Below are 97,467 nucleotides of genomic sequence, written 5' to 3'. Positions count from 1 at the left end.
AGCTCCCACTGCTTGTCCGTCAGCACCTGGTACCGATCACCGGTCAGTGTCGCCACGGCGACCATAATGCATGACCGGCCCGCTGTTCGGGCTGGTCATGCAAAATCTATTGGGAGACAGGCCCTAGTCAGCCTGGCAGCTTCCCGCAGCGCGTGTTCCGATCAGACTCGATACAACCCGCCTTACAACAGCTAGACTTCGGAGACTTCGTCGGGTGCGTTTCAGTTGAAGTCTGTTGTGTCGGAATAGGTCTCAACTATCTATCAACATTCAACTCCTGGGGGTCTCGTGATTGACGATCTAAGTGATGAAGGTTTGCTCTACTTGCTGGCGTCGGGTGTTACTGCTGCACACAAGCAGATCTCGGCCGGCGCGACGCTCAAGGTGCCGTATCCCTTTGCACTGCAACGCGCTCTCGATCAATTGACTCTGCGGTGCATGATGGCTGAAGCGGAATCGCGCTCCGAAGGTAAATCCTCATGGGCTCCTGCCGGAGTACCCGAACTCCTGCGTTGGTGCGAACACCCGTTGGGTCAGTGGCCGGTGACGATCGGCGGTAAGGATGTCGCTGGCGATGTGCTGCTGGATCTGGGTGTCCCTACACGGATGTGCCATGAGTGGGCATTGTCGACGAGCGACGTCGAGGGCGAGGTGTTCGAGAACAGCATCGTCGCCGATGTGCGGCGCAAGTGCCGGGCCGCGGGACGGCAAGACTCGTATGTCGCTTTCCGGCGGCTGGTGATCAGCACCCCGGTCCTCACTGAACTCAAGTTGCAGGAACTGCTCATGTCGTCGGAGTTACGGATTCTCGCTGAAGCGGTAAAGGAGTGCTACCCAACCGCCCCCGCCGAGTGCCGGTTCGGCGACCGGGTCGTTCCATGCGCGGACTGCGGCAACCTGCTCGTGCGATTCCGTGATGATGTGTGGTGCGTCAACGACCGGTGCACAAGACGACACGCTCCTCGCGAAGGAGAGGCTCTGCCGCTCGCTCAGGGAGTGCGCTGGCTCGCGGCGCCCATCCGTACCTTCATCGCCGCGCCCGGTCGCGCCGAGTTGAGACTCGAACAAGACTTGACCGCACTGGGTGTCAAGGTCGAGCTATGGCCGCGCTTCGACACCTACGACCTGATGATCGAATTCCCTGACGAGCATGTCTGGGCGGTCGACGTGAAGGACTGGTCTAACCCAGTCCAACTGGCGAAACGGTTGGGCCCCATACCTTCTGATCCGACCTGGAATCGAGCGTTCTACGTTCCGTCCCGCGAAGCTGTCGCGGCAACACCTGGCTACCTGAAGACGCTTCGCGAACGTTCACGGACGGGTTTGCGGCGTACGGGCGTGACGATCGTGTCCGAACGCGGATTGGTGCACATGGCGAAGGAGAGGCTGGCGACCGATGCGTGACCGGACTGCATGGCGAGCGACCCTGATGCGGCAATTCCAGGGGCTTTGGGACAAAGACGAGCAGGGGATGGAACTCGGGGCCTTTCTCGATGTGGAATTGGGCATCACCCTGGTTCAGCGGGTGTGCCCGAACGAGCCGGTTACTGCCGCGCATGAACTCCTAACCGGTTATCCTTTGCTCGAAGCGCTCGGGACACGGACCGATGAGGTGACGGCGAGCCGTATCGCGGTGGCCCGGCACCTGTTGGGGCCGCTGCGCACTCGCCGGGATTGGGAAACCGGAATCCGGTCGTACCGGTCGGTTGCGGAAGATCTCCGTGGCTATCGGATCGACAGCGACGGCCATGCGAGCGTGCGGTCGGTTAGCATCGCCGACCGCCGCTTCTCCGACTACGACAAAGCCCTGGATTCTCCGCCGGGACTGAGTCGGCAAACGATGCGGACCGCACCCGCCGGCCAGTACGTGACATTCTCGCGAGCACGCCCTGTCTCGGTGGAGATTCCCGAGTCGCTCGCGTTGCTGCCGAAGCCTTCCGGCCATCAACTGGCCGCGCGAACAGATCGGAAGCCCCTGACCTTCACGTGGGAGGAACTCGCCGCAACTGCCGCGATGCTCGACCGACGGGAAGAGGACGCCAAGCTCGCTGATCGAGGGAACTGGGCTCGACTGTTCGCTCGTCTTCGGCTGCGAGTGCGTGAGCACGACGAATTCGCTGACTCCCAGCATCTGACTATCGGAGGGATCCTGCATCTGATCGGCATGGTCGGTGCGGGCAAGAGCACACTGATGAAGCTTCTGGCCGTGTGCGCTGCCGAACGCAAGCTGCGTGTGACACTGGTCGAAGGTGACGTGTTGTCCTGTCTGCGGACATCGGCCTGGCTTGACTCGGTGCGGGTATCGGCGGCACCGATTGTCGGCGCTTCGGCACAACATCGACACATCAACAGGATGCACCAGGTACATGCCGCCACCGCTGCGGACGGGATGGCGCTGACCGGGTTCCCGCACGCTGCGGATCTGCTGTCCACCGCCTGCGGCCTTGACGCGCTGCGTCCGACTACCACGCCGTGGGAATTTCAGGACGCGCCATGCCGCGACAAACTCACCGAGCCCGGCGAAGGCGATGCCGCCAAACGTTTCGGCTGCCCGATCTGGGGAAAGTGTCAACGGCACAGCACCAGCCGCGCAGCCGTCGACGCCTTGGTATGGGTCGCCACTCCCGCGAGTCTGGTATTCAGCCGAGTTCCGCAGGAACTCAACCGTGAACAGCTGCGATACCTCGAATTGGTTTGGCGGCGTAGCGATCTCGTGATCATCGACGAAGCCGACCGGGTGCAGGCACACCTCGACGAGATGTTCAGTCCGGACCAAACCCTGATCGGGCACGACGACGCGTGGCTCGAAAGGGTGATGGACCACACTGAACGCGAGCTTCGTGTCCACGGTCGGGCGCAGTTCGGGGACCGAAAGGTACGGGAGTGGGTGACGACGGTCAACACTGCTCGCACAATTGCGAACCGGCTCTACGCGTTGCTCCGCCGCGACCCGCTACCCCGCGGCTCCAGCACGATGTTGAAATGGATCGGCAGAGACTGCTTCACCGAATGGACGCTGGCGGACAAACTGGTTCGCACATGGACAGGCGCCGACGACGTCCCGGACGCGAACAACGAGGCGTATACGACGGTGCGCACCGCCCTTGACCAATTCCTCCCGGACCCGTTGGGGCAGCGTGGGCGTGCGCAATCCACACTGTCGGTCGAGCTCGTCGAACTCGCCAGAGCCCTCGTGAATCTCGCCGACGAGGAGGAATGCACTCGCCTCGCTACTCAATGGTTGCGCAATGCGACACTCCCCCGGCCGGTAGCGGAGGCGGAGGTTAGCGAAATGGCTTTGCGGCTCGAGTTCACCATGCTGTTGGCGGTGCTGTCCAACACGCTGAATTCCCTCTTGCGCGGTTGGCGAGCGGTCGACACGTCACTGAACTTCGATGCTGTCGGAGGTCTGACATTCCAACGGCCGCCCGAGGACTACACGCCGGTCGTGCCTGCGCCGCCCATGGGCGCAATTCTGGGCTACCAGTACCAGCGCGATTCCGAACATCAGGATCGTATGGGCACATTGCGCTTCTTCCGATGCGCTGGCGTGGGCCGATGGATCCTGCTCAACCTGCACCGACTATTCTCCGCTGACAGTTCCACCGGCCCAGCGGTGTTGCTGATGTCGGGAACGAGCTGGGCCGGTACGTCGCCGCGATACGACATCCAGCACCCGGTTGGCGCCATACTGCAAGCCCCACCGGAGGAACTCTGCGCGGTGGACGAGAGCAAATTTTTCCTCGACTTCGTCAGAGACGAACATGGCAATGCGATCTCGGTATCGGGCCTGCGCGGACTGCAACGACGTCTTGCCTTGCAGCGCATCCTTCGCGAGTTGGCCAGCCAGCAACGGCCGGGCGATCCGAGCCGGCTCGAGAAGGAGCTCGCCACGTTGCCACCGGAACGTCGACGTATCCTGCTTCTCGTCGGAAGCTACCGGGAGGCCGAACAAGTCGCCCAGGACCTGACCGACATCCGCAGCGATTGGCGTGGGCGAGTGCTTCACCTGGTGGCAGACCAGACCGAGTTCACGGGCTACTGGACACCTACCCTGCGGCGTGGAGACGTCTCGCGCCTCGCCGACACCGAGGCTACTTTTCTCGTCGCCCCGCTGCTGGCCATCGAACGTGGTCACAACATCTTGAACCCGGCCGGGAAGGCTGCAATCGGCTCCGCCTACTTCCTTGTCCGGCCGCATCCGCGACCCGACGACATCACATACCCCGTGCAGTCGATGAATCGCTGGGCAATCGAACAAATTGCAGAGCTGAAATCCGCCCGCCACCCCTACAGCACGTCCGACCTGCACGGGCTGGCACGAGAACTGCGCGCCGTCGGATACCGGCTCTGGCAAAGCAAATTGACGATGCCACTCGTCTACGGCTCACTCGATCTCGCGACCGACCGGCCAGCGTTGGCGTGGACCCAGCTCGTTACGATCTGGCAGGTAATCGGACGACTCGTCCGCGGCGGTTGCGCAGCCCGGGTCCACTTCTGCGACGCCAAATTCGCCCCCGATCCACAAGACCCGCGCGCCAGCCTGCTTGTGGGCATGCACCGTGCACTCGACCAGTACCTCGGCACCGATGCCGCATGCACTCCGGCCGACCGCGAACTCGCCGAGTCCTTGTACGGACCATTCCATCGTGCTCTCGCACGCATACCAGGAGTCACCAATGCCGAAATACACTGAGCTGCAACACACCGCGTTCGTGATCCGTCCGCGGTCATTCCGCGAGCTGACTAGCAACTTCCATTCGATTCGCTTCCCACGCAGCTGGATCGAACCCATCACTGATCTCATGCAGTCCAGCGACTCGCGCCGGAAATCAGTTCCCATCGCTTCGCTCAACCGCGCCATGCTCGCTCTCGTACCCGACATCGCCGCGATCGGGCGGGGTGTCGGGCGCCTCGACTATGCCGGGGACTGGATATACAGCACCGCACCCACCTGCGAGCGAAGCCTCGAACTGATCATGCGCGCCTGGATGCAGACCGTCGTCTCGCCGAAACATGCCGACGAGGCGAGTCAACTATGGGAAAGCCTGCCGAAACACGACATCAAATGGCAAACGGCGCACCTTGGTGTGATCGATCACCTCGAACACCACCAGATCGCGGCGGACACACCTGCTGCGACCGAACATATCGCCGCAACACCAAAAGTGCTTCGCCACCTCATTCCGGAATCCCTCGCCGCACAACTGCTCCTGCGCAGCGACCGGCCAGACGGGTTTCCGGTGGGCTTCCGCCGCTGTCCCACCAGCGATGCGGGAAGCGTCGAGTTGATCAGCTGGCCCCCACAAGAAGACGTCGACAGGCGCAACCAACGGTGGCCGTACTCCCACCGGATCCGGCTTAGCCTGCAGTACGTCCCTTTTCAACCCGATCCGAGAGTGCACATCAGCGTCGGCATCCGCCGATGGTGCCCCCGCACCCCGAAGACCAACGGCGACAGCGTGAATGCCTACATCCTGTCGAAAGTTCCCTGGATAGAGGGGCTTCCGCAATCACGCAGTTTCCGCATCGCCCCGACACGTTGGCGGAAGAGTCCCGGTGGTGACGGCTTCGGATGGCATCGAGAACTTCACCACCTCTTCGACAACATCACCTTCGACAACATCCCGATCGACCCATACAAGCTCGGCGCCGATCCATTGACCTACCTCAATGCTAACGATGACGACCTGGCCGCAGCCCTCGTCTACAGCACACGCGCCGGCTACGACCACCACATCGGACCGGGCGCTACCGCACGAGACCGCGACCGGATCCGAGACTGGATTGCCGACGTGCTAGGCGACATCATCACACCGGTCCCCGCGCTCCAGCCCGTGCCGATCACGCTGCCCGCCATCTCCGATCCCGACCCAGCGGAAGTACGCCAACGGATCGCGAAAGCAACGAACGGACAGCCACTGACAGTCGAGATCCACTGGGATACTGCATCCATACGAGAGGCTGCACTAAAAGCTATAGCCGACGACCTCGGACTGGAATCAATATCGGACCACGAAACGCCGCAAATGAACTGGGCCACCGAGGAACTCACCGTCGAGATTCGTACCCGGGAAATCGGCTCCCTAGCTGCACCTTTGGAGGTCGACACATCGATTCGTGACACCGCAACTCGCAATCGAAGAGCCGCGCAACCGCGAGAACAAGCAGTGTCTGACCAGCTCGGCAGCACTCCCAGCGCGCTGGCCTTCATCGAGCTCCGGAACCGCGACGGCTTCAAGCAGCCAGGCAGTGATCCCAAAGCCGCCCTACGGGTCGGATTCGCACGCTCAGGTCGGCTGACCCAGTTCATGACCCCAGAGAAAGTCCCGCCGAACGACGAAAAAGCGTTGGAGAAATACCACAAAGCTCTCGACGCGAAGGCCAAGCTCTCATGGCGAGATCTTCGCCGGCAACTCGTAGGAAGCCTCCGCCCCGTCCGCTCCGCGGTAAACAAGATGGCCTTGCCGCACCCCATGGACACCGTTGCGATCTACATGCTCCGCCGCAACGCCACCGATCACACCTGGGGACGACGCCAGCAACTCCCGGTCGCGATCTGGACCAGCTCGGACAACCCTGCTGTATGGGGCCGCACCCTCGGCGGCCCATGGGAACTCTACCCGGACCTGCTCCGCAGACTCGCAACAGGCAGCGCCTTCCGCATACCCGAAGTCGACGAGAAACAGGTGCAACGATTCGTCCTCGACGAAGTCATCGCTACCCTGAACACCGACCGACCGACATTGCTGCTGACCTGGTCCCAGAACCTTCGCCTGGACTGGCAGAACCTACAGATCAGCAAGACACTGATCGACCACCTCGTAGTCGGCGATACCGCCGCCGAGCACCTGGCGCCCCAGCTGCGCCACGTCATGCTCCGGACCAGCCATGGTGACGAAACCCCAGAAGTGTATGGAGAGATAGGCGACGTTGTCGGCCTGCCGTCGGGCCTCTTTCGCTACCCAGGCTCGAGCCGCGTCTTCGCCAGCATCGCGCCGAAACCTGGCACGGCTAAGACTCTCGCCCGCCCTATGGGGACAAGAGCCGACGACATCCTCGACCCAGAAGGGCGATCGCTGCTCGACACTAGACGTTCTGCATTCAACCCTCAATGTGTCGAGTTGACAGTTCTGCGCCAACACCCTGACGACGACCCGACCGTATGGGCCGCCGCCGCGCATGCACAGCGACGACTCGCGGACACCTACGGCGACACTCTGCTACTTCCGTGGCCACTTCACTTGGCGAAGAAGGCGACAGAGTATGCCATTCCAGACCTCGCAGAAGAGACCTCCACTGACGAGATCGACACCTCGGAAACCACGGAATAAGATCAAGCCGCCGAGCCCGCCGTCCCCGCTCAGCCGAGGAGGCGGGCACCGGCCGCCCTACCCGATAGGAACCAACGACAACCACGCGTCACAGCTTCATGCCCGATTCGATCACGGCACTCCGAACAGGTAGGCAGGAGCCATTCCGGCGCGGCGCATCCGCAACGATTCATTCAATTCAGAGCTCGTAATCGGCTTCAGTCACCGGTTGCCCCACGGGAAACCGCAGGTCATCCCCGTTCCCATGTTCACAGTGCCCCGCCGGGGAGCCCATAAAGATGGGACCAGACGCACAACGGCGCACGAGCGGCCCGACGACTAAACCTGGTAGGAACCCGCGATGACCAGGTGTTTTACGGTTGCCCATGTTTTGTGTGCCCTGCCGGGGGCACCAACCTGCGACATTATTTCCGCAGGTCACAGCATTTGACATGTCAATAATGGAAATGTCTTCAGAGCATTACCCCAGGTCGCATGTCGCAGGTTCGAGCCCTCCCCCTGCAAGGAGGCACGAACCTGCGACACAAATCCGCAGCTCAGCCCTCATTCCCACAGGAGAGGCAGAGACGACCTTCTCACCTTCACTACACCTCGTTTCGCACCATGCCGACGCGCACCCTGTAGCCGTAGCAGCCGCGTCGTCGGCGTAGCCGGACCCGCAGCTTCCTCATCCACGCCCACAGCACTCGGTCGTCCACGGCAATAATGCCCCGGGTACTCGTGTTCCTCCAGCGTGGTGACGGCCGTCCATTCGCCGGCCAGCGGCTGGTAGCGAAATTCACCGTGGTCATGGTGCCGTCGATACGCAGGATCTGGTCTGACACGCTTACGCCCCTCGATCGCGAAGCGCAGGATCTCCTCACTCTCCTCAGTCGTGGCTTTCTCGTGCGGGTAGAGCAGCTTCATGAAGCCGCAGCAGTCCCGTGGTGGGAGATGGTCGGCTGGGTGACATCGATGTCCTCGGACACATCGCACACGCACGCCTCCCCGCCCGCGCGGGTAGCGATCGCGGAGAGCACCCGCAGCCGGATCGGGCCCGACGGCGCCTTGAACATGCCGGCCAGGTCGGTGGCCTCGTCGGGGCCCAAGGACTGGCGGGCCAGGGGTTGTTTTCGGTGGTGGTCATAGTGCTGGCCGGGGTAGCGGTAGATGTCGGCGAGGGTCATGCAGTCGCGGAAGTAGGGATCCCAGCGGGCCGGGTAGTGCATGCCCCGCGCGAAGTCCCGGTCGGTTTCGCGGCGCAGCGATCGTTGCGGGGACGCGGCCATTCCCCGGCACGAGTGCCGGCCGGGTGCCCTGCTGTCGCGGTGAGTACTGCGGGTTCTCGTGCTGTCAACGTATTTTCTCGGGGATCGAATCGAGTGCGCGCAGTACCTGCACCGCGAGTGCGGCCGCGGCGCTGTCGTCGAGTTCCGAATACTCCCGCACGACATCGCGGACACGCGTCACTCGACGCTCGTAGGGCGTTTTCGTTGTCATTGTTCTGCTTTCCTTGCGGTGGGGTCGGACCATCGGAGAAGTGCTGCGAGTCGTGTCCTCGTCGCGGTCTGTCGCTGGGATCGCCGCGCTTGGATTGCTCGGCGAGCCGGGCCGCGTGGGCTCAGTAGGTGATACCGACGCCGCCTTCGTATTCCCATTGTTATTCTGCGCCAATGGTTTCCGTGCTGTCACCGATGCCCTCGAGCACGGTGACGGCCAGATGTAGAGCACCATGGCCTAGTTGTCTCCGGAGACTGCGCGCGGTCGTGCCGCGACGATCTGTGTGGAGAAGTATTCGGTGGGGTCCTGGTGGCCGATGCCGGCCGTGATCAGTATCGTGCCCCTGGACGCGGCGTCCGTCCGTAGCCGGTGCTGCGCGGGTTGGGCGAGAAAGCCACCGGCAACGCCGGCGAAGAGTTCGCCGGTCTGCGAGATCGCTTGGTGGGCTTCGCTTTCAGAGAAGACTCCCGTGGTTTCGAACCCAGCCGAGATGAGCACGTCGAGCGCGAGTTGCATCTTTGCCGGTGACCCGCCGGCCACGACGACTCGTCGGGTTCTGGGCTGCTTCATCAGTCGATTCCTAGCTGCGGTTTCCCGCGTCGATTGTGTCGGCATCGGCTACTCGAGCTTGTCTCGCCAGCTCCGGATTTGCCGTGGAGGTCGCGGGCGGGCGCGGGCGACCACCTGCGGCGATCTAACGGGCGCCGGTTGTGGTGCGAGCGAACATCTGCCCCAGACCGCGCAGACGGAGTGGGCGCGAACTACCGGGTTCGGCGCCGGGCGTCTCGACCGCGGCGTCGACGGCACCGGTGCCGGTGTGGATCGCGGTGTCCGGCCGCGCGCCCGGGGGCTGTGACGGGTGAGCGCGGCGGGTGTGACGTGAGGCCTTCAGTTCACGGCGGGCGCTGCGTCCGCGGCGGGCCGTGCGCCGGGCGCCGGCGAGCAGCAGGCCCAGCCCGGCGAGACCGAGGCCGCCGACGACGATGCCGTAGAGGAACAGCACGCCGGTGGATCCGGTGACGTGGTAGCCGAGCACCCCGAAATGGTCGGTGAGGGTGTGGTTATTGCCCGAGTTGGCGAACACACCGATGACGCCGACAAGTACGGCGGCGATGAGGATGACGAGTCCGATGATGACGATCATGGCGATCCCTCGGATCTGTTGGTTACCTCCAGTAAACGCCCCCTCCACGGTTATGTCAACACTGTAGGACTACAAGATAGAGCCCCTGAGGGGTGGCGGACTGTGACGGCCGCCAGGAAATTCGGAGGTAACGCCGGCATCGGCGGTGAATACCGGCCGTTGCGCTGGTCCCGATCGGATTCGCTGCCGGATGTGCCTGGCCGCGTTCATGATTGAGGCATGGAAGACTCCCGCGGGCCGCAGGGTTCAGCGGCGGTGCCGGAGTCGCTAGGACACCGGCTCAAACGGCGGTTGCTGGGGCCGCCGTTGGTGACCGATGCGCTGGGTGAGCAGCGGTGACCACAGACCTGGCCGCCGACACCGGCACTGAGGTCACGCTCGTGCTGCCGCGACACACCTACAGTCCGATCATCGGGCGACTGCTGCACGACCACACCGCCGACGGCATCGCCGCGGCCATCAGCCGTATCCCCAACGCCGCGGCCACGATCGTCCCCTTCGACGTCGACCGGCCCGTCGAACAACTCGCCCATGCACACCGCGGCGGTGAAAGCTACCTCGACACCCGCCGCCGCACCAAACAACAACCAGCACAATAATATTCGAATATTCTCGGCACCGTCAGCCCCGGTGTCGAGGTAGCGCACGCCGGTGTCGATGTCGGGTTCGATGCGGACCACACGGTCTGCGAGTCACCGCACTCGAGCCAGGTGCGCCCTGATCGCGTGCAAACAATCGTGAAGCTGTTGTTTGACAACGGATTCGGGAACTCGAGTAGTCACGGCTGCCTGGGAGCACGAGAAATGCCGGTCGTGGACCAGCACGAGGAGGCGGCGTTGCGGATCCGGCAGTGCGGCAAGCGCATTCGCTACTGCCGGATCCGGCTCACCGGCCGCCGGTGGCGCAACCGCCGCCGATTCCGTGATCACTGACTGGGTTGGGGCACATCGACGTGGCAGTTGCCGACTTTCGGGTTCATGCCCAGGTAGTTGAGCGGCCCGGCGACAACGGTGACCGCGATGGTTCCGGTGCCCGCGCAGTTGGTCGGTGCGCTGGTGTAGTAGTGCCGCTGCCCGCCGGCGATAGCGCCGATGATCAGCCACACGAACACCAGCACCGTGACGACACTGGTCAGTCGCGAACGGCTACCTCCGCGTATCCTCCTGCGGTTGTTTGCGTATGTACTCATGCGGTCTCCGTGTCGTCGGATGCCGGACGGCTTGGTCGGAATGGATTGCCGCGCAGTCGATGTCGACCGGCGGCGCCGGAGTCGATCAGTAGTAGTGGCGGCGGCCGCCGACGGCGTGCCCGGTTCGCCCGGCCACCATCAGCGCCAATCCGACGATCAGGACGATGATTCCGGCGGTGATGAGGAGCGGGATGCCGAACAGGAATCCGGCGATGAGGAGGATGACTCCGAGAATGATCATGGGCGATACCTGATTTCGGTGGTGCGTGAGATGTCACGCGGCAAGATGCGGGGTTGCCGATAAGGACGCGGCCACGAGTCCGATGACGACGATCATGGCGATCCTCCAAGCCTTCGCCCGGATCGGTTACAGCTTTAAGTACACGCCCATCACCCACTCGATGTCAACACCGTAGGTCTACAATCGAAGGTGGGTTGTTCTCCAAAGGTAAGAGGGCACCCGATCAACGACTTACCGCGCGGACAGGCGCCACCGCCGACACACCCGCGTCTGCGCACCTCGACAACCGAACACACCCACCCGATCGGACGTGAATCCGCCATGACCACCTACCTGGACTCTCCCGCCCTGCCCTTCCGCCTGCAGTTCCCCACGACCGAACCGTCGGAGGTGGCCACCGCCGCCCGCGACTGGGTCTCGCGCGGGCAAATCTTCACCGTCGCCCTCACCAACGAGTCCGGCGCGGTCGAAAACCGGTATCTGCTGGTGAATTTCGGCGCCATGACCTGCCTGACAGTGCACGACCAAGACACCCTCGACGACCCCAGCCAACAGCCCGTCACCTACACCGCGTTCCTCACCCAGGGCGGTGACCTCGATATCGAAACCCATTCGCTATCCGCCCACACCGGCTGACCCGGTTCCCGAAACCTCAACTCCGCCAACGCCGGCACACACTGAGCATCCCCTCAGCTGTTGCCGACTCGCCGCACCGACGCCCGGCCCGCCTGCTCGCGGACCTGTCGGCAGACACCCACGAAAACGGCACCCTTGTGAGAATTGTCGAGCACACCATCGGCCAAGCCGCGCAGGAATCAACAGCTTCGGATCCGCCGTTCCCGGATATTCGACGGCTCCGCCACACCGTCGCCGGAATCGCGTGGACACTGGCGCTGGGGTATCTGGTCGTCGAATTCGTGACCGCGATCGCGTGGAAGCGCGACTACAGCTTCCGCCACGACACCATCAGCGACCTCGGCATCACCGCCTGCACCCCGAACCTGTGCTCACCGCTGCACCTGCTCATGAACGCGGCATTCGTCGCACTCGGCCTGCTGACGATCATCGGGGCCATCGGATTCCGCCACTACATCCCGCACGGGCGCCGGCAATGGTCGATCGTCGCACTCGCGGTGATCATCGGCGCGAGTACCGCCGCCACCGGGGTCTTCCCCTCCAACGACGGCATCATCATCCACGGCCTGGCCGTCCTGCCCGCCCTGATATCCCGGCACGTCGTGCTGATCCTGCTGGCGATCTGGCTGTGGAAACATCGCCGCCTCGCCGCACTCTGGTCGGCGGTGTGCGCGTCGACCGGGCTCACCGGCACAGTCCTGTTCACGATCGGCCTGCAGGTCGGAATCACCGAGCGACTCCTGTTCTACCCATTACCGGTCTGGATGGCCGTCACCGGCGCCGCCATCGTGCTCACCCCCCTTCGCAGCGCGATATCAGGACGGATCCGAATCCCCTTGGGAAGCCCGGCAGCCCGGATCAGCGGCTGGCACCGGCATGACGGGGGCCGGCCGATGCACCGGCCCGTTCTGGGGCGGGAGCCGATCACGGCCGGCCAAGCGGGTGCAGTCGAGGTGTTGTCGAGTCATGGCCGTCCTGTTCGTGTTGATGCCCCGGCCGGGGTGTGCGGGGCTCGGATACCCCGGAATGGGGGGCTCACTCACCCGCGACCGTCGAACACCGAACCACTGCTGCGGCTCAACGTCGAAGCCCCGACACCGACACCAGGACCAAAATCAAAAACGACGTGCTCACCCTCCTGCGCAGCTGAGCGGGAGACAGGCAAGCGGTGGGAACAGGGCGTGCACGTCGGTCACCGTGCGCCAGTGATACCCATGAACTCGCGCGGACTCGGCGCCACGATCCGGGCACCAAGCCGGATCATCTTCTCACCGGCAAATGCGGCGAAGGATTTCTTCGATCAGGTCTCGAGCCGTCGTTGGCGGTTAAGTTGTGCGTCGACGACGGCTCCGAGCAGGATCGCGAAGTTGGTGAGCCACAACCACACCAGAACGATCACCGCGGCGGCCAGCGAACCGTAGATTCGGTTAAATGAGTTGAAATGCGCGGCGTATACCGACAGTCCCGCCGAGGCGGCGATCCAGATCAGGACTGCGATCAGGCTGCCCGAGGTCGGCCAGCGTAGCCGCTGACCCGCCGTGTTCGGCGCCGCCCAATACAATAGGGCCAGCGTGAGGCTCACCAGAAACGCGAGCAGTGGCCATTTCACGATCGACCACACCAGCAACCCGGCCGATCCGACGCCGAGTAAACGCCCGGCGCCCGCGGCCACCTCCGGGGTCACCGCGAAGCCGAATGCGGTGACCACAACCGCGGTCACCAGCACCAGCCCCAGGACGAACCGCAATGGCACGACCGTCCATTTCGACCGATTCTCCTGCACCCCGTACAGCGTGTTGGCGGCCCGGATGAAGGCCCCCAGGTAGGTGGACACCGTCCAGATCGCCGACAGCAACCCCGCAGCAGCCATCGGCCCCGACAGTGACCTGACCGCCTGCAGATGCCGAATGGCGTCCGCCAGTTGGGATTTACCGCCGTCGGGCCCGAGCCGCCCGGCCGCACCCGCCAGTGAATCGGCTGGTGCCGGGCCCGCCACGCTGAGTATCACGAGAGCGATCAGTAGGGCCGGGAACAGCGACAACATGCTGTAGTAGGTCAGCGCCGCCGCCCAATCGGATAGTTCGTCCGACCACGCCGCTCGCACGGTGCGCAGGAGCAGCCGCACCTCGGCACGCCGCAGCACCCGATAGCGCGCTCCGTTTTCCGACCCGATCGACATTCCAAACCTCCGGACTCGACCGATACCCGTAGTCAATGCGGTCGAAACGGGGAACACAGTGATTCGCCCGCGCGCGGGCAGTGTGTCGTGGGTCGCATCGGTGGCTGGTGGGGTTCGGCGCCGAGATTGCGGGTACCGCCGGGCTGCGAGTCGAGCGGAGACGCCGCCGAGGCCGGCACGCACACTGCCGCCACCACCTCTACCGGCTGCGGCATTGCGACGCCGATCGCGACCCCACCGGCGGCCAGCCCCAGTAGCGCGAGTAGCGGCAACAGGATTGATCTGGCCGAGGCCCTACGCGGCGCCCCGAGTAGCCCGAGACGGCCGACGGTCGCCGAGCGCGTACCCACCGACCGCAGCACGGGAGTAGCCAAAATTCCTCTTGTAGCGAATTCCACCTCTGCCACCGTGGATTTCACGATGGCAGTCGACCAATGGAGAAACGATGCCCGCTATCAAGGCTCCAGCACTCGTTCGACCTGAAGACCACAGAACCGCTGCAAGATGAGTCGACCAGGGGGATCAGTTCCATGCCCGGTGTGTCGCCCGCCGGGCCGCCGGGCGGATACTGAGGCGGTGTTGGACGATAGAAAGCTCGATCCGCAGTTGGCCACGGTGCTCGGCAGCATTGTCGGTGATGAGGAGTGCTCCAACGCGGGCGAGTTCCGGTTCTCCCTTGCCGATCGGCAATGGGAATGGTCCGACGAGCTGGCACGCACGTTCGGTTACGAACCTGGCACCCCTTTTGCGTCGTGTTGCGGCGAGCGGTCGTGCAGCGACGGGAGAAGCGAGGCCGGACCCACAGGACCACACGTTGGCCGGTGGCCCAGACTGGTTGCCTGGCACCGCTTTCCAACACAGACAACAGCATCCCGCTATTGACCAGTACGCTGGTCGTTGGGTCCCGGTGATTGCCGAGCCGCTCGAGGCCTCTCTGCGGTCCTGTTTTTCGAATCGCGATGCCGCCCGGATCTCTCGGAGAGGCGAATGTGGCAACGACCGCAAGCGAAGCAAATGACCAGGATTCCACCGGCGTCTTGGCGGGGCGAGATGACGCCGTGGACGACATCTGGGATGAGGACGAGTCTGCGGCGCTGCGTGGGGCGCGTAAGGAGGCCGAGCTCACCTCCGGTGGGGACTCGACGCGGGCGTATCTGAAGCAGATCGGGCGAGTTCCCCTGCTCTCCGCGGCCGAGGAGGTCGATCTCGCGGTCCGGATCGAAGTCGGCCTGTATGCGGTGCAGAAACTACGGACCGAAGGCGAGGAGCCCGCGGGTCTCACGGTCGCGCGCCGCCGGGACCTGACCTGGATCGCGCGGGACGGCATCGCGGCCAAAGATCATCTGCTGGAGGCGAATCTGCGGCTGGTGGTGTCGATCGCCAAACGGTACAGCGGGCGCGGCATGGCCTTCCTCGACCTGGTCCAGGAGGGCAATCTGGGCCTGGTGCGGGCGGTCGAAAAGTTCGACTACGCCAGAGGATTCAAGTTCTCGACCTATGCCACCTGGTGGATTCGCCAGGCGATTTCGCGCGCCATGGCCGACCAGGCCCGCACCATACGAATCCCCGTGCACATGGTGGAGATCATCAACAAGCTCGGGCGGGTGGAGCGCGAACTGCTTCAGAAGCTGGGGCGCGAGGCAACAGCCCAGGAGCTTGCCGCAGAAATAGGTATTACACCCGCGAGGGTTCTCGAGGTCCGGCGAATCGCACGGGAACCGATCTCGCTGGACCAGACGCTCGGTGACGAGGGCACGAGCCAGTTCGGCGATTTCATCGAAGACTCCGAGGCTGTCGTCGCCGTCGAGCAGGTAGCGTTCACCCTGCTGCAAGAGCAGTTGGGGTCGATACTCGACACGCTCAGCGAGCGCGAAGCCGGTGTCGTGCGCCTGCGCTACGGCCTGGGTGATGGGCAGCCTCGAACGCTCGACGACATCGGGAAGGTCTACGGCGTCACCCGCGAGCGAATCCGGCAGATCGAGTCGAAGACGATGTCGAAGCTACGTCACCCATCACGCTCACAGTTGCTTCGGGACTACCTCGAATAGGAGGCACTGGTCCTGCGGATGCCGGGATCGCGAACCTGTCGCCCTCGCCCCGATCGCCGCACCGGTGATGAAGCGATAGCGAAGGGCTTCGCACGCCGGCTGTTTCGCGGCCCGCCCACGCTCGAGGGCCGGAAACACCTGGCACGGACGGATCCAGGCAGCGACGCACCGCCTGCACAGACCCTCCGCGACGCCGGCCACCAGGGCCGGGTCGAAGGCCGCGACGACCACCGTGCCCGTGGTGTTCCTCACGCACGCGCCGTCCCCACCGCGCGCAGCGACGAGCGCAGGCCCCACCGGCCGGTCGAGTTCTCGTCGGCGTGGAAGGCGTTGTAGTCGTGGAATTTTCGTTCCGAGGCCGTCTCGGGTGCGTCGTCGGGGGTGGCGGTCAGGAAGCGGTCCGGCAGCGCCAGTTTGTGAATGGTCCGCAGGGTCAGCAGGTATTGGCGCAGCAGTGGGCCGGTCGTATAGGGGAGGTCGTATTTGTCGCACAGCGCCCGGACCCGTCGGGCGATCTCGGCGTATCGGTTGCTGGGCAGATCGGGGAAGAGGTGGTGCTCGATCTGATGGGACAGGTGCCCGCTCAGGAAGGCCAGCGCCGGCCCGGCGTCGAAGTTGGCGGTGCCCAGCATCTGCCGCAGATACCATTCGGCCTTCGACTCCTCCTCGACCACTGTGGGCGCGAATTTCTCCGCGCCGTCGGGAAAGTGGCCGCAGAAGATCACCACATACGCCCAGAGATTGCGCACCAGGTTGGCCACCACGTTCGCGCCGAGCGTGCGGCGCCATCGCCGCCGGTTCAGCGCCGGGAACAGCACGTAATCCTTACCGGCCTGCCTGACGATCTTCCGGGCGAGCGCCGCGGTCTGCGCGTGTTTCCCCTCGGTCGTGGCCGCGCGGTCACGTTCGGAGTACAGGTCGTGCAGGGCGATGCCCCACTCGAACGTGATCGCCAGGAACAGATTCTGCAGCGGTTGCAGTAGCAGCCGCGGTCGCCATTGCTGGTCGCGGGTCACGCGCATCACGCCGAAGCCGATGTCGTCGTCCATGCCGAGCACGTTCGTGTACACGTGGTGGCGGAAGTTGTGGGCGTAGCGCCACTGTGCCGACAGCCCGGCCATATCCCACTCCCAGTTGCCGGAATGGATTTCGGGATCGTTCATCCAATCCCATTGGCCGTGGCCGACATTGTGGCCGAGCTCCATGTTCTCGATGCTCTTGGCCGTTGCCAGCGCGGCGGTGCCCAGTATCCAGCCCAGCCTTCCCCTGCTCACGCCGATGGTCAGCCGCGCGGCTACCTCGAGGGTCCGCTGGAAGGCGATCGTGCGCCGGATGTAGGCCGCGTCGCGCGAGCCGCGCTGATCCTCGATATCGCGCCGGATCGTGTCGAGTTCCCGCCCGAGTGCCTCGACATCGGCGGGGCTCAGGTGTGCGTAGACACCGACTTCGGTGATTGCCATAGTTCATACCCTCGAATTCGGTTGCCAACTACAGCCTAGGTCTTCCTACAGTGTCTGTCTACAATGTAGTATGACATCGTAGCGAACGGCAGCCGAACGGACGGAGCCAGCGATGAACGACACCAGAGCGGGCCCCTTCGCCCTCCCGGACCGACCGGACGACCCCATCGTCAAACCCCGCGCGCACCAGCTGACCCGCGCGGCCATCCTGGCCGCCGCGCTCGAGATCATCGACCGCGGCAGTATCGATCGGTTATCGATGCGGTATCTCGGCAAGATGCTCGGCCGCGACCCGATGGCGCTGTACCGGCATGCCACCAGCAAGGCGGCGGTGCTGGACGGCGTCACCGAGCTGGTGCTCGAGCAATTGACCGTCGACCCCACCGACCCCGACTGGCGCCACCAGGTACGCGTCGTCGCCCGGGACTTCCGGCGGCTGGCCGTGGCGCACCCGCATGTGGTGCCGCTGTTGGTGACCAGGCCGCTGGCCACCCCGCTCGGCCTACGGCCGCTCGGCACGCTGCGCCCGCTGGAACACATGCTGGAACTACTCACCCGCGCCGACTTCAGCGGAGGCGACGCCCTGCGCATCTACCGCGCGTTGTTCGTGTTCCTCTACGGGCACGTACTCAACGAGCTACAGGAAATCGTGGAACGCCCGAAAGAAGCCACCGATCTGTTGCGGCTCGGACTACACCATCTGCCGATCGGCGACTTCCCGCTGGTGCGCGGACTCGCCACACAGCTGTCCGCCTACGACGGCGCCACCGAACTCGAACGCGGCATGGATATCCTGCTCGCCGGCCTCAACACCACGCTGACCCCGGGTGCGCGACGGCCGAAGCAGCCGTGATGACGCCGTGTGCACCCGGTCACCGCGCGGCGGGGGCATCCTCCGGCCCGGGCAATGTGGCATCACCGGGTCCGGGCAGTGTCGCAGCGAGACCGGCCAGCAGGATGTCGAGACCGCGCTCCAGCTCCGCCGCACCGTCATAGGTCGCCAGCACCGGCGCCAGGTTCCGCACCAGCGGGAATTCACCGATCGGCAACCGATGTAACCCGAGCCGCAGCACATCGTCGGTTTCCTCCGGGCGCTCGACGATCTCCTGCAGCTCGTTGAGCACGTGCCCGTAGAGGAACCCGAACAACGCCCGGTAGATGTGCAACGCGTCGACCTCGGTGTACCCGGCGCATTTGAGCAGCGCGAGCATATCCTCGAGCGGGCGCACCACCGCCAGTGGCCGCTGCCCCAGCGGGGTGGCCAGCGGCCTGGTCACCAGCAGCGGCACCGCCCGCGGATGTGCCAGCGCCAACCCCCGGAAATCGCGAGCGATACGGCGCACCTCGGCGACCCAGTCGGACGCCGCGGCGTCGACCGAGAGCTGCCCGAATACGATCTCTGCGACCCCGTCGAGCACCGCCGCCTTATTCGGCACATGCCGATAGATCACCATCGGATCGCGGCCCACCGCCTCGGCCAGACGCCGCATCGACAACCCCTCAACCCCGTCGCGGTCGACGATCTCGAGCGCTGCACTCAGCACCGCCGCGCGCGTCACCGGACTGTCGTGCCGACCGCCCCTGGGCTTCCTGGAATTGTTCGATGATTCATCCACCACGGAGGGGCTCCAATTCATTCGGCCGGGCAAGCGTAGGTCAACAATGTTGATACACAAGCACCTGCGGCGTCCACAAGAGCTGACCGACACACGGATCGATCACCACGGCGTGGAGGTTATGACTGCCCGGGACACCCGGCCGGCCAGTGGCACGCCTGGCTCGTTTCGCCCTGGCCGGCCGGCGCTATCGCAGGGTGACCCGCTGAGGCGAGGTGGTGACCGGTTCGTCACGAGTCGGCGCCGTTGGGTGTCGGCGCGACGGCCGCGTGCAGGGTTGCGGAAGCGGCCTTCTCGCGGGCCAGGAAGGTGCCGACCTCGCTGATCGCGCTCATCAGCGGCGCGGGGAACACCACGGTGGTGTTCTTGTCGACGCCGAGTTCGATCAGGGTTTGCAGATTGCGCAGCTGCAGGGCGAGAGGGTGGGCCATCATCGTGTCCGAGGCATCGCCCAGCGCAGCGGCTGCCAGCGATTCACCCTCGGCGGCAATGATTTTGGCGCGCTTCTCGCGCTCGGCCTCGGCCTGGCGAGCCATCGCCCGCTGCATGCTGCCCGGCAGCTGGATGTCCTTCAGTTCCACCAGGGTGACCTCCACGCCCCACTCCAGGGTGGTGGTGTCGAGGATCTGCGCGATGTCGGCATTGATCGTGTCGGTCTCGGAGAGCGCCTGGTCGAGAGTGTGCTGACCGACCACTTTACGTAGCGTGGTCTGGGCGATCTGATCGATCGCGGAGTACACGTTCTCGATCGCCACCACCGACTTCTCGGCGTCGATAACCCGGAAGTAGGCGACGGCCGAGATATCGACACTGACGTTGTCACGGGTGATGATGCCCTGCGACTGGATCGGCATGGTGACGATCCGCATCGACACTCTGTGGAGCCGATCGATCACCGGGACGATGAGGTTCAAGCCCGGGTCCCGTACCGCCACCACACGCCCGAGCCGGAACAACACGCCCTTCTCGTACTGGGTCACGACCCGAATGGAGAGCGCCACCGCGATCAGCAGCACCACGACCACGACGATGATCGCAACGATGACATTCACGACCGTTCCTTCCCGGCGCCGCCGGTCCATCCGATGCGGCGAGCCTCGAGTTCGCGTCGCCACCGTCGCAACGCGGCGGCCCGGCCGGTACGGACGGCACGTGCTCGCCGGCCGATCATCAGCAATTCCTCGACAGTCGATTCGTTGTTCTTGCCGGATGCGGAGGTCAGCACCGAGAACGCACGATGCGCCGGCGTTCCCGGCGCAACCACCAGCAAGACCAACCGGCGGTCGCGCGGGCCGGACACCTCGACCGTGTGCACGGTGCCGTGACTGAATCCATCGAGTCGCACGACCTGCCCGGCGAAGACGAGTTCCGCAGGCGCACTTGGCCATTCATGAAGGCGGTAGGTCACACGATGAACAGTGCCGAGCCGTGCGGCCAACGGGGTGAGCACCGTCGGAAGCTCGGCCGCGAGGTCGCCACTGTAAGGCCACCACGCTCCGTCGACATATCCGGTCTTCGCGGAATCGGCCTTCAGCAGCATGCGCGGTACACGTTCGGCGGGCGGGCCGTGCGACCCGCCGGCGGTTCGGTTGATTGATCGCGTCATGGTCGACGCTCCTGTCTCGGCCGGGAATCGACCGGATCTACTTCGCATCGGACGACGATGCGGCCTCCGAACAGCCACATTCGGGGTATCGCCGATAGGTGGGTGGGGTCAGCGTTTGAATACGCCCCGCAGCGTCTGCTCGACCCGATTCAAGGGACCACGCCCCCGGTGACCATGTCCTCCGAGGAGGCCGCCGACGTCGCGGAGATATTTCCCAACGCTGCCCGTCGCTGCCCGAACGCGCTCTGCGATCTTGTTTTCGGTCATCGGATTGATCCCATCTCCGGTTGCGCGATTCGACCGGAGACCCAATCCGCCGACCGCTCGATACCCGCACCGACTGTCTCCCCAGACTATGTCCTTCTACGACGTACGTCTACAGTGTAGTATAACAGCGTTGGACGCTCTCGGCGACCAGCACTATGAAGCTCGCGAGCAGTCCGCGCAAACACACCCCACCGGCACCTGCTGACGACCGTCGCCGGTATCGGAAGCCCAGGAGGAGAGCAATCATGTCCGCACTCCGGATGCACCGCAATCCCGCCCGGCATCGTGTTCCACCCGACTTCACGCCCCGGTTGAAACTGCGGCCGAAGGCCGACAGCGAGGAATACATCGATGGCGCATGGTGGCCGCGCTCGGGCACTCTCACCGCCGAACTGCCCGATCTGATGACGGTGCTGGCCGTCCGGCTCGGGCCCATCCAGCGCGTCGTCTACGACCGTGCAAGCTGGTCGCGCGTCCCTCGGCAACTGGCCGTCGCCGACCGTACGGTGCAGCTCGACGCGTATCCGTTCGAGGCGGGCAACACCATGTACGTCTACGGCAGCAACGGCCACATGATCGTCTTGCGCGTCATCGCTTCGACCACGAACCACCACACCGCGCATTCCATCCTGATGGCAACCATCACCGACCGATGAACTGCGGCGAGGTGTCACCCGCGCGTGGCGGACCGGTCGGGCGGCTGTTCATCCTGGCGGCGGGCGGTGGCCGACACCCACACCGAGGTGGTCTGCAGATGGGTGGCGGCGCTGAGAATGTCTGCCCGCAACGAGCCTGCAATTCCGGCGCGGGCCAGCTGGTCTGCCAATGCGCGGTGGCCTGCGGGCGGAGTATCACTGCCGTTCACGGCGACCCTCTCGCATTCCCGGCACAACGCCGCGACGCTGCCGTGCACTGATCCGAGTTGCGGTGCGTGCGGGTCGATTCCGCTCACGGTGAGGAGTTCGGTGATCCGCGTGACCAGATTGACCGACCGTACGACCGTATCGTGGTAGACCTGTTCGCGGTTTGCGCGATACTGCGATTCGTGGTCGGCCCACAGTGTCCGTGGTAGCGGGCTCAGTCCCGGCTCTTCGACGTCGGCGAGCGTGAGTGTCAGCTGGTCGCGTTCGATTCGGCTCAGTTCGCTGTTCCGGTCGAGGATCATGCCGCGCAGCTCGGCCGCCTGGCGGCCGTTGCCGGCCGAATGCGACCACGAGGCCCGCACGTAGTCGGTGATCTGCCGGCCCAGCAGGTCCTTTCGTACGGCGCCCGGCCACAGCCACGGGTACCAGCCGGACGGCGTCGCGATGATCCGCGCGGCCCGGGTCCCGACGAGGCGGCCCTCGGGGCCGGGTAAATTCCTGATCAGCTCTGTGATTTCCGCGGTGACCCGCGAGATGTCGGCGCCGTGCGTGAGCCGTCGCTGATATTCCCGCAGGGCGGCGTCGACCTTGGCATGGATGTCGGAGTGGGCTTCCCAATCGGCCGTGGCGAGGTCTGCGGGCGTGTCGCCGGTCAGGTAGTCGAGGGCGAACAGCACCTTGTCGCGATCGGTACTCGATGCCGAGAGCACCAGCTCGATCGCGACTCGCGCCGATTCACGGATGGCCCGATCGCCGCGTTCGACGGGAATCGCGCGGCGGCGATTCGCCAGCATCCGCGCGGCGGCCTGCCCGTACTGGGCGATCGCGGCACCGGCGTAGCGACGGTGCTCGTCGTCGAGGTGCTCCGCCGCGGCGACGGCATCGGTTGCGTAGCGTTGCGCGGTCTGTGCCCGATCCTTGGCGGCGCGTGTGCTGTAGGCGTTCTCTATCGCCTGTTCGAGTGCTGCCGGATTCGACTGCTGCTCGATCTCGGCGACATCGATACCGTGTTGTTCGAGTAGTCCGTCCGCCAGCTGCCGCCGGGCGTGGTCGGCGATCGGATCGTCGCGACACCAGGCTTGCGCATCGAACCAGGCAGCCAGCACGGTCGCGGCCGGGGCAGCCCGCCACCACGATTCGGAGCCGACTCCGTGCAGGCGAACGGACATTGCTCGACGCTCGGTCGCGGACCGGTCCGCGGCGACGTGCGCGTGCAGTTCGGACTGTCGCGCAGCATTCGCTCGGTTGCGCTGCTGCCGGATGGCCGATTGCTCGCCCCACCGGGTCGCGATCTCCCACAGTGTCTGCGTCAGCATCGGTTACTCGAGCCTGTCTCGCCAGCTCGGATAGGTGCGGATGTGCCGTGAGCCGCCGGCGTGCTCGGCGTAGTCCCGGCTTGCCGCCGTCTCCCCGGGATGCGCCCGGCGCAGCAATGCTCGTGCCGCAGCGGCAGGGCGCCCGCCGCCTGCGGATCCATGATTCAGGACGGTTACGGCGACGGCCCCGATGAGCACGCCGAGGACGAGGCCGGCGATCAGGACGATGACGAGCATGACGGCTCCCGAGTGGTGCGTTGGGTGCGACCGGCGACCATCAGCGCGAGACCGATGAGCAGGACGATGGCGATCCCTCGGATCTGTTGACCCTTCCAGTAAACGCCGCCGCCACAGGCGTGTCAACATTGTAGACCTACAATATATTCCAGTGTGCGGGCGGGATCGCACGCAGGACCGTACCAGTCATGTCCCCGCGAACGAAGTCGCGATTTCGACCGAAATCGTAGGAGTACCAACGGAATACGGCTGTAGAATGGGGATCTCCGCATCCTGTGCCCGGATCGAGCGCGCCGACCTCATCCGCACTCTGCGCGACGAAGCGCTCCAGCGTGATCCCGATCAGCCGATTCAGCTGTGCGGCAACGTCGCGGCCAGTCGTGTCGAGATCGAAATCCGACAGCCGAATGGAGAACCGCCATGCCCACACTCACCGACACCCCGAGCACCCCACTGGCGCTGAGCCCGCACGAGGTCGAGGAGATCGGCCGCCGGCTCGACGCGCTGCGCGCCCGCATCACCGCCGACCTGGGCGCCCGGGACCGCGAGTACATTCTTTCGATCATCAAGACACAGCGCGGTTGCGAAGTCGCGGGCCGCAGCCTGATGTATCTGGGTTTCCTGCCTCCGTTCTGGCTGGCGGGGGTGACCGCACTGAGCTTGTCCAAGATCCTGAACAACATGGAACTCGGCCACAACGTCTGCCACGGCCAGTGGGATTGGATGAACGACCCCGAAATCCATTCCAGCACTTGGGAATGGGATCTGGTCTGCCCGGCCGACCAATGGAAATACTCACACAACTACATCCACCACACTTACACCAACATCCGCGGCCGCGACAGGGACCTCGGCTACGGCTTCCTACGCATCGACGAGGGCCAGCGGTGGAATCCGTACTACCTGGGCAATCCGGTATACGCATTCACGCTGATGCTGCTGGTCGAGTGGGGGGTAATGCTGCACAACCTCGAGGTGGACAACATCGTGCGAGGCAGACGCCGATGGTCCGACATCAAAGCGCTGCTCACCGGCCAATGGCGCAAGGCCGGCAAACAGGTGCTCAAGGACTACATACTGTTCCCGCTACTGAGCGGTCCACTATTCCTGCCCACCCTCGCCGGTAACACCACCGCCAACCTCGTCCGCAACATCTGGGCCTATTCGATCATCTTCTGCGGGCACTTCCCCTCCGGCACCCAGGCATTCACCGAGGAGGAAACCGCGAACGAGACACGCGGTGAATGGTATATGCGGCAAATGCTCGGCTCGGCCAATATCACCGGCAGCAAACCGTTCCACATTCTGGCCGGCAACCTCTCCCACCAAATCGAACACCACCTGTTCCCCGACCTGCCATCCAACCGATACTCCGAAATCGCACCCGAGATCCGCGCCCTATGCGAAAAATACGGCCTGCCCTACAACACCGGCCCCCTCCGCGCACAAATCGGCTCGGTGTGGTGGAAAATCTTCCGGCTCGCACTGCCGCCCATCGTCACCGGAAACACCCCACAGCCCGCAGCCGTCGTAATACGCCAACCACAACAACTAGAGCGGGAACCGCTCCCCGTTCCACACTGACCATCGCTGCGGTTTGTTTGTAGGTTTCCCCAGTAGGGGTGGACAATGCTGGTATTATTTGTGCTACCGGCGATTATCTTGTTCGTCGGCCGCTGGCTCTTGCCCCGGTCCCCGGCAATCCAAACCTGACCCATGCATGAGATCCGGAGGCGAACAGTGACAACGACGGCACGATCCGGCAATCAGGAACCGACTCCCCCGAATCCTCCACCGGCCATGGACACCACCCATATCGACGGGTGGATCACCCCGGACCTCGAGCAGGTGCTGCAACGCGCGGTGGATATCGCCAACGCCGGAGGGCATCGGCAGCTGCACGTAGAGCACGTGGCGCTCGCGATACTCGACGACCCGACGTCCGCGGTCCGAACCGGCTGGATCGGCACGCTGACCGCGACACAATGGCAGCAGATCCTGGCCGACGCACTGCCCGCCCGTCACGTCGAACGAGACCAACCGCCGCAGGTTACCGATATCTTCTGCTGGCGTTCGTCTCGCTGAGGCAGATCGACACGTCCGCTTCGCCTCGTTCCGGGTTCTGCGAAGTATTCGTCCGGGCAAGCGGCCGGCGCGGGTTGTCGCGCCGGCCGGTTCGATGGGTCAGGGAGCGGATTCGCCGAGCAGGGTCCCGATCTCGGCGGTGCCCTGCACGACGGCTCGGGCGAGTTCGGTGAGGCGCAGGTTGTTGGCGCGGGCGTAGGTACGCAATCGCAGGAAGGCGTGGTCCATATCGAGCCTGCCGCGTTCGGCGAGCATGCCTTTGGCCTGTTCGATAATGATGCGGGTGTTCAACGCCGTCTGCAGTTGCTGGTTGATGGTTTCCGACCGGGTGGCCGCGCGCTGGTGCAGAATCCCGATGGTGGCGATATCGGCCAGGGCCTGTCCGACCAGGACGTCCTGCGCGGACAATGCCCCGGCCGTGGCGGAGAACAGATTCAACGCGCCGATACGTTCCTCGCGCAGCCGTAGTGGCAGCGCGCACACCGCACCGAACCCGTCCGCGATGGCACGGCGCGCGAACGCGGGCCACCGTTCGGGCTCGACCGTGAGATCTTCGACCAGAACGCCGCCGCCGCTGCGGTAGGCGAGCAGGCACGGGCCGGCCTCCGATTGCACCTGGAACAACTCCAGCAGCCGGGCCTGCTCGGTCGTGGAGGCCAGCACCTGCAGTCCACCGCCGGGGGCGGCCAGCAGGATCCCGGCGGCGTCGACAGCGAGCAGCCGCACGCAGTCATCGACGAGGCGTTGCGCCAGTTCGATCACGTCGTAGTCGGCGACGAGGGTGTCCGCCAGCTCCACGAACGCCTTCACCAGTGGGCCTTCTCGCTCGTTCATGACTGTCTCTTCCTGAATCCGGTTCGATATCCGTTGCGGGTCACGGCACCTCGGAGGCGGGGTTGAAATGCAACCGGCGCGCCACGACATCCACGGCGACCTCGGCCAAGGTGAACCCTCGGGCGAAGGCGTGGGCTTGCAGGCGGGAGTAGGCATCGCGGACCGGTATCCCGAGTTGCGCGGCGACCATTCCACTGGCCTGGTGGATGTCGCGGGTGTGCGGCGCGGAATTCCACCACTGCCCCAATACCATCTCGGCGCCATCGGCGTTCTGATCCGACAGCAGGATCATCGTCACCATCGTGGCGACCGAGGACACCGCCACCCACCGCGATCCATCCAGGCGTCCCGGCTCTGCACAGAACAAATCCAGCACTCCCAGCCGGACGGCTCCGGCCTGTAGCGGAATCGAATACACCGCCCCGGACTCACCAGGATCCATCGCCGCACCCAGCAGTGGCCATCGGTGCTGGATCAGCGCCAGGTCCTCGACCACGACCACCTCACCGCGCACGGCCGCGTCGATCCCCGGGCCCTGCCCCACGGTGGCCTGCAACGCCTCGAACCGGTCGGCGGCCGAATCGCTGGCGCACAACACCTCCCAGCCGGTCCCGGTGACCTCCACCGCGATCGCGGCGCGCTGCACCGCCAGCACCGCCACACACGCCATGACGATGCGCGGCGGCCCGACGACATCGCGCGGTACCGCGGACAGTGCGGCGAGGAATCGCTCCGAACCCACCGAATCGAAGCCACTCACGACGGCTCCCTATCCGACATCCCGTCTGCTCCGGTGGAGCCGACCCCTCGAGGAGGGGACCGCGCCTCCGCATCAACGATAGTTCGGCAGATGAGATCACACCGGCGAATCCGACGCCAATGATGTAGACCTACAATGTTGACATCATGGAGGGTGTGACGTGTACTGGAGGTAATCGACCACGGGAGTACCGCCATGGCATTACTGCACATTCACCGGCACACGGCCCGGCATCGCATCCCACCCGAGCGCCTGCCCCGGTTGCGGCTGAAGCCCGAAAGCGACGGCTACATCGACGGTCTCTGGTGGCCGCGATCCGACCGGCTCGCCACCGAACTCCCCGGTTTGCTGACCTTCCTGGCGATTCGACTGGGCCCCGTCCGCCGCGTCGTCTACGACCAGGTCAGCTGGGCCCCCGCACCCCGGCAGCTGACCGTCGGCCACGGCGAGGTCCAACTCAAGGCCCACCCGTTCTCGGCGGGTAACACGATGTATCTCTTCGGCACCGACAACACGATGCTCGTATTGCAGGTCATCGCCTCGGCCGCCGACCACGACAACACCCGCCCCACCCTGACCACGGCCAGCGAGCCGTCCCCGCTGTCCGGACCGGAGGCACGATCATGACCCACATCGAAGCGCGACGCCCGATCACCAATCACCTCGACATGGGCAGGGCCACCGGCCCGCCGAACCGGACATCCACGATGACGCCACACCCGGATCGACACAGTGCGTCCGCTGCTCAGCCACGGCTGTGCCTTGCGCCCGAAGCCCGCCACGCCGGCCCGGTCGACGGCGCCTGGTGGCCCCACAGCCACGACCTGGTCACCGAACTCCCCGACCTATTCCCGGCGCTCACTCCACGACTCGGCCCGATCCACCGCGTGATCTACCACCTCGACACATGGACGCCGGCCCCACGCAAAACCCGCATCGGCGACCAGCAGATACGCCTCGACGGATACCGGCACCGGCCCGCCGCCACCATCGACGTCCACGCACTCGACGGCACCGCCCTGACTCTGCTGATCATCCCACCGAACACCACCAGCGCCACCGCCGGCGCCGCCCTGACCGCCGCGGCCGACCCCGCCAACACCTCGACCGTGGCGTCCCTACTGGCCATCACCGTGCCCAAGGACATCGATGACAGCACGGAAACCGTTGGCGCAGAGCAGCAGTGGGAATCCGAAGGCGGCGCCGGTACGCACTGAGCCCCCTCGCCTGCCCCGCACCCGTGCGCTCGGCTACTGCCGCCGAAACCCCGCGGCGGATTACGGGCCCGGTATCTCTGTGGTGGCTATAGGTCGGTCCTCGACTGCATGCGCGATCATCAGAGTCTCCGCTGGTGACGTATACCGAGTAATCGGCTTCGGTCACCAACCGCCCAACAGAAATAAGAATTCGGACCAGTCCCTTTGTCCAGTGCTCCACTGGAGGGTTTCTGCCCACCTTGGCTGGGAACGCGACGACCACTATCGTCCGCAACGCCTGGGCGTACTCGATCATCTTCCGCGGGCACCCCCATCGATGTCCAGGCGTTCACCGAATAGGAAACCACGAATGAGACGCGCGGTGAATGGCATACCCGACAAATTCTCGTCTCACCGAACATCTCCGGCAGCAAGCTGTTCACATTCTTTCGGGCAACCTGTCCCATCGGACAGTTCTGTGACGAACCCCTCCGGGGGCACGGGACTGCGACACTATTTCCGCAGATCACAGCGGTTGAAGCGTCATGCATCAAGAACGCCTCCGACGTTTTACCAGGTCACTAGTCGCAGGTTCGAGCCCCTCCCGGGTACCAACCTGCGACAAATTTCCGCAGGTCAACCGGACAGATACGTCGAGCGTCAAACAACAACTTCGCCCGTTCCATCAATTCACACGACGCCGGTTCGCGTACTCTCCGCTCCCCAGACCGGGGCGGGAAACGCCGGAGGCCGCGGAATCGCCGCGGCGCACATCGACAACAGCCGCGCAAGTGCTGCACAGCTGTTCGACGCTGAGGCCATGGAAGCGTCTGGTGTATGCAAGGGCCCGTGGGATCGCGATTACCTTCTCGACCTGCTGACTCGGTATGCCCAGTTGTATCGACTCGCAGCCGACCTGGACGAATTCGTACTGGTAAAGCTCGACTGAAACAGGGCGAGTCAGGCACCCGGTTATGCCGCTGATCCGCTCGGTTCGGGACGCCGCAGCACCGGCCGGCGAACGCACTGACATGCCGACGAGCGTGCGTTGGGACAGGTCCTTCGATCTGCGGCACATGTCGCTGCGGGCGAGAGAAGAAGCAATTCATATACTTCGGATATGGCCGGCCATCTCCGGTCGGCACCGATTTATCAAGAAGGAACAGCAGGACATGAAACGTGCCATCGTCAGCACTGTCGCGACCGTAGCCCTCCTCGCGGGTGGGGCCGCTCTCACGGCGGGCACCGCGGCCGCGGACACCACCACACCTCCGGCAGCCGGTACCGGTTCCGCCTCCACAGTGTCCAGCCTCATCCAGACACTGCTGGCGGGGAAGGCAGGCTGCGGGCTGCTGAGCATGTCCGGCGGTAAACCGGCAGGGTGCGCGTAGTTCGGACCGCGTTCTTACACAACAGCGTTCGCGCCCATCCGGTCGAGGCCGGATGGGCGCGAGTCGTCTGGGTCACCGCATCAGATCCCGATTCAGGTGCCCCCCCGGACCAACCAGCGCGCAGAGGCTCGCCGCCCACGTAGAAACGTCCGCACATGGCTCCCCTCTCGTGTCAAGGCGCAGGTTGCAGGTCGACGTTATTCTGGTTGGTGGTGAGTCCGGGTTGTGGCTTGTCCGAAGTGCCGGTGTGCGGGGTTGAGCCGGTCGCGCTGGAGTCAGTAGCCGCCCCCGATTGCCCTCTCGGGCTTACCTTTTCCCACTTTTGCTGGTCGGCGAGCATGCGGGTGTAGACGACGTTCGACAGTCGTCGTTTCAGGGCCCGCATCGCTTCCATCGAGGTCTTGCCGTCGGCTCTGCGGCGGTCGTAGTAGGTGCGCCCGGCGCTGGGACGGCGCAGTTGAACCATGGCCATCGTGTGTAGGACGCGGTTGATCTTGCGGTTTCCGGCGCGCGAGAGCCGATGCCGTTGCTGCTGACCCGAGGACGCATCTAGCGGTGCGGTGCCGTTCCAGGACGCGAACCGATTCCGGTCCCGGAAGCGGTGGATGTCAGCGACATCCGCCAGCAGTCGAGCCGCGCCGGCCGGTCCGATGCCGCGCAGATCGGCCAGCGTGGAACCGCGGTCGGTGACGAGTTGGCGCAATTCTTTGTCCGCGGCTTTGATTTTGCGGTCGATGGTTGCCAGCTCGCCTATCAACTCCACGACCAGGCGGCGCCGGACCTTGCCGGCCGGGTCGCGCGGTTTGACGGTCGCCACCAGCTTTCGGGCTTGGGTGGCCGTCAGGAACTTCTTTGCGCCACCAGGAAAAAGTTCCAGCAGCAGTCGGTGCAGCCGGTTGACGGTGTCGGTGCGAGCCCGGCCGAGTTCGTCTCGGCGATCGGCCAGCATGCCCAACGCGATCAACTCCGAATCCGCCTGGACACGGCGCAGATCCGGTGCCCGCAACGCCGCCATCGCCACCGAATGCGCATCGACCGGATCGGTCTTGCGGCCGTTGCCGGTGGCGAACACTCGCACCTGGGCTGAGAGTTTCGCTGGCACGTCGATCACGGTTTCCCCGTCGTGGACCAGGCGGTGGGCGATGTGTCGGCCGATGCCGTTGCACCCCTCGATCGCCCAGACCCGTTCGGTGTATCGCTGTGCGGCGGTGAGCATTTCGGTGTAGCCGGTGTTGTCGGTGCCGTATCGGCCCGTGGCCAGTATCTTGCCGGTGGGGTCGATGATCTCGATCGTGGCTGAGCGTTTGTGCGGGTCCATTCCGATGATGACTGCCACCGGTGGTGTCCTTCCGGTCTCGGCGTGTGAGGTCCGTGCGGGAAGGCACCGCTACTTCGAGCTGGGCAGACCCCTCTTCAGCCATTCCCGGCACGGCACCCGGTGAGAGGCAAGCCATGTGAGAGCCACACCAATGATGCTGGTGGGCAGCCGCTTATAGAGCTTCTCGCCGGGTACCTGGACCCGATCCTGGCCGGGATCAGGTCCTGGCACCAGTGTTAAGTAGCCGCGTATCGAGCGATTTTCCGCCGATCACAGCTGGCAAGATTGAGACAACGGGGCGACGGATGCAACGGGCATCAATCCGGCTTCCGATAGTCGTATCCCGCATCCACCGTCAACGTTCCCCAGCAAAACCGCTGGCCAACGCAGGTCCCATCCTTATAGCGCCCCGCCGGGGGCACTGGGGGACGAGTATTCACGCAGGTCAAACCTGATACTTGCGCGGTAAAGTAATTTCTCGACAAGAAACCCCAGGTCACGTGTCGCAGGTTCGAATCATCCGGGGTTGCTGCCCGCTAACACCGCAGGTAGATGGGTCGAACGGATGGAAGACCCTCGTCTACGCGCCAATCGGGACTTAGCACACCCTAGACCGCCCATGGCTGCGCGGTACTTCTTTCGGCAACAGCGCGAGGTTCGGATCTTTAGGCGAGCCAGGCGTGCGAGCGCGGCCCCCGGTCACAGTCAAGGCTGCTAATTGCGGGGGCCCAGTGGCCGTGGAATTGGCGATGCGTTCGCGGACGCCGATGGTGCGGTATCCGGCTTGGTGGTGCAGAGCGATGCTGGCGCGGTTCTCGGGGGACCGTGCCGCCGAGCAAGGCCAACCCATCGTCCGGCAGGACAGCACCGCGGTGCCGGACGGACTCGGCCGTGCCCTGGCGGTCGACAACAAGGCCACGGCGGCGCAGACGTGGTCGGATCCCTTCGTGCATCGCACTGGATGTCATGGTCGGCCCTCAGGACCGAGATGAGCAGCGGTCGATGAGACCTCGCCGCCAGCCGCACAGGAAAGCCGAGTGGGCAGCGACGGCGTGCTCGGCCGGTGTCAGGTGTGGTCGGGGAGCAGGTCGGCGACCAGCTCTTCGACGAGCTTGCGGATCTGGTCGCGGATCGGCCGCACCGCCGCCACCCCGAGCCCGGCGGGGTCGTCGAGAGCCCAATCGCGGTAATCCACTCCTGGGAAGTACGGGCAGGCGTCACCACACCCCATGGTGATCACCACATCCGATGCCTGCACTGCGTCGGGAGTGCGGACTTTCGGGGCCTGGCCGGTGATGTCGATACCGACCTCGCGCATGGCCTCGACCACGGCCGGATCGATCGACTCCGCCGGCACCGACCCAGCCGAGCGCACCTCGATCCGCTCCCCGACCAGACGGGTAAGGAACCCCTGCGCCATCTGCGAGCGTCCCGCGTTGTGCACGCACACGAACAACACACTCGGCTTCCCCGACCCAACTGATCCGGAAATCATTGCGCGCCAGCTCCTTCCGGTTCGACGAGCACGGTGTCACGCACCTGATCGGCATGCGCGAGACGACTGTCGGTCATGACGAGACTCCGGACGGTTCGATCGCGGACAAGGTGCCAGAGAAGCGTTTCCGTAGCGCGAGCGAGACGTAGACGAGGCCGACCAGGACCGGAACCTCGATCAACGGACCCACCACGCCCGCGAGGGCCTGACCGGACGCGGCACCGTAGGTGGCTATCGCGACCGCGATCGCGAGCTCGAAGTTGTTGCCCGCCGCGGTGAACGCCATCGTCGTCGTCCGCGCATACCCCAGCCGCAGCACCGCGCCGAGCAGGTAGCCGCCGCCCCACATCACCGCGAAATACACCAGCAACGGGACCGCGATCCGCACCACATCGACCGGATGCGACGTGATCTGCTTACCCTGCAACGCGAACAGGATCACGATCGTGAACAGCAACCCGTACAACGCCCACGGCCCCAGCCGGGGCAGCAGCGTGGACTCGTACCAGGCGCGGCCCTTCGCGCGCTCGCCCAGGCGACGGGTGAGATACCCGGCGAGCAGTGGAATGCCGAGGAAGATCAGCACCGATTTCGCGATCTGCCACGGCGAGGTAGCGATCGTGGTCTGCTCCAACCCGAGCCGGCCCGGCAGCACCGACAGGTAGAACCAGCCCAGCACCGCGAACATCACCACCTGGAACACCGAGTTCAACGCCACCAGCACCGCCGCGGCCTCACGATCACCGCACGCCAGATCATTCCAGACGATCACCATCGCAATACATCTCGCGAGACCGACGACGATCAGACCGGTGCGGTACTCGGGCAGGTCCGGCAGCAACAACCAGGCCAAGGCGAACATCAGCGCCGGGCCGATCACCCAGTTCAAGACCAGCGACCCGAGGAGCAGGCCGCGGTCGCCGGTCACGGTGTCGAGGCGGTCGTAGCGCACCTTCGCCAGCACCGGATACATCATCACCAGCAGCCCAACCGCGATCGGCAGCGAAATCCCATCCACCTCGACCGCGCTCAACCCATCGCCGAGACCGGGAACCAGCCGCCCGAGCAGCAGCCCGGCGGCCATCGCGGCACCGATCCACACCGGCAGGAACCGGTCCAGCGTCGACAGCTTCCCCACCACCGCCGGGTGTTCAGCGGTAGCGGTCACGCGATCACCTCGAATCCGGCCTCCACCGCCAGCACCCGCGACAACCGCTGCAACGCGTCGGGCACCACCCGGTAGTACACCCACGACGCCCGCCGCTCACTGGTCAGCAAGCCCGCCTCGCGCAGCACCTTCAGATGATGAGAGATCGTCGGCTGCGACACGTCGAACCCATCGGACACATCACACACGCACGCCTCCCGACCCGACCGAGCAGCGATCGCAGACAACAACCGCAACCGGACCGGATCCGACAACGCCTTGAACACCCCCGCCAACTCCTCCGCATCCGCACCGGTCAACGGCTGACGGACCAGCGGCCCAGCCTCACACGCCCCACTCACACCGAGCGACAACTCCGACTTCGACACGCATCGATATTGACAGCAATCGATACCATTGGCCAAGCGAACACCGGATGAACTCAGCTCTCAGGCCGTCCCCTTCCCTTCGTGACGGCTGTGTCTTCGTCAGGCGGGCCGGGGGATTGCCATCTACGCTGTTCGTGCGATCGTTGCGTTGTGAGTACTCACCCTCGCGATCGTGATCTCGAGAAGGATCTGTCCGAGCAACTGCGCTTCATTGCCAGCTCGGCCACTGCTTTCGACGGGGGTGAACTACCCGAATCGAAGCGCATCGCCCTCGTCATCAGAGTATTGGTCCACGACACCAGGGCCAGTCACAGCCTGCTGGACCAACTCGGGATCAAAGACAGCCTCAGGTGGGCAGACAGCGCTCCGGTCATCGACCGCGATCCGACCATCGTCGCTCGTAGCCCCGGTCTGACGACCATGGGCATCGGTCACGATGATGGGATCACCTTCCTGGCAAGAACCGCCGATCAGATCGAACAGTCCAACTCGACTCGTTACGTAAGCTTCGACGACTGGTGGCGTCGCCCCGTTCTCCTCGACGCCAACGGTGCCGAATTCAGCCGGAAGGACCTTGTCCTGGCTCTCACGAACAAGGACGGCGGGGCCCATATCGATCGGCTGAACGAGACGACCCACGCGCTCATACGCTCAAACAGCGCAGGATTCGAACGCTTCGGCACTGGGTCCTCGGAGGCGGAACCGATCCCGACGCCAATCTACGCATCTGTGCGGACTATCGCCGAGGAACTTCTTCTAACGCTGCGTCGTAGCGGGCGAGAAGTCCCCCGGTCGACAGCGGCTCCCCTGCTGGGGACGCTCGACGGATTCCAGGCAGGCGATGTCGTCGGCCCGGCACCGGTATTCGACAAATCGCGAGCCGGCGTTGCGAACACGACCTTCAAGTTCGACACACTTCCTGACGTGACATTCACGGTGTGGCGGGCGAAAGACAACCAATCCGATATTGACGGCGGGGGCGAATTCCCAGCCGGCTATCTCGAAATCGTCGGCGTCCTCGACGCGACAGGCGACACAGTCCACGGGTCGGGATTCGCTGGACCCACCGAAGACTCCACGCCACCCGGAGTCTCCGTCCATTCGCTGCCACTGTCGTGTATCCGATTCGTCTTCGACAACTTCCCCGAAGCAATGTTCTACGCCAACCGGTCAGCCGAGCAACGGGAGACAATCGGCCCGTTCGGCCAGCAGATACAAGAAGCCGGATGGGTCGACCTCTTCGTCACACTGCGCGGCTCGACATGGCTGATCGGCGGGTTCGCCGGGCCGCCCGGGTCCTGAAGAACTTCGCCACTCGCGACACCTCACCGAACCCTTCCCACCCACAGCTCGCAAACCCTTCGCCCGCCACCCCGCAACCGCCTGCCCCTACCTCTCAACGCACAATGACGGCTATGACCGAGCAGCCCCACCCTGCACACACTCCGCCCCCTACGACGCCGCGCCCCAGACCGACCGCTACCGTCCAGATCCACGTCGTCGACAGCGAAGACGGCGAACGCCTCGCCCGCCAACAAGCCAGCGCCTTACTCGAAATCACCCAATGGCAGGCCCATCAACAAGCCTCAACCACCGACGATCCACCATCGACCGATCCATAACGATCAACCCGACCTGGAATAGCCGAAACCCGCTTCGATCGTCAACGTCCCCCACGAAAACCGCTGGTCGACACCGGTCCCATCCTTATGGAGCCCCGCCGGGGGCACCAACCTGCGACACGCCCCGGCACCGTTACGGAATTACCCGTCCGACGTACATCAACGGTGTGAACGAATTCAACCCCACCCAAGATTTCCCCAAACTTTCCGGGGCATCGTGCGTGATCTTCCGTGACCCAAGATGCATGTCATTCACACATAGCCGCAGGTAGTCGGCCGTGTAGTACCACACGTGATCAAGGATGAACACCGGAAAGTCCCGAACCCTTAACGGCAGGTTTCTGGTTCGAGTCCAGATGGGGGAGCATAAAAGACCCTCTACCAGCACAACGGGTAGAGGGTCGTTTTGCGTCTCAACTCTTCAGTAGGGCGTGGGTCAGGATCGGGAGCAGTGCCTTGGGGCTCACCATGTGGTCCTGACCGTCGAGCACTTGGTACTCCGCGCCCGGTATTGCCTCGGCTACCGCCCGGGCCACGGCGAGCAGGCTGGAGGGGCTGCGCTGGCCGACGGTGACCTGTACGGGGAGCTTGATTCCCCTGAGGCGGTCGAGTGGGGGAAGGTTCTCGGTCATGGCGATGTCGTACATGAGGGTGGGGGCGAGTGCCTTCATGGTTTTCCATCCGGGCATCAGGGGCAGTAGTTCGACGAAGGGGCGCGGCATGCCGATGCCGCGGAGGAATTGCTTTATCGCCCTGCCGTTTTCGCCTCGCTCCAGCAGGTGGCCGATCTTTCGGGACAACGCGGAGTAGGAATCTCGTTCCTGTTCGGCGTGCACGTACGAGGCGTCGTAGATGACGACTCGATCGATTTTGTCCGGTATCCGCAGGGCTGCCTCCAGTGCGAGCACCGCACCGGACGAATGGCCGTAGATATGGGCTGTGCCGCCGGCGGCGTCGATGATCGCCTCGATGTCCTCGATCTCGCGGTCGACGCTGTAGGGCAGGGTGTCTCCGCTGTCCCCGCGCCCGCGCCGATCGTAGGTGTAGACGGTGAACTCCGCGGCGAACGCCTTGACATCGGCCAGCACGGGACGAAATTGGCGGAAGCAGATCGCGCCGGTGACGTAGACGAGTACGGGCCCATCACCGCGCACGTCATAAGCCAGCCGCGTGCCGTCCGCGGACAATGTGGTCTCCAAGATGTCGCCCCTTCCGATCGACCCGACCCTGCTCGCCCGAGCCGGTCACCGTAGGGACGAGACCGGACCACCGAACTCATCGGTCCCACCGAAAGTTCGTTTCGAGGCGTGTGCCGCGGTAGCAGCACAGCGACCGTCTGAGCCGGAAAACTGGCATTTTGGGGCGGGAGGGGCTGCGGTCAGGAAGCCGGGCAGTCGGCCTGGTTGCAGACTCCACACGAGTCGACCAGTGCGGCGGGGAAGCCGTTCAGTTTCAGATGATCCGACAACGTCGGGTCGTTCGGCGGTGGCGCGAACCCGGCGGGCCACTTCGATTCGTCGTCGTACGCGATGTTTCCGAATCGGGCTCCGGCGAAATTCGCGACCGGCCACGGACTGTCCTGCGTTTCGATATGTATTCCCCGCAGGTCGACGTCCAGGATGTCGGAATTCCCCAGGTCTGCGCCGTCGAGCTGCATTCTGCACATCAAACTCAATACTATCTGCGTATTGTTCATGCGCATTCTCGGGGCAGCCGCTCCATCGAACCTCGACTGCTGCACGGTCAAGTCCTGGAATCTCGCTCCGGCCAGATTCGCGCCGCTGAAATCCACGTAGAACAGGGAGCCGGACAGGGTGGCCTCAACAATTTGCGCGCTTTCGAGACTCGACCGCGAGAAGTTCACATTCCGTAGATCCGCACGGGTCAGATCCGCTCCCCGCAGGCAGGTGCGCATGAGATTCAGCTCCTGCTCGCCGCCGGCGGCTCGGCGACCGAGAACCGTGAGGGCGGCTTGGACATCGATCGACGGCATCGTCCCGTCCGGGTCGTCGGCGAGCTCGCACGCACTCGTGTTCGGCGCCGACTTCCGGATGAACGCACTGAGCAAATCGTAGATCGTTCTTCGGTCGCTCGGCGAATCCGTGGCCAGTCGCTCCAAGAGATAGATGCCACCGAGGCGTATCTCGGTCTTGTCGCTGGCAAGCTCCTCGACAGCTTTCGCATAGCGATCGGTCACCGCGGTTTGCACCCCGACGGCATACTGTTTGCTACTCGCCTCCAAGGTTCGGGTGTTGAATTCCGACGAGCGATTATTGAAGTACAAACCGGCGAGGATGCCCACTGTCGCGGCGATCGCGGCCAACTTGGTCCAGCCGCTCCACGTCGCGACATTCCTGATTCGCCGGAAGATTTTTCGGCGACGACTTGGTTCGGGAATTTCGAGGCTGGTCACACGTGCGACCCGGCGACTCCTCGGCAGCGGCCTGCGTGGCGAAATCACGCGGCGCGGTATACGGCGCGGCGGGGACGGTGTGGGCTCGCTGCTCATCCCACCATGATCATCTCGAGCGCATTGGAGCACACTGGGTTCCGCCGACCTTTAACGGCCGGTTTCCGGTCCGAGGTGGGCGCGCCGTGTCGATTGGGCCCTCGAGTACTGCGGCTGGGAGAATGCGTCGGTGCCGAATCCTGTGCTGCCCGATCGGCTTCGGGGCGATGTCGAGGTCCTGTGGGAGTACAACCGGATGGGGCATGAGGTTCGGGCGGTGGATGTGGCGGTGGGGCTGGGGAGTCATGATCTGGGGGTGGCTACTCATGCCGCGGAGTTGTTCGGGGCGGGGTTGTTTCCGCTCATCGTGTTCAGTGGGGCCAATGCGCCGACTACTCGGGAGCGGTTTCCGCGGGGGGAAGCGGTGCACTATCGGGAGCATGCGGTTGGGCTCGGGGTGCCGGGCGCGGCGATTTTGGTGGAGCCCGAGGCGACGAATACGGGCGAGAATATCGACTTCACCCGGAGGCTGCTCGAGCGGGAAGGCAGGCTCGGGTCGATTCGTTCCGTGCTGTTGATTTCGCGGCCGTACCAGCAGCGGCGGAGTTACGCGATTGCGCGGCGGCGTTGGCCCGGTGTGGAAGTGCTGTGTTCGTCGCTGCCGATGGGGCTCGATGAGTACATCGCGAGTATCGGCGATGTCGACCGCGTCGTCACGATGCTCGTCGGTGACACGCAGCGGGTGTGGGTTTACGCCGAAAAGGGCTGGGCGATAGAGCAATACGTGCCGGGTGAGGTGCGCGCCGCGTATGCGCGGCTGGTCGACGCCGGATTCACGGGTCGTCTCCTGCCGCGATAGGCGTCGCCTCATGCCGCGACAGGCATGGGATCGCCGCAACCAGCCTGGGCTCTCGCCGTCTGACGGCACCCGGCACGATAATCCCCCGAGGAGGTGGCATGGACGAAGGTCGGCTGATCGTGGTGGACGCGGCGAATGTCGTCGGCTCCCGGCCCGACGGGTGGTGGCGCGATCGGGCCGGGGCCGCGCGGCGGTTACTGGTGCGGCTCGCCGCGGCGCAATGGGATGAGCAGGTTGTCGTCGTGCTCGAAGGTGCGGCGAAAGCGGCTGTCGCGGTGGAGGACAGCTTCGATTCCCTGCGCATCGAGCTGGCGGACGGATCGGGAGACGACGCGATCGTGGACGTGGTGGCGGCAGCGGAAGACGCGGGCCAGGTCACCGTCGTGACAGCGGATCGCGGCCTCCGCGAACGAGTTCACACGCTCGGAGCCGACACCGTGGGACCACGCTGGCTCCTGGAACGCCTAGAGCCATAGCGGAACCGGCAAGCCGATTCCACTACGACAGGTGGATCTCAAACCCCCACGTAAGCCGCCAAATGCTCACCCGTCAACGTCGACCGATCCGCCACCAGATCACTCGGCGTCCCCTCGAAGACGACCTTGCCGCCGTCGTGCCCGGCGCCCGGGCCGATGTCGATGATCCAGTCGGCGTGCGCCATCACGGCCTGGTGGTGCTCGATGACGATGACCGACTTGCCCGCTTCGACGAGGCGGTCGAGCAGGCCGAGCAGCTGTTCCACATCGGCCAAATGCAGCCCGGTGGTCGGTTCGTCGAGGACGTAGATGCCGCCCTTGTCGGCCATGTGGGTGGCGAGCTTGAGCCGCTGCCGCTCGCCGCCGGACAGCGTGGTGAGCGGCTGACCGATGGTGAGATAGCCGAGGCCGACGTCGACGAGCCGCTCGAGGATCTTGTGCGCGGCCGGGGTGCGGGCCTCACCGTCGGCGAAGAACCGCTCGGCCTCCTGCACCGACATGGCGAGCACCTCGGCGATATTGCGCCCACCCAGGTGGTAGTCCAGCACGGCCGCCTGGAACCGCTTGCCGTCGCAGACCTCGCAGGTGGTGGCGATGCCCGCCATCATGGCCAGGTCGGTGTAGACGACGCCCGCGCCGTTGCAGTTCGGGCACGCCCCTTCGGAATTGGCGCTGAACAGGGCCGGCTTCACGCCGTTGGCCTTGGCGAACGCCTTGCGGATCGGGTCGAGCAGGCCGGTGTAGGTCGCCGGGTTGCTGCGCCGCGAGCCGCGGATGGGCGTCTGGTCGACCGAGACCACCCCGGCCGACGCGGGGATCGACCCGTGGATCAGCGAGCTCTTGCCCGACCCCGCGACACCGGTGACCACGCAGAGCACACCCATCGGAATGTCGACGTCGACGTTCTGGAGGTTGTTGGTCGTCGCGCCGCGAATCTCCAGCTTGCCGTTCGGCTCGCGCACCGACTCCTTGAGCGCCGCCCGGTCGTCGAAGTGGCTGCCGGTGATGGTGCCGCTGGTGCGCAGCTTGTCCACGGTGCCCTCGAAGCAGACGGTGCCGCCGCCGGACCCCGCGCCGGGACCCAGGTCCACGACGTGGTCGGCGATCGCGATCGTCTCCGGCTTGTGCTCCACGACCAGCACCGTGTTGCCCTTGTCCCGCAGGCGCAGCAGCAGATCGTTCATCCGCTGGATGTCGTGCGGGTGCAGGCCCGCGGTGGGCTCGTCGAACACGTAGGTGACGTCGGTGAGTGAGGAGCCGAGATGGCGAATCATCTTGACCCGCTGCGCCTCACCGCCGGACAGGGTGCCCGCCGGACGGTCGAGCGAGAGGTAGCCCAGCCCGATCTCCACGAACGAGTCCAGGGTGTGCCGCAGCGAGTCGAGCAGCGGCGCCACCGACGGCTCGGACAGGCCGCCGACCCACGCCGCGAGGTCGCTGATCTGCATCGCGCACGCGTCGGCGATGCTGACGCCCGCGATCTTCGACGACCGCGCGGCCTCGTTGAGCCGGGTGCCCGCGCAGTCGGGGCAGACCTGGAAGGTGACCGCGCGCTCCACGAAGGCGCGGATGTGCGGCTGCAGCGCGTCGACGTCCTTGGACAGCATCGACTTCCGGATCCGCGGGATCAGCCCCTCGTAGGTGAGGTTGATGCCGTCGACCTTGATCTTGGTCGGCTCCTTGTAGAGCAGGTCGTTGAGCTGCTTCTTGGTGTACTTCTTGATCGGCTTGTCCGGATCGAAGAACCCGCAGCCGGAGAAGATGCGGCCGTACCAGCCGTCCATGCTGTAGCCGGGAATGGTGAGCGCGCCCTCGTTGAGCGACTTGGTCTCGTCGTACAGCTGGGTCAGGTCGATGTCGTTGACCGAGCCGCGGCCCTCGCAGCGCGGGCACATGCCGCCCGTGATGCTGAACTCGCGGCGCTCCTTGACCTGGGCGCCGTTGCGCTCCACCGTGACCGCGCCGGCGCCGCTGATCGAGGCGACGTTGAACGAGAAGGCCTGCGGCGACCCGATGTGCGGCTGCCCGAGCCGGCTGTAGAGGATGCGCAGCATCGCGTTGGCGTCGGTGGCGGTGCCGACGGTCGAGCGCGGGTCGGCGCCCATCCGCTCCTGGTCGACGATGATCGCCGTCGTCAGCCCCTCCAGCACGTCGACGTCGGGCCGCGCCAGCGTCGGCATGAAGCCCTGCACGAACGCGCTGTAGGTCTCGTTGATCAGCCGCTGCGACTCCGCGGCGATCGTGCTGAACACCAGCGAGCTCTTGCCCGAACCGGAGACGCCGGTGAACACCGTCAGCCGGCGTTTCGGAATCTCTACGCTGATGTCCTTCAAGTTGTTCACGCGCGCGCCGTGCACGCGGATCAACTCGTGGCTGTCGGCGGCCGGCGCGGACGGTCTGCGGACCGTCCCGGTGCCCTTGGTCATCGTCTCTCCCTCTTCGCGCTCAGCGCAGTTCCTGCACGCGAACCATATTTCCCGCGGGGTCGCGGACCGCGAAGTCGCGGACTCCGTACGGCTGATCGGTCGGCTCCTGGATGACCTCGGCGTCGCCGGCCTGCAGGCGCTCGAAGGTGCCGTCGAGATCCTTGGTGCCGAGGTTGATGCTGGCGTAGGTGCCCTTGGCCATCATCTCGGTGATGGTGCGGCGCTCGTCGTCGGTGATGCCCGGGGTGGCGCCCGGCGGGTACAGGACGATCGAGACGTCGGGCTGGCCCGCGGGTCCGACGGTGAGCCAGCGCAGTCCGTTGTAGCCGACGTCCTTGCGGAGTTCGAAACCGAGCACGTCGCGGTAGAAGGCGAGCGCGGCCTCCGGGTCGTCCTGGGGGAGGTAGGTCTGGTTGATGGTGATGTCCATGGCGATCACGCTAATCGCGACGCGGTGACCGGCGCTTCTCGATTCCTGATCGGTCTGGTGACCTGTTTGGCCACGCACGGCGGCATGCCCTCCGTCGCCTGCGCCGCCTCGCGCCGGTACGCGCTGGGCGGCATGCCCACCAGTTCGGTGAAGCGGGTGCTGAAGGTGCCCAGCGACGAGCAGCCGACCTCGAAACACACCTCGGTGACGCTGAGATCGCCCCGGCGCAGCAGCGCCATCGCCCGCTCGATGCGCCGGGTCATCAGGTAGGAGTACGGCGACTCGCCGTAGGCGAGACGGAACTGGCGGCTGAGATGGCCGGCCGACATGTTCACGCCGCGCGCCAGCGCCTCGACGTCCAGCGGCTGCGCGTACTCGCGGTCGATCCGGTCGCGAACACGGCGCAGCAGCGCGAGATCGCGCAGATGTTGCTGGGTGGCGGGTTTGCTGGTCACGGTGAAATCGTGCCACACGACTCCGACATGTCGGGCGCTACGGAGCGAATTGCGGCCACTCACCCCGCCGCGGGAAGCGGCGTCTTACGGGCCGACCCGGAGGCCTTGCTCGCGGCCCGGCCGGACCGGCCGCGGCCGACGCCGGGTGGAGGCGCCGCGCATCGGCGGCAGGGTGGTGCTGGGCCGGCCGAGGACCCAGCGCGCGGTGGCGTGCGCCTCGGAACAGCAGGCGATGAGCCGCAGACGGTCGGCGGGGTCGTAGTCGGCGGCATCGATCTCGGCACGCAGGTCCACGACGCGGCGTTCCAGCAGCCGCGCGTCGGCTTCGTCCAGTCCGCGCCGCGCGTGCTCGACGGTGGTCAGAATCCTACGTTGCAGATCGTCCATCCGAACTTCTCTCCCCGCACCTCGAAGCCGATGACGATGCCGGATATCGCTGCGGTCCGGCCCGACATCGCCGCCTAGGTCGGTGTGTACCCGTGTGTGCGGCCAACAAACAACGGGTGCGCGGGCGGCGCTGCCGCGTGGCCTTAACACCTACCGCCGCAACCCATTCGGTGCCGGATCGTCGGCGACGTACCCGAAAGCCATTGCCGCGCAGAATGTTTCGATGCGATCGCCGGAAATCATCCGATTCCGACTCCGCGCGCCAGCCAATATAACGTTTCGATAACCACGATTGAGGGTACCCACCCGCTATGACAGCCACGAAGCACTCACTCTCGCGCATTGCGGGGGTGAACAGCGGAACAGCGATTCTGGCTGCGACGATCTGCGTGATTGCCCTGCTCGGCATCGGTGTGATGACCCGCTCCGCCGCGACCACCGCGATAGCCACCGCCGCGATCACCGCCGGAGTTGTTGCCGCACTGCGCATTCTGCCGCAGGACCATTGACAACCGGTATCGCACTCGCGTCCCGGCAGCTCCCGGACGCGCTCGGACGGCCCTCGAACGCCCGTCGGCGGCGATAGCTCCTGCTCGCGGGCGAGCCCCGCTCACACAGGAAACACTCGCGCTAGACGTACCTCGCAGGTGGCACACCCGACCCCGGCCACCACATCGACGCTGAACCAGGTACGGTTTCGCGGCAACGTGCCACCATCCAGCGGCACAACATCTGACGCAGTTCGACGGACCGCGCCGCGACATAGCTGCTGATCCGGCCCTCTTCCCGACGTCTTCATCCCAGCACAGGGAATAACACTGGCGCTTTCGCCCGCATTCTATGTACCATCGTTTAGCGGCACGTTAGTCAGGTGCAACACGGCGCCCGGCCGGAGCCCCGCCGCACATGTGAAGGACATACAGCGATGAGCACTGCACATCGAGTAATCGCCACCTCCCTGATCGTCGGCGCTCTGGCGGTCGTCCCGGCCACCGTCGCGCCGCAGGCCTTCGCCGCGCCCGGCGGCTCGACCTCGGGTCACAGCGAGAACCACTCGGGCACCCGCACCGGCGGCACCCGCGACAGCTACGGCAGCGACGCCAACGGCACCGGCTTCGGCGACGCCGGCGGCACCAACTCCCAGACCCGCCGGCGCACGCCCTACCTGCAGGACCGCTACGGGTACCCCGGCGGCGTGTACCGACCGCACAGCCCGTACGGCAGCCGGTAGAGATTCGCCGAACCCGGTCAGGCGGAATGAATTCCGATGACCGGCCGCCGCGACGGCCGCAAGGTGTCGAGCAGGGTGCGCATCGCCTCGGCGGCGATCGCGACGCAGCCCGCGGTCGCCCGCCCCGCCTCGACGTGGACGAAGAACGCCGACCCTGCCCCCGCCACCACGGGGGCCCGGTTGTAGTCGATGACCAGCGCGTAATCGTATTGCGGCACGGTCCGTCCCAGGTTCTCGGCCGCCGCGGTGTCGAACGGGCAGTCGGCCTCGGCGCATCGGAAACTCCGGTTGTACAGCGGACTGGCCGTGTCCGACACCCACCACCAGGTATTCGACGAATCCACCTGTAGGTAGGGCAGTTTCGCCGTCGCGGGCTGCCGACCGAAGGCCTCGGTGAGCGTGAAAGTCCCCTCCGGGGTATACGCGGCCCCTTCCCTGGCCTGTACCGAAATCCCCTGCGCCCCAACCCAGGCCGGGACCGACAGCGTGCGCTCCCAGCGACTCGAATCGCCGCGCTGCCACAGTTCCAGCGTCCCGCGATCGGCGCCCGGAGCCGCGGTCACCCAGACCACCTGACTCCCCGGAACGGACGCGGGCTCGAACGGCGGCCGGTCCCCGCCGATCCGGGGCAGCACGACGACGAGCACCGCCGCCGCGAGCGCCGTCGCGAAACCCGCTGCCCACACCGTCCGGTGGCGAAAGGCTCTGTGCCTCGGCATCGTTCACTCCGATCGAGTTCGGGACCGAGCCGTCGGGTGCACACCGTCAGCGCCGGTACGGGACACATTCCAGGAGCAGGAACAGCGGCCGCGCGAAGTTCTCGTCCCACCACGCGTCGCGGCGGCGCTGCTCGTCGGTCGGGTGCGGTTCCAGCAGGCGCGTGATCGCGAAGCCCGCCGCCGTGATCATGCCGGTGTACGCCTCGAGGGAGTAGAGGCGCTGCACCGACGCGGCGGGCGACTGCTTCCCCGCGACGTCGAACCGCTGTTCCACCGTGCGCCCGCCGAAATAGTCGGCGGCGGCGAGTCCGCTTCCGCCGGAACGTCGTTCGGCGCGGGCGACATAGAAGCACGGGTGCATCCCGAGCAGCAGGAGCCGACCCGACGGCCGCAGCACCCGCGCGAACTCCTCGAATCGCCGCTGCGGTTCGGCGATGCCGTTCGGCAGGCGGTTCGCGACGACCACGTCGATGCTGTTGTCCGGCAGCGGAAGTGCCGCGACATCGGCCTCCCGGAAGGTCGCGCGCTCGGGCCGGTGCTCGGGATGTGCCCGCGCGGCGGCGATGAATTCCGCACCGGTGTCGACGCCGTGCACGTGTGCCGCGCCGCGGCGGACCAGTTCGCGCGTCAGGTAGCCTTCGCCGCAACCGGCGTCGAGAATCGTCAGATCGCGGCAGTCGCCGAGCGATTCGAGCAGCGCCGGGTCGGTGAGCCGGGTCTGAAAAGGGTCGAGCCGATTGCGGACGATGTCGATCCAGTAGTCGGCATTGCGCGCGTAGGCGCTGGTCACCGGCTCGTCACCCAGCACCCGCTCCTCGCTTCCGCCGTCGGACACCCGCCGTCATCGTAACGGGCCGCGTCACTCCCGCACGGCCCGCAACCCGTCGAGCACGAAGGGCAGCGACTCCCGCCAGGCCGCCGCGCCGGCGTTCTCGCCGAGCAGCGACAGCGCCCAGACCAGATGCACCACAGCCTGATCGGTGGCATCGGCGCGGATCACCCCCGCCCGGCGGGCACGCTCGAGCACCGCCGAGAAATGCGCCATGCCGCGCGAGCAGGCCTGCGCCAGTTCCGCCGCGGCGGGGTGGTCGCCGGTGAACGCCTCGAGCAGGCCGCGGTCGGCGGTCAGCTGCGTGAGCATGTTCTCCACGAATCCGGTGAACGCCAGCCACGGATCCGGTTCGGCCGCAGCCTGTTCGGCGAAGCCGTCGAGTGCGGTCAGGCGCGGCGGCAGCAGCGCGTCGATGAGGGCGTCGCGGCTGGGGAAATGGTTGTACAGGGTGCCGATGCTGACCCCGGCCCGCCGCGCGATCTCCTCGAGCGAGCCCGCGAGCCCCTGTTCGGTGAACACACCGGCCGCCTCCCGCAGCAGGCGGTCGCGGTTGCGGGCCGCGTCGCGGCGCAGCGGTTTGGTCACGCGGACCATTCTACAAACTTGAGGCTGCCCTCAATCTAGTGCTAGCCTGCAAAAAACTGAGGCCCCCCTCAATATCTTGGAGGACAGCAATGAGCACACCGATCGCCGCGATCATCGGAGTCGGCCCCGGCCTGGGCATGTCGCTCGCCCGCCGCGCCGGGCGGGCCGGCTACCGGGTGGCCGTCGTCTCGCGCAACGCGGCACGGCACGAGGGATATCTGGCCGATCTCGCGTCGCACGGCATCGACGCGACCGCGCACGCCGCCGACGTGACCGACACCGATCGCCTCGCCGCCGTCCTCGACGAGATCGGCGAGATCGACTTCGCCTACTACGGTCCCGGCCCCACCACCCAGTCGATCGTGCCGATCACCGACATCGACATCCCGACGGCGCGGTCGGCGTTCGAGTGGGTGTGGCCGGCCGTGCAGGTCGCGGGCGCCGTGCTGCCGGGCATGCTGGCGCGCGGCAGCGGCGGGCTGCTGTTCGCCGGCGGACTGTCGGGTGTCCGGCCGATGCCGATGCTGGGCCAGCTCGCCCTGGCTACCGCGGCCCTGCGCAACTACGCCCTCACCCTGCACGCCGCCACCGCCGAGCGCGGCGTCTACGCCGGCACGCTCACCATCGGCGGCCTGGTCGAACGCGGCGACATCCACGCCATGGTCACCGCCGATCCCGCCACTTACGGTGCGGCGGAAGGACATACGCTCGACCCGGACGTGATCGCGGACGCGGCGTGGGAGATGTTCCGCACCCGGGAACACGCCGAGCGAGTGTTCGACGCGCTCGGCTGATCGCGCCACCTGTCGGACCCTTCTGGCAAGGTGGTACCGGCGTCGACGCCCGGAACCGGCAGCCGGATCGACAGCGCGACCGGGCGTCGGGCAGGATGTACGGCGCGGACAGTGACTGGGAGGAGCTCTAGGAATGCTGCGGTTGATCATCGGCCTCGCAGCCGGTTACGTGCTCGGCACCAAGGCCGGGCGAGCCCGCTACGAGCAGATCAGCAAGACCACCCGCGCCATCACCGCCAGTCCGGTCACCCGCAAGCTCGTACAGGTCAGCCGCCAGAAGCTGTCCGACAAGCTCAGCACCCAGCCCAAGCTGGAACCCATGCAGCCGATCGACGAGCGCACCACCGTCCTGGTCCCCCACGACCAACTCCGCCGCTGAGGGCCGCCCCCTACACCCCGGCGAAGTCGCCGCCGCTGCCCATGGCTTGGGCCAGCAGGCTCTTGCGATATTGCTCCAGCGCCACCAGATCTCCGAACAGCGCCATGTACGCGTCCGGCTGCTCGGTCGAGGACACCCGCTGCAACTTCGACTTCAACTCCGCGATCTGGCGGCCGACCCACGACTCCTGGGTGCGGGCCAGCACGCCGGAGACGAAGCGCTGGATGTCGTCGACCGACTTCACCGGCAGCGGCTCGGCGGCCAGCTCCGAGACCAGCGCGCGCAGCGTGAGGTCCGCGGTGTGGTCGGCGACCCGGGCCACCCATTCCGCCCCGCCGAGACCGGCCGCCGTACCCCCGGCCTCCGCGATCGCGGCCCGCACCGCGACGTAGGCGGGATGGGTGAACGCCTCCGGTTCGAGCGAGTCGAACACCGGCCCGGCCAGCGCCGGATACTGCAGCGCCGCGGCCAGCACCTGCCGCTGCGGCACGAGCACCGGATCGTTCGGGCTGGGCCGGGCGGCGGCGTGCTCGGAAACCGTTGCGGCGGGCTTGGTCTCGCGGGCGGGCACGCCGTTCTGCCGCGGCCCGCGGCGGGCGGCGTCGCCGACCCGGCGCACCACCAGCTGGATGTCGTCCCAGCCGACCCAGCCGGCCAGCTTGGTCGCGTACGCCTTGCGCAGCGCGTTGTCCTTGATCTGCGCCACCACCGGCACCGCGCGGCGCAGCGCCTCCACCTGCCCCTCCGGAGCGTCCAGGTTGTGGTCGGCGAGCAGACCGCGAATCACGAACTCGTACAACGGCACCCGGCGCGCCACCAGGTCGCGCACGGCGCCGTCGCCGGAGCGCTGACGTAGCTCGCAGGGGTCCTGACCGTCGGGCGCGACCGCGATGTAGGTCTGGCCGGCCAGCTTCTGGTCGCCGGAGAACGCTTTGAGCGCCGCCGCCTGCCCGGCCTCGTCGCCGTCGAAGGTGTAGATGATCTCGCCGCGCCAGAAGTTGTCGTCCATGAGCAGGCGGCGCAGCACCGAGAGGTGCTCGTCACCGAACGCGGTGCCACACGAGGCGACCGCCGTCTTCACGCCCGCCAGGTGCATGGCCATCACGTCGGTGTAGCCCTCGACCACGACGGCCTGATGGCTCTTGGCGATCTCGCGCTTGGCCAGGTCCAGGCCGAACAGCACCTGAGACTTCTTGTACAGCACCGTTTCCGGTGTGTTGATGTACTTGGCGGTCATCTGGTCGTCGTCGTACAGACGCCGCGCGCCGAACCCGATGATGTCGCCGCCGAGGTTGCGGATCGGCCACAGCAGCCGGCGGTGGAAGCGGTCGATCGGACCGCGGCGACCCTGCTTGGACAGTCCCGCCGCCTCCAGCTCCTTGATCTCGAAACCCTTGCGCAGCAGGTGTTTCGTGAGACTGTCCCAGCCGCCGGGGGCGTAGCCGCAGCCGAACTGGCGCGCCGCGTTGCCGTCGAAGTTGCGGTCGGTGAGGTACTTGCGGGCGGTCTCGGCCTCGTGCTCGTTCAGCTGCGCGGCGTAGAACTCCTGCGCGGCGGCATTGGCGGCGACCAGGCGCGAGCGGGTGCCGCGATCGCGCTGCACCGAGGTGCCGCCGCCCTCGTAATTGATCTTGTAGTTGAGCCGGTCGGCCATCTGCTCGACGGCCTCGACGAAACCGATGTGCTCGATCTTCTGCAGGAACGCGAAGACATCGCCGCTCTCCCCGCACCCGAAGCAGTGGAAGTGACTGTGGTTCGGCCGCACGTGGAACGACGGGGTGCGCTCGTCGTGGAACGGGCAGAGCCCCTTGAGCGAATCGGCACCGGCCCGCTTGAGCGACACGTACTCGCCGACGACGTCCTCGATGCGTACCCGCTCACGGATTGCCGCGATGTCACGATCAGGGAGTCTTCCGGCCACGATGACCGAGTCTAGCCCCGTCGTCGGCGTGTCTTCGATCCGGTCAGCGCAGGCTCGCGGCGACTCGCTCCAGCCTGCTCTCGGTGTAGGAGGCGATCTGGTCGACGATCACGCGGATGCGGGCGGTGTCGTCGGCGGCCTCCTCCCACCAGGGCAGCAGCACCGCGTCGAGGCTGTGCGGGGCGGACGCCAGCAGGTGGTCGGCGACCAGCAGCAGGCGTTCGCGCTGGGCGGCCTGCCGCTTGTTGTGTTCCGGATCCGACATCACATATCGCAGCGCCACCGTCTTGAGCATGGCGACCTCGGCGGCCACGATGCGCGGCACCTCCAGGTCGGCGCCGTAGCGGCACAGCCGCCGCCCGCCCCACACCTCCCGGGTGGCCTCCACGGCCGCGGTCGCGAACCGGCCGACCAGGTCACTGGTCAGCCGCTTCAACGCGACCGACGCGCGCAGCGTGCCGTCGTAGTCGGCCGCGTCCGCGATCACCGGCAGCTCCGAGAGGCGTTCGGCCGCGGCGATCAATTCGTCGAGAGTCAGGGTGCGGTGCTGGTTCTGCCCGAGCTCGGCCAGGGCGGCCTGCTCGGCGGGATCGGCCAGGGCGCGCAGATCGATGCGGCCGGCGATCACCCCGTCCTCGACGTCGTGCACCGAGTACGCGACGTCGTCGGACCAGTCCATGACCTGCGACTCCAGGCACTGCCGACGCTCGGGCGCACCCTTGCGCACCCAGTTCAGGCGCGCCGTATCCGCCTCGTACGCACCGAATTTGCCGCCCGAACCCGTTCTGCCCCAGGGATATTTGACCGTGGCGTCCAACGCGGCGCGGGTGAGGTTGAGCCCGAAGCTCTCGCCCGCCTCGTCGAACACCTTGGGCTCGAGCCGGGTGAGGATGCGCAGGTTCTGCGCGTTGCCCTCGAAACCGCCGTGCGCGTCGGCGAACTGGTCCAGCGCGCGTTCCCCGTTGTGGCCGTAGGGCGGGTGGCCGATGTCGTGAGCCAGCCCGGCCAGATCCACCAGGTCCGGATCGCAGCCCAGGCCCTCGGCGATGCTGCGGCCGATCTGGGCGACCTCCAGCGAATGGGTGAGCCGCGTGCGCGGGGTGTCGCCGTCGCGCGGACCCATCACCTGCGTCTTGTCGGCCAGCCGGCGCAGCGCCGCGGAATGCAGCACACGCGCGCGGTCGCGGGCGTAGTCGCTGCGCCGGGCCGGGGCCGGCGACCAGCGCAGTCCCGCGGTGTCGGTGTTCTCGGCGACCATGCGCTCGTGATCGGGATCGCCGTAGGCATCCGCCCCGCCGCTCATTGTTGCTCCTGCGAAATTCACTGCTCCGCGGTGTATTTGAAGTCCGCGGAGAAATGGGTGAGGTGGTACCACAGCAGCGCGATCGTCTCGCGGGCGATGCCGTGCAGCTGCGATTCCCGGGTGTAGACGGCCGGGCCGGTGCGGGTCGGCGCGGTCCAGGCCCGCAGATCCTCGTCGCGGGTCATGGTGCGGGTGCGCAGCGAATGCCACGGGTCGCTGACCAGTACGGCCGAGGACAGTTCCCGCTCGTGCATGGCGGCCGCGACGGCCTCGATGCTCTGCAGCGTGTCCGAGCCGGTCTCCACGGCGAGGATCCGCTCCCCCGGCACGCCCTGGTTCTCCAGGTAGTTCTTGCCGGAGGCGGCCTCGGTGTAGTTGTCGCCGACGCGTTTTCCGCCGACGGTGATCACCAGCGGCGCGACGCCGCGGGCGAACAGCCGCTGCGCCTGCTGCAGCCGCGCCTCGAACACCGAGGACGGGGTGCCGTCGTACTGCGCGGCGCCCAGCACCACGATGGCGTCGGCGCGCGAGTAGTCGTCGATGCGCGCCACCTGCCACACCCGCACGGCCGTCCCGCCGACGACCACCACGGCCATCAGCACCGTGCCCGCGATCAGCCGCCGCGCCCAGCGGCCTATCGCCGACCCGCTGGTACGGGCGGCGGACGCGGTCGGGCGGGCGGGGGCGGGACGGGTCGGGGCCGAGGGCATGCCCCGAGTCTGCCAGTGCTCGATCACGCCGAGGTTGCGGCGTGCGGCGGGCCGCACCCAGCGAATTTCACCAACCGCGCTCGCGCCACTCGGCGAGCTGCGGACGCTCGGCGCCGAGGGTGGTGTCGTCGCCGTGGCCCGGGTAGACCGCCGTGTCGTCGCCGTAGCGATCGAAGAGTTTGGCGGTGACATCGCCGTAGAGGGAATCGAAGTCGGCCGGCGAGGTGGTGCGGCCCACTCCGCCCGGGAACAGCGAGTCGCCGGTGAACAGGTGGGTGCGGCCCGCGCCGTCGGTCAGCGCCAGCGCCACCGAGCCCGGGGTGTGCCCGCGCAGATGGATTACCTCCAGCGCCAGCTCGCCGAGGCGCACGGTCTCGCCGTCGGCGAGCAGGCGCTGCGGCGCGACCGGCAGCGGCGCGGCGTCGAGTTCGTGGGCGGCCGTGGGCGCGCCGGTCTCGGTGACCACCTTCTCCAGGCCCTGCCAGTGGTCGAAATGCTGGTGGGTGGTGACGATCTGCCGCAGCCGGCCCGGCACCTCCTGACCGAGCAGCTCGAGGATGCGGTCCGGTTCGTTGGCCGCATCGATCAGTAGCGCCGCGCCGGTGGCGGTGTCCTGCACCAGATAACAGTTGTTGTCCATCGGGCCGACCGACATCTTCACGATGCGTGCGCCCGGCACGTCGCGTTGCTGCGGATTCGAACCCGGCGAGACATGACCCGTGTACGGGGTATCGATCGCGATCACCTGCCCGATCGTAGCCGCAGGCACCGACACCGGGCGGCGGGCGGAGCACGGCGGGACCGCCGCGACCGGTCAGCTCGCGGGCGGCACCGGCTCGCCGGACCGGGTGGCCAGCCACTGCTGGATCTCGATCAAATTCCCTTCCGGGTCACGCAGGTACGCGCAGCGGATCCGGCCGCCGAATTCGACCGGCCCGCAGGCGATCTCGGCCCCGCGCGCCGCGAGGTCGGTGAGGTAGTCGTCGAGATCGTCGACGCGCAGCGACACCAGTGCGGTGTCGGCGTCGGACGAGCCGTCGCGCAGCACGCCGCCGAGCACCTCCGCGAGGTCCTTGCGGTCGTGCAGCGACAGGCTGCTGCCGAGTTCGGGTTTGAACGCCGCGTAGGGCGGCTCGGGCCGGTCGAGCTGGGGCTTCAGGCCGATCACGTCGCGATAGAACGCGAGGCAGCGGTCGAAATCGGACACGAGCAGGCGAATCTGGGTCAGATGCACGGTGCCGAACCTACGCCCTGTTCACCGGTGGTGCGGCGCGGCCCGCGACGGCGGCGTGGGCGACGGGCCGAAGCCGTGGCGGCGCAACCAGATCCGGCTCAGCCACCGCCGCACCTCCGGGATCGGCAGCAGCGGGAGCAGCACCACGGCGACGGCCACGATCAGCCACGTGAGGGCGTAACCCACCGTCTCCAGCACGATATTGAGCACCACGATCAACGCGCACGGCGTCGCCAGCACCGCGAACAGCACGGCCGCCACCCACGCTCGCGAGTGCAGCGCGGTGATCGCGGCGGCGCCGAACACCAGCGCCCCGCCCAGGGCCGCCATCGCCACCCGGAATTCGAACAGCCACTCGATCCGTCGCAGTGCAGATTCCCCCGGAACCACCACTACTCCCTCGACGTACGCACGCCGCCTCGCGCGGACCCCCCGCACGGCCTCAACTTTCCGCGCACACCCTACTGCGGCCATCGGCGATCGGCACCTCGTAGCGGCGATCCGCGCGGGCGGTGCGCCGCCGTGCCGCGGCCGTCCGGGCGCAGCGCGAAAGCCGCTGCCGCGCAGCGCCTCCGCGCCTGGTAGCGCGCGCGTGCGCGGATTGCGATCACGCTGGTCGCATTCATGTTCAGGGGACTTCCGGCCGCATAGCTTGGATCGCCGAACCCGACGCGCCCGGCGCCGCCTTCACGAACCGGACCAGGAACCGATGACCCTCTCGCTGAGACCGCCCGTCCCCCTGCGAACTACCGAGCGCGCCGCGCGTTCGTCGGCCGGCGGGACCTCCGCGTGGTCGGACCGCGAGATGGCGTTCTGGGATCCACGAAAGTGGTTGCCGCGGACACTGATCCGGCGTTGCCGGGACTGGATCGGTGCTTCCGCGTTGCGGCGCAGGGTGTTCTGGTGCGCGGTGCTGGCGGGCGCGTTCGTGGTCTTCCCGGGTGCGATGGGCGCGGTGGCGTGGGCGCAGTCGGGAGCGGCGGCGTCTGGAGGGGGCGCGGGGATCGACGCGTTGAGCTGGATGGACATTCGGGATTCCTCGGGCACGCGGCTCACCGATTACGTGTTCGCGACCGATCACGGGGGCTTGTTCAGTCCGTTGACCACGGTCGTGGCGACGGTGCTGGGCCTGGAATTCGTCGGCTACATGGTGATCGTGACCACGGCTGTGTGGTTGATCGGATTCGCGCTCAGCTTCCAGTGGTTGACGCCGTTCGAGCGGGCGTTGACCGGCGTCGCGAAGGCGATGACCGGCACGATCGCGACACCGCTGCTGTTGGTGACCGCGGCGGGGATCGGCGCGTTCTTCGTGGCCTGGTTCGTCTTACGCGGCTTCTATTCCAAGGCGACGATCCAAGTGGTGACCATGCTGGCCGTCGCGGTGATCGGCCCGTTGTTCCTGGCGCATCCACTGGCGGAAGTGCTGTCCTCGGACGGATTGCTCGCACAGGGCCGGAATGTGGGCGTGGCCGTCGCGGCGGGGCTCGGGGGTGATTCCAATCCCGACCCGGACCGCTTGATGGCGGGGATGCAGGGGAATCTCGCGGACAATTTCGCGCGGCGTCCGGTGCAGGTGTGGAACTTCGGGCACGTGATCGATCAGTCGCCGCGGTGTGCGGCCGTGTGGTCGGGATCGATGACGGCCGGAGACGAGGGCCGGGTGATCGACGGCCTCCGCTCGTGCGGCGACATGGGCGCGTACAGCAAGGCGTCGAATCCGAGTATGGGGCAGATCGGTTCGGGGTTGGTGTTGCTGGTGTGCGCGGCGATCATGTTGTGCTTCGGGGCGTATCTGGCGGTGAAGATCGTGTGGGCGGCGTTGGATGCGGTCTATCACGGGTTCATGGCGGTGTTCGGTTTCGCCGCGGGTGGTTTCGTGTACGGGCCGACGCAGACGTTTCTGGCGCGGAATCTGGTGGACGGGTTGGTGTCGGGGGCGCGGATGACGGCGTACACGATTTTCCTGGCGGTGTACGCGTTGTTTCTGGGGAAGTTGTTCGAGCAGGCCGGTGGCCAGGTGACGGTGGTGCTGGTGCTGGGGGCGATCGTGGAGGTGGTGGCGATCCTGCAGTTGAAGCGCCTGGCGGCGGGGTTGGACAAGGGCAACGAGTGGATCGCCAACCGGTTCGCGCTGGCCATGCAGGGACCCAACGGCAAAGGCGGCGGAGGAGGCGGTGGCGCCACCGCGCTCGGAATGGGAATGGGAACGGGCGGCGCCACGCATTCGATGTCGGCGAGCATGATCACCGGACTCACCGCCGTGAATACCGTCAACAACAATCCGATCGCCGGCGCGCTGCTCGGCTTCCGCAGAAACCCGCTCGACCCCAACGCCCGCATCCGCAACCGCGCCGAAGTCGGCACCTGGCGCACCAACGCGCTGGTGCACGAACAGGGCTGGATGCTCAATTACTACCGCACCCGGGAGCAAACCATCGAGGCCGCCCGGTCGGCCGTGCGCGAACACGGCAATCAGCACACGCCGCGCAGCGCGGCCGCCGCCGTGGACCGGATTCTCAATCGCGGCGGCTCCCTCAGCGATGTCGCCAGCGCCATGATCGATGCGGGGTTCACCGACCACGCGATGATTACCGACGCCATTCGTGCCTACAACTACCGGGAGAACTTCGCGCCCAGCGTGTGGGACGGCGACAAATACATCGGCGAGGCGGCCGCGTCGCTGGCCGTGCTCAAACTCGGTACGTCTCCGGCCAATATGGCCCTGTTCCAGCAGACCGCGCACCGCCTGGCCAACCGCCGCTACATCGACCACGTCCACGAGAACGAACTCACCCGCGAAGAATTGAATTACCTGCACGACTACTTCGCCGCCCCCACCCGCGACAAGATCCGCGGCATCCAAGCCCTCGCCGGTGGCAGCCGCATCACCCGCGACGCGAGCGGCAATGTCGTGCAATCCAACCCCGACTATCCGCTGCCGGTCGAATTCGAAGGCTGGAGCCAGGAACGGGGCCAGCTGATGAACCGGTTCATCATGCCCCACCTCGCCCAGCAATACCTCACCGCCGCACACGCCGGAAACCTGCCCCGCGCGTCGCAGGTCCTGCAGGTCATGGCCAATTCCGAGTACTGGACCGGAAACGTCAAACTCACACCCTCCAAAGCGATTCCGCGCTTCTGACGCCGCCGCACGTCCCTGCCCGAAACCACCACGAAACGAGAATGATGGTGCAGCCAACGCCTTGGCAGGCCAACCGAACCGCGCCCGCTCCGGCACCGGAGCCCGAGCCCGACATCGCCCGGAATTATTTCGCCACAATAGATTTCGACGCCTTGCGCGCCCGGATGCGCGGACTCTGGGGCTACACGGCCGCCCTGGTGGGCAGCCTGATCATGCTCGTGCTGCTGTTCGAACCCTGGCTGTTCGCCTCCGGCATGGACGGCACCGTCGGCATCAATGCGTTCGGCCGCATGGAGATCACGACCAGCGCGCTCAACGTCTGGTCCCAGTCGCCGCCGGCCGCCGTGCGCGTCACCGGCGCGTGGGGCATCCTCACCGCGGCGGCCGCGGGCCTGACGGTCTGCTTCGTCGTGATCAACTTCCGCGCCCGCAGCCACACGCTGTCGCGGCTGGCCACGATCTCCACGCTGGTATCGGCGGGAACCGTGCTGATCGCCCTGATCTACTTCAACACCAAGGGCCCCGACGCCAAGGCGATGGTCGGCGTCGGCCGCGACCTCGGCGGGCAGGTCGGCTTGCTGATGCGCTCGTACTTCGGCAACGGCTCCTACGTGCTGCCGGGCAGCCGCGTCATCGCGTACTCCTCGGCCGGGCTCACCGCCACCGCGTGGACGGCCGGGGCGGTAGCCCTGCTCTCCGCTGCGGCCGTTGTCGCGCAATGGATTCGCGACCGCCCGGCCGAACCCGACGCGACCGCCGACCGGTCACCCGAATCCGCCGCGTCCGTCAGCACCGTCGGCGCGGGCGAATCCGGCGCGTAGCCGTCACCGGATCCGCTGCGCCGCAACAGGTTCAGGGATGCAGGACGATCTTGCCGCGGGTGTGACCGCGTTCCAGCTCGCGGAAGGCGTGGCGCACCTCGGCCAGCGGGTAGGTGGCGGCGATGGGGACGGTCAGCGTCCCCGCCGCGGCCAGGTCCGCCAGCTCCGCGAGCACGTCGATGGTGTCGGCGGCGGCATTGCCCTCCGCCTTCACCCCGTACTTCTCCACGGCGGCGAAGTCGATGATGGTGTCGATGCGCTCGGGCGGCACCTCCAGTTCCAGCGCGAGTTCCACGTATCCGGAACCGTGCAGGTCCAGGAACGCGTCCACGCCGTCGGGCGCGGCCCGGCGGATGCGCTCGGCGAGCCCGTCGCCGTACTCGACCGCGATCACGCCCAGCGACTCCAGCCAGTCGGCGTTGTCCGGACCGGCGATCCCGATCACGGTGGCGCCGCGGGCCCGAAGCAATTGCACCGCAATCGAACCCACGCCCCCGGCGGCGGCCGACACCGCGACGGTGTCGCCCTCCTTGGCCTCCACGGCGCGCACCGCCGCGAACGCCGTCGTGCCCGCGACGAACAGTGACCCCGCCACATCCCACGACAGCCCGGACGGTTTCGGCGCCACCTGATCGACCGGCACCACGACGCGCTCGGCATGGGCGGCCCGGCTGTGGGTGAAGCCGATCACCTCGTCGCCGACGGCGAGACCGCTCACCCCCGACCCGAGCGCCGCGATCCGGCCCGCGAAATCGCTGCCCTGGCCGGACGGGAAGGTCGCGGGCCAGCGCTCGTGCAGCAGGCCGGCGCGGATCTTGGACTCCCCGGGATTGATCCCGGTCGCGACTACGGCGACCGCCACCTCCCCCGCCCCGGGCGCCGGATCGGGCACCTCGACCACGTTCAACACGTCGACATCGCCGTACCGATCGAACCGCACCGCTTGCGCCATGGAGTGCCCCTTTCCGAGGGAGATCGTCTCGTACGGGCCGAACAGCACGGTCGCCGCGGATATTTCCGGCCCCTACCCTGTGCAATTTCCGATCCGGCACCGATTCACACGTCCCGGTTCCAGCACCGACGATAGGCCACCTCCCGGTCCGCACGCGGTCACGGCGTGAAGGACTCCAGGTGCGCCAGCACGACGAACCGGCTGTCCGGACTCGCCGCCGCCACGGCGCCGCGCAGCGGTTCCAGACCGCCGGCGTCGCGGGCCGGCTCGCCGAGCGGGTGGTCGAAGTCGTCCCAGTGGGTCGGCAGTACGAAGCGCGGATTGCCGACCGCGCGCAGCAGCCGCGCGGCGTAGTCGCGGACCTTGGCCCCGCCGGTGGGCAGCATCAGGACGTCCGGCCGCAGCCCGGCGATCTCGGATTCGATGTAGTTGGACCCGCCGAAGTTCAGCATGCTCACCCCGCCGCCGGTGACCTGATAGGCCAGCGTGCCGCCCTCCACCAGGTCGGCGATCACCTGCGGCCGTGGCAGTTTCGCCGCACCGAGCCCGGGACGTGTTCCGGGATAGGGGATCTGGGCGCGCGCGCCGAGCGCCGAGTGCAGCGACCGCAGCACCCGGATCGAGTAGCCGTCGAAAACCAGGTCCTCCCCGCCGGTGACGAGGGACAGCTGATGCTCCGGTGCGCCGAGGGCGGCCAGCAGGTTCAGGTGGGTCTCGGTGCCCAGCACGGTCGCGCCGGTGCGCTGCGCGAGATACGGCACGTCGGTCAGATGGTCGTAGTGGCCGTGGGTGACCAGGATGTGGTCGGCGCGCAGCCCGGCGTCGAGGTGGGCGTCGATCAGCGCGGTGTCCACCGACAGGGGCGTCTGCGGGTCCGCGCCCTCCTTGCTGTAGGTGCCGGTCCGGAAGCGGGTCAGCCACGGATCGATGAGCACCGACCTGTCGCCGACGCGGATCTGCCAGCCGTTGTTGCCCCACCAGGTGAGCGTGGCCCCGCCGCGCGCACCGGCCGGGCCGCCGCCCTCGCTCGCGCAGGCCGCCGTCAGCGCCGCCGCCGCGCCGACCCCGAACAACCGTCTCCTGTTCAGCTCTCTCATGCGGGGTACCGAACCACGGCGCTGGGACATCCGTCCAAGACCGATCGCGGCGGCGACCGATACCGGATTCGATATCGTCGCAGGGTGGACCCGCTGCGCAAGCTTCGCTACTTCGTCGTCGTCGCCGAGGAACTGCATTTCGGCCGGGCCGCCGAGCGCCTCGGCATCGCGCAGCCACCGCTGAGCCAGCGCATCCGGGAACTGGAGCGGGAGCTGGGCGCGCGGCTGTTCGAGCGCACCAGCCGCAGTGTCGAGCTGACCGCGGCGGGGCGGGTGCTGCTGACCGAGTCGCGCGCCCTGCTGGCCCGCTGGGACCGCGCGAAAACCCTTGTCGGCAAGGCACATCGAGGCGAGCTGGCGGCATTGCGGGTGGGCGTGCCGCCGGACCTGGCGGGGCGGGTGCTGGCCGCGATCCTCACCGCGTTCGAGCGCGAGTGCCCCGAGTTGCGGCTGGACCTGCAGGAGCTGACCACCGCCGAGCAACTGCGCCTGCTCGCGGATCGGCAGCTCGACGCCGGGCTGCTCCAGCATCCCGCCGACGTCACCGGCCTCGAGCTGGGCCCCGCGGTCGACACCCCGCTCGGCGTGGTGCTGCCGCGGGATTCGCCGCTGGCGGCGCGCGCGGAGGTCGCGCCGGCCGACCTCGCGGGTCACGGCCTGGTGCTGTTCCCGCGCGCGGCCGCGCCCGGCGTCTACGACGCGACGCTGCACACCTGCGCCGAACACGGCTTCCGCCCGACCGCGGTGGTGCACGCGCACAACCCGGAATTCGTGCTGGGACTGGTGCTTTCGGGGCACGGTGTGGCCTTCGACCAGGGCATGGTGGCGCAGAAGGAGCCGCGCGTGGTGTGGCGGCCGATCACCGGGGGCGTGCTGCGGCGGCGGATGTCACTGGCCTGGCCGTCGGACGCGCCGCATCCGACCGTCCGGCGGCTGGCCGAGCTGATCGTCGGAGTGCTTCGCACGGACGGTGTTTCGACCCTCGCACCCGGTCAGGACGAGGCACGGCCCTGGCACGTGCTGATCGGCCGGAGATGATCGATGGCCTCGATCGCCGCCCGCGCCGCCTCCCCGATCGCCCTGTCCACCTGCGGCATTCGCGGATCCAGCACCTCGGCGCGAGTGAAAACTCCCACGGCGCACCGTAACCCGTCGGGATACTCGACCACGCCGATCTCGTTGCGCACGCTCGGCAGCGTTCCCGTCTTGCTCCACACCTGCACCTGCGACGGGAACGCGGCAGCGAGCCGATGCTGACCCAGTTGCAGGCCCATCAGTTCTCGCACCCAGGCACAGACCTGCTGCGATCCGGCGCGATCGTGCGCGATCAATTCCAGCAGCCGGGTCATCTCGCGCGGCGTGCTCGCCGAGGTGCGGGCGGGATCGAGGATGCGCAAAGCGAACACCTCGGCGTCGGGCAGCGCGGGATAGCGGCGCGCGAACTCCGCGGCGTCGGCGACACCCAGGTCCTCGGCCATCGAGGCCAGCAGATCCCGCAGCGACCCGACGATCCGGGTCCGCTCGAGCCCCAGCTCCCGCACCAGCGACCGCACATTGACCAGCCCGACGCGATCGAACAGCAGGTCCGCGGCGGAGTTGTCGCTGACCGAGAGCGCCAGGTACGCGGCATCGCGCAGACTGAACTCGACATCGTCACGGCAGCCCGAGGTGCCCGGCCCGCCCAGCCGATAAGCCGCCGTCGACCGCACCCGATCCGCCGGATCGAGCTGCCCCGCCTCGAACTGCCGCGCCAGCTCCAGCACCAGCGGCACCTTCACCACCGACGACAACACCACGAGTTCGTCCGCGCCCCAACCGATCTCGCCACCACACGCGAGACACCGGGCATGCAGCCAACCCCGCACACCCACGGCGTCGAAGATCGACTCCACGACGACGCGGGCTCCTACGCCCCGATCAAGCGCTGTGCCAGGTAGCCCTCGACTTGGTCCAGAGCGATGCGCTCCTGCGCCATCGAGTCCCGCTCGCGCACGGTCACCGCGTGGTCCTCGAGGGTGTCGAAGTCGACGGTGATGCAGAAGGGGGTGCCGATCTCGTCCTGGCGGCGGTAGCGCTTGCCGATCGCCTGCGCGTCGTCGAACTGCACGTTCCAGTTCTTGCGCAGCTGCGCGGCGAGGTCGCGGGCCTTCGGGGACAGATCGGCGTTGCGCGACAACGGAAGTACGGCCGCCTTCACCGGCGCGAGGCGGCGGTCCAGGCGCAGCACGGTGCGCTTCTCCGGGACGCCCTTGGCGTTCGGCGCCTCGTCCTCGGTGTAGGCGTCGATCAGGAAGGCCATCAGCGAGCGGGTCAGACCGGCCGCCGGCTCGATCACGTACGGGATGTAGCGCTCGTTGGTGGCCTGGTCGAAGAAGCTCAGCTCCTGGCCCGAGTGCTCCGAGTGCGTCTTCAGATCGAAGTCGGTGCGGTTGGCCAGGCCCTCCAGCTCGCCCCACTCACTGCCCTGGAAGTGGAAGCGGTACTCGATGTCGACCGTGCGGGTCGAGTAGTGCGACAGCTTCTCCTTCGGGTGCTCGTAGAGCCGCAGGTTCTCCGGGTCGATGCCGAGGTCGGTGTACCAGGCCAGGCGGGTGTCGATCCAGTACTGGTGCCACTGCTCGTCTTCACCCGGCTTGACGAAGAACTCCATCTCCATCTGCTCGAACTCGCGGGTGCGGAAGATGAAGTTGCCGGGCGTGATCTCGTTGCGGAAGCTCTTGCCGATCTGGGCGATGCCGAACGGCGGCTTCTTGCGCGCGGTGGTCATCACGTTTGCGAAGTTGACGAAGATGCCCTGCGCGGTCTCCGGGCGCAGATAGTGCAGGCCCTCCTCGGACTCGATCGGGCCGAGGTAGGTCTTGAGCATCATGTTGAAATCGCGCGGCTCGGTCCACTGGCCGACGGTGCCGCAGTCCGGGCAGGCGATGCCGCTCATCGGCACGCTGTCCGGGTCGGCGATCTTGTTCTTCTCCGCGAACGCCTCCTGCAGGTGGTCCTGCCGGTGACGGCGGTGGCAGTTGAGGCATTCGACCAGCGGGTCGTTGAACACGTTGACGTGGCCCGAGGCCACCCACACCTGACGCGGCAGGATGATCGCGGAGTCCAGGCCGACCACGTCGTCGCGGCTGGTCACCATGGACCGCCACCACTGCCGCTTGATGTTCTCCTTCAGCTCCACACCCAGCGGGCCGTAGTCCCACGCCGACCTGGTGCCTCCGTAGATCTCGCCGCTGGGGAAGACGAGACCCCGGCGCTTGGCGAGGTTGGCGACGGTGTCGACCTTCGACTTGGGTGCCACGACTGGAGCTCTCCCTCTGGATGATGGGTGGACCGTGATTCGGTCCAGCGTATCGGGGTCGTCCGCGCGCGGTCGAAGCAGTATCCGCACATTCCACGGGGTGCCGGATTGACATGCGCACCTGTGCATACCAATAATGGCATCGGTTTCCAATAAGGAGTTGGTTCGATGACCGCCGACAGTGGTGCACCCGCACGGCGTAGCCGCGTCGCCGTCGAGGCACCCACGCCCATCCCCCACGACCCGTACCCGTACCGGGCTCCCTCCGCCCCGGCGGTGCCGCCGCGCGGCATCCTGGACAACGCGGGCGAGCTGCTGCGCGCCCTGGCGGCGCCGGTGCGCATCGCGATCGTGCTGCAGCTTCGCGAGTCGCCGCGCTGCGTGCACGAACTGGTCGATACCCTGGGCGTGACGCAGCCGCTGGTGAGCCAGCATCTGCGCATCTTGAAGTCGGCGGGCGTGGTGCGCGGGGAGCGCACCGGGCGCGAGGTGATCTACGAACTCGTCGATGATCACCTGGCTCGCATCGTCGTCGACGCCGTCGCACACGCCGAGGAAGGGTGATTCGTGCCGGAGAACACGGGCACAACCGAGAAGACCGTAGGGGTTCGCAGCACTCGCCAGCGCAGCGCCATCGCCGCGCTGCTGGGTGACATCGAGGAGTTCCGTTCCGCCCAGGAGCTACACGACGAACTGCGCCGCCGCGGTGAGGGCATCGGTCTGACCACCGTCTACCGGACACTGCAGTCCCTGGCCGAGGCCGGCAAGGTGGACGTGCTGCGCACCGACACCGGAGAGTCGGTCTACCGCCAATGCTCCAAGGGCCACCACCACCATCTGGTGTGCCGCCACTGCGGCCGCACCGTGGAGGTAGAGGGCCCCACCGTGGAGGCCTGGGCCGAGTCCATCGCCGGCCAGCACGGCTTCACCGAAATCAGCCACACCATGGAAGTTTTCGGCACCTGCAGCCAATGCGCCCTGGTCCGCGAGGGCCGCCCGGCCCACGTCTGACCCACCACCTCAAGGGCATGCCGCCTCCCCGGGGGCACGCCCGAACGGTCCTACAGCGGGCACGCCCACGACATTGCTCCGCAGCGGGTCAGGCCCACAACATTGCCCTGCAGCCGGTCATGCCCACCACGTTGCCCTGCAGCCGGTCAGGCCCACAACATTGCCTTGCAGCCAGGCATGCCCCGACGCTCCCGCCGGGGCATGCCTTACACCACTTTTGCCATCCAACGAGCCCACAAGTCTTTTCGACCGCGAGCCCGCCCCCTTTCCTGTCGTCCCGGCACGCTTTTCGCCGGGACGACAGGAGCCCTCACGCCGGAACCGGCTCCGGAGCCGGGGACCGCCGGGGCAGGTTCGCCCCCACCGCCAGCATGAGCAATCCCGCACCGGCCCAGCACAGCAGCACGATCAGGGGCGTCGCGGCACCGTGCCCGTCGAAGAAGGCGACCGAGCGGATCAGCGTGGCCGCGGCACCGGGCGGCAGCAGCTGCCCGATCGCACCCCACGGCTGCGGCAGGAGCTCGGGCGCGGAGGTGGCGCCCGAGAACGGGTTGCCGATCAGCAGCATCAGCAGCGCGCCCACGCCGATACCGGCCCGCCCCACCAGCGTCGCCAGACCCGCGACGGTCCCCGCGACCGCGACGCACACCAGCCCGGCGATCGAGGCCAGGGTGAGATAGGACCCCGGCACGAGCTGCATCCACCCCTGCACGATCCCCATGCTCAGCAGCCCGCCCGCGACGCCGAAGGTGACCAGGCCGACCAGTCCCGCCCCGGCCGCCGGGATCAGCAGACTCAGCAGCACCCCGCCCGCGATGCCCGCCATCACCAGCGGCAGCACCATCGCGCCGAATCCGGTGCCGCGCGGATCGTCGGGATCGCCGCGCACCACGTCCTGCACGGCGGCGGCCGGAGCGCCGGACAACTGCTGTGCGATCGCCGTGAGCTGTTGTGCCACAGCGGGACTCGCGGCCGAGGCGATCAGCACCCGGGGCGCCCCGCCGTCGGTCACCACGGCCCCGTAGGCGTCGCGATGCTCGATGGCCGTGCGGGCGGCCGCCTCGTCGCTGACGGTGGTGATGTCGAAGGCCTCGCGATCATGCTCGGACAGCTTGCCGGCGACCATGCTCGCGGCGGGACCGGAGACGGCGATCGGCAGACCGCGCGGCGCGATATTCGCGGCCGGCCAGGCGAAGGCGATGAGCATGACGGCCTGCACCAGCGCGGCGGCGAGACCCACCGCGACGGCGCGCGACGTGGCATTCATGACGGCTCCCAAAGAAATCGGAGGATCGTTCTTTTATGGCACCCACCGTCGCATCGCTCGCCCCGCCTTGTCAAGAACGGATATTCGTTTTATTTTTGACGTATGCCCAGAGTCAGCGAGGAACACCTCGAACGCCGCCGCCAGCAGATCCTCGACGCGGCGCAGACGTGTTTCGCCAACAAGGGCTTCCACGCCACCTCGATGCAGGACGTATTCGCCGAGTCCGGCCTGTCCGCGGGCGCGGTGTACCGCTACTTCAAGAGCAAGGACGACCTGATCGCCGCCCTCGCCGCCGATGCCACCCAACTGCTGCGCGGCATCCTCGACGAGATCATCCAGCGCGATCCGCTGCCCACGCCCGGCACGCTGGTCGGCGCGCTGACCACCGAGATCATCCGCCTCGGCGAGACCACCGGCCGCGTCCGCCTGGCCCCGCAGGCCTGGGCGCTCGCGCTCACCGACGAGACGGCGGCGCAGTACGTGCGCTCGGCGATGGGCGCCTTACGCGAGCGCTGGCGCGACTATGCCGAGCGGATGCGCGCGATCGGCTGGCTGCCGCCCGAGGCCGACACCGAGGCCGTGGCCAAGGTGCTGCTGGGGCTCATGCCCGGCTTCATCCTCCAGCACCTGATGCTCGGCGATGTCACACCGGCGGACATGAGCCGCGGCCTGGACTTCCTGCTGCCCGGCTACCGGCACGCCGAGACCTCCGGGTAGCGGGCCGAAGCCTCAGGGCACCAACCCTTTTCGCGCCTCTCCCGCCCCGGCGAGCACGAGCAGCAGCATGGTGGCGAGGGCGGCGTCGTCCAGTCCGGCGGCCGGGAAGGTGTAGCGCAGCATCACGTCGGCGAGCTTGTCGCGGACCTTGACGGTGAGCGAGCCGAACTGCAGCTCACCGTTGCGGTCGGCGACCCGCTTGTGCAGCTGGCTCTTGAGCGGCCGGTCCCAGACCAGCAGGCAGGTGAGGGTCAGCACGTCCAGGCCGGGCGCCAGGTTCACGGCGCGCAGCGAGCACAGCGCGCCGTCGTACTCGAAGCCGAGCCCGCCGTCCTCGACCCGGACGTCGATGTCGAAACCGGCCAGGCAGGCGCCGGCGCGGGCCTGCAGATCAACTGCGGCCTCGCTCACTTGACGCCACCGAAGCGCCGGTCCCGCTTCGCGTACTCCACGCACGCCTCCCACAGATTGCGCCGGTCGAAATCCGGGAAAAGCGTGTGCTGGTAGACGAATTCGGCGTAGGCCGACTGCCAGATCAGGAAGTTCGAACTGCGCAGCTCGCCCGAGGGCCGCAGGAACAGGTCGACGTCGGGCATGTCGGGCTCGTCGAGGTACTGCGCGAAGGTCGACTCGGTGATCTTCTCCGGGTCGAGCTCCCCGGCGGCCACCCGGCGGCCGATTTCCCTTGCGGCGTCGGCGATTTCGGCGCGGCCGCCGTAGTTGACGCACATGGTGAGGGTCATCACCGTGTTGTCCTTGGTGAGTTCCTCGGCGACTTCCAGTTCCTTGATCACGCTGCGCCACAGGCGCGGTCGCCGCCCGGCCCAGCGCACCCGGACGCCCATCTCGTGCATCTCGTCGCGGCGGCGGCGGATCACGTCGCGGTTGAAGCCCATCAGGAAGCGGACCTCGTCGGGGCTGCGCCGCCAGTTCTCGGTCGAGAAGGCGTAGGCGGACAACCACTTCACGCCGATCTCGATGCACCCCTCGACGGTGTCCATCAACACCGCCTCACCGCGCTCGTGCCCGGCGGTGCGCGGCAGGCCCTGCTCCTGCGCCCAGCGCCCGTTGCCGTCCATCACCAGCGCCACGTGCCGGGGCACGAATTCCAGCGGCAGGTTCGGCGGCGTGGCGCCCGACGGGTGCGGCGACGGCGGGCGGATCGTGCGGGTCGGCGCGGCGGTGGTGGGGGTGCGGTTACCGATCACGGCTTCCATCCTGCATCACGCCGTCACGTCCGGTCACCGCGTATCCCGCCGGCGCCCGCTCACGCGCGCAACAGCAGCACGCTGTAGACGACGATCCACCCGATCCATCCGAGCCAGCCCACCAGCCCGGCGAGCGCGATCCGATGGGTGCCCTCGACGTTGTACGGACCGGCCGACGCGGCGACGAACAGCAGTGCGGCGCTGGCATAGCCGAGCCAGGCGTGCCAGTCCGGGACGAACCCCGCGCTCGTCCCGGCGGCCGAGAAGCCCAGCAGCGCGATCGCGAGGAACATCTGGTTGTAGCCGAACAGCACATTGCTGAACCCCCACAGCGCGACGGTGACGCCGCGCTCGTGCTGTGCCGCCGCGGCCATCCCGAACCGCAACGCCTCGACACACGCGAACGCGACGTTCTGCATGAGCACGCCGGCGAATCCGACCAGCGCCCACACCGCGGCCGCCGTCCCCGCACCCCACAGCCGGCCCACCAGCCCGGCCGCGAAGACCGTGGTGCACAACCACAGCGACGGCGCGATCAGCGACGGACGCCGCAGCGCGCTCCCGACCGTGGCGAAACGCTCGACGACAACGTCGAGACGCTGCCCCGCCATCGGCATCGGCAGCCGCCCGCGGACATAGAGCACGTTCACGACCACCGCCGCCAGCACGAAGCCGAGACCGCCCAGCCCGGCCCACTCGGTGTAACTCATGCGGACACCCTTCCCGGAACCATCGCGCAAATTGGTTTACGCGAGTTATATTGAATATAAGCACCGGAAAACAGGAGGGCAATGACGGAACCGGAACGGCGGCGCTACGACTCGCTGCGCCGCCAGGAGCAGGCCCACCGCACGCGAGCCGGCATCGCCGAGGCCGCGCGGCGGCTGTTCGTGACTCGAGGCTGGGCGGCGACCAGCGTGCGCGACGTCGCGCGCGAGGCCGGGGTGTCGGTGCCGACCGTCTACGCCGCGTACACCAACAAGCCGGGGCTGGTCTGGGCGCTGGTGGAGGCGGCGGACCTGTCCGCCGACCTGTCCCGGATGCTCGACGGTCTGGAGGAATCGGCCGATCCCCGGGCGCAGCTGGGCGCCATGGCGGGCTACGACCGGCGGCTGTTCGAGCGGTCCGGCGATCTCATCGCGCTGATCCGCGAGGCGGGGCGCACGGAACCCGAACTGGCCGAGGTCTATCGGCAGGCGCGGCGGCTGGCCGACGAGACGCGCGTCGCGGTGTTCTCCTCGTGGCCCGCGCACACCCTGCGGGCCGGCCTCGACCTACCGGAGGCGGTCGACGTCTTCGCCGCGCTCTGCAACATCGACGTCTACACCACGCTCACCGTCGAGCGCGGGTGGTCGCCGGAGCGGGTGGAGCGCTGGTGGACCGAGACCCTGGCCCGCGAACTCCTCCGCTGACCCACCCGGATCCGCCGGGCGGTGGCGGCGGCGCGCTACGGTGGTGTCGATTGCCGCCGACCGACGAAGGGTAGCGCCGTGACCAGCGAGAATTCGATCAGGCTAGCGGTATTGATCGATGCGGACAACGCGCAGCCGGCCATTGCGGACGGGCTGCTCGCGGAGGTCGCCAAGTACGGCACCGCGCACGTGAAGCGGGCCTACGGCGACTGGACGAGCACGAATCTGAAGGGCTGGAAGGACCGCCTGCTGGAACAGTCGATTCAGCCGATCCAGCAGTTCGGGTACACGACGGGCAAGAACGCCACCGACTCGGCGATGATCATCGACGCGATGGATCTGCTCTACACCGGCAAGCTGGACGGGTTCGTGATCGTCTCCAGCGACAGCGATTTCACGCGGCTGGCCAGTCGCATCCGCGAATCCGGGCTCACCGTCTACGGTTTCGGCCAGCGCAAGACGCCGCAGCCGTTCGTCGCCGCCTGCGACAAGTTCATCTACACCGAAAACCTCACCGACACAGCCGAAGAGGCGCCCGCCAAGCCGCATCGCACGGCCGCCAACCAGCTCAAGGGCGACTCGAAACTGATGAATCTGCTGCGCAATGCCGTGGACGCGGCCTCCGACGACTCGGGGTGGGCGATGCTGTCGGGCGTGGGGTCGATCATCAACAAGCAGCGGCCCGATTTCGACCCGCGCACCTACGGCTACCGCAAGCTCGGCGACTTGTTCACGGCGACAACGCTGTTCGACCTGGAGGGCCGCAGCCCCGGCGAGGGCAAGCCGGAGATCACCTACGTGCGCGACGTCCGCTACCGGCCCGCGCAGTGATGGATCAAGCCGGTCGAGCCTCGGGCGGCGGATCGAGGGGCCGGGTGGGGGTGACGGTGCGGACGCGGAGCAGCAGATCGAACCAGTCGGCGAGCGCACCGCCCGTGATGTGGTGGTCGGCATCGCGCTCGGGGCGGTAGGTGCCGACGATCAGGCGCAATCGGGCGGGGTTGTGCAGCCACCGGTGGACCGAAGCCGTTGTGGGCGAACGCAAATCGAGCAGGTATCCGTCGTAGTCGGGAATGTCGAGCACCGCGTCGGCGAAGTCGCGTGCCGGGGCGGGCACGGCGAGATGGGTACGCAGACGGCCCTCGTGGAAGGTGAGCGCCACCGAGAGGTACCCGCGGCCGAAGCGTTCGCGCAGCAGGTACCCGGTGGTCGGGAACTCCTGCGCCAGTGCCGCCACGGTGAGCCGTTCGGCGACAACGGTATTCGACAACCCCTCCCAGTACACGATCCGCTGCCCCGTCGCGTCGTGCCGGGCGGCGATGCGTTCCGCCGCGGCCACGGCCTCCGCCGCGAAGTCCCGGCCACCGGCCGCGGTGCTCGACTCGTGGTATTGCACGATCAGCCGGGCCGCGTCCAGCACGGCGGCCGGGGCACGCAGTGAGTCGACCAGCGCCAGCGCGTCCCGGGCATGCTCGGCGAAGGGGCGGCCGGGATGCGTGCCGTCGGCCCGCTGAATGTGCTCGCCGCGCCGGTGCGCGGTGATGATCGGGTCGTAGTGGGCGTGCAGTTCGGCGAGGCGTCCGGGTGCGGTGCGCGCGACGAAGTCCGACACCTGCGCATAGTGCGCCGGGCGGGCGGCCTCGGGCGTCAAGCCGAACAGCCGCAGCGGATCATCGGGGTGCGCGCGGTTGAACTCACGCGCCCAGTCCAGGACGGCGCGGGTCTCGGCGGTGCGCCACGGCACCCAGGCGTCGGCCAGCAGCGCCGCCGGGTCCCCGTCCCCGCCCTGCACGTATTCGTCGAGAGCGGCGACGACCGTCGCGTCGTCCAAGAGCGCCAGCGCTCGGAAACCTTTGCGCTCCACCAATACTCGAAGTACCTCGTGCGCGAGGACGGAGATCTCGTGCGCGGCCCGGGTGGCCGTCCCGAGCCCCACCACGACCGCGTCATCGACCGCGGCGGCCAGCAGGTCCGGCGGCGGTCCGGCCGGTGCGTCGAACGGCTGAGCGGCGGCGCGCAGCCGGTCCGCGATCTCGGCAGTGTCGGATTCCGGGTGGGCCATGACACCCTCCTACAGTTGAGCGGACGACCGTGCCGCGGGCACGAGGGACGATCAGGTACCTTTGGAGTCAAAGGCATTTACCTTTGATGACAAAGGTAAATGGAGGTGGTGCGGATGTCAACGGCGAAATCGGCGCGCGACGACGCGGGCCCGGACACCGACGACGCCGTGCGCGCGCTGCTGCTGCTCATGCCTCGGCTGGTCGGCCGGGCCAAGCGCACCCAGCCGCCCGCGGAACTGCGTTCCCTGGCGCCGCGCCACCTCTCGCTGCTGTCGTATCTGCTGTTCGACGGGCCGATGACGGTGAACGAACTCGCCGACCGCCTCGAGGTCGCCCCGACCACCGTCAGCCTGATGGTCAGCGACCTCGCCCGTGCGGACGTGCTGGAGCGCACCGAGGACGAGGCGGACCGCCGTCGCAAGATCATCAGCATTACCGAGGCCAAGCTCCCGGCGATCAGAGGGTGGCTGGCTCGCGGCGCGGAAGCCTGGCGCACCGCCCTGGACCCCCTCACTCCCGCCCAGCGCCGCACGGTCATCGAGACCCTGCTCGCCTACGAGCAAGCGGTCACCGAGCCGACCGGTCCCGGGCAGACGGCGAAATAGACTGCCCCGCACGATCGGTCGTGCCGAGTGGGTTTTCGGGACCACCGCGACACCGGTAATGTCGCCCGCCGGAAGGCGATCGGGTGGGAGCGGCAATGACAAGATTCGTACTGTGGCGGCCCTCGGCCATGTTCTGGCGGGTGTGCACCCTCGTCCTGGCCGTACTCCCCCAGGGGCTCGATACCAGCGTGCCGGACCTGGTCGCCGACGACGTCGAGCCCTTCGAGGGCGATGTGATGATCGCCCAGACGGTCCTCCTGTCGTCGCCGCCGTGGCCCGAGCAATGGCTGGAATATCTCACCGAGTCCGGCCTCGCGGTGCTGGTGCCCGCGGTCGCCCTGGTGCTGCCGGTCAAGTACGCGCGCATCGGAACCCGGTGGGCCGCACTGCTTCTGGCCGCGCTCGGCGTGGCAGACGGATACCTCGGCCTGTCGGCGCTACAAAGCAGTACCGGCGGGGGCGAGTCGAGCGTCCTGCTGTTCATGTCGCCGTTCTATGTACTGGCCGCGGTCACGCTCGTCGTGAGCGAACGAGTGAACAGGCCCGCACCGAGCCAACCCGAGCCGAGCTAGGCGGCAACCGACCGCAGTGGCGGAGGCAGGGTAGGGGCTGTGGGTGTCGGCGTGGTCGCGCAGGCTGTGGTCGAGGGAGTTCGGCGCGGGCTGCTCAGCCGACGCGGCTCTCCTCCGCGATCCCGTGCGGGCGGGTGCGTTCGATGAGCGGCAGGGTGCGGAGCTGGCGTTCCAGATGCCATTGCAGGTGGGCGGCGGTGAGCCCGCTCGCCTGGCGGCGCACCTGTTCGGGAATGGCGTCCACGCCCGACCATTCGCCGCGGTAGAGGGCGTTCATCAGATCCAGCACGCCCACCGCCGGAGTGGCCGAACCCGGCGGACGGCAGTGCACGCACACCGCTCCCCCGGCCGCCACGTGGAAGGCCCGGTGCGGGCCCGGGGTGGCACAGCGCGCGCATTCGTCCAGCGCCGGCGCCCAGCCCGCGAAACCCATGGCGCGCAACAGGAACGCGTCGAGAATCAACTCGTGCGGCCGCTGGTGCGCGGCGATCGCGCGCAGCGCGCCCGCGGTCAGCGTGTGCAGCCGGGGCGCGGGAGCGCGCTCCTCACCGGCCAGCCGCTCGGCGGTCTCCAGCACCGCGCAGGCAGTGGTGTACCGGCCGTAGTCGGCGACGATATCGGCCGCGAACGCCTCCACCGTATGCACCTGGGTGACGGTGTCGAGATTCCGCCCCGGATACAACTGAATGTCCACATAAGCGAACGGCTCCAACCGCGCCCCGAACTTCGACCGCGTCCGCCGCACCCCCTTGGCCACCGCCCGCACCAGCCCATGCTGCCGCGTCAGCAACGTGACAATACGATCGGCCTCCCCCAGCTTGTGCTGGCGCACCACAATCGCATGGTCCCGATACAGCCTCACCCGCCCATCCTCCCACGCCCCACCACCCCCACGGCACACCACACACGAAAGCCCACCGTTGTTGCGCCGAACACGTCTCGCCCACCCGATCAGTCGGTCCGATAGCGCAACAGCACCACGCCGGATTCGAACGGCTTGGACTCGACCAGCCGCAGCTTCGGCACTCCGGTGGTGAACAGCCGCGTGCCCTTGCCGAGGACCACGGGATATACGAAGAGCCGATATTCGTCGACCAGTCCCGCGGCGATCAGGAAATGCACCAGCGTGATACTGCCGGTAGTGACGATGTCCCGCCCGGGCACAGCCTTGAGCGCCGCCACCTCCTCGGCCGGCCGCCCCCGCAGTACGACGCGGCTACCGCGGTGCCAATCCCATGCGATGAGCGAGCCCACGCAATTCGCGTCCCGTGTGATCACGCGGCGCGGTAGGCAGCAGCGCGGTGACGGTCTCGCAAATCAGCACATTATTGTGGACATACTGCGGCGCCAACTGTTCGGCGGTTACGAGGGGTTGAACACTCCGAACGCGGGTCGCGCGGTCGGTGGCCAGCGCTCGACCTAGATCGCCGTGAAAGCCGGCCTGCCAGCTGCGCAGTGGGATTGCGGCGGGGTGCGCACCTTGCGCGATTTCGGCAATCGCCCGGTTACGGGAAGCGAACACCCGAAACCGACTACTCCTCTGACCGAAGGCAACTTTCACCCCACCCGGGGCGCGTACATGATGACCGCGACGCCGAGTAGGCAGAGGGCGGCACCGGTGATGTCCCAGCGGTCCGGCCGGAAGCCGTCCGCGACGACGCCCCACAGTAGGGAGCCGGCCACGAACACTCCGCCGTAGGCGGCGAGGATGCGCCCGAAGTTCGCGTCCGGTTGCAGTGTGGCTACGAAGCCGTACACGCCCAGGGCGATGATTCCGGCACCGATCCATGTCCACCCGCGGTGTTCCCGCACGCCTTGCCACACCAGCCAGGCGCCACCGATCTCGGCCATCGCGGCCAGGACGAACAGCAGGATCGAACGCGCGACAGTCATGACCGCAGCCTATGTCCAGCGGACCTACTCGACTTCGGTCCGATCCATGGCGTCGAAAGGCACGGGGCAATCCGGCACGGTGCTGCATGTCAGCAGATCGTCACATCCGGCTGCCAGCGCGGCGCGCAGGGTGTCGCGCACCGCGGTCAGCTCGGCCAGTTTCGCGTCGATCTCGGTCAGCTTCGCCGCCGCGTGAGTCCGCAATCCGCCCTCGCGACGGCGACGACCGCGATGGGTCGTGCCGAGCAGTTCGGCGACCTCGTCGAGAGTGAACCCGAACCGCTGCGCGGCCTTGATCACTCGGAGTACCGTCACCGCCTGCGCCGGATACAGCCGGTGCCCGCCAAGTGTGCGGTCCGGCGCGGCCAGTAGTCCGCGGCGTTCGTAGTAGCGCAGCGTCTGCGTGTTCACGCCCGCCGCGGCCGCCAACTCGCCGGTGCGCAGCCCCGTGGTCACTGCGGCTCACCCCTTGCGGCGGTGGCTTGCGCGGCGAACGCGTCCAGCACCTCGGCGTAGGAGTCGGGCACTTCGACCCGCATCACCGAATCCGCATCGGTCGAGATGAATTCGAAGCGGAAGAACGAGCAGCAGCTCGACTCCCGGGCCGCGAGGTCGCGGGCGACCGGTTCGGCCTCGGCCGCCAGCGTCAGCTCTAGCGATGTCGGTGTGACTCGGTGTACCCGCCGTACCGATTCGGCGAAGAAGCGGCCGAACTCGGCGACTCGGGTCGGCTGCTCGGCTGTCGGCAGCGTGCAGGCGTCGGGGGCCCAGTCGGCTGCGTCAGGCGAATTCGTCATGACGCCACGGTAAGCCTGTACTCGGGTACAGGATGCAAACTCAGTAGACCAGGCCTACGGCTGCACCCACACTCCCTCCGCGTACACCTGCATGATGCGTGGGGCGTGAATCGTGCGGAGTAGCAAGGTGGTCCAGCCGGTGCGGGAGCGGTCAATGGCGAAATCGTCGGCCTCGAGGAGCATGCGTTCGGGGCCTTGGGGTTCCATCGTGACCGCGGGGTGGCCGAGCGGGACGTCGACCAGCGGCGTCCGATTGCCCCACACGATCAGGCGGCGGCGACTCATCGCGATGGTGCCGCCGGCGATGTTCTCCCAGTTCGAGGAGGCGTAATGCAGCGAGGTCCGATAACTGCGGTGCGCCACGGACCCTCCGACCGGGCCGAAGACCACGATCCCTTCCGACTCGAGATCCGAACGCAGTTGCAGCGGTAGCTCTTTCGAGCCGAACGCCCGGGACATCCACTTCACGGAGATGAATCGTAGGGGGATTACGCCGTCCGCGCCGCCGATGCCGGTCGAGCGACCTGCGGAAATGCCGCCGGGCGATATCACAATTCGAGAACGTCTGAACCACACCACCAAACTGGACGAATGACCAGCTGCGCGCTACGTTGCCAGCAAGGGACCCACGAGACGGAGATCACCATGACCACCGCGCCGACCCGCGACCTCGGATTGGCCGAGCTGGCCGCCGCCATCGACCGCGGCACGACCACCTCGGTGGCCGCCACCACCGCCGCCCTCGACCGCATCGACGCCGCGCAGCCGCGACTCAACGCCTTCCGGGTGGTCCGCCGCGAGCGCGCCCTCGCGGAGGCGGCCGAGGCCGACCGGCGGCACGCGGCGGGCACCAGGCTGCCGCTGCTCGGCGTCCCGATCGCGATCAAAGACGACACCGATATCGCCGGGGAGCCAACGGCTTTCGGCTGCGGCGGGGACTTCCCGCCGAAGACCGAGGACGCCGAATCGGTGCGTCGATTGCGGGCGGCCGGCGCGGTGATCGTCGGCAAGACCAACACCTGCGAGATCGGGCAGTGGCCGTTCACCGACGCGCCCGCCTTCGGCTACACCCGCAATCCCTGGCACGCCGAGCACACCCCGGGCGGCTCCTCGGGCGGGTCGGCCGCCGCGGTCGCCGCCGGGCTGGTCCCCGCCGCGCTCGGTTCCGACGGGGCCGGTTCGGTGCGGATCCCGTCGGCGTGGACGAATCTGGTCGGCATCAAACCGCAGCGCGGCCGCATCTCCACCTGGCCGCTGACCGAAGCCTTCCACGGGCTCACGGTGAACGGACCGCTCGCGCGCACAGTGGCCGACGCGGCCCTGCTGCTCGATGCCGCCGCCGGACCGCATCCGGGCGACAAGCACACACCGGCCCCACTGCGCGTCTCCGACGCGGTGGGCCGCGATCCCGGACGGCTGAAGATCGCACTGTCGCTGCGCATTCCGTTCACCGCGACCAGGACCGCCCTGGACCGCGAGGTCGCGGCACGCGTGCACGACACCGCCAAGACGCTGCGCCGGCTCGGGCACGAGGTGACCGTCGCCGACCTGCACTACGGCCTCCTCATCGGCGCCAGCTTCCTGCCGCGCTCGATGGCGGGCATCCGCGCGGCACTGGCGGAACTGCCCGGCGCACAGGTGGATTCACGCACTCGATGCAACGCGGCGGTGGGCCTGCTGCTCGGCGGCCCGGCCCTGTTCGCCGCCCGCGCCGCGGAACCGCTGCTGCACAAGCGGATCGGCCGCTTCTTCGACGACTACGACGTGGTCCTCGCCCCCACCACCGCCACCCCGCCCCCGCCGGTCGACGCCATGGACGGCCTCGGCGTCTCCGCTACCGACGCCCTCATCACCGCCGCCTGCCCGTACACCTGGCCGTGGAATGTGCTGGGCTGGCCCGCAATCAACGTGCCGGCGGGCTTCACCGAAGCCGGACTGCCGGTCGGAGCCCAGCTGCTGGGCCCGGCCGACTCCGAACCGCTCCTGATTTCCCTTGCCGCACAACTCGAATCGGAGCAGCGCTGGGACCGCCACCGCCCCGAGCCCTGGTGGGCCGACTAGAAACCCAGCTTCCCCAGCTGCTTGGGGTCGCGCTGCCAGTCCTTGGCGACCTTGACGTGCAGATGCAGGTAGATGCGGGTACCGAGGATGTGCTCGATCTGTTTGCGAGCCGCGGTGCCGACCTCCTTGAGCCGCGAACCGCCCTTGCCGATCACGATCGCCTTCTGACTCGGGCGCTCCACGTAGAGCAGCGCGTGCACGTCGAGCATGTCCTCGTGCTCCTCGCGCGGCAGCACCTCCTCGATCACGACGGCCAGCGAATGCGGCAGCTCGTCGCGGACGCCCTCCAGCGCGGCCTCGCGGATCAGCTCGGCCATGAGCGTTTCCTCGGGCTCGTCGGTCAGCTCGCCGTCGGGGTAGAACGCCGGGCCCTCGGGCATCTGCGCGGCGATCACGTCGACGAGCACCTCGACCTGCTCGCCCTTCACCGCCGACACCGGCACCACCTCGGCCTCCGGACCGAGCAGCTGCGACACGGCCACCAGCTGCTGGGCGACCTGGTCCCGGCTCACCTTGTCGATCTTGGTGACCACGCCGAGCAGCGTGGTCTTGGGCGCCATCTGCCTGATCTGCTGCACGATCCACCGATCGCCGGGCCCGATCTTCTCGTCGGCGGGGATGCACAAAGCGATGACGTCGACCTCGGAATAGGTGTCGCGCACCAGATCGTTGAGCCGCTGCCCCAGCAGCGTGCGCGGCCGGTGCAACCCGGGCGTGTCGACGAGGATCAGCTGGGCGTGCTCCCGATGCACGATGCCGCGGATGGTGTGGCGGGTGGTCTGCGGGCGCGAGGAGGTGATGGCGATCTTCTGACCCACCATGGCGTTGGTGAGCGTCGATTTGCCGGTGTTGGGCCGGCCGACGAAACAGACGAAGCCGGAACGGAATTCGCCGTCGCGCGACCCGGCGCTCACTCGAACACCCCGGACTCGGTGTTCGGGTCGAAATCCTCCGGCAGGTTGCCCCGCCGCCCCGCGGTGACCTCACCGCCGATCGGATTCTCCACCCCGTACGGGTTCTCCTTTCCCGCACCGCGTTTCGTCCCGGCCGTGCCGGTGAACGTCTCGACGACCGCGCCCTTGCGGTCGGTGAGCACGATGGTCGCGTTCTCGGACACCTCGTGCACGGCCGCCACCCCGGCGTCCGAACGCTGCCCGCCGACTACCACCGCGGCCTCGAAACCCTCTGCGCCACTGGAGATCGCGGCCGCCACCGCCGCCTGCAGCGCGGTCAGCGACAGGGCACGCAGTTCCACCGCGCCGGCGGCGTAGGTGCGGCCGTCGGTGTCGCGCACCGCGGCGCCGCTGCCGCCGCCGGTGCGGCCCATCGCGCCCCGCGCCAGCACCAGCAGTTTGTTGTCCTCGGCACCGAGTTCCGCGGTGTCACCCATCGCCTTCTCCATCCTCGTGTCCGGCAAACTCGTTGTCCCCCTTGCTTTTCGCTTCCACCTTCTCCGGCGCGCGCTTCACCACCACGGTGTGCACCCGGACCCGGCCGCGCGCGTCGGCGCCGCCCTCGCCGCGCAGTTGCAGCCCGTGCACCACCACCTTCGAGCCCGGCAGCGGGACCCGGCCCAGCGCGTGCGCCAGCAGGCCGCCCACGGTGTCGACGTCCTCTTCCTCGATGTCCATCTCGAACAGCTCGCCGAGATCGTCCACCGACAGCCGCGCCGACACCCGGTACTTGCCGTTGCCGAGGTCCTCGATCGGGGCGATCTCGTCGGTGTCGTACTCGTCGGCGATCTCGCCCACGATCTCCTCGAGCACGTCCTCGATGGTGACCAGCCCGGCGATGCCGCCGTACTCGTCGACCAGCAGCGCCATGTGGATGCGGCGGCGCTGCATCTCGTCCAGCAGCGCGTCCAGCGGCTTGGAGTCGGGCACGAACACCGGCGGGCGCATCACCTCGCGCACCCGCACCTTGCGGCCGCGGTCGGCGTAGGGCACCAGGTCCTTCAGATAGACGACGCCCACGATGTCGTCGACGTTCTCGCCGATCACCGGAATGCGCGAATGCCCCGACCGCACCGCCAGCGACATCGCCTGCGCCGCGGTCTTGTCCGCCTCGATCCACACCATCTCGGTGCGCGGCACCATCACCGCGCGGGCGGCGGTGTCGCCGAGTTCGAAGACCGACTGGATCATCCGGCGCTCGTCGGAGTCGACCACGCCGCTCTGCTGGGCCATGTCCACGACCTCGCGCAGCTCCACCTCGGAGGCGAAGGGGCCGTTGCGGAATCCGCGGCCCGGGGTGATCGCGTTGCCGATCAGGATCAGCAGCCGGCTCACCGGGCCCAGCAGCGAACCGATCGCCTGCAGCGGCAGCGCCGCGCCCAGCGAGATCGAATAGGCGTGCTGACGGCCCAGCGTGCGCGGGCCGACACCGATCACCACGTAGTCGACCACCACCATCACCACCGCGGTGAGCAGCAGCGCCCACCCGGTGCTCAGCCAGTCGCTCAGCGCGGCCGCGAGCAGGACGGTGGCGGTGATCTCGCAGATCAGCCGCAGCAGCACCATCAGGTTCACGTAGCGGGGACGATCCACCACGATGCGGGCCAGTCGCCGCGCGCCGCCGCGGTCGGCGCGCACCAGGTCCTCGACGCGCGCGGGCGAGATGGTGGCCAGGGCGGCGTCGATGGCCGCGAACACGCCGCCGACCGGCACCAGCAGGATCGCCAGGAGTAGCAGAACCAGCGAATTCACGCCGTGCCCCGCCGCTTTCGCGGTAGTTCGCTCACGCCGGGTCCAACGGGTCGCCGGGAGCGGTGAAGCCGGTCTTGCCCAGCAGGCGGCGGTCGCGCTCGGCCAGTTCGGCACGCCGCTGCGCCTCGCGCAGGCTCTCGTACCACTCGGCGAGCAGCCGGTTCTGCAGGCCGAACATCTCCTTCTCCTCCTCCGGCTCGGCGTGGTCGTAGCCGAGCAGGTGCAGGACGCCGTGCACGGTCAGCAGCGCCAGTTCGTGGTCGAGCGCGTGGCCCGCCTTGGTCGCCTGGGCGGCCGCGAACTCGGGGCAGAGCACGATGTCGCCGAGCATGGACGGGCCGGGCTCGCCGCTGTCGGGGCGTCCGCCCGGCTCGAGTTCGTCCATCGGGAACGACATCACGTCGGTCGGGCCGGGCAGATCCATCCAGCGCATGTGCAGATCGGCCATGGTGTCGAGATCGACCAGCACCATGGACAACTCGGCCGCAGGGTGCACATCCATCCGGCCGATCACGAAGCGCGCGACACTGACGAGCTCTTCCTCGGATACGTCCATACCCGATTCGTTGGCGATCTCGATGCTCACCCTGTCAGCCTAATGGGCGGGGGTGGGATGTCCCGGCAGCGCCCGCGATCACCGCCGCGATCGGCCCGCGGCCCGGCGCTGGGCGCGGTTGCCCGGGTAGTGCGGCAGCTGCGGGCGGTCCTCGGCCTCGTAGCGGTCGTAGGCGTCGACGATGTCCGAGACCAGGCGGTGGCGCACCACATCGCTCGAGTTCAGCTCGGCGAAATGGATGTCGTCGATGTCGGTGAGGATGTCGCTCACCACGCGCAGGCCGGACCGGGTGCCGCCGGGCAGGTCGACCTGGGTGATGTCGCCGGTGACGACGATCTTGGAGCCGAAGCCCAGCCGCGTCAGGAACATCTTCATCTGCTCGGGCGTGGTGTTCTGTGCCTCGTCCAGGATGATGAAGGAGTCGTTGAGCGAGCGGCCGCGCATGTAGGCCAGCGGCGCCACCTCGATGACACCGGACTGCATCAGCTTCGGGATGGCCTCGGGGTCCATCATGTCGTGCAGCGCGTCGTAGAGCGGGCGCAGGTACGGATCGATCTTCTCGTTCAGCGTGCCCGGCAGGAAGCCCAGCCGCTCGCCCGCCTCCACCGCGGGCCGGGTGAGGATGATCCGGCTGACCTGCTTGCCCTGCAGCGCCTGCACGGCCTTGGCCACCGCCAGGTAGGTCTTGCCGGTGCCGGCGGGACCGATGCCGAACACGATGGTGTGCTCGTCGATGGCGTCGACGTAGCGCTTCTGGTTCAGCGTCTTGGGGCGGATGGTCTTGCCGCGGCGGGACAGGATGTCCAGGCTAAGCACCTCGGCCGGGGAATCGGAGGAGCCCTCGGTGAGCATGGAGAACGTGTGGCGCACCGCCTCCGGCGTCACGACCCGGTTGCGACCGGTCAGGGCCACCAGCTGCTCGATCACGCGCTCGGCCAGCGCCACGTCGGCGGCGCGGCCGGTGAGCGTCACCGAATTGCCTCGGACGTGGATGTCGGCGTCGAGCAGACGCTCCAGTTCCCGGAGGTTCGCGTCGGCCGAGCCGAGGAAGCCGAAGACGGATTCAGGAGCGAGTTCGATGCTGGAACGCACGGTCCGCGCGGCCGGGCTCGAGCCGTTGCCGCCGGCTCCGATGCCGGCCTGGGGAGTAGTCGGGTCGCCGATGTCGCCTGAGGTTCGCAATAGGTGCTATGGCCTGCTTTCGGTCTCGCGCGTGCGTTTCGTGTGTTCAAAGTTTAGCTCGGACCACCGACAAGGCCCAGTGAATAAGCGGCTACCAGCTGGTCACGGGCGCGTTCCGGTGGGTTTCGCCGCGCGCGAACGGGGGTACCGGCTCAGCGCTGGGACCACTCGAAGGCGAAGTCCCGGAATTGCCGGACGGCGTCGGAGGGCGCGGCGGCCGCCGACCAGATGAGTCCGGCGTCCCGCACGGCCCCGGGATCGGCGAGGGGAATCAGCACCGGGCCGGGCGCCGGGCCGCGCACCGGGGCCTCCTCCAGCGGCAGCACCGCGACGCCGAGCCCGGCGGCCACCAGACCCGCGACGGTGACCAGATCGGTGGATTCCAGGCCGACGCGGGGCCGGAAATCGGCCGCGGCGCACAGGTCGTCGAGGATGCGGCGCATGCCGAATCCGGCGGGCATGGCGATGAACTCGGCGTCCGCGACCTCCGCCAGCCGCACCTGCCGCCGCGCGGCGAGCCGGTGCTCGGGCGGCACGGCCAGGGCCAGCCGCTGCCGCAGCAACGTCCGCCACCCGAGTCCCGCGACGGCCGGTTTGGGTGACACCAGGCCGAGGTCCGCGTCGCCGTCCAGCACGTGTGCCGTGACCACCTCGGCGGCGTCCTGCCGGAGGCTGAAGGTGATCCGCCCGGAACCGCGCCGGAAACCCGCGACCAGGTCCGGGACCACCCGCGCCCCGAACGAGTGCAGGAACGACAACCGCACCACGCCCTTGGTCGGGTTGGCGAGGTCGGCCAGTGCCCGGCCGGCCGCGTCCAGTTCGGCCTGCGCGCGGCGGGCGTGCTCGTAGTAGACGCGGCCGAACTCGTTGAGCGTCAAGCGTTTTCCGTGCCGGTCGAACAAGCGCACGCCGAGGCGGTGCTCGAGGCGGGCCAGCATGCGCGAGAGCGTCGGCTGGGCCAGGTGCAGCTGATCGGCGGCCGCGCCCACCCGCTCCAGCTCGGCGAGGGTGAGGAACCAGTGCAAATCGTCACTCGGCACGGACGGCGTCTCCCAGCGGACCTCTACTAATGCGCATGTGGAATGAACTTCGTCATCATTATGCATTTCCTTTCGGATCGGTCCGCGCGAATTCTGGAGATATGCCCGCCGCCACCGCGCTCTCGCCCGATACCGCGACGCACGAACGCCGGATCACGCTGGCGCTGTTCGCCGCGGGGTTGACCACCTTCGCCTCGATGTACAGCGCGCAGGCGCTGCTCCCGAGCCTGTCGACGGCGTTCGCGGCCACCCCGGCGCGGGCGGCGCTGGCGGTGTCGCTGACCACCGGACTGCTGGCGCTGGCGATCGTGCCGGTGAGCGTGCTCTCGGGGCGGTTCGGCCGGACCCGCGTGATGGTGACCTCGGCGGTCGTGTCGAGCGCGGTCGGGCTGCTGCTGCCGTTCAGCCCGACGCTGGAGCTGCTGTTGGCCGGGCGGGCGATCCAGGGGCTCGCGCTGGCGGGAGTGCCCGCGGTGGCGATGGCGTACCTGGCCGAGGAGATCGGCACCGACGGGCTGGGCGCGGCGATGGGCGTGTACGTCTCGGGCACCACCCTCGGCGGCCTCGCCGGACGGTTGTTGCCCGCCTTCACGCTGGAGGTGGCGTCGTGGCGGTGGGCGGGCGCGGCGGTGGCGGTGGCCGCGGCCGGGTGCACCGTCTGGTTCGTGCGGAGCCTGCCCGCGTCCCGGCGGTTCGTGCCCCGGCCGCTCGGAATCCGTTCGCTGGCAGCCGATCTCGCCGGGCAGCTGCGGCACGGCACGCTGCTCGCGCTGTTCGGGCTGGCGTTCGTGCTGATGGGCGGGTTCGTGTCGATGTACAACTTCCTCGGATACCGGCTCATCCGGGAGCCGTTCGGATTGTCCGCGGCGACTGCGGGTCTGGTGTTTCTGATGTATCTGTCGGGCACGGTCACCTCGGCGCTCGCGGGACGCCTCGCCGACCGCCACGGCCGGGCGCGGGTGCTGGTGATCTCGGTGGCGACCATGGCGGCCGGCCTGGTCGGCACGCTGCCCGATCGGTTGCCGCTGGTCCTGCTCGGCGTACTGCTGTGCACCGCAGGGTTTTTCGGTGCCCATTCGGTGGCGAGCGGCTGGGTCGGCGCGGCCGCCACCGGCAACCGGGCCACCGCGTCGTCGCTCTACCTGTTCGCCTACTACCTCGGTAGTTCGCTGGTCGGCGGCGCCGCCGGAATCGCCTACAGCTGGCACGGGTGGGCGGGTTTGGTGGGCTACGTGGGTGTGCTGCTGGTCGCGGCGGGGGTACTGGCGGGCGGTCTCGCGCTGGCGGCGCGGTCTCGGCGGCCCGAAGCCGTTGCGGCGCACTGAGGTCGCGGACGACCGTTGCCCACGTGTCACCCCGCGTGGCTACGCTCGGTCAGCGTGGACGCACAGGAGCACGACACCGAGCCGGGACCGATCTACGAGTCCGTCGGCGAATTCGTCGAGAACTACCTCAGCCTGGTCTATCGCCGGAACGTGACCGGCGGGCAGCGGGTCTGGTGCCCGCGGTGGTGGATGCACGCCGAGGCGGTGCTCCGGCTCGAAGCCGTCTGGCGGGCATGGGAATACCTGCGCCTCGATTCGAAGACGGGCATGAGCACCTGGCTGCTCGACCACGCCGACCCGCACATGGCGGTGCTGTTCGACCGCCACGGCCCGTTCGAGTACTGCTCGGTCGAGAAGGGGCACGCCGACACCATGAAACCGCTGTCCCTCGTCGCCATCCCGCCGAACGTCTTCTCCCCCGACACGGCTTCGGACGCGTAACTTCCGGCGTCTCTCGGCCTTCTCGACCGCGCGGTGGTGCCGGGGCCGTCGCCGCCTTGCCGCATCAGTGACGTGGATCACACCGTCCGGTTCTGCGGAACCGGAGACCGGTCGGCACGTCTAACGCCATGACGGACAGCACTTCTCGGACAAGGAGTTCGCATGAAACTTCGGATGGCGACCATCGCGGTTTCCGCCGCGATCGCGAGCCTCGGCCTGCTCACCGCGGGACCGGCGCTCGCGGCACCCCAGATCGCGCACACGGACCACCACCAGCCGCCCGGCCCGCCGGAAGGCTGCCCGCCACCCCCGCTGGGCCCCGACGGCAAGCTCCTACCCCCACCCCTGGGCCCCGACGGCCGCCCCCTGCCTCCCCCCACCGGCGCCGACGGCAAGCCCTGCACACCCCCTCCGGGCCCCGACGGCCGCCCCCTCCCCCCGCCCGGCGCCTGATCCCACCCGTTGCCGCCCCCGTCATTCGGGCGGGGGCGAAGCGCTTTTCGAATTACCAGCGCGGGGTGAGTGCACCCAGCGCACCCAGCGCGACGGCGGCGGCTGTCGAAGTGCGTAATACCGTGGGGCCCAGCAGGACCGGTGCGGCACCCGCGTCGGTGAGGGCGGTGAGTTCGCTGTCGTCCAGTCCGCCTTCGGGACCCACGATGAGGACGACGTGCGAGGCCTGGGCGACGGGCAGGTCGACGAAGCGGGAGCGGCCCGACTCGTGCAAAGCGGCCACGACTCCGTTGTCCGCCTGGGCTTTTCGGACCAGTTGCAGGACATCCGGGGTGCGGTGCAGGTCCGGCACCTCCGGGATGTAGGGGCGGCGGGACTGCCGGGCGGCCGAACGCGCCGCGGCACGCCACTTGTCGACGCCCTTGCGCGCCTTGCCTTCCCAGTTGGCGACGCAGCGCGCGGCCTGCCAGGGCACGATGACGTCGGCACCCGCCTCGGTCATCAGTTCCACCGCCAGCTCGGAACGGTCCGATTTGGGCAGCGCCTGCACCACCGTCACCGGCGGCGAGACCCGTTGCGCGACGGCGCGATTCAGCACCTTCAGCTCGAGCCGGTCCTTCTGCGCCGCGACCACTTCCGACTCGGCCACCACACCGGCGCCGTCGGACAGCGTGATCGGCTCGCCGACCCGGATCCGCCGCACGGTCGCGGCGTGGCGGCCCTCCGGCCCGTCCAGCACCGCGACACCGCCCGGCGCCGGGATCTCGTCGAGGTAGAAAACGGTCGCCGCCACCGCGTTTCGCCCGGGTCAGCGACCGCTGAACGACGCCCGCAGCCGCGCGAACAGCCCGCTGTTGTGCTCGGACTGGGCCGACAGCACCTCGGTGCGCTCGCCGTTGCGGGTCGCCTTGTACTTGCGCAGCAGGTCGGACTGCTTGCTGTCCAGCTTGGTGGGCACCACGATGTCCAGGTGCGCGACCAGGTCGCCGCGCGCGCTCGACCGCAGCTTCGGCATGCCGTGCCCGCGCAGCACCGACACCTCGCCGGGCTGGGTGCCCGCCGGGATGGTCAGTTCGGTCGGGCCGTCGAGGATGGTGTCGATCACGACCGTGGCGCCCAGCGCGGCGTCCACCATCGGCACCCGAACCGTGCAGTGCAGGTCGTCGCCGTCGCGGACGAAGGTGTCGTGCGGCTGCTCGACGATCTCCACGTACAGGTCGCCGGCCGGGCCGCCGCCGGGGCCGATCTCGCCCTGCGCGGCCAGCCGCACCCGCATGCCGTTGGCGACACCCGCCGGGATCGGCGCGGCGATCTCGCGGCGCGACCGCACCCGGCCGTCGCCGCCGCACTTGCGGCAGGGGTCCGGGATGGTCTCACCGGTGCCGCGGCAGGTCGGGCACGGGCGCGAGGTCATGACCTGGCCCAGGAACGAGCGCTGCACCGTCTGCACCTCGCCCGCGCCGCCGCAGGTCTCGCAGCGCACCGGCTTGGAACTGCCGTTGGTGCCCGCGCCCTGGCACAAATCGCAGAGCACCGCGGTGTCGACGGTCAGGTGCTTGGTGACGCCGACCGCGCATTCGGCCAGCGACAGCCGCGTCCGCAGCAGCGAATCCGCGCCCGGCTGCACCCGGCCGCGCGGCCGGCGCTGGCCGCCCGCGGAACCCATGCCGCCGAAGAACGCCTCGAACACATCCCCCAAGCCGCCGAAACCGGCACCGGCGAAGCCGCCACCGCCGCCGGCGGACTCCATCGGGTCGCCGCCCATGTCGACGATGCGCCGCTTCTCCGGGTCGCTCAGCACCTCGTAGGCGGTCGACACCTCGCGGAACTTCTCCTGCGCGTCCGCGTCGGGGTTGACGTCGGGATGCAGTTCCCGCGCCAGCTTTCGGTAGGCGCGCTTGATCTCCTGGTCGGTCGCGTTGCGGCCGACGCCGAGAATTCCGTAGTAGTCCCGTGCCACTTGCGTCTCTAGTCCTGTTCCGAATCTGTTCCGCTCACAACCGTTGGGGCCGTGGCCGATTCATCGCTCGGCGAGCACTTCGCCGATGTACCGGGCAACCGCCGCCACGGAAGCGATGGTCCCGGGGTAGTCCATGCGGGTCGGGCCGAGCACTCCCATCCCCCCGAGCACGGTACCCGGCACACCGTACCCGGTGGACACCACGGAGGTTCCGCGCATCTGCTCCACCTGGGTCTCCTCGCCGATCTGCACCGTCACCATGCCCGGCTGCTGCGCCGCGGCCAGCAGTTTCAGCACGACCACCTGCTCCTCGAGCGCCTCCAGCACCGAGCGCAGCGAGCCCGGGAAGCCGAAATCGCCCACGTTGCGGGTGAGGTTGGCGGTGCCGCCGAGCACCAGCCGCTCCTCGGGATGCTCCACCAGCGTCTCCACCAGCACCGTCGACACCCGCACCAGCACGTCGCGCAGCCGCTGCGGCGCGTGCTCGGGCAATTCGGCCACCGCCGTGGATGCCGCGGAGAGCCGCTTGCCGTCCATGGCCTTGCCGAGCATGGCGCGCAGCGCCGCCAGGTCCTCGTCGTCGACGACCGCGCCCAGCTCGACCAGGCGCTGATCGACACGGCCGGTGTCGGTGATGACCACCAGCAGCAGCCGCGCCGGATTCAGCGCGACGACCTCGAGGTGGCGGACCGTCGACGCCGACACGGTCGGGTACTGAACCATCGCGACCTGCCGGGTCAGCTGCGCCAGCAGCCGCACGCCGCGGCGCAGCACGTCGTCCAGGTCGACGCCGTTCTCCAGGAATTCGATGATGGCGCGGCGCTCGGCCTGCGACAGCGGCTTCACCTCGGCGATGTTGTCGACGAACTGCCGGTAGCCCTTGTCGGTCGGTATGCGACCGGAACTGGTGTGCGGCTGGGTGATGTACCCCTCGGCCTCGAGTACGGCCATGTCGTTGCGCACGGTGGCGCTGGACACGCCGAGATTGTGTCTGTCGACCAGCGTCTTCGAGCCGATCGGTTCCTTGGTCGCGATGTAGTCCGCGACGATCGCACGCAGGACCTCGATCCGCCGTTGCTCGGTGCTCGGCATCGGCCCCACCTCCTCGCTCGCCCTCGGTCCGCCGGGCGCGACCGCGTCACGGCACGACGCGATCACGCGGATCCCGGATCATCCGGTTCCAGTCTAATTGCCCAGGGAACAATCCCCGGTGCACACATCCCGACCTTGGTGGTGGTGCGCGCGGGTGGCGATGCGGTGGCGGGCGGGCAGGCGGCTAGTCCGCGCCCGCGGCCTTCCCCGCGGCCGCGTCCAGGCCCAGCATCGCGAGTAGCGACGTGCAGTCGTCGGCGTCGGTGGCGTAGCTGGCGACCGCGCGCGCGGCCATCGCACAACGCCGCGCGCTCTCCGCCTTCTCCGCGGCCCGCGACTCCGCGAACTCGCTCTGATCATTGACAAGGGTGATGCGTGCCTGCGGCATGAGACTCCTCGGGGTTGTGTCGAACGCTACACCCCCGACCCCCCAACCTCGCCCCCAACCGGCGAATCGTCGCGATCATCGCCGCCGCGGGAGGCAGGACCGGTGCGGTCAGGTGAGGAGGTCGCGATCATCGCCGCTGCGGCCGGGAGGCAGGACCGGTGCGGTCAGGTGAGGAGGGCGCGGACGACGGCGTCGGCGAGTAGGCGGCCGCGGGGGGTGAGGGTCAGGTGGTTGTCGTCGAGGCGGGCCAGGCCGTCGGTGATGATGCGGGTGGCGGTGGTGCGGGCGGGTGGGGTGAGGGCAGTGAGGGGGAGGCCGGTGCGTAAGCGGACAGTGAGCATGACTCGTTCGGTGTACTGCTCCTCCGGGGTCAGCTGTTCCCAGCCGGCGGCGGGGAGGCCGCCGTGGGTGACGCGGTCGGCGTAGCGGGCCGGGTGCTTCACGTTCCACCAGCGGACGCCGCCGAGGTGGCTGTGCGCGCCCGGGCCCGCGCCGAGCCAGTCGCCGCCGTCCCAATAGCCGAGGTTGTGTCGGCAGCGGGCGGAATCCGTTGCGGCCCAATTGGATACCTCGTACCAGGTGAGTCCGGCGGCGGCGAGGCGGGCGTCGATGCGTTCGTAGCGGGCGGCGAGGACGTCGTCGTCGGGGGCGGGGAGTTCGCCGCGCCGGACCTTGCGGGCCATGGCGGTCCCGTCCTCGACGATCAGCGAATAGGCCGAGACGTGGTCGACCCCGGCGGCCAGTACCGCGTCCAGGCTGGCATCGAGATCGGCGTCGGTTTCCCCGGGGGTGCCGTAGATGAGATCGAGATTGACGTGGTCGAACCCGGCCGCCCGAGCCTCGCGCGCGGCCGCCACCGCGCGCCCCGGGGTGTGCGTCCGGTCGAGCACCCGCAGCACATGCTCGGCCGCCGACTGCATGCCGAGCGACACCCGCGTGTACCCCGCCTCCCGCAGGCGCTCGAAGAACCGCGGCGAGGTCGATTCCGGATTCGACTCGGTGGTCACCTCGGCATCGGCGGCCAGCGTGAAGTTCGCGCGAACCGCGTCCAGCACCTCCGCCAGCCCGTCGCCACCGAGCAGCGAGGGCGTCCCGCCGCCCACGAACACCGTCGAGACCGCCGGCTGCGCACTCGGCAGCGCACCGAACAACTCTGCGGCACTAGCCAATTCGCCCCGCAACGCCGGCAGCCACGACTGCGGCGACGCCGAGGTCCCCAACTCCCCCGCCGTATAGGTGTTGAAGTCGCAGTACCCACACCGCGTCGCACAGAACGGCACATGGATGTAGATGCCGAACGGCCCGCCACCGAAATCCCGCAGCACGGGTTCGGTAGCGGAGAGGTCAGCCGTCGAAGTCACCTCTCCAGTCTGCCGAGGCGCGAAGTGTGAGCTGCACCCGGTCTTCGACTCCGGCCCGCTACGCCTCAGTCGATCCGGACGAGGGCGCGGCAGCTGCGCAGGAACGACTCGGCGAGGGTCGCGCGGTCGTCCAGATACCCGCCGACCATCGCGCCGTCGCGGATGAGCATGAGGTCGGCCGCGACCGCGTGCGGGTCCGGCAGTCCGAGCGGCGCGACGAGTTCCGCGAAGGCCGCCTCGCACCACGCGCGATGCTCGGCGACCGCCTGCCGGACGCTGCTGTCCGGGTCCGGGTACTCGGCAGCCGCGTTGATGAACGGGCAGCCCCGGAACCCGGGCGCGCACGCCAGCTCGCCGACCGCCGCGGCGATGAGCTGGAAGGCCCGATCCGCGTCGCCTTCCGCGTGCCGGATCGCCGCGGTGATGCCGTCCCGCTCGAGCCGGGCGCGCCGCTCCAGATGCGCGACGATGAGGTCGTCTTTGCTCTTGAAGTGCCGGTAGAACGTCACTTTCGTGGTGGCCGCGCGTTCGATGACCTTGTCGACGCTGACCGCGCGCAGCCCGTCGGCATAGAACAGCTCGGTCGCCGCGTCGATCAATCGTTCCCGCATCGACGCCTTCACGGCCCCGATCATAAGCGCTCCTCTCGCCGCTCTTGCGTCCCGCTCGACCCTGCCTCTACTCTCGGTAGAGTTACTAGTCATTCTACCTACGGATCGGACGCGCCGAGAGCCGCGCGACCACACCGTGAAGACGACAGATCGGACCACCCATGACCCTCACCACCGACCCGCGCCCGGCATCGATCACGACGGCGCTGCGCAATCTCTACCTCGTCAGATTCGGATTCGCGGTGGTGTGGGCCGCCCTGCTCGCGGCCACCGCGTCATCGATCGGCCCCGTCAGCGCCACGCTGCTGGTGCTCTACCCCGCATTCGACCTCGCCGCCGCGATCGTCGACCATCGCAATTCCCGTGCGACGTCCCCCGCACCCTTGCTCTACGTCAACATGGGCCTCAGCCTGCTCGCCGCCGTCGGCCTCGCGGTCGCGGCCGGCTCCGGCGTGCGCGCGGTGCTGATCGTGTGGGGCGCGTGGGCGATCACCGCGGGCGCGGTGCAGCTGATCGTCGGCAGCGCCCGCCGAGCCCTCGGCGGTCAGTGGCCGATGATCCTCAGCGGCGGCATCTCCGTCCTCGCCGGCGCCGGTTTCATCCTGCAATCCGGCGGGTCGTCCGCCTCACTCGGCAGTCTGGCCGGGTACGCGACACTCGGCGGCGTGTTCTTCCTGATTTCGGCAATTCGCCTGCACCGCAAGACAACCGGTGCGGTCAGTACCGATTCTTGATGACGAAGTAGGAACCGCGAATGGTCCCCGCCAGCTTCGACTTCTGCCGCGCGAACTTGAACGAGGCGAGTTCGGCGGGGACCTCCATCCCGTCGGAGAGCTTGAACCCGACGGCCCGCTTGCCCGAGTCGTCGAGCGCGTACATCACATTGATCGCCAGCCCGTCCTCGTAGAAGACGTAGTCGAAGCGAATGCCCGCCACCTCGAAGGCCGTGGCCTCCAGTGGCCGCGCCGCGATGACGATGTCGCGTTCCTTGCGGAGAATCAGGCTCACCCGGTCGACGATCGACGCGGCCTGGTCGGCGGGCTCGGTCGTGAAGACGTGGTCGTACTTGTTCTTGAAGTACCGGGCCTCGTTCGCCCGCAGCCCGGCCAGTGCCTCCGCCACGGGAGACGATTCCAGCCCGGCGGTCGATACGTTCTCGAAGTCCACAGTGTGGGGCATGACGACTCCCTCGGCGGTGTGTTCACTTCCCGGACCAGCGAGTTTATCGAACCCCGGCGTTCCGGCAGGCGGTGCGCGCCCAGCGCCCGTCCGCCTCGTCGCTCATCACGGGCAGCGCCGAGCCCTCTCGCGCCTCGTCGAGGTACGGCCAGCGAATCATCGAGACCGGTTCGGCCGGAAGGTTTATGACCGATCTCACAAATTCGATCAGTCGTCCAGGGAATTTCCCTCGAAATTGCGGAAAATATGGGTGGGCGGTCGGAACGACCCTGCTGACATGGCACAATAGGCTCCATGACTGGGCTTGGAGTGCGATTGGTGGCGCGTCGCCACGTCGACTACAAGCGTGTCTGCAGTGCCCGCTGTCTGCCGGATCGCCTCCGGTAGAGCGGCCTTTTCCGACTCCGGCGTCCTCGTCTCGACGCCCGATTTTCCGGCCGCCCGAATACCGAAGGCGTGAGCCAGCCCCTCCCGCCTGCCGCAAGGCCTGATCCACCCGCAGGAGCGACCCCATGACGTCGAGCACCGACGCCGGTCCCACCCCCGAATCCACCCGCTCCGAGCGCGAGCAGGAAATCGCGCGCGAGCGTGCCGCCGCCGCACGCGAGCGCCGCGCCCGCCCGCGCCCGCAGTCCTCCGGTCCGCGCGAGCGCACCGGCAAGCCGCTGCGCCGCAAGTCCGAGGGCCAGTGGGCGCTCGGCTACCGCGAGCCGCTGAACCCGAACGAGCAGAGCAAGAAGGACGACAACCCGCTCAACGTCCGCGCCCGCATCGAGAACATCTACGCCCACGGCGGTTTCGACTCGATCGACAAGAGCGACCTGCGCGGCCGCTTCCGCTGGTGGGGCCTCTACACCCAGCGCGAGCAGGGCTACGACGGCACCTGGACCGGCGACGAGAACATCGACCTGCTCGAGGCGAAGTACTTCATGATGCGAGTGCGCTGCGACGGCGGCGCGCTGAACGTCGAGCAGCTGCGCACCCTCGGCGGCATCTCCACCGAGTTCGCCCGCGACACCGCCGACCTGTCCGATCGCGAGAACCTCCAGTACCACTGGATCGAGATCGAGAACGTCCCGGAGATCTGGCGGCGGCTCGACGCGGTCGGCCTGCAGACCACCGAGGCCTGCGGCGACTGCCCCCGCGTGGTGCTCGGTTCCCCGCTCGCCGGTGAGTCGCTCGACGAGGTCATCGACGCCTCGCCCGCGATCGAGGAGATCGTGCGCCGCTACATCGGCAAGAAGGAGTACTCGAACCTCCCGCGCAAGTTCAAGACCGCGATCTCGGGCCAGCAGGACGTGGTGCACGAGATCAACGACGTCGCCTTCATCGGCGTGGAGCACCCCGAACACGGCCCCGGCCTGGACCTGTGGGTCGGCGGCGGGCTGTCCACCAACCCGATGCTGGCCCAGCGCGTCGGCGCGTGGGTGCCGCTGGACGAGGTGCCCGAGGTCTGGGAGGGCGTGGTCGCGCTGTTCCGCGACTACGGCTACCGCCGCCTGCGCACCAAGGCCCGGCTGAAGTTCCTGATCAAGGACTGGGGCATCGAGAAGTTCCGCCAGGTGCTCGAGGACGAGTACCTGAAGCGCAAGCTGATCGACGGCCCCGCCCCGCAGCAGCCCACCCGCCCGATCGACCACGTCGGCGTGCAGAAGCTGCGCAACGGGCTCAACGCGGTCGGGTTCTCCCCGATCGCCGGTCGCGTCACCGGCAGCATTCTCACCCAGGTCGCCGACGCCGTGGCGCGGGTCGGCTCCGACCGCATCCGCTTCACCCCGTACCAGAAGCTGATCGTGCTCGACGTGCCCGACGACCAGGTCGACCGGCTGATCGACGAGCTGGAACCCCTCGGCCTGCACGCCCGTCCGTCGATGTGGCGGCGAAACCTGCTGGCGTGCAGCGGCATCGAGTTCTGCAAGCTGTCGTTCGTGGAGACGCGCAAGCGTTCGCAGGTGCTCGCGCCCGAACTCGAGCAGCGCCTCGCCGACATCAACGCGCAGCTCGACGTGCCGATCACCATCAACATCAACGGCTGCCCCAACTCCTGCGGCCGTTCCCAGATCGCGGACATCGGCTTCAAGGGCCAGCTCGTCGACGACGGCGACGGGAATCAGGTGGAGGGCTTCCAGGTTCACCTCGGAGGCAGCCTCGGGTTCGACAGCGCCTTCGGGCGCAAGCTGCGTCAGCACAAGGTGACCAGCGCCGAACTCGGCGACTACATCGAGCGCGTGGTGCGCAATTTCGTCAAGAACCGCAACGACGGTGAGCGGTTCGCGCAGTGGGCTGTCCGCGCCGACGACGCCGACCTTCGGTAACGGGAGATTTCAAGCATGGCAACCACTTTGGAGAAGCTCTCCGAGAACGAACTGCGCCGGATCGCGGAAGACGGTGCGGCACAGCTGGGTCCGGACGCCACCGCGGCGGAGCTGCTGCGCTGGACCGACGAGACCTTCGGCCCCGGCTACATCGTCGCCTCGAACATGCAGGACGCGGTGCTGGTGCACCTGGCCGCGCAGCAGCGCGCGGGCGTGGACGTCCTGTTCCTCGACACCGGCTACCACTTCGCCGAGACCATCGGCACCCGGGACGCGGTCGAGACCGTGTACGGCGTGAACATCGTCAACGTGCGGCCGGAACACACTGTGGCCGAACAGGATCGGCTGCTGGGCAAGGACCTGTTCGCGCGTGACGCGGGCGAGTGCTGCCGGCTGCGCAAAGTGGTGCCGCTGAAGAAGTCGCTGTCCGGCTACAACGCCTGGGTCACCGGCATTCGCCGCGTGGAGGCGCCCACCCGCGCCAACGCGCCCCTGATCTCCTTCGACGAGGGCTTCGGCCTGGTGAAGATCAACCCGATCGCCGCCTGGTCCGACGACGAGATGGCCGCCTATATCGACGAACACGGCATTCTCGTCAATCCCCTTGTCGAGGAGGGATATCCGTCCATCGGTTGCGCTCCGTGCACGCGGAAGCCGGAACCGGGATCCGATCCGCGAAGCGGCCGCTGGGCCGGCCTCGCCAAGACCGAATGCGGGTTGCACGCGTCATGACCACTGCCACCGACACACGATTCGACACCCTGGCCGCACTCGAGAGCGAGTCCATCCACATCTTCCGCGAGGTCGCGGGCGAGTTCGAGCGGCCGGTGATCCTGTTCTCCGGCGGCAAGGACTCCACCGTCCTGCTGCACCTGGCGCTCAAGGCGTTCTGGCCCGCGCCGCTGCCGTTCGCGCTGCTGCACGTGGACACCGGGCACAACCTGCCGGAGGTGCTGGAGTTCCGCGACCGCGTCGTCGAGAAGTACGGCCTGCGACTGCATGTCGCGTCGGTCGAGCAGTATCTCGCCGACGGGCGGCTGACCGAGCGCGCCGACGGCATCCGCAACCCGCTGCAGACCGTCCCGCTGCTGGACGCCATCGCCGACAACCGATTCGACGCGGTCTTCGGCGGCGGCCGCCGCGACGAGGAGCGCTCGCGCGCCAAGGAGCGCATCTTCTCGCTGCGCGACGCGTTCGGCCGCTGGGATCCCAAGCGCCAGCGCCCCGAGCTGTGGAACCTGTACAACGGCCGGCACGCGCCGGGCGAGCACGTGCGGGTGTTCCCGCTGAGCAACTGGACCGAACTCGACATCTGGCGCTACATCGCGCGCGAGAACGTCGAACTCGCGACCATCTACTACGCCCACGAGCGCCCGGTCTACCAGCGCGACGGCATGTGGATGACGCCCGGCTCGTGGGGCGGCCCCGCCGAGGGCGAGGAGCTGGTGGTGAAGTCGGTGCGCTACCGCACCGTCGGCGACGGATCCACCACGGGCGCAATACTTTCGACCGCCGCGACCAACGAGGACATCCTCGCCGAGGTCGCCGCGTCGAGGCTCACCGAGCGCGGCGCCACCCGGGGCGACGACCGCGTCTCGGAGGCCGCGATGGAAGACCGCAAGCGAGAGGGTTATTTCTGATGTCCGACCTGTTACGACTGGCCACCGCCGGCAGTGTCGACGACGGCAAGTCCACACTGGTCGGACGCCTGCTCTACGACACCAAATCCGTGCTGGCGGACCAGATCGACGCCGTCACCCGCGCGTCGGTCGACAAGGGCCTGGCCACGCCGGACCTGTCGCTGCTCGTCGACGGGCTGCGCGCCGAGCGGGAGCAGGGCATCACGATCGATGTCGCGTATCGCTACTTCGCCACGCCGCGGCGGACTTTCGTGCTCGCCGACACCCCCGGCCACGTGCAGTACACCCGCAACACGGTGTCCGGCGCGTCGACCGCGCAACTGGTGATCCTGCTGGTGGACGCGCGCAAGGGCGTGATCGAGCAGACCCGCCGGCACGCCGCGGTGATGGCGCTGCTGGGCGTGCCCAAGCTAGTCCTCGCGGTGAACAAGATCGACCTGGTCGACGACGCGGCGGGCGTGTTCGACAAGATCTCGGCCGAATTCAACGCGCTCACCACGAAACTCGGCTGGGCGCCGGAGGACGTGGTGGAGATCCCGGTGTCGGCGCTGCACGGCGACAATGTCGCCTCCCGCTCGGAGAAGACCCCGTTCTACGACGGGCCCTCGCTCATCGAGCATCTGGAGTCGGTGCCGGTCGACGCCGACAGCTCCGGCAAACACCAAGTGGGACTGCGCTTTCCGGTGCAGTACGTGATCCGGCCGCGCACCGCCGAGTACCCGGACTACCGCGGGTACGCCGGGCAGGTCGCGGCGGGCGTGGTGTCGAAGGGCGACGAGGTGGTGGTGCTGCCGTCCGGCATCCGCACCACGGTCGAGCGCATCGACACCCCCGACGGCGAGCTGGCGACCGCGCAGCCGGGGCACAGCGTCACGCTGGTGCTGACCGACGACGTCGACATCTCCCGCGGCGACACCATCGCCGCGGCGATCGACGCGCCCGAACCGATCGACTCGTTCGACGCGACGGTCTGCTGGCTCGGCGACAAGCCGCTGCGCCCGGGCGCCCGCCTGCTCCTCAAGCACGGCACCCGCACCACCCAGGCCATCGTGGGCGCGCTCCTGGAGCGCTTCGACGAGCAGAACCTGGCCGCCGACCCCGACCCGGAATCCTTGGCGCTCAACGATATCGGCCGCATCTCCGTGCGCGTCGCCGACCCCGTCGTGGCCGACGACTACCGCGTCAACCGCCACACCGGCAGCTTCCTGCTCATCGACCCCGCCGGCGGCAACACCGTCGCCGCCGGCCTGGTCGGCGACGTGCTGACAGCCGTCGAGGTCGGCACGGAGTCCGAGGTCTGAGGTGAATCCGGCACCGGGGCGCGGGGACGCCGCCGAGCGACCGTTGCCCGCCGAGACCTCCGGTGTGCGCGGGCCGCTCGGAGAGCCGCGCACACCGACGCTGGGCTCGGGATCGGTCCACGGTGCGCCGGAAATCGGTCCGCGGCGAACGGGATCCGGGCTGCCCGCACTGATCGCGGTGGCGCACGGGAGCCGGGATCCGCGGTCGGCCGCGACGATGTCGGCGGTGGTGGCGGAGCTGAGTGTGCGGCGGCCGGATCTGGATGTGCGGCTGGCGTTCCTAGATCTGAATACGCCATCGGTGGAGCAGGTGGTGGACGCCGTTGCGGCGCAGGGGCACAGCGCGGCGGTGGTGGTTCCGCTGTTGCTGGGCAGGGCCTTTCACGCGCGGGTGGACCTGCCCGGCCTGCTCGCCGCGGCACGAGCGCGGCACCCGCGCCTGCGACTGACCCAGGCCGACGTGCTGGGCGCGGACCCGCGCCTGGTCACCGCCCTGCGCGAGCGGGTCCTGGCCGCGGGCGGCGATCCGGCGGACGAGGGCACCGGTGTCGCGATCGCGGCCGTGGGTTCCTCCTCGCCGGAGGCCAACCGCCGCACCGAGCGGCTCGGCGGCCTGCTGTCCGCCGGCACCGCCTGGCACACCGAGGTCTGCTTCGCCACCACCGAACCCTCCCTCCCCCAAGCCGTTTCGCGGCTTCGCGCCCGAGGCTGCCATCGAATCCTGGTGGCCCCCTGGTTCCTGGCCCCGGGCCTGCTCACCGACCGCCTCCGCAAAGCCGCTCCCAGCGGGTTCATCAGCCACACCGGCACGGACGCGATGACCGACTTCACCCGCTCGGCCCACGTCGCGCCTGCCACGCTGGCCCACGCCGCGCCCATCGGCCCCCATCCCCTCCTCACCGAGGTCGTCCTGGCCCGCTACACCCAAGCCATCCCACCGGTGCTGGACCTCACCGCTTGACCGGCACACCCAGCCGGGTCCAGCGCGCGTAGCGCATCCAACCGGCCGGAGCGCACCCGACACGCCTGGCAGGGCACGCCCCGGCAGGACGGGACACACGCCCACCTGATCGGCTGGGCGCGGCCTATTCCCCGCAGACCAGGTGAAAGGTCAGTTGCGGAACCAGCGTTCGAGGATGAGGGCTACGCCGTCTTCGCGGACGTCGGCGGTGATCTCGTCGGCGAGAGAGAGGATGGGCGGGACGGCGTTGCCCATGGCGACCGAATGGCCTGCCCAGGTGAGCATTTCGCGGTCGTTGTAGCCGTCGCCGATGGCGAGGGTGGCGGCGTGGGAGACGCCGAGTTCCCGGCGTAGGTGTTCCAAGGCCCAGCCTTTCGACACGCCTTGCTTGGAGGCGACCAGCCAGGGCTCGTGCTCACCGTGGACCCAGCCGGCGCCGGGCAGGCTCTGCTCGGCCATCACCGCCACCATGTCGGCGAGGGTGCCGCCGGGCCACCAGCCGTTGAGCCGGGTGGTGGGTTCGGAACTCAGGTCGTGGTCCTGGACGAAGCGGAACTCGCCCAGCCGGAAGCTGCCGGGATAGTAGCCGGTGGTCCACGTCCCGATACCGACCTTCTCCACCGAGAGCACCATATCGGGGAACAGCGAGCGCAGCACGCCCACCGCGGGCTCGGGATCGAAGGTGTGCAGCGACAGCGGCTGCCAATTCGAGATGTCCACGTGCACAGCGCCGTTCGAACACAACGCGCGCCCTTCGTCGAGACCTAACTCCTCCAGCACCAGCCGGGTGGCCAGCAGGGTGCGGCCGGTGGTGACGACGACATGGGCTCCGGCCGCGGCCGCCGCCCGCACGGCGTCACGCACGCGCGGGGTGATCGACTCACCGGTACTCAGCAGCGTGCCGTCCACATCGAGGGCGATCAGCTGCGGAATCTCTGCTGTGTCCACCGGCCCATTGTGGCCGACCGTGAAAATGCACGTGCATCCGCGCCGGAACGT

The 97,467-nt window shown here is 67.8% G+C and carries 107 protein-coding genes and 4 pseudogenes (1 of these 111 only partly in view); 44 read left to right on the top strand and 67 right to left on the bottom strand.

What is annotated here, in order from left to right:
• Positions 1-288: 288 nt before the first annotated feature.
• The 3 genes from IU476_RS12910 to IU476_RS12900 are packed head-to-tail and all read left to right on the top strand — an operon-like array spanning position 289 to position 7,334.
• Positions 289-1,404: a pPIWI_RE_Y domain-containing protein gene (locus IU476_RS12910; RefSeq protein ID WP_195099767.1), complete on the top strand. Its 1,116-nt coding sequence runs from the start codon at positions 289-291 to the stop codon at positions 1,402-1,404.
• Positions 1,397-4,696, top strand: a complete 3,300-nt coding sequence (locus IU476_RS12905; protein WP_195099765.1) for a pPIWI_RE_Z domain-containing protein — start codon at positions 1,397-1,399, stop codon at positions 4,694-4,696. The genes IU476_RS12910 and IU476_RS12905 overlap by 8 nt, the downstream gene beginning before the upstream one ends.
• On the top strand, positions 4,680-7,334 hold the full coding sequence (locus IU476_RS12900) for a pPIWI_RE module domain-containing protein (RefSeq protein WP_195099763.1): 2,655 nt from the start codon (positions 4,680-4,682) through the stop codon (positions 7,332-7,334). The genes IU476_RS12905 and IU476_RS12900 overlap by 17 nt, the downstream gene beginning before the upstream one ends.
• Positions 7,335-7,877: 543 nt before the next feature.
• On the opposite strand, the gene IU476_RS12895 is transcribed toward IU476_RS12900, so the two are convergent.
• The 5 genes from IU476_RS12895 to IU476_RS36110 form a co-directional block, all read right to left on the bottom strand.
• On the bottom strand, positions 7,878-8,240 hold the full coding sequence (locus IU476_RS12895) for a BREX system Lon protease-like protein BrxL (RefSeq protein WP_228823492.1): 363 nt from the start codon (positions 8,238-8,240) through the stop codon (positions 7,878-7,880).
• Positions 8,237-8,602 carry an ArsR/SmtB family transcription factor gene (locus IU476_RS12890; RefSeq protein WP_438944003.1) on the bottom strand — a complete coding sequence of 122 codons (366 nt, stop codon included), beginning with the start codon at positions 8,600-8,602 and terminating at the stop codon, positions 8,237-8,239. Before IU476_RS12890 ends, IU476_RS12895 begins: the two co-directional genes overlap by 4 nt.
• Positions 8,603-8,666: 64 nt before the next feature.
• On the bottom strand, positions 8,667-8,813 hold the full coding sequence (locus tag IU476_RS12885; protein ID WP_195099761.1) for a DUF6307 family protein: 147 nt from the start codon (positions 8,811-8,813) through the stop codon (positions 8,667-8,669).
• A gap of 237 nt (positions 8,814-9,050) precedes the next feature.
• On the bottom strand, positions 9,051-9,383 hold the full coding sequence (locus IU476_RS12880; protein WP_195099759.1) for a hypothetical protein: 333 nt from the start codon (positions 9,381-9,383) through the stop codon (positions 9,051-9,053).
• A gap of 124 nt (positions 9,384-9,507) precedes the next feature.
• Positions 9,508-9,957 (bottom strand): hypothetical protein, encoded by a 450-nt coding sequence (locus tag IU476_RS36110; RefSeq protein ID WP_228823491.1) that lies wholly within the window; start codon positions 9,955-9,957, stop codon positions 9,508-9,510.
• Positions 9,958-10,292: 335 nt separating this feature from the next.
• On the opposite strand from IU476_RS36110, the gene IU476_RS12870 reads away from it, so the two are divergent.
• A complete protein-coding gene (locus tag IU476_RS12870; RefSeq protein WP_195099758.1) occupies positions 10,293-10,556 on the top strand; it encodes a hypothetical protein in 264 nt (87 codons plus the stop codon).
• A 93-nt stretch (positions 10,557-10,649) separates the two neighbouring features.
• Here IU476_RS12870 and IU476_RS37230 read toward each other — a convergent pair whose 3' ends face one another.
• Positions 10,650-10,781, bottom strand: a complete 132-nt coding sequence (locus IU476_RS37230; RefSeq protein ID WP_369123135.1) for a hypothetical protein — start codon at positions 10,779-10,781, stop codon at positions 10,650-10,652.
• Here IU476_RS37230 and IU476_RS36770 point away from each other — a divergent pair.
• Positions 10,761-10,889: a hypothetical protein gene (locus IU476_RS36770; RefSeq protein ID WP_267466424.1), complete on the top strand. Its 129-nt coding sequence runs from the start codon at positions 10,761-10,763 to the stop codon at positions 10,887-10,889. The genes IU476_RS37230 and IU476_RS36770 overlap by 21 nt on opposite strands.
• Here IU476_RS36770 and IU476_RS12865 read toward each other — a convergent pair.
• Entirely contained in the window at positions 10,883-11,146 is a 264-nt protein-coding gene (locus IU476_RS12865) for a hypothetical protein (protein WP_228823490.1), read from the bottom strand. The genes IU476_RS36770 and IU476_RS12865 overlap by 7 nt on opposite strands.
• 85 nt (positions 11,147-11,231) lie before the next feature.
• The gene (locus IU476_RS12860) at positions 11,232-11,387 is read right to left on the bottom strand and encodes a DUF6131 family protein (protein ID WP_195099755.1); all 156 of its coding nucleotides are present in this window, start codon (positions 11,385-11,387) and stop codon (positions 11,232-11,234) included.
• Positions 11,388-11,708: 321 nt separating this feature from the next.
• On the opposite strand from IU476_RS12860, the gene IU476_RS12855 reads away from it, so the two are divergent.
• Both IU476_RS12855 and IU476_RS36105 read left to right on the top strand, forming a co-directional pair.
• The gene (locus IU476_RS12855; RefSeq protein WP_195099753.1) at positions 11,709-12,023 is read left to right on the top strand and encodes a hypothetical protein; all 315 of its coding nucleotides are present in this window, start codon (positions 11,709-11,711) and stop codon (positions 12,021-12,023) included.
• Between the two features lie 137 nt (positions 12,024-12,160).
• Positions 12,161-12,793 (top strand): annotated as a pseudogene (locus IU476_RS36105) (DUF998 domain-containing protein); the annotation flags it as partial.
• 530 nt (positions 12,794-13,323) lie between these two features.
• Here the strand turns inward: IU476_RS36105 and IU476_RS36100 are convergent.
• On the bottom strand, positions 13,324-14,202 hold the full coding sequence (locus tag IU476_RS36100) for a YihY/virulence factor BrkB family protein (protein ID WP_228823489.1): 879 nt from the start codon (positions 14,200-14,202) through the stop codon (positions 13,324-13,326).
• A gap of 1,064 nt (positions 14,203-15,266) precedes the next feature.
• Between IU476_RS36100 and IU476_RS12845 the strand changes: the two are divergent.
• Positions 15,267-16,250: pseudogene (locus tag IU476_RS12845) on the top strand (RNA polymerase sigma factor); the annotation flags it as partial.
• 248 nt (positions 16,251-16,498) lie between these two features.
• Here the strand turns inward: IU476_RS12845 and IU476_RS12840 are convergent.
• The gene (locus IU476_RS12840) at positions 16,499-17,710 is read right to left on the bottom strand and encodes a fatty acid desaturase family protein (protein ID WP_195099749.1); all 1,212 of its coding nucleotides are present in this window, start codon (positions 17,708-17,710) and stop codon (positions 16,499-16,501) included.
• Positions 17,711-17,822: 112 nt separating this feature from the next.
• Between IU476_RS12840 and IU476_RS12835 the strand changes: the two genes are divergently transcribed.
• Positions 17,823-18,563: a TetR/AcrR family transcriptional regulator C-terminal domain-containing protein gene (locus tag IU476_RS12835; protein WP_195099747.1), complete on the top strand. Its 741-nt coding sequence runs from the start codon at positions 17,823-17,825 to the stop codon at positions 18,561-18,563.
• Positions 18,564-18,582: 19 nt separating this feature from the next.
• Here the strand turns inward: IU476_RS12835 and IU476_RS12830 are convergent, their stop codons facing one another.
• The 3 genes from IU476_RS12830 to IU476_RS12820 all read right to left on the bottom strand — a co-directional run bounded on the left by IU476_RS12830 (position 18,583) and on the right by IU476_RS12820 (position 20,866).
• Positions 18,583-19,347, bottom strand: a complete 765-nt coding sequence (locus tag IU476_RS12830; protein ID WP_195099910.1) for a TetR/AcrR family transcriptional regulator C-terminal domain-containing protein — start codon at positions 19,345-19,347, stop codon at positions 18,583-18,585.
• 209 nt (positions 19,348-19,556) lie between these two features.
• Complete coding sequence (locus tag IU476_RS12825; RefSeq protein ID WP_195099745.1) at positions 19,557-20,408, bottom strand: slipin family protein; 852 nt, start codon at positions 20,406-20,408, stop codon at positions 19,557-19,559.
• On the bottom strand, positions 20,375-20,866 hold the full coding sequence (locus IU476_RS12820; protein WP_195099742.1) for a DUF5994 family protein: 492 nt from the start codon (positions 20,864-20,866) through the stop codon (positions 20,375-20,377). The genes IU476_RS12825 and IU476_RS12820 overlap by 34 nt, the downstream gene beginning before the upstream one ends.
• A 578-nt stretch (positions 20,867-21,444) precedes the next feature.
• Between IU476_RS12820 and IU476_RS12815 the strand changes: the two genes are divergently transcribed.
• Positions 21,445-21,855: a DUF5994 family protein gene (locus tag IU476_RS12815; protein WP_195099739.1), complete on the top strand. Its 411-nt coding sequence runs from the start codon at positions 21,445-21,447 to the stop codon at positions 21,853-21,855.
• A gap of 14 nt (positions 21,856-21,869) precedes the next feature.
• Here the strand turns inward: IU476_RS12815 and IU476_RS12810 are convergent, their stop codons facing one another.
• From IU476_RS12810 to IU476_RS12800, 3 genes are all read right to left on the bottom strand, one after another.
• Complete coding sequence (locus IU476_RS12810; RefSeq protein WP_195099736.1) at positions 21,870-23,378, bottom strand: hypothetical protein; 1,509 nt, start codon at positions 23,376-23,378, stop codon at positions 21,870-21,872.
• A 3-nt stretch (positions 23,379-23,381) separates the two neighbouring features.
• On the bottom strand, positions 23,382-23,615 hold the full coding sequence (locus IU476_RS12805; protein ID WP_195099733.1) for a hypothetical protein: 234 nt from the start codon (positions 23,613-23,615) through the stop codon (positions 23,382-23,384).
• Positions 23,616-23,751: 136 nt separating this feature from the next.
• A complete protein-coding gene (locus tag IU476_RS12800) occupies positions 23,752-24,045 on the bottom strand; it encodes a hypothetical protein (RefSeq protein ID WP_195099731.1) in 294 nt (97 codons plus the stop codon).
• Between IU476_RS12800 and IU476_RS12795 the strand changes: the two genes are divergently transcribed.
• Together IU476_RS12795 and IU476_RS12790 are read left to right on the top strand one after the other, a co-directional pair.
• The gene (locus IU476_RS12795) at positions 24,036-25,199 is read left to right on the top strand and encodes a fatty acid desaturase family protein (protein WP_195099729.1); all 1,164 of its coding nucleotides are present in this window, start codon (positions 24,036-24,038) and stop codon (positions 25,197-25,199) included. The two genes, IU476_RS12800 and IU476_RS12795, sit on opposite strands and share 10 nt — an antisense overlap.
• A gap of 216 nt (positions 25,200-25,415) precedes the next feature.
• Positions 25,416-25,700, top strand: a complete 285-nt coding sequence (locus tag IU476_RS12790; protein ID WP_195099728.1) for a Clp protease N-terminal domain-containing protein — start codon at positions 25,416-25,418, stop codon at positions 25,698-25,700.
• 99 nt (positions 25,701-25,799) lie between these two features.
• Here IU476_RS12790 and IU476_RS12785 read toward each other — a convergent pair whose 3' ends face one another.
• Both IU476_RS12785 and IU476_RS37045 read right to left on the bottom strand, forming a co-directional pair.
• Complete coding sequence (locus IU476_RS12785; RefSeq protein WP_195099727.1) at positions 25,800-26,534, bottom strand: GAF and ANTAR domain-containing protein; 735 nt, start codon at positions 26,532-26,534, stop codon at positions 25,800-25,802.
• A 40-nt stretch (positions 26,535-26,574) separates the two neighbouring features.
• A complete protein-coding gene (locus IU476_RS37045) occupies positions 26,575-27,294 on the bottom strand; it encodes a GAF and ANTAR domain-containing protein (protein ID WP_195099726.1) in 720 nt (239 codons plus the stop codon).
• Positions 27,295-27,489: 195 nt separating this feature from the next.
• Here IU476_RS37045 and IU476_RS12775 point away from each other — a divergent pair, with 195 nt between their 5' ends.
• From IU476_RS12775 to IU476_RS12765, 4 genes and pseudogenes are all read left to right on the top strand, one after another.
• A complete protein-coding gene (locus tag IU476_RS12775) occupies positions 27,490-27,921 on the top strand; it encodes a DUF5994 family protein (RefSeq protein ID WP_195099724.1) in 432 nt (143 codons plus the stop codon).
• A complete protein-coding gene (locus IU476_RS12770; protein WP_324194036.1) occupies positions 27,918-28,511 on the top strand; it encodes a DUF5994 family protein in 594 nt (197 codons plus the stop codon). The genes IU476_RS12775 and IU476_RS12770 overlap by 4 nt, the downstream gene beginning before the upstream one ends.
• Before the next feature lie 227 nt (positions 28,512-28,738).
• Positions 28,739-28,960: pseudogene (locus IU476_RS36090) on the top strand (acyl-CoA desaturase); the annotation flags it as partial.
• Positions 28,961-29,662: 702 nt separating this feature from the next.
• On the top strand, positions 29,663-29,881 hold the full coding sequence (locus IU476_RS12765; protein WP_195099722.1) for a hypothetical protein: 219 nt from the start codon (positions 29,663-29,665) through the stop codon (positions 29,879-29,881).
• Positions 29,882-30,053: 172 nt separating this feature from the next.
• Here IU476_RS12765 and IU476_RS12760 read toward each other — a convergent pair whose 3' ends face one another.
• The 4 genes from IU476_RS12760 to IU476_RS12745 form a co-directional block, all read right to left on the bottom strand.
• Complete coding sequence (locus IU476_RS12760; RefSeq protein WP_195099720.1) at positions 30,054-31,217, bottom strand: IS110 family RNA-guided transposase; 1,164 nt, start codon at positions 31,215-31,217, stop codon at positions 30,054-30,056.
• Positions 31,218-32,265: 1,048 nt separating this feature from the next.
• A complete protein-coding gene (locus IU476_RS12755) occupies positions 32,266-32,694 on the bottom strand; it encodes an arsenate reductase ArsC (RefSeq protein ID WP_195099719.1) in 429 nt (142 codons plus the stop codon).
• Between the two features lie 73 nt (positions 32,695-32,767).
• Entirely contained in the window at positions 32,768-33,862 is a 1,095-nt protein-coding gene (arsB, locus tag IU476_RS12750; protein WP_324194035.1) for an ACR3 family arsenite efflux transporter, read from the bottom strand.
• Entirely contained in the window at positions 33,859-34,230 is a 372-nt protein-coding gene (locus IU476_RS12745) for an ArsR/SmtB family transcription factor (protein WP_195099718.1), read from the bottom strand. Before IU476_RS12745 ends, arsB begins: the two co-directional genes overlap by 4 nt.
• 150 nt (positions 34,231-34,380) lie before the next feature.
• Between IU476_RS12745 and IU476_RS12740 the strand changes: the two genes are divergently transcribed.
• Positions 34,381-35,532: a hypothetical protein gene (locus IU476_RS12740; protein WP_195099717.1), complete on the top strand. Its 1,152-nt coding sequence runs from the start codon at positions 34,381-34,383 to the stop codon at positions 35,530-35,532.
• A 113-nt stretch (positions 35,533-35,645) separates the two neighbouring features.
• Positions 35,646-35,852, top strand: a complete 207-nt coding sequence (locus tag IU476_RS12735) for a hypothetical protein (RefSeq protein WP_195099715.1) — start codon at positions 35,646-35,648, stop codon at positions 35,850-35,852.
• A 413-nt stretch (positions 35,853-36,265) separates the two neighbouring features.
• Here IU476_RS12735 and IU476_RS12730 read toward each other — a convergent pair whose 3' ends face one another.
• The gene (locus IU476_RS12730) at positions 36,266-37,051 is read right to left on the bottom strand and encodes an alpha/beta fold hydrolase (RefSeq protein ID WP_195099712.1); all 786 of its coding nucleotides are present in this window, start codon (positions 37,049-37,051) and stop codon (positions 36,266-36,268) included.
• 179 nt (positions 37,052-37,230) lie between these two features.
• Entirely contained in the window at positions 37,231-38,265 is a 1,035-nt protein-coding gene (locus tag IU476_RS37040) for a pentapeptide repeat-containing protein (protein WP_195099711.1), read from the bottom strand.
• Between the two features lie 226 nt (positions 38,266-38,491).
• Between IU476_RS37040 and IU476_RS12720 the strand changes: the two genes are divergently transcribed.
• Entirely contained in the window at positions 38,492-39,160 is a 669-nt protein-coding gene (locus tag IU476_RS12720; protein WP_324194034.1) for a YdcF family protein, read from the top strand.
• 98 nt (positions 39,161-39,258) lie between these two features.
• Positions 39,259-39,636, top strand: a complete 378-nt coding sequence (locus IU476_RS12715) for an NYN domain-containing protein (protein WP_195099710.1) — start codon at positions 39,259-39,261, stop codon at positions 39,634-39,636.
• Positions 39,637-39,674: 38 nt separating this feature from the next.
• On the opposite strand, the gene IU476_RS12710 is transcribed toward IU476_RS12715, so the two are convergent.
• The 4 genes from IU476_RS12710 to IU476_RS12695 all read right to left on the bottom strand — a co-directional run bounded on the left by IU476_RS12710 (position 39,675) and on the right by IU476_RS12695 (position 43,334).
• On the bottom strand, positions 39,675-42,062 hold the full coding sequence (locus tag IU476_RS12710; RefSeq protein ID WP_195099708.1) for an ATP-binding cassette domain-containing protein: 2,388 nt from the start codon (positions 42,060-42,062) through the stop codon (positions 39,675-39,677).
• Between the two features lie 19 nt (positions 42,063-42,081).
• Positions 42,082-42,492: a VOC family protein gene (locus IU476_RS12705; protein ID WP_195099705.1), complete on the bottom strand. Its 411-nt coding sequence runs from the start codon at positions 42,490-42,492 to the stop codon at positions 42,082-42,084.
• A gap of 5 nt (positions 42,493-42,497) precedes the next feature.
• Entirely contained in the window at positions 42,498-42,947 is a 450-nt protein-coding gene (locus tag IU476_RS12700) for a helix-turn-helix transcriptional regulator (RefSeq protein ID WP_195099701.1), read from the bottom strand.
• 84 nt (positions 42,948-43,031) lie between these two features.
• Complete coding sequence (locus IU476_RS12695) at positions 43,032-43,334, bottom strand: hypothetical protein (RefSeq protein WP_195099699.1); 303 nt, start codon at positions 43,332-43,334, stop codon at positions 43,032-43,034.
• A gap of 311 nt (positions 43,335-43,645) precedes the next feature.
• On the opposite strand from IU476_RS12695, the gene IU476_RS12690 reads away from it, so the two are divergent.
• Together IU476_RS12690 and IU476_RS12685 are read left to right on the top strand one after the other, a co-directional pair.
• Entirely contained in the window at positions 43,646-43,843 is a 198-nt protein-coding gene (locus IU476_RS12690) for a hypothetical protein (RefSeq protein WP_195099697.1), read from the top strand.
• A 416-nt stretch (positions 43,844-44,259) separates the two neighbouring features.
• Positions 44,260-44,565, top strand: a complete 306-nt coding sequence (locus IU476_RS12685) for a hypothetical protein (protein WP_195099695.1) — start codon at positions 44,260-44,262, stop codon at positions 44,563-44,565.
• 17 nt (positions 44,566-44,582) lie between these two features.
• Here the strand turns inward: IU476_RS12685 and IU476_RS12680 are convergent, their stop codons facing one another.
• Genes IU476_RS12680 through IU476_RS12670 form a run of 3 tightly spaced genes read right to left on the bottom strand, consistent with a single transcriptional unit; the run spans position 44,583 to position 46,701 of the window.
• Positions 44,583-45,284: a L,D-transpeptidase family protein gene (locus IU476_RS12680; RefSeq protein ID WP_195099693.1), complete on the bottom strand. Its 702-nt coding sequence runs from the start codon at positions 45,282-45,284 to the stop codon at positions 44,583-44,585.
• Between the two features lie 46 nt (positions 45,285-45,330).
• Positions 45,331-46,119, bottom strand: a complete 789-nt coding sequence (locus IU476_RS12675; protein WP_195099691.1) for a class I SAM-dependent methyltransferase — start codon at positions 46,117-46,119, stop codon at positions 45,331-45,333.
• Positions 46,120-46,143: 24 nt separating this feature from the next.
• A complete protein-coding gene (locus IU476_RS12670; protein WP_195099690.1) occupies positions 46,144-46,701 on the bottom strand; it encodes a TetR/AcrR family transcriptional regulator in 558 nt (185 codons plus the stop codon).
• 89 nt (positions 46,702-46,790) lie between these two features.
• Between IU476_RS12670 and IU476_RS12665 the strand changes: the two genes are divergently transcribed.
• Together IU476_RS12665 and IU476_RS12660 are read left to right on the top strand one after the other, a co-directional pair.
• Positions 46,791-47,495, top strand: coding sequence for an SDR family NAD(P)-dependent oxidoreductase (locus IU476_RS12665; protein WP_195099689.1), 705 nt, complete (start codon positions 46,791-46,793; stop codon positions 47,493-47,495).
• Positions 47,496-47,628: 133 nt separating this feature from the next.
• The gene (locus IU476_RS12660; protein WP_195099688.1) at positions 47,629-47,874 is read left to right on the top strand and encodes a hypothetical protein; all 246 of its coding nucleotides are present in this window, start codon (positions 47,629-47,631) and stop codon (positions 47,872-47,874) included.
• 10 nt (positions 47,875-47,884) lie between these two features.
• Here the strand turns inward: IU476_RS12660 and dnaG are convergent, their stop codons facing one another.
• The 6 genes from dnaG to IU476_RS12630 all read right to left on the bottom strand — a co-directional run bounded on the left by dnaG (position 47,885) and on the right by IU476_RS12630 (position 53,432).
• Positions 47,885-49,795, bottom strand: a complete 1,911-nt coding sequence (dnaG, locus tag IU476_RS12655) for a DNA primase (RefSeq protein ID WP_195099687.1) — start codon at positions 49,793-49,795, stop codon at positions 47,885-47,887.
• Between the two features lie 43 nt (positions 49,796-49,838).
• Positions 49,839-51,098 carry a deoxyguanosinetriphosphate triphosphohydrolase gene (locus tag IU476_RS12650; protein ID WP_195099686.1) on the bottom strand — a complete coding sequence of 420 codons (1,260 nt, stop codon included), beginning with the start codon at positions 51,096-51,098 and terminating at the stop codon, positions 49,839-49,841.
• A 17-nt stretch (positions 51,099-51,115) separates the two neighbouring features.
• Positions 51,116-51,808, bottom strand: coding sequence for a YdcF family protein (locus IU476_RS12645; RefSeq protein ID WP_195099902.1), 693 nt, complete (start codon positions 51,806-51,808; stop codon positions 51,116-51,118).
• A 67-nt stretch (positions 51,809-51,875) separates the two neighbouring features.
• Complete coding sequence (locus IU476_RS12640) at positions 51,876-52,553, bottom strand: MBL fold metallo-hydrolase (protein WP_195099685.1); 678 nt, start codon at positions 52,551-52,553, stop codon at positions 51,876-51,878.
• A gap of 69 nt (positions 52,554-52,622) precedes the next feature.
• Positions 52,623-53,042, bottom strand: a complete 420-nt coding sequence (locus IU476_RS12635; RefSeq protein ID WP_195099684.1) for a VOC family protein — start codon at positions 53,040-53,042, stop codon at positions 52,623-52,625.
• Positions 53,043-53,063: 21 nt separating this feature from the next.
• A complete protein-coding gene (locus IU476_RS12630; RefSeq protein WP_195099683.1) occupies positions 53,064-53,432 on the bottom strand; it encodes a hypothetical protein in 369 nt (122 codons plus the stop codon).
• 493 nt (positions 53,433-53,925) lie between these two features.
• Here IU476_RS12630 and IU476_RS12625 point away from each other — a divergent pair, with 493 nt between their 5' ends.
• Both IU476_RS12625 and IU476_RS12620 read left to right on the top strand, forming a co-directional pair.
• Positions 53,926-56,184: a hypothetical protein gene (locus tag IU476_RS12625; RefSeq protein ID WP_195099681.1), complete on the top strand. Its 2,259-nt coding sequence runs from the start codon at positions 53,926-53,928 to the stop codon at positions 56,182-56,184.
• Between the two features lie 41 nt (positions 56,185-56,225).
• Complete coding sequence (locus tag IU476_RS12620; RefSeq protein ID WP_195099680.1) at positions 56,226-57,005, top strand: hypothetical protein; 780 nt, start codon at positions 56,226-56,228, stop codon at positions 57,003-57,005.
• Positions 57,006-57,036: 31 nt separating this feature from the next.
• On the opposite strand, the gene IU476_RS12615 is transcribed toward IU476_RS12620, so the two are convergent.
• Entirely contained in the window at positions 57,037-57,957 is a 921-nt protein-coding gene (locus IU476_RS12615; protein WP_195099679.1) for an NADP-dependent oxidoreductase, read from the bottom strand.
• A 158-nt stretch (positions 57,958-58,115) separates the two neighbouring features.
• Positions 58,116-59,054, bottom strand: coding sequence for an MBL fold metallo-hydrolase (locus IU476_RS12610; protein ID WP_195099678.1), 939 nt, complete (start codon positions 59,052-59,054; stop codon positions 58,116-58,118).
• An 84-nt stretch (positions 59,055-59,138) separates the two neighbouring features.
• Between IU476_RS12610 and IU476_RS12605 the strand changes: the two genes are divergently transcribed.
• On the top strand, positions 59,139-60,092 hold the full coding sequence (locus IU476_RS12605; RefSeq protein ID WP_195099677.1) for a LysR family transcriptional regulator: 954 nt from the start codon (positions 59,139-59,141) through the stop codon (positions 60,090-60,092).
• On the opposite strand, the gene IU476_RS12600 is transcribed toward IU476_RS12605, so the two are convergent.
• Together IU476_RS12600 and IU476_RS12595 are read right to left on the bottom strand one after the other, a co-directional pair.
• A complete protein-coding gene (locus tag IU476_RS12600) occupies positions 60,047-60,946 on the bottom strand; it encodes a serine hydrolase (protein ID WP_195099676.1) in 900 nt (299 codons plus the stop codon). The two genes, IU476_RS12605 and IU476_RS12600, sit on opposite strands and share 46 nt — an antisense overlap.
• A gap of 14 nt (positions 60,947-60,960) precedes the next feature.
• The gene (locus IU476_RS12595; RefSeq protein ID WP_195099675.1) at positions 60,961-62,352 is read right to left on the bottom strand and encodes a glycine--tRNA ligase; all 1,392 of its coding nucleotides are present in this window, start codon (positions 62,350-62,352) and stop codon (positions 60,961-60,963) included.
• A 168-nt stretch (positions 62,353-62,520) separates the two neighbouring features.
• Between IU476_RS12595 and IU476_RS12590 the strand changes: the two genes are divergently transcribed.
• Positions 62,521-62,916 (top strand): ArsR/SmtB family transcription factor, encoded by a 396-nt coding sequence (locus tag IU476_RS12590; RefSeq protein WP_228823488.1) that lies wholly within the window; start codon positions 62,521-62,523, stop codon positions 62,914-62,916.
• A gap of 3 nt (positions 62,917-62,919) precedes the next feature.
• Positions 62,920-63,363 carry a Fur family transcriptional regulator gene (locus IU476_RS12585; RefSeq protein WP_195099673.1) on the top strand — a complete coding sequence of 148 codons (444 nt, stop codon included), beginning with the start codon at positions 62,920-62,922 and terminating at the stop codon, positions 63,361-63,363.
• A 310-nt stretch (positions 63,364-63,673) separates the two neighbouring features.
• Here IU476_RS12585 and IU476_RS12580 read toward each other — a convergent pair whose 3' ends face one another.
• A complete protein-coding gene (locus IU476_RS12580; RefSeq protein WP_195099671.1) occupies positions 63,674-64,630 on the bottom strand; it encodes an ABC transporter permease in 957 nt (318 codons plus the stop codon).
• Positions 64,631-64,732: 102 nt separating this feature from the next.
• On the opposite strand from IU476_RS12580, the gene IU476_RS12575 reads away from it, so the two are divergent.
• Positions 64,733-65,347 (top strand): TetR/AcrR family transcriptional regulator, encoded by a 615-nt coding sequence (locus IU476_RS12575; protein WP_195099669.1) that lies wholly within the window; start codon positions 64,733-64,735, stop codon positions 65,345-65,347.
• Between the two features lie 12 nt (positions 65,348-65,359).
• On the opposite strand, the gene IU476_RS12570 is transcribed toward IU476_RS12575, so the two are convergent.
• The 3 genes from IU476_RS12570 to IU476_RS12560 are packed head-to-tail and all read right to left on the bottom strand — an operon-like array spanning position 65,360 to position 67,265.
• A complete protein-coding gene (locus tag IU476_RS12570; protein WP_195099667.1) occupies positions 65,360-65,758 on the bottom strand; it encodes a hypothetical protein in 399 nt (132 codons plus the stop codon).
• Positions 65,755-66,564, bottom strand: coding sequence for an isoprenyl transferase (locus IU476_RS12565; protein ID WP_195099664.1), 810 nt, complete (start codon positions 66,562-66,564; stop codon positions 65,755-65,757). Before IU476_RS12565 ends, IU476_RS12570 begins: the two co-directional genes overlap by 4 nt.
• A 50-nt stretch (positions 66,565-66,614) precedes the next feature.
• Complete coding sequence (locus tag IU476_RS12560; protein WP_195099662.1) at positions 66,615-67,265, bottom strand: hypothetical protein; 651 nt, start codon at positions 67,263-67,265, stop codon at positions 66,615-66,617.
• 81 nt (positions 67,266-67,346) lie between these two features.
• Between IU476_RS12560 and IU476_RS12555 the strand changes: the two genes are divergently transcribed.
• Positions 67,347-67,967: a TetR/AcrR family transcriptional regulator gene (locus tag IU476_RS12555; protein WP_195099660.1), complete on the top strand. Its 621-nt coding sequence runs from the start codon at positions 67,347-67,349 to the stop codon at positions 67,965-67,967.
• A 78-nt stretch (positions 67,968-68,045) separates the two neighbouring features.
• On the top strand, positions 68,046-68,798 hold the full coding sequence (locus tag IU476_RS12550) for an NYN domain-containing protein (protein ID WP_195099658.1): 753 nt from the start codon (positions 68,046-68,048) through the stop codon (positions 68,796-68,798).
• 4 nt (positions 68,799-68,802) lie between these two features.
• Here IU476_RS12550 and IU476_RS12545 read toward each other — a convergent pair whose 3' ends face one another.
• Positions 68,803-70,029 carry an erythromycin esterase family protein gene (locus IU476_RS12545; protein WP_195099656.1) on the bottom strand — a complete coding sequence of 409 codons (1,227 nt, stop codon included), beginning with the start codon at positions 70,027-70,029 and terminating at the stop codon, positions 68,803-68,805.
• Positions 70,030-70,143: 114 nt separating this feature from the next.
• On the opposite strand from IU476_RS12545, the gene IU476_RS12540 reads away from it, so the two are divergent.
• Together IU476_RS12540 and IU476_RS12535 are read left to right on the top strand one after the other, a co-directional pair.
• Positions 70,144-70,635 carry a MarR family winged helix-turn-helix transcriptional regulator gene (locus IU476_RS12540; RefSeq protein WP_195099655.1) on the top strand — a complete coding sequence of 164 codons (492 nt, stop codon included), beginning with the start codon at positions 70,144-70,146 and terminating at the stop codon, positions 70,633-70,635.
• 95 nt (positions 70,636-70,730) lie between these two features.
• Positions 70,731-71,207, top strand: a complete 477-nt coding sequence (locus tag IU476_RS12535) for a hypothetical protein (RefSeq protein ID WP_195099654.1) — start codon at positions 70,731-70,733, stop codon at positions 71,205-71,207.
• 94 nt (positions 71,208-71,301) lie between these two features.
• Here the strand turns inward: IU476_RS12535 and recO are convergent, their stop codons facing one another.
• The 6 genes from recO to IU476_RS12505 all read right to left on the bottom strand — a co-directional run bounded on the left by recO (position 71,302) and on the right by IU476_RS12505 (position 74,365).
• The gene (recO, locus tag IU476_RS12530) at positions 71,302-72,069 is read right to left on the bottom strand and encodes a DNA repair protein RecO (RefSeq protein ID WP_195099653.1); all 768 of its coding nucleotides are present in this window, start codon (positions 72,067-72,069) and stop codon (positions 71,302-71,304) included.
• Positions 72,070-72,158: 89 nt separating this feature from the next.
• Complete coding sequence (locus IU476_RS12525; protein ID WP_438944002.1) at positions 72,159-72,461, bottom strand: dihydrofolate reductase family protein; 303 nt, start codon at positions 72,459-72,461, stop codon at positions 72,159-72,161.
• A 303-nt stretch (positions 72,462-72,764) separates the two neighbouring features.
• Entirely contained in the window at positions 72,765-73,100 is a 336-nt protein-coding gene (locus tag IU476_RS12520; RefSeq protein ID WP_195099652.1) for a YnfA family protein, read from the bottom strand.
• Positions 73,101-73,124: 24 nt separating this feature from the next.
• Positions 73,125-73,556 (bottom strand): MerR family transcriptional regulator, encoded by a 432-nt coding sequence (locus tag IU476_RS12515; RefSeq protein ID WP_195099651.1) that lies wholly within the window; start codon positions 73,554-73,556, stop codon positions 73,125-73,127.
• Complete coding sequence (locus IU476_RS12510) at positions 73,553-73,897, bottom strand: hypothetical protein (RefSeq protein ID WP_195099650.1); 345 nt, start codon at positions 73,895-73,897, stop codon at positions 73,553-73,555. Before IU476_RS12510 ends, IU476_RS12515 begins: the two co-directional genes overlap by 4 nt.
• A gap of 54 nt (positions 73,898-73,951) precedes the next feature.
• Positions 73,952-74,365 (bottom strand): hypothetical protein, encoded by a 414-nt coding sequence (locus IU476_RS12505; protein ID WP_195099649.1) that lies wholly within the window; start codon positions 74,363-74,365, stop codon positions 73,952-73,954.
• A 177-nt stretch (positions 74,366-74,542) separates the two neighbouring features.
• Here IU476_RS12505 and IU476_RS12500 point away from each other — a divergent pair, with 177 nt between their 5' ends.
• Positions 74,543-75,958 (top strand): amidase, encoded by a 1,416-nt coding sequence (locus tag IU476_RS12500; RefSeq protein ID WP_195099647.1) that lies wholly within the window; start codon positions 74,543-74,545, stop codon positions 75,956-75,958.
• Here the strand turns inward: IU476_RS12500 and era are convergent.
• From era to IU476_RS12470, 6 genes and pseudogenes are all read right to left on the bottom strand, one after another.
• Positions 75,955-76,872: a GTPase Era gene (gene era / locus IU476_RS12495; RefSeq protein WP_195099645.1), complete on the bottom strand. Its 918-nt coding sequence runs from the start codon at positions 76,870-76,872 to the stop codon at positions 75,955-75,957. The genes IU476_RS12500 and era overlap by 4 nt on opposite strands.
• Before the next feature lie 149 nt (positions 76,873-77,021).
• A pseudogene (locus IU476_RS12490) lies at positions 77,022-77,348 on the bottom strand (cytidine deaminase-like protein); the annotation flags it as partial.
• Positions 77,341-78,663: a hemolysin family protein gene (locus tag IU476_RS12485; RefSeq protein WP_195099643.1), complete on the bottom strand. Its 1,323-nt coding sequence runs from the start codon at positions 78,661-78,663 to the stop codon at positions 77,341-77,343. The gene IU476_RS12485 and the pseudogene IU476_RS12490, both read right to left, overlap by 8 nt.
• Before the next feature lie 31 nt (positions 78,664-78,694).
• A complete protein-coding gene (gene ybeY, locus IU476_RS12480; protein WP_187684444.1) occupies positions 78,695-79,249 on the bottom strand; it encodes an rRNA maturation RNase YbeY in 555 nt (184 codons plus the stop codon).
• A 48-nt stretch (positions 79,250-79,297) separates the two neighbouring features.
• A complete protein-coding gene (locus IU476_RS12475; protein WP_195099898.1) occupies positions 79,298-80,353 on the bottom strand; it encodes a PhoH family protein in 1,056 nt (351 codons plus the stop codon).
• A 200-nt stretch (positions 80,354-80,553) separates the two neighbouring features.
• On the bottom strand, positions 80,554-81,441 hold the full coding sequence (locus IU476_RS12470; RefSeq protein ID WP_324194033.1) for a LysR family transcriptional regulator: 888 nt from the start codon (positions 81,439-81,441) through the stop codon (positions 80,554-80,556).
• Between the two features lie 101 nt (positions 81,442-81,542).
• On the opposite strand from IU476_RS12470, the gene IU476_RS12465 reads away from it, so the two are divergent.
• From IU476_RS12465 to IU476_RS12455, 3 genes are all read left to right on the top strand, one after another.
• On the top strand, positions 81,543-82,766 hold the full coding sequence (locus tag IU476_RS12465) for an MFS transporter (protein WP_195099638.1): 1,224 nt from the start codon (positions 81,543-81,545) through the stop codon (positions 82,764-82,766).
• Positions 82,767-82,820: 54 nt separating this feature from the next.
• Positions 82,821-83,207, top strand: coding sequence for a DUF4913 domain-containing protein (locus IU476_RS12460; RefSeq protein ID WP_324194032.1), 387 nt, complete (start codon positions 82,821-82,823; stop codon positions 83,205-83,207).
• Positions 83,208-83,369: 162 nt separating this feature from the next.
• On the top strand, positions 83,370-83,660 hold the full coding sequence (locus IU476_RS12455) for a hypothetical protein (protein WP_195099635.1): 291 nt from the start codon (positions 83,370-83,372) through the stop codon (positions 83,658-83,660).
• Positions 83,661-83,712: 52 nt separating this feature from the next.
• Here IU476_RS12455 and IU476_RS12450 read toward each other — a convergent pair whose 3' ends face one another.
• From IU476_RS12450 to IU476_RS12425, 6 genes are all read right to left on the bottom strand, one after another.
• Positions 83,713-84,453 (bottom strand): 16S rRNA (uracil(1498)-N(3))-methyltransferase, encoded by a 741-nt coding sequence (locus IU476_RS12450; RefSeq protein ID WP_195099634.1) that lies wholly within the window; start codon positions 84,451-84,453, stop codon positions 83,713-83,715.
• 15 nt (positions 84,454-84,468) lie between these two features.
• On the bottom strand, positions 84,469-85,620 hold the full coding sequence (gene dnaJ / locus IU476_RS12445; protein ID WP_195099633.1) for a molecular chaperone DnaJ: 1,152 nt from the start codon (positions 85,618-85,620) through the stop codon (positions 84,469-84,471).
• A 60-nt stretch (positions 85,621-85,680) separates the two neighbouring features.
• On the bottom strand, positions 85,681-86,712 hold the full coding sequence (hrcA, locus tag IU476_RS12440) for a heat-inducible transcriptional repressor HrcA (protein WP_195099632.1): 1,032 nt from the start codon (positions 86,710-86,712) through the stop codon (positions 85,681-85,683).
• A 184-nt stretch (positions 86,713-86,896) separates the two neighbouring features.
• Complete coding sequence (locus IU476_RS12435; protein WP_195099631.1) at positions 86,897-87,100, bottom strand: hypothetical protein; 204 nt, start codon at positions 87,098-87,100, stop codon at positions 86,897-86,899.
• Between the two features lie 164 nt (positions 87,101-87,264).
• On the bottom strand, positions 87,265-88,461 hold the full coding sequence (gene hemW / locus IU476_RS12430; RefSeq protein ID WP_195099630.1) for a radical SAM family heme chaperone HemW: 1,197 nt from the start codon (positions 88,459-88,461) through the stop codon (positions 87,265-87,267).
• A 65-nt stretch (positions 88,462-88,526) separates the two neighbouring features.
• Positions 88,527-89,096 carry a TetR/AcrR family transcriptional regulator gene (locus tag IU476_RS12425; RefSeq protein WP_195099628.1) on the bottom strand — a complete coding sequence of 190 codons (570 nt, stop codon included), beginning with the start codon at positions 89,094-89,096 and terminating at the stop codon, positions 88,527-88,529.
• Between the two features lie 137 nt (positions 89,097-89,233).
• On the opposite strand from IU476_RS12425, the gene IU476_RS12420 reads away from it, so the two are divergent.
• A complete protein-coding gene (locus IU476_RS12420) occupies positions 89,234-89,806 on the top strand; it encodes a hypothetical protein (protein ID WP_195099627.1) in 573 nt (190 codons plus the stop codon).
• Here the strand turns inward: IU476_RS12420 and IU476_RS12415 are convergent.
• Entirely contained in the window at positions 89,790-90,251 is a 462-nt protein-coding gene (locus IU476_RS12415; RefSeq protein ID WP_195099626.1) for a DUF8821 family protein, read from the bottom strand. The two genes, IU476_RS12420 and IU476_RS12415, sit on opposite strands and share 17 nt — an antisense overlap.
• 512 nt (positions 90,252-90,763) lie before the next feature.
• On the opposite strand from IU476_RS12415, the gene IU476_RS12410 reads away from it, so the two are divergent.
• The 5 genes from IU476_RS12410 to IU476_RS12390 all read left to right on the top strand — a co-directional run bounded on the left by IU476_RS12410 (position 90,764) and on the right by IU476_RS12390 (position 96,468).
• Positions 90,764-92,566 (top strand): nitrite/sulfite reductase, encoded by a 1,803-nt coding sequence (locus IU476_RS12410; protein ID WP_228823486.1) that lies wholly within the window; start codon positions 90,764-90,766, stop codon positions 92,564-92,566.
• A gap of 15 nt (positions 92,567-92,581) precedes the next feature.
• Positions 92,582-93,298, top strand: coding sequence for a phosphoadenylyl-sulfate reductase (locus IU476_RS12405; protein ID WP_195099625.1), 717 nt, complete (start codon positions 92,582-92,584; stop codon positions 93,296-93,298).
• Entirely contained in the window at positions 93,277-94,206 is a 930-nt protein-coding gene (cysD, locus tag IU476_RS12400; protein ID WP_195099624.1) for a sulfate adenylyltransferase subunit CysD, read from the top strand. The genes IU476_RS12405 and cysD overlap by 22 nt, the downstream gene beginning before the upstream one ends.
• Entirely contained in the window at positions 94,206-95,507 is a 1,302-nt protein-coding gene (locus IU476_RS12395) for a sulfate adenylyltransferase subunit 1 (protein ID WP_195099623.1), read from the top strand. Before cysD ends, IU476_RS12395 begins: the two co-directional genes overlap by 1 nt.
• A gap of 160 nt (positions 95,508-95,667) precedes the next feature.
• The gene (locus IU476_RS12390; protein ID WP_195099894.1) at positions 95,668-96,468 is read left to right on the top strand and encodes a sirohydrochlorin chelatase; all 801 of its coding nucleotides are present in this window, start codon (positions 95,668-95,670) and stop codon (positions 96,466-96,468) included.
• A 150-nt stretch (positions 96,469-96,618) separates the two neighbouring features.
• Here IU476_RS12390 and IU476_RS12385 read toward each other — a convergent pair whose 3' ends face one another.
• Together IU476_RS12385 and IU476_RS12380 are read right to left on the bottom strand one after the other, a co-directional pair.
• Entirely contained in the window at positions 96,619-97,416 is a 798-nt protein-coding gene (locus IU476_RS12385; protein WP_324194031.1) for an HAD family hydrolase, read from the bottom strand.
• A gap of 50 nt (positions 97,417-97,466) precedes the next feature.
• Position 97,467 carries a 1-nt sliver of a TIGR00266 family protein gene (locus IU476_RS12380; protein ID WP_195099621.1) on the bottom strand. Its footprint extends 704 nt past the window's final position, so a 1-nt sliver of its 705-nt coding sequence is all that appears in the window; the start codon falls outside the window, past its right edge; only part of the stop codon is in view: it crosses the right edge, with 1 base visible at position 97,467.

Origin of the sequence: Nocardia blacklockiae (genome assembly GCF_015477355.1) — a bacterium.
Classification (GTDB): Bacteria; Actinomycetota; Actinomycetes; order Mycobacteriales; family Mycobacteriaceae; genus Nocardia; species Nocardia blacklockiae.
The sequence above is the reverse complement of the archived record's forward strand: the minus strand, read 5'-3'. Positions and strand labels throughout refer to the sequence as shown.

What these genes read in the sequence shown, in the direction of transcription:
- IU476_RS12680 (WP_195099693.1), bottom strand. Translation starts at nt 45,284, where the DNA reads ATGCCGAGGCACAGAGCCTTTCGCCACCGGACGGTGTGGGCAGCGGGT.
- IU476_RS12695 (WP_195099699.1), bottom strand. Translation starts at nt 43,334, where the DNA reads ATGGACGATCTGCAACGTAGGATTCTGACCACCGTCGAGCACGCGCGG.
- IU476_RS12735 (WP_195099715.1), top strand. Translation starts at nt 35,646, where the DNA reads ATGACCGAGCAGCCCCACCCTGCACACACTCCGCCCCCTACGACGCCG.
- IU476_RS12645 (WP_195099902.1), bottom strand. Translation starts at nt 51,808, where the DNA reads ATGCCCTCGGCCCCGACCCGTCCCGCCCCCGCCCGCCCGACCGCGTCC.
- IU476_RS12650 (WP_195099686.1), bottom strand. Translation starts at nt 51,098, where the DNA reads ATGAGCGGCGGGGCGGATGCCTACGGCGATCCCGATCACGAGCGCATG.
- IU476_RS12420 (WP_195099627.1), top strand. Translation starts at nt 89,234, where the DNA reads ATGACCCTCACCACCGACCCGCGCCCGGCATCGATCACGACGGCGCTG.
- IU476_RS12835 (WP_195099747.1), top strand. Translation starts at nt 17,823, where the DNA reads ATGAACGACACCAGAGCGGGCCCCTTCGCCCTCCCGGACCGACCGGAC.
- IU476_RS12435 (WP_195099631.1), bottom strand. Translation starts at nt 87,100, where the DNA reads ATGCCGCAGGCACGCATCACCCTTGTCAATGATCAGAGCGAGTTCGCG.
- IU476_RS12465 (WP_195099638.1), top strand. Translation starts at nt 81,543, where the DNA reads ATGCCCGCCGCCACCGCGCTCTCGCCCGATACCGCGACGCACGAACGC.
- IU476_RS12540 (WP_195099655.1), top strand. Translation starts at nt 70,144, where the DNA reads ATGTCAACGGCGAAATCGGCGCGCGACGACGCGGGCCCGGACACCGAC.
- IU476_RS12415 (WP_195099626.1), bottom strand. Translation starts at nt 90,251, where the DNA reads ATGCCCCACACTGTGGACTTCGAGAACGTATCGACCGCCGGGCTGGAA.
- IU476_RS12855 (WP_195099753.1), top strand. Translation starts at nt 11,709, where the DNA reads ATGACCACCTACCTGGACTCTCCCGCCCTGCCCTTCCGCCTGCAGTTC.
- IU476_RS12705 (WP_195099705.1), bottom strand. Translation starts at nt 42,492, where the DNA reads ATGGACATCACCATCAACCAGACCTACCTCCCCCAGGACGACCCGGAG.
- IU476_RS12890 (WP_438944003.1), bottom strand. Translation starts at nt 8,602, where the DNA reads ATGGCCGCGTCCCCGCAACGATCGCTGCGCCGCGAAACCGACCGGGAC.
- IU476_RS36100 (WP_228823489.1), bottom strand. Translation starts at nt 14,202, where the DNA reads ATGTCGATCGGGTCGGAAAACGGAGCGCGCTATCGGGTGCTGCGGCGT.
- IU476_RS12895 (WP_228823492.1), bottom strand. Translation starts at nt 8,240, where the DNA reads ATGAAGCTGCTCTACCCGCACGAGAAAGCCACGACTGAGGAGAGTGAG.
- IU476_RS12820 (WP_195099742.1), bottom strand. Translation starts at nt 20,866, where the DNA reads ATGCTGCTGAAGGCCGATTCCGCGAAGACCGGATATGTCGACGGAGCG.
- IU476_RS12880 (WP_195099759.1), bottom strand. Translation starts at nt 9,383, where the DNA reads ATGAAGCAGCCCAGAACCCGACGAGTCGTCGTGGCCGGCGGGTCACCG.
- IU476_RS12765 (WP_195099722.1), top strand. Translation starts at nt 29,663, where the DNA reads ATGAAACGTGCCATCGTCAGCACTGTCGCGACCGTAGCCCTCCTCGCG.
- IU476_RS12620 (WP_195099680.1), top strand. Translation starts at nt 56,226, where the DNA reads ATGATGGTGCAGCCAACGCCTTGGCAGGCCAACCGAACCGCGCCCGCT.
- IU476_RS12565 (WP_195099664.1), bottom strand. Translation starts at nt 66,564, where the DNA reads ATGGAAGCCGTGATCGGTAACCGCACCCCCACCACCGCCGCGCCGACC.
- IU476_RS12410 (WP_228823486.1), top strand. Translation starts at nt 90,764, where the DNA reads ATGACGTCGAGCACCGACGCCGGTCCCACCCCCGAATCCACCCGCTCC.
- IU476_RS12770 (WP_324194036.1), top strand. Translation starts at nt 27,918, where the DNA reads ATGACCCACATCGAAGCGCGACGCCCGATCACCAATCACCTCGACATG.
- IU476_RS12755 (WP_195099719.1), bottom strand. Translation starts at nt 32,694, where the DNA reads ATGATTTCCGGATCAGTTGGGTCGGGGAAGCCGAGTGTGTTGTTCGTG.
- IU476_RS12810 (WP_195099736.1), bottom strand. Translation starts at nt 23,378, where the DNA reads ATGCTGACGCAGACACTGTGGGAGATCGCGACCCGGTGGGGCGAGCAA.
- IU476_RS12865 (WP_228823490.1), bottom strand. Translation starts at nt 11,146, where the DNA reads ATGAGTACATACGCAAACAACCGCAGGAGGATACGCGGAGGTAGCCGT.
- cysD (WP_195099624.1), top strand. Translation starts at nt 93,277, where the DNA reads ATGCGGGTTGCACGCGTCATGACCACTGCCACCGACACACGATTCGAC.
- IU476_RS12575 (WP_195099669.1), top strand. Translation starts at nt 64,733, where the DNA reads ATGCCCAGAGTCAGCGAGGAACACCTCGAACGCCGCCGCCAGCAGATC.
- IU476_RS12715 (WP_195099710.1), top strand. Translation starts at nt 39,259, where the DNA reads ATGGACGAAGGTCGGCTGATCGTGGTGGACGCGGCGAATGTCGTCGGC.
- IU476_RS12790 (WP_195099728.1), top strand. Translation starts at nt 25,416, where the DNA reads ATGGACACCACCCATATCGACGGGTGGATCACCCCGGACCTCGAGCAG.
- IU476_RS12830 (WP_195099910.1), bottom strand. Translation starts at nt 19,347, where the DNA reads ATGAATTGGAGCCCCTCCGTGGTGGATGAATCATCGAACAATTCCAGG.
- IU476_RS12710 (WP_195099708.1), bottom strand. Translation starts at nt 42,062, where the DNA reads ATGACCAAGGGCACCGGGACGGTCCGCAGACCGTCCGCGCCGGCCGCC.
- IU476_RS36110 (WP_228823491.1), bottom strand. Translation starts at nt 9,957, where the DNA reads ATGATCGTCATCATCGGACTCGTCATCCTCATCGCCGCCGTACTTGTC.
- IU476_RS12685 (WP_195099695.1), top strand. Translation starts at nt 44,260, where the DNA reads ATGAGCACTGCACATCGAGTAATCGCCACCTCCCTGATCGTCGGCGCT.
- IU476_RS12500 (WP_195099647.1), top strand. Translation starts at nt 74,543, where the DNA reads ATGACCACCGCGCCGACCCGCGACCTCGGATTGGCCGAGCTGGCCGCC.
- IU476_RS36770 (WP_267466424.1), top strand. Translation starts at nt 10,761, where the DNA reads ATGCCGGTCGTGGACCAGCACGAGGAGGCGGCGTTGCGGATCCGGCAG.
- IU476_RS12405 (WP_195099625.1), top strand. Translation starts at nt 92,582, where the DNA reads ATGGCAACCACTTTGGAGAAGCTCTCCGAGAACGAACTGCGCCGGATC.
- IU476_RS12660 (WP_195099688.1), top strand. Translation starts at nt 47,629, where the DNA reads ATGCTGCGGTTGATCATCGGCCTCGCAGCCGGTTACGTGCTCGGCACC.
- IU476_RS12775 (WP_195099724.1), top strand. Translation starts at nt 27,490, where the DNA reads ATGGCATTACTGCACATTCACCGGCACACGGCCCGGCATCGCATCCCA.
- IU476_RS12560 (WP_195099662.1), bottom strand. Translation starts at nt 67,265, where the DNA reads ATGAGTTACACCGAGTGGGCCGGGCTGGGCGGTCTCGGCTTCGTGCTG.
- IU476_RS12425 (WP_195099628.1), bottom strand. Translation starts at nt 89,096, where the DNA reads ATGATCGGGGCCGTGAAGGCGTCGATGCGGGAACGATTGATCGACGCG.
- IU476_RS12610 (WP_195099678.1), bottom strand. Translation starts at nt 59,054, where the DNA reads ATGAGAGAGCTGAACAGGAGACGGTTGTTCGGGGTCGGCGCGGCGGCG.
- IU476_RS12395 (WP_195099623.1), top strand. Translation starts at nt 94,206, where the DNA reads ATGTCCGACCTGTTACGACTGGCCACCGCCGGCAGTGTCGACGACGGC.
- hrcA (WP_195099632.1), bottom strand. Translation starts at nt 86,712, where the DNA reads ATGCCGAGCACCGAGCAACGGCGGATCGAGGTCCTGCGTGCGATCGTC.
- IU476_RS12785 (WP_195099727.1), bottom strand. Translation starts at nt 26,534, where the DNA reads ATGAACGAGCGAGAAGGCCCACTGGTGAAGGCGTTCGTGGAGCTGGCG.
- IU476_RS12545 (WP_195099656.1), bottom strand. Translation starts at nt 70,029, where the DNA reads ATGGCCCACCCGGAATCCGACACTGCCGAGATCGCGGACCGGCTGCGC.
- IU476_RS12615 (WP_195099679.1), bottom strand. Translation starts at nt 57,957, where the DNA reads ATGGCGCAAGCGGTGCGGTTCGATCGGTACGGCGATGTCGACGTGTTG.
- IU476_RS12665 (WP_195099689.1), top strand. Translation starts at nt 46,791, where the DNA reads ATGAGCACACCGATCGCCGCGATCATCGGAGTCGGCCCCGGCCTGGGC.
- IU476_RS12795 (WP_195099729.1), top strand. Translation starts at nt 24,036, where the DNA reads ATGCCCACACTCACCGACACCCCGAGCACCCCACTGGCGCTGAGCCCG.
- IU476_RS12840 (WP_195099749.1), bottom strand. Translation starts at nt 17,710, where the DNA reads ATGGCAATCACCGAAGTCGGTGTCTACGCACACCTGAGCCCCGCCGAT.
- IU476_RS12580 (WP_195099671.1), bottom strand. Translation starts at nt 64,630, where the DNA reads ATGAATGCCACGTCGCGCGCCGTCGCGGTGGGTCTCGCCGCCGCGCTG.
- IU476_RS12900 (WP_195099763.1), top strand. Translation starts at nt 4,680, where the DNA reads ATGCCGAAATACACTGAGCTGCAACACACCGCGTTCGTGATCCGTCCG.
- IU476_RS12690 (WP_195099697.1), top strand. Translation starts at nt 43,646, where the DNA reads ATGACAGCCACGAAGCACTCACTCTCGCGCATTGCGGGGGTGAACAGC.
- IU476_RS12455 (WP_195099635.1), top strand. Translation starts at nt 83,370, where the DNA reads ATGAAACTTCGGATGGCGACCATCGCGGTTTCCGCCGCGATCGCGAGC.
- IU476_RS12805 (WP_195099733.1), bottom strand. Translation starts at nt 23,615, where the DNA reads ATGCTCGTCATCGTCCTGATCGCCGGCCTCGTCCTCGGCGTGCTCATC.
- IU476_RS12535 (WP_195099654.1), top strand. Translation starts at nt 70,731, where the DNA reads ATGACAAGATTCGTACTGTGGCGGCCCTCGGCCATGTTCTGGCGGGTG.
- IU476_RS12885 (WP_195099761.1), bottom strand. Translation starts at nt 8,813, where the DNA reads ATGACAACGAAAACGCCCTACGAGCGTCGAGTGACGCGTGTCCGCGAT.
- IU476_RS12815 (WP_195099739.1), top strand. Translation starts at nt 21,445, where the DNA reads ATGTCCGCACTCCGGATGCACCGCAATCCCGCCCGGCATCGTGTTCCA.
- IU476_RS12520 (WP_195099652.1), bottom strand. Translation starts at nt 73,100, where the DNA reads ATGACTGTCGCGCGTTCGATCCTGCTGTTCGTCCTGGCCGCGATGGCC.
- IU476_RS12860 (WP_195099755.1), bottom strand. Translation starts at nt 11,387, where the DNA reads ATGATCATTCTCGGAGTCATCCTCCTCATCGCCGGATTCCTGTTCGGC.
- IU476_RS12590 (WP_228823488.1), top strand. Translation starts at nt 62,521, where the DNA reads ATGACCGCCGACAGTGGTGCACCCGCACGGCGTAGCCGCGTCGCCGTC.
- IU476_RS12905 (WP_195099765.1), top strand. Translation starts at nt 1,397, where the DNA reads ATGCGTGACCGGACTGCATGGCGAGCGACCCTGATGCGGCAATTCCAG.
- IU476_RS12825 (WP_195099745.1), bottom strand. Translation starts at nt 20,408, where the DNA reads ATGGACCGGCGGCGCCGGGAAGGAACGGTCGTGAATGTCATCGTTGCG.
- IU476_RS12510 (WP_195099650.1), bottom strand. Translation starts at nt 73,897, where the DNA reads ATGACGAATTCGCCTGACGCAGCCGACTGGGCCCCCGACGCCTGCACG.
- IU476_RS12555 (WP_195099660.1), top strand. Translation starts at nt 67,347, where the DNA reads ATGACGGAACCGGAACGGCGGCGCTACGACTCGCTGCGCCGCCAGGAG.